Raw genomic sequence first — 112,078 nt, 5'->3', positions numbered from 1 at the left:
ATCTGTGAAGCGCTCCGCCCCACTCGCTTCGATCTGAAGGCATCCCATGCTGCGCATTGCTGTTCCCAACAAGGGCTCTCTCTCCGAGACGGCCGCCGACATGCTCGCGGAGGCCGGCTACGCCGGTCGTCGTGATCCCAAGACCCTCCACGTCGTCGACACCGACAACGACGTCGAGTTCTTCTACCTCCGTCCCAAGGACATCGCCACCTACGTCGGCTCGGGAGCCATCGACGTCGGCATCACGGGTCGCGATCTGCTGCTCGATGCCCGGATGCCGGGTGCCCGCGAGATCGAGGCGCTCGGCTTCGCCGGATCCACGTTCCGCTTCGCTGCGCCCTCCGGTCGCTACACCGACGTCTCCGAGCTCGACGGGCTCCGCATCGCCACGTCATACCCCGGGCTGGTCGACGCCTTCCTCGACGAGCGCGGCATCGCGGTCGATCTCGTCCCGCTCGACGGAGCCGTGGAGTCGGCCGTGCGCCTCGGCGTCGCGGACGCCGTGGCGGACGTCGTCGAGACCGGCACGACCCTGCGTCAGGCGGGGCTCGACGTCTTCGGTCCCGTGATCCTCCAGTCCGAAGCGGTTCTGATCGCCGGCCCACAGGACGCCGAGGGTTCCGAGACGCTGCTGCGTCGGTTGCGCGGCGTGATGGTCGCCCGCCGATTCGTGATGATCGATTACGACCTGCCGTTGGCGCTGCTCGACGACGCGGTGAAGATCGCCGGGGGCATCGAGTCGCCGACGGTCTCACCACTGCGGGACCCGGAGTGGGTCGCGGTTCGCGTGATGGTCGCCCGGGCACGCGTGAACCCCGTGATGGACGCGCTGTACGCGCTCGGCGCCCGCGCGATCCTCGTCACGGCGATCCACAACGCGAGGCTCTGATGACGCTCGCGAGCCGCGTCATCCCCTGTCTCGATGTGGCCGACGGGCGCGTCGTCAAGGGTGTCAACTTCGAGAACCTCCGCGACATGGGCGACCCCGTCGAGCTCGCACGGCACTATGCGGCGCAGGGCGCTGACGAGATCACTTTTCTCGACGTCACAGCGACCGTCGATGCCCGCGCGACGACGTATGACGTGGTGCAGCGAACGGCGGAGCAGGTCTTCGTGCCGCTGACGGTCGGCGGGGGAGTGCGCAGCGTCGACGACGTGGCGCGTCTTCTCTCGGTAGGCGCTGACAAGGTCGGCGTCAATTCCGCCGCGATCGCGCGACCGGAGCTCATCGGCGAGATCGCCGATCGCTTCGGCGCGCAGGTGCTCGTGCTCTCGCTCGATGTCAAGCGCGCGGACACGACCCCCTCCGGGTTCGTGGTCACCACGCACGGTGGGCGCACGCAGACGACGCTCGACGCCCTCGACTGGGCGCGGGAGGCCGCTGAGCGCGGTGCCGGAGAGCTCCTGGTCAACTCGATCGACGCCGACGGCACCCGCGACGGCTTCGACCTCGAACTCGTGAAGCTCATGCGCGAGGCGGCATCCGTGCCGGTCATCGCCTCGGGCGGAGCCGGCAAGGCGTCCGACTTCGCGCCTGCGATCAAGGCGGGGGCGGATGCCGTGCTCGCAGCCAGCGTGTTCCACACCGGCGCTCTCACCGTCGGAGACGTGAAGGACGCGCTGCGCGCCGAGGGAGTGATCGTCCGATGACCGACATCGAGGAGCGGATCGCTCAGGTCGCCTTCAACGCCGACGGGCTCGCCCCGGTGATCGTGCAGCAGTGGGACACCGCAGAGGTCCTCATGCTCGCGTGGGTCGACGCCGAGGCGCTGCGCAGGACCCTCACCTCGGGCCGCGCCGTCTACTGGTCGCGGTCGCGGCAGGAGTACTGGCGCAAGGGCGACACCTCCGGCCACATCCAGGTCGTGCACGAGGCCCGCCTCGACTGCGACGGCGACGCGATCCTGCTCCGCGTCGACCAGACCGGACCCGCCTGCCACACCGGCACGCGCACCTGCTTCGACTCGAACGACCTCGAGGCCGTCGAAGGGGGCGCATCCGCATGACGTTCGCCCGTCGAGGCCGCTCCATCGCCGTCTCCGGCTTCCTGCTGTCGGGGGCGATCGGGATCATCTCGTCGACTCAGACCTGGCTGATCGTCGAGCGCGCGGACGCCGGCGAGGCGATCCTGGTTCCGGGAGCCTCCGCGCTGCCGCTTCTCGCACCGCTGAGCCTGGCCGTGCTCGCACTCGGCATCGCCCTGTCGATCGTGGGCCCCGTGGTCCGCCTCGTGTTCGGCGTGCTCGGCGCTGCCAGCGCTCTGTTCCTCGGGTGGACGACCTTCCAACTGCTGCTCTCCGAACCGTTGGGCGCCGTCGGACCGACGGTGACCGAGACCACCGGACTCGCGGGGAGCTCGGCGATCGCCGACGTCGTCGCGGGCATCGAGCTCTCGGCCTGGCCGGTCATGACGCTGATCGGGTGGGTTGTGCTGCTGGTCGCCGCCCTCGTGGTCCTGCTCACCTGGCGTCGCTGGAAGAAGGGCGGACGCCGCTATCGCACCGATGCCGCGCACGTCGAGGCCGCCGCGGGCCCTGTGGACGCGATCGATTCGTGGGACGACCTGTCTCGCGGAACCGACCCCACACGATGACCCCGATAGACTTGAACCGACCCACCACGTCGTCCCCCGGAGGAGACCATGACCAACCCGATCGCTGACCCCGGCCACGGACACTCGCCGGCAGCATGGACCGCCGTGATCATCATGCTCGCGGGCTTCACGATCGGCACGCTGGCATTCTGCCTCGCCGAGTTCAGCCCCGTGTGGGTCGCCCTGATCTGGGTCGGCGCCGCCATCGTCCCGATCGGCGCGCTCGTGGGCTGGCTGCTCGCGAAGGCCGGTTACGGCGTGAAGGGCCCCAAGTACTCGCCGAAGGCGCACTAATGGTCCTCGCCGACCTCACGGCCGGCGCAGTCGCTGACGCAGAACGTCGCGCACTCACCCGGCCGCTGGCCGAGGTGGAGCGCGATGCTCTGGCGCGCCCCGCCGCCAAAGACGCACTCTCCTTCCTCGCTCCTGCCGAGCGGGTCAAGATCATCGCCGAGGTCAAGCGCGCGAGCCCGTCTCGTGGCGCCCTCGCCGAGATTCCCGACCCGGCGCTGCAGGCGTCGCTGTACGAGACCGGGGGAGCCTCGGCCATCAGCGTCCTCACCGAGGAGCGCCGGTTCGGCGGCAGTCTGTCGGACCTCGAGGCGGTCACCGCGCGGGTCTCACTTCCGGTGCTCCGCAAGGACTTCATCGCGAACCGCTACCAGGTGCTCGAGGCGCGCGCCGCAGGTGCCGACCTCGTGCTGCTGATCGTCGCCGGCCTCGAGCGACCAGTGCTCGAGGACCTCTTCGGCTTCATCACCGAGCTCGGCATGACCCCCTTGGTCGAGACGCATTCGGCAGACGAACTCGAGGTCGCGATCGACCTCGGCGCGCCGCTGATCGGGGTCAACGCTCGCGACCTGAAGACCCTCGAGCTCGACCGCGACCTGTTCGGCCGTCTGGTCGAGCGCATCCCGGACTCCGCGGTCAAGATCGCCGAGTCCGCCGTGCTCACCCCCGCAGACGTCACGCACTACCGCTCTGCGGGTGCCGACGTCGTCCTGATCGGTGAGGCGCTCGTCACGGGCGACCCGGTCGCCACTCTCAAGAGCTTCCTGGAGGCGTGATGAGCCTGCGTGATCAGCATGGTCCACTGTTCGGCGACTACGGCGGACGGTATATGCCCGAATCGCTGATCGCCGCGATCGACGAGCTCTCCGCGGCATACGCCGACGCGATCGCCGACCCGGCCTTCCGCTCCGAGCTGGCGTCTCTGCTCAGCTCGTACGCGGGACGCCCGTCGCCGCTGACCGAGGTCGTGCGGTTCGCCGAGCACGCCGGCGGCGCGCGGGTCTTCCTCAAGCGCGAAGATCTCAACCACACCGGCTCGCACAAGATCAACAACGTGCTGGGTCAGGCGCTGCTCACCAAGCGCCTCGGCAAGACGCGCGTGATCGCCGAGACGGGTGCAGGCCAGCACGGCGTCGCCACGGCCACCGCCGCCGCGCTCTTCGGGCTCGAGTGCACGATCTACATGGGCGAGGTCGACACCGAGCGCCAGGCGCTCAATGTCGCGCGGATGCGACTGCTCGGCGCCGAGGTCATCGCGGTCACGTCGGGGTCCCGCACGCTGAAGGACGCCATCAACGACGCATACCGCGACTGGGTCGCGACCGTCGAGACCACAAACTACATCTTCGGCACCGCCGCGGGTCCGCATCCGTTCCCCGCGATGGTGCGCGACTTCCAGAAGATCATCGGCGAGGAGGCCCGTCAGCAGCTGCTCGACGAGGTCGGCCGTCTGCCCGACGCGGTGGTCGCATGCGTCGGTGGAGGGTCGAACGCCATCGGCATGTTCGATGCGTTCCTCGACGACGAGGGAGTGAAGCTCTACGGCGTCGAGGCCGCAGGCGACGGCGTCGACACGCCCCGTCACGCCGCGTCCATCGAGCGCGGACGCCCGGGCATCCTCCACGGCGCGAAGACCTACGTGCTGCAGGACGAGGACGGTCAGACCGTCGAGTCGCACTCGATCTCGGCCGGGCTCGACTACCCGGGTGTGGGCCCGGAGCACTCCTGGCTCGCCGACATCGGGCGAGCCGAGTACATCCCCGCCACAGACGACGAGGCCATGCAGTCGCTGCGACTGCTGAGTCGCACCGAGGGCATCATCCCCGCGATCGAGTCGGCACACGCGCTGGCCGGTGCGCTGCGCATCGGGCGTGAGCTCGGGCCGGATGCCGTGATCGCGATCTGCCTCTCGGGCCGCGGCGATAAGGACATGGACACCGCCGCACGCTACTTCGATCTCTACGACGCCGAGGCACTCGCGCACGACGTCGCCGAGGAGAGCGCCGAAGAGCAGTCGGTGTCGAAGGGGGAGCCGGAGCTGTGAGCCGCGTAGAACAGGCGATCGCCGCCGCGCACGACTCGGGTCGGAGCGCATTCGTCGGGTATCTCCCCGTCGGGTTCCCCGATCTCGAGACGAGCATCCAGGCCGCGATCGCCCTCGCCGAGAACGGCGTGGACATCATCGAGCTCGGCCCGCCCTACAGCGACCCCGTGATGGACGGCGCCGTGATCCAGGAGGCCACCACCGCTGCCCTCGCGAACGGGTTCAAGATGAAGGACCTCTTCACGGCGGTCCGGGCGATCACCGCCGCCACCGATGTCCCGGTGCTGGTGATGACGTACTGGAATCCGGTGTTCCAGTACGGCGTCGATCGCTACGCCGACGATCTGCTGGCGGCCGGCGGAGCAGGACTCATCACTCCCGACATCACACCCGATGTCGCGGGCGAGTGGATCGCCGCGAGCGAGCGGACAGGCCTCGACCGCGTCTTCCTCGCAGCCCCCACGTCGACCGATGAGCGTCTCGAGCTCGTCGTGAAGTCCTCGACGGGCTTCGTCTACACCGTCTCGACAATGGGTATCACGGGGGAGCGCACCGAACTCGATCGTGCGGCGCGCACGCTGGTCGGCCGACTGCGCCGACACGGCAGCATCCGCGCTTGCGTCGGCATCGGCATCTCGACGGCCGAGCAGATCGCGGGCGTCTCCGAGTATGCGGACGGCGCCATCGTCGGCACCGCACTCGTCCGAGCCCTTCGTGACGGCGGCATCACCGCCCTTGCGGAGGTCACCCGAAGCCTGGCGGTCGGCACGTCGTCGTCGCGCCCCGTACACGAGAACTAGAATCGCAATTATGTCCCTCGCGCTCCACAGCACCTTCAGCGGCGTGCTCGCCAGCATCCCGAGCCCCTCGGTCTCGTACATCGATCTGGGCCCGCTCCGGATCCACTTCTACGCGCTCTGCATCATCGCCGGCATCATCGCCGCCGTGCTGCTGACAAACCGCCGCCTCACCAAGCGCGGGGCAGAGCCGTGGGTCGTGATCGACATCTCGATCCTCGCCGTTCCGATCGCGATCATCGGCGCCCGCATCTTCCACGTGCTGACGCACCCGAACTTCTACTTCGGCGAGGGCAAGAACACTTGGAACCCGTTCGAGCCCGGTTCCGTCTGGGCGATCTGGGAGGGGGGCATCGCCATCTTCGGCGCCCTCATCGGTGGCGCCATCGGCGCGTACCTGGGCTGCCGCTGGACCGGCATCCGCTTCTGGACCTTCGCCGACGCGCTGGCACCCGGCCTCCTGCTCGCGCAGGCCATGGGTCGGTTCGGCAACTGGTTCAACAACGAGCTCTACGGGCTCCCGACCGACCTGCCGTGGGGTCTCGAGATCCCCTCCGACAACTCGGCGTTCCCCCCTGGTCTTCCCGAGGGCACGCTGTTCCACCCGACCTTCCTCTACGAAGTGATCTGGAACGTCCTCGGCGTCGTCGTGCTCCTGTGGCTGAGCCGCAAGGCGACCGCGTTCCAGTGGGGCAAGCTCTTCGCGATCTACCTCATCTGGTACAGCGCCGGCCGCGTCGTCTGGGAGTCGATCCGCATCGATCCGAGCGAGATCATCCTGGGGCTCCGCAGCAACGTCTGGGCTGCGATCATCGGCATCGTGGTGGGACTCGCGATCCTCGTGGTGCAGTCCCGCCGTCACCCCGGACTCGAGCCTTCGCCGTACCAGCCCGGTCGCGGCCGGAAGGACCTGGACGCTGATGTAGAATCGCAGGACAATACCTCCGATTTCGTGGACGTGAGTGAGCCTCCGTCCGAAGAAGTCGCCGCAGGAGCCAGCGCCACAAGCACCGCTCCCACGGATACGGAAGGCGCTCGATAGCCGACCGGTCCGTGCGGACCCCATCGCATCCACCCGGCCAATGACGTCCCCGGGTCATCTGAAGATCTGAGGACGGTACTGGTGTATTTTCAGCCTCCCTACGGCGCCTCCGGCGCTTACCCGCCGAAGCAGGGCATGTACAACCCGGCGTTCGAGAAGGACGCCTGTGGCCTGGCCATGGTCGCGACCCTTCGTGGCGAAGCCGGCCACGACATCATCGCGCTGGCGCTCGAAGCGCTGCGCAACCTCGAGCACCGCGGTGCGATCGGCTCGGATGCCGGCACCGGAGACGGCGCGGGCATCCTGACGCAGATGCCCGACGCGTTCCTGCGAGCGGTCACCGATTTCGAACTGCCCCCGGTCGGCGAATACGCCGCGGGTCTGGCGTTCCTCCCGCGTGACTCCAGCGAACGCCGCCAGCAGAAGGCCGGCATCGAGAAGATCGCCCGCGCCGAGGGCCTCCGGGTCCTCGGATGGCGTGAGGTGCCCACGGTCAACGACAACCTGGGCAAGCTCGCCGACGAGGCGCGCCCCGCCTTCGAGCAGCTCTTCGTGAGCGCCGGGGGAGCGACGCACTCGCAGGCCCCTCTGACGGGGATCGCCCTCGACCGCGTCGCCTACCGCCTGCGTAAGCGCGCCGGGCACGAGCTCGGCGCCTACTTCGTGTCGCTGTCGGCCCGCACCCTCGGATACAAGGGCATGGTCACGACCCTGCAGCTCGAGCCGTTCTACCCCGACCTGCAGGACGAGCGCTTCATGTCCGAGCTCGCGGTCGTGCACTCGCGCTACTCGACCAACACGTTCCCGTCGTGGCCGCTCGCGCAGCCGCTGCGGATGCTCGCGCACAACGGCGAGATCAACACGGTCGGCGGAAACCGCAACTGGATGCGCGCCCGTCAGTCCCAGCTCGAGTCCGAGCTGCTCGGCGACGTCGCGCCCCTGCTGCCGATCTGCACCGACGGGGCCAGCGACTCGGCGTCCTTCGACGAGGTGCTCGAGCTGCTGACCCTCACAGGACGCAGCCTCCCGCACGCCATCATGATGATGGTCCCGGAGGCCTACGAGAAGCAGTCCGACATCTCGCCCGAGCTGCGCTCGTTCTACGAGTACCACTCGAACCAGATGGAGCCGTGGGACGGTCCCGCAGCCCTCATCTTCACCGACGGCACGGTCGTCGGTGCGACGCTCGACCGCAACGGACTGCGCCCGGGGCGCTGGACCGAGACCACCGACGGCCTGATCGTGATCGGCTCCGAAACCGGTGTGCTCACGTTCGAGCCCGAGCGCATCAAGCGCCGCGGGCGCCTGCAGCCCGGCAAGATGTTCCTCGTCGACACGGCGCAGAAGCGCATCATCGAGGACGAAGAGGTCAAGCATGACCTCGCCACCATGCACCCCTGGCAGGAGTGGCTGGATGCCGGATCGGTGCGTCTCGCCGATCTCCCCGAGCGTGAGCACATCGTGCACCCGCCGGCATCGATCACCCGTCGTCAGCGCACCTTCGGCTACACCGAGGAAGAGGTGCGGATCCTCCTCACCCCGATGGGGCAGACCGGGATGGAGCCGCTGGGCGCCATGGGATCGGACACCCCGATCGCCGTGCTCAGCAAGCGTCCGCGCCTGCTCTTCGACTACTTCACGCAGCAGTTCGCGCAGGTCACCAACCCGCCGCTGGACTCGATCCGCGAAGAGGTCGTCACCAGCCTGAAGCTCGGCCTCGGCCCCGAGAGCAACCTGCTCACCTGGGGACCCGACCACACCCGCACGGTGTCGCTCGACTTCCCGGTGATCGACAACGACGAGCTGGCGAAGATCCGCCACATCGACAAGGCGATGCCCGATCGCTCCAGCGTGACGATCAAGGGCCTGTATCACTTCGACGCGGGGTCGAACACGCTCGAGAAGCGTCTGACAGAGATGTGCGACGAGGTCGACGAGGCCATCGAGCAGGGTGCCGAGTTCATCATCCTGTCCGACCGCGACTCGAACAAGGATCTGACCCCGATCCCGTCGCTGCTCATGGTCTCGGCCGTGCACCACCACCTGATCCGTCGTGAGAACCGTATGAAGGTCGGTCTGATCGTCGAGGCCGGTGACGTCCGCGAGGTCCACCATGTCGCGACCCTGATCGGCTACGGTGCCTCGGCGGTGAACCCGTACCTCGCGATGGAGACGGTGGAGCACCTCGTGCGCACCGGCTACATCACGGGCATCAGCCCCGAGAAGGCCGTCCGCAACCTGATCTACGCGCTCGGCAAGGGCGTGCTGAAGATCATGTCGAAGATGGGCATCTCCACGGTGTCCTCGTACGCGGGTGCCCAGGTGTTCGAGGCCGTCGGTCTGAGCGAGGAGTTCATCGACCGCTACTTCACGCGCACCGAGTCGAAGCTCGGCGGGATCGGCATCCAAGAGATCTTCATCGAGAACCAGGCGCGTCACGACTACGCCTATCCCGAAGACGAGGCCGCTCGTGCCCACGAGCGTCTGTGGACCGGCGGCGAGTACCAGTGGCGTCGTGACGGCTCGCCGCACCTCTTCAACCCCGAGACCGTGTTCAAGCTGCAGCACGCCACGCGCGAGCGCCGCTTCGACATCTTCCGCGAGTACACCAAGCTCGTCGACGACCAGGCCGCCGAGCTCAAGACGCTGCGTGGACTGTTCACGCTGCGCACAGGCACCCGCAAGGCGGTTCCGCTCGACGAGGTCGAGCCTGTGTCCGCGATCGTCAAGCGCTTCTCCACGGGGGCCATGAGCTACGGCTCGATCTCCAAGGAGGCGCACGAGACCCTCGCGATCGCCATGAACCGGATCGGCGGCAAGTCGAACACCGGTGAAGGCGGCGAGGACGCCGACCGTCTGCTCGACCCCGAGCGTCGCAGCGCCATCAAGCAGGTCGCATCGGGGCGCTTCGGCGTCACGAGCCTGTACCTCACCGAGGCCGACGACATCCAGATCAAGCTCGCTCAGGGCGCCAAGCCCGGCGAAGGCGGTCAGCTGCCCCCGCAGAAGGTCTACCCCTGGGTCGCCCGCACGCGTGGCGGTACGCCGGGTGTCGGTCTGATCTCGCCCCCTCCGCACCACGACATCTACTCGATCGAAGATCTCAAGCAGCTCATCTTCGACCTGAAGCGGGCGAACCCCGAGGCGCGCATCCACACCAAGCTCGTCAGCCAGTCCGGCATCGGAGCGGTCTCCGCGGGCGTCGCCAAGGCGCTCAGCGACGTCATCCTCGTGTCCGGTCACGACGGAGGCACGGGTGCGAGCCCGATGAACTCCCTCAAGCACGCGGGAACCCCGTGGGAGCTCGGTCTTGCCGAGACGCAGCAGACGCTCATGCTCAACGGCATGCGCGACCGCGTGGTGGTGCAGGTCGACGGTCAGCTGAAGACAGGCCGCGACGTCATCATCGGCGCGCTGCTCGGCGCGGAGGAATTCGGTTTCGCCACCGCACCCCTCGTCGTCAGCGGTTGCATCATGATGCGCGTCTGCCATCTCGACACCTGCCCCGTGGGCGTGGCCACCCAGAACCCGGTTCTTCGTGAGCGCTTCACGGGCAAGCCGGAGTTCGTGGTGAACTTCATGGAGTTCATCGCTGAAGAGGTGCGCGAGCTGCTCGCAGAGCTCGGCTTCCGCTCGATCGACGAGATCGTCGGACGCGCAGAGCTGATCGAGGCGAACGCGGCCCTGGAGCACTGGAAGGCCGAGGGCCTCGACCTGAGCCCGGTGCTCGAAGGACCGGCGTTCCCGGCGAGCGAGCCGCGTCGCAGCCGCCGCACCCAGGATCACGAGCTCGAGAAGCACTTCGACGTGCAGCTGATCGACATCGCGAAGCCCGCTCTCCTGAACGGCGAGCCGGTGGTCGTCGAGCTGCCGATCGCCAACACCGAGCGTGCGGTCGGCACCATGTTGGGCCACCAGGTCACGTCTCGTCACGGCGCCGCAGGGCTCCCCAGCGGCACGATCGACGTCACTCTGCACGGCACCGCCGGTCAGTCGCTCGGTGCGTTCCTGCCCTCGGGCATCGTGCTTCGTCTCGAAGGCGACGCGAACGACTACGTCGGCAAGGGGCTGTCGGGTGGTGACATCACGATCCGTCCGGCACGGGGCTCGGCCATCGAGCCGCACGAGAACGTGATCGCCGGTAACGTGATCGGCTACGGCGCGACGGCGGGGACCATGTTCCTGTCGGGTGTCGTCGGCGAACGATTCCTCGTGAGGAACTCGGGAGCCACCGCTGTCGTGGAGGGCGTGGGAGACCACGCACTCGAGTACATGACGGGCGGCGTCGCGGTGATCCTCGGATCGACGGGCCGCAACCTCGGTGCCGGTATGTCCGGGGGAGTGGCCTACATCCACTCGCTCGACACCGGCAAGGTGAACGCGCAGTCGCTCGGCAGCGGCGAGCTTCGGCTCGAGCCGCTCGACCGCGCCGATCTCGAGGTGCTGCGCAGCCTGATCGTCGCACACGTGGAGAAGACGGCATCGCCGCTCGGATCCGACATCCTGGCGCGGTTCGATGAGACCGCCGGCCAGTTCACGAAGGTGCTTCCGCGGGACTACGCCGCAGTGCGCAGCATGCGCGAGGAAGCAGTCGCCGAGGGCATCGATCCCGACGGCGACATCGTCTGGAACCGCATCCTGGAGGTGACCGGTGGCTGACCCCAAAGGCTTTCTGAAGACCACGGAGCGTGAGCTCCCGAAGCGTCGCCCCGTGCCGGTGCGCATCATGGACTGGAAAGAGGTCTACGAGGCGGGCGATCAGGCGGTCCTTAAGCGCCAGGCCGGTCGCTGCATGGACTGCGGTGTGCCGTTCTGCCACCAGGGCTGCCCGCTCGGGAACCTGATCCCCGAGTGGAACGACCTGACCTGGCGTGGTGAGGGGCGCGCGGCGATCGATCGCCTGCACGCCACGAACAACTTCCCGGAGTTCACGGGTCGTCTGTGCCCCGCCCCGTGTGAGAGCTCGTGCGTGCTCGGCATCAACCAGCCCGCGGTCACGATCAAGCAGATCGAGGTCTCGATCATCGACGAGGCCTTCGCCAAGGGCTGGGTCGAGCCGCAGCCTCCTGCTCGGCTGACCGGCAAGACGGTCGCCGTCGTCGGCTCCGGCCCCGCAGGTCTCGCCGCCGCTCAGCAGCTGACCCGCGCCGGCCACACCGTCGCGGTCTTCGAGCGCGACGACCGCATCGGCGGCCTCCTGCGCTACGGCATCCCCGACTTCAAGATGGAGAAGGGGCAGCTGGAATCGCGCCTTCGCCAGATGCAGGAAGAGGGCACCCGCTTCCGCGCCGGCGTCGAGATCGGCAAGGACATCTCGTGGGCCGATCTCCGGGCGCGCTATGACGCGATCGTGATCGCCACCGGATCGACGGTTCCCCGCGACCTGTCCATTCCCGGCCGCGATCTCGACGGCGTGCACTTCGCGATGGAGTACCTCGTCGAGTCCAACCACGCTGTGGCCGGTGACAAGGTCCCCGAGCAGATCACGGCCGAGGGCAAGCACGTCATCGTCATCGGCGGTGGAGACACCGGTGCGGACTGCATCGGCACGGCGCACCGTCAGGGCGCGCTGAGTGTCACCAACCTCGCGATCGGCAAGCAGCCTGGCACCGAGCGTCCGGGGCACCAGCCCTGGCCGATGATGCCGACGCTGTTCGAGGTCGCCTCCGCTCACGAAGAGGGTGGTGAGCGCGTCTTCCTCGCCTCCACCGTCGAGTTCCTCTCGAACGACGTGGGAGAGGTCCGTGCGCTGCGCGTCGCCGAGACCGAGTTCATCGACGGCCGTCGCGTGCCCAAGAGCGGCACTGAGCGCGAGATCCCCGCGGACCTCGTCCTCATCGCGATGGGCTTCACCGGCCCCGAGCAGGACGGCTACACCGAGGACACGCTCCCGCAGCTGACCGACCGCGGCGCCTTCCGCCGCGACGACAGCTACGAGTCCACCGTTCCCGGCGTCTTCGTCGCCGGAGACGCGGGCCGCGGGCAGTCGCTCATCGTCTGGGCGATCGCCGAAGGACGTGCGGCGGCGGCGAACGTCGACCGGTTCCTCATGGGAACCACCGTGCTCCCCGAGCCGGTGCGTCCGCATGAAGTCGCTATCGGCCTTCAGCCCGCGTAGGCTGAGCCGCGGCACCGTCGCCTGATTTCCATCCCCCACTACCCTGGAGCAATCTTTGAGACGCGCGAAAATCGTCGCCACCCTGGGCCCCGCCACATCCACGTATGAGACCGTCCGTGCACTCATCGACGCCGGCGTGGACGTCGCCCGTCTGAACCTCAGCCACGGTGACTACTCCGTGCACGAGAACAACTACGCCAACGTGCGTCGGGCAGCCGACGACGCGGGCCGCGCCGTCGCCATCCTCGTCGACCTGCAGGGACCGAAGATCCGCCTGGGCAAGTTCGAGGCCGGCCCCTACGAGCTCGCCAAGGGCGACATCTTCAAGATCACGACCGAAGACATCATCGGCAACAAGGACATCTGCGGCACGACGTTCAAGGGCCTGCCCCAGGACGTCAAGCCGGGCGACTTCCTGCTGATCGACGACGGCAAGGTCCGCGTCGAGGTCGTCGAGACCGACGGCGTCACCGTCACCACGCGCGTCATCGTCGCCGGAGCCGTGTCCAACAACAAGGGCATCAACCTCCCCGGTGTCGCGGTCAACGTCCCCGCTCTGAGCGAGAAGGACGAGGACGACCTCCGCTGGGGTCTGCGCATCGGCGCCGACCTCATCGCCCTGTCGTTCGTCCGCAACGCGGAGGACGTCAGTCGCGTGCACGAGATCATGGCCGAGGAGGGCGTCAAGGTCCCCGTCATCGCCAAGGTCGAGAAGCCGCAGGCCGTCGACGCGCTCGAGGGGATCGTCGACGCGTTCGACGCGATCATGGTCGCCCGCGGTGACCTCGGCGTCGAGCTCCCGCTCGAGGCCGTGCCGATCGTGCAGAAGCGCGCCGTCGAGCTGGCGCGCCGCATGGCGAAGCCGGTCATCGTCGCGACGCAGATGCTCGAGTCGATGATCAACAGCCCCGTGCCCACGCGCGCCGAGACCTCGGACGTCGCGAACGCGGTTCTCGACGGTGCCGATGCCGTGATGCTCTCGGGCGAGACCAGCGTGGGCGACTACCCGATCGTCGTGGTCGAGACCATGGCCCGCATCATCGAGTCGACCGAGGAGCATGGCCTGGAGCGCATCGCGCCCCTGACGACCAAGCCCCGCACGCAGGGAGGTGCGATCACCCTCGCCGCCCTCGAGGTAGCCGAGTTCGTCGAAGCGAAGTACCTCTGCGTCTTCACCCAGTCCGGCGATTCGGCGCGTCGTCTGTCGCGGCTGCGCTCGCGCATCCCGATGATCGCGTTCACGCCTGAGCCGAACATCCGTCGCCGTATGGCACTGACCTGGGGCATCCAGTCGAAGCTCGTGGACATGGTCCAGCACACCGACCTGATGTACCTGCAGGTCGACGACTACCTGCTCTCGAGCGGCCTCGCCGTCGAGGGAGACAAGGTCGTCGTCATCTCCGGTTCTCCTCCCGGAATCGTGGGGTCTACCAACGACATCCGCGTGCACAAGGTCGGGGACGCCGTGAACGGCGCGGCTCCGATCTACAAGGAAGCCACGGTCTGACCGGATTTCACAGCGAAGGGGCGGAACGATTGTTCCGCCCCTTCGTCGTACCCCGGGGCGGCGCCGCGCCTACGATCACCTCCGGCGTATCGTCGAGCGGGACGCACCTGCGTCGACGAGAGTGGCAGGGGAGTGGATCATCTTTCTCGTGAAGAGAGCCGGGTGGTGGATCGCCGACTACGCGTATGCCGTGTACTGGCAGTTCCGGGCGGCCTTCGATCGACAGGACGCGAAAGCATTCGAGACCGGTGATGCTGCACCGCTGCTCATCCTTCCGGGGGTCTACGAGACCTGGAGGTTCATGCAGCCGCTGATCACCGCGCTGCATGATCGCGGTCATCCCGTTCACGTCCTCGACGGTCTCGAACGCAATCAGCGGCCGGTGCACGACGCCGCGCGGGTCGTGGAGGAGTTCCTCGAGACGAACCGGATGACCGATGTGATCCTCGTCGCTCACAGCAAGGGCGGGCTTGCGGGAAAGCTCGCGATGGCCGGTGTCTCCGGAGGCCGCATCCGTGCCATGCTCGCGGTCGCCACGCCGTTCGGCGGTTCCCGTTACGCGCGGCTCCTCCCAGTCCGCTCGCTGTGGGCGTTCTCGCCTTCGGACCCGTCGATCGTCGAGCTCGCGAAGCATCTCGAGGTGAACGAGAGGATCGTGTCGGTGTATGCCGTCTTCGACCCGCACATCCCCGAGGGGAGCGAGCTGGTCGGTGCACGCAAGAACGTGCGCATCGAGACCGGTGGGCACTTCCGGATCCTGGCGGACCCTCGCGTCCTCGCCGAGGTCGCCGGCCTCGCCGAGGGCTGATCCGCGCTAGGGGCAGTCGCTCGTCGGAGCGGCGCCCGACGTCACGCCGGAGAGCCAGATCAGCATCTCGGGCAACGCCGCGTACGCGGCGAGACCGTGATCGACGTCCGGATACCGATGGGAGCTGACATCGACCCCCTGCGAGCAGAGGAGCGTCACGTAGTCCTCGGTGGCTGCCGGCTTCACGAGTTCGTCTGCCAGCCCCTGTCCGACGAACACGGGAACCGTGATGGGTGTCGAGCCCGCGCTGTTCTCCGTCAGCAGAGTCTTCCAGGGTTCGGTTGTAGACGGGTCGCTCGTCACGTAGCCCCCGATGAGCGGGTCGGCTATCGCGTGGATCTCCTTGTTCTCGGAGAGCAGGCAGAGCGCCGCCATGTCGGGGGTGGCCGCGATACCCGCGGGTGTGAGAATGCCCGCGAGCTCATCGGCGGAGTACCTGTCCGCGTACGCCGCCTCGTAGGCCGGGATCGCGTAGGAGGCGATCGTGACGCCGGAGACGTCCACGATGTCGTCGCTCATCAGCTCGGTGAGGTCAGCGGCGGGAGCGGCGACTGCCACCCCGAGAAGGGTCAGCTCGGGAGCGTACTCTTCGGCGCGCTCGGCGGCGAAGAGCACCGCCTGCCCACCCTGCGAGTGTCCCCAGAGCAGGAACCGCTCGCCGATCTGTGCGTCCTTGATCGCCCGTGCCGCGCGCACCGCATCGAGGACGCTGTTCGACTCGGGGATGCCGAGCAGATACGACGAAGCCCCCTGCACACCGAGCCCTGGATAGTCGGTGGCGACCACGGCGTATCCCTCGAGAAGGAGCTCGTGGACGCCTTCGATCAGTTGGAACGGATCGACGCCGAGCGATGGCGCGCACTTCTGCGCGGCACCCGTCGTGGGGTGCCCCCAGGAGACGACGGTCCGTCCTTGCGCAGGAGCCGGCGTATCGGGGATGATCACGACCGCGGAGACCGGGATGTCCGTTCCGGAGACGTCACGCGAGTGATAGATCACGCGCCAGGCGGTCGACCCGAGGGGAGCGCTGGCGATCGCCTCGACGCGGATGATCTCTCCTGGGTCGCCTGCAGGAAGCGGATCCGGAACGGTGTAGAAGGCAGGGTCGGTCTGCAGATCGGCCTCGCCCTCGACGTGTCGCCGGACGGCATCGACGGCGAAGACACCGGCGATCAGCGCGACGACCAGCAGAACGATGAGGAACCCGCGGCGCCGAGCTCTGGTGCGGTACCAGATGTCGGCGGATCGGCGCGAGTGCATGGGATCTGTCTAGCGCATCGATCCGGCGCGCGACAGATGCACGACCGACGGCAGGACGGCTACTCTGGTCGAGGTGCTGCCGTGGCCGACACGTCTTCGCCCCACCTATGGATGACGTGACCTTCGAACCCGACACGCGCGAACGCCTCGACGGCGACCCGCTCCTCCTCAGCGCGCCCGGGGGAGCTCTCTCGGGGACATCCGCCGACTCGGCGGACGAGCCGCTGCCGCCGATGAAGCCGGGGAGCATCGGAGTCCGCTATCGGCTCAAGCGAAGGTTCCGCTCGTGCGATGCGTTCGCGTGCGTGCCGACCTACGTCGCGCAGACACGCGGGGCGGATACGGTCCTCGGAACGGGCGGCGAGCGGATCCACAGCGGTCGCGCGTACGGACCAGTGCTGGTGGACGGCGCTGCGGTCGAGGCGTCGGACGAGAACCTCGACGCTCTGATCCAGAGCCTCGTCCCCATCGGCCTGCTTCAAGCTGACAGCCCTGCAGCCGCGGAGCGCGAACTGCTCCGTGTCATGCGTCCTTCGCTGGACCGGTATCTGCTGATCGACGGAGAGATCTGGGTCCGGGTCGGGTCCGCTCCGGGGGAGTGATCTCGACCGGAGTCGGCTCAGCCGGGCATCCGGCACCGCACCCGGTTCGATCACGTTGTATGTGCCGGCGGTGGGACTCGAACCCACACGCCCTTTCGGACAAAGCATTTTGAGTGCTCCGCGTCTGCCATTCCGCCACGCCGGCTCGTGTATCGCGTCTTCGACTGTAGCGCAGAGCGCGCACGATCACGGGCGCGCGCCGCGCCCATCGGGACCTCGGAGACCGACTCCACTAGGATGGATCTGTGACCGAGCAAGAACAGGCAGCCGAGCAGCCCACGTCATCCGCACCCCGACGCGTCGTCGTCGCCGAGGACGAGTCGCTGATCCGTCTCGACATCGTCGAGATCCTCCGCGACAACGGCTTCGATGTCGTCGGCGAGGCCGGTGACGGTGAGACCGCCGTCGCACTCGCGACCGAGCTGCGCCCCGACCTCGTCATCATGGATGTCAAGATGCCGCAGCTCGATGGCATCAGCGCCGCCGAGAAGCTGCACAAGGGCAACATCGCCCCGGTCGTGCTCCTCACGGCCTTCAGCCAGAAAGAGCTCGTGGAGCGCGCGAGCGAGGCCGGAGCACTGGCTTACGTCGTCAAACCCTTCACCCCGAACGACCTGCTGCCGGCGATCGAGATCGCTCTCGCACGCCACGAGCAGATCATCACGCTCGAGGCCGAGGTCGCCGACATGGTCGAGCGCTTCGAGACCCGCAAGCTCGTCGACCGGGCGAAGGGTCTGCTCAACGAGAAGATGGGCCTTTCTGAGCCCGAGGCGTTCCGCTGGATCCAGAAGGCGTCCATGGACCGCCGCCTCACGATGCAGGACGTCGCGAAGGCGATCATCGAGCAGCTCGCGCCTAAGAAGTAGTCTGTGCTTCCGCTCGACGCGGAGCACGTTCTGCGGCCGGTCAAGACCGGCGACGGCGCTGCGCTCGCGAGAGCCTATTCCGCGAATCGAGAGCATCTCGCGCCATGGGAACCGCTCAGGGAGCCGGAGTTCTTCACGCCGCACTGGCAGGAGTTTCACGCCGAGCAGTGTGTGATCGAAGCGTCCGCCGGTCGGAACATCCGGTTCGTGATCGAGTCGTCCGACGGCGAGATCCGTGGACGGATCAACCTCAACAACATCGTCCGTGGTGCGTTCTGGAGCGCTGATCTGGGCTACTGGATCGACCGGACGCGACTACGTCGTGGTCTTGCCTCGCAGAGCGTACGTCGGGTCGCCGCCTACGCACGCGACGAGGTGAGGCTGCATCGCCTGCAGGCTGCGACGCTGCTGCACAACACCGGGTCTCAGCGTGTCCTCGCGGACGCCGGCTTCGAGCGCATCGGCATCGCGGCGCAGTATCTGCGGATCGCGGGGGACTGGCAGGATCACCTGCTGTTCCAGCTGCTGCTGGATGAGCCGGTCAGCGTGCCTCCGGAGCGTCCTTGATCATGTTGGTGATCCGGATCGTCGAGCACCGGCGACCCTGATCGTCGGAGACGACGATCTCGTGTACCGTGATGCTCCGTCCGAGATGCACCGGCGTGCAGACACCCGTCACGAGGCCCGACGTGGCGGAGCGCGTGTGGGTGGCGTTGATGTCCACTCCGACCGCGAGCCGGCCGGGGCCCGCGTGCAGGTTCGCGGCCATCGAGCCGAGCGACTCGCCCAGCACCACGTAGGCACCACCGTGCATGAGGCCCACGGGCTGCGTGTTGCCCTCGACCGGGAGTGTCGCGACACAGCGTTCGGTGGTGAACTCGAGGAACTCCATGCCCATCTTCTGGGCGAGTGCGCCCATCCCACGGGCTGTCGCCCAGTCGAGTCCTGCGCTCGTCGCGGTCTCGGTCATGGATCCTCCTCAGCGGGTGTCTGTCGTCCTCGTTAGGCTGACAGGGTGACGGACTCCGCAAAGCCTACCCTCATGGTCGTCGACGGCCATTCGCTCGCCTACCGTGCCTTCTTCGCCCTTCCGGTCGAAAACTTCACCACGAAGGACAACCAGCACACGAACGCCATCTACGGCTTCCTGTCGATGCTGGTGAACCTCATCAAGGCCGAGCAGCCCACGCACATGGCGATCGCCTTCGACACCTCGCGTCATTCCTTCCGCACCGACCAGTACCCCGAATACAAGGCGACCCGGTCCGAGTCGCCCCAGGAATTCCGCGGCCAGATCCCGCTGCTGCAGGACTGCCTCGCCGCGATGTCGATCCCCGTGCTCACCAAAGAGGGGTTCGAGGCCGACGACATCCTCGCCACTCTGTCGACCCAGGGTGCTGAGCAGGGATACGACGTCCTCGTCGTCTCCGGAGACCGGGACACGATCCAGCTCGTCACCGATGACGTGACACTGCTCTACCCCTCGGTGCAAGGAGTCTCGCAGCTCAAGCGATACGACCCCGTGACCGTGCAGGAGCGCTACGGAGTGCGCCCCGAGCAGTACCCCGACATCGCCGCCCTGGTGGGCGAGACCAGCGACAACCTGCCCGGTGTGCCCAAGGTCGGCGAGAAGACCGCCGTCAAGTGGCTCACGCAGTTCGGGTCTCTCGACGATCTGCTCGAGCGAGCCGAGGAGATCAAGGGCGTGGTGGGAGGAAACCTCCGCGACCATATCGAGGACGTCCGGCGCAACCGTCGACTCAACCGACTGCTGACGGATGTCGAGCTCCCCGTCGCTCCCGACGACCTCGCGGTGGCGCCTATCGACGCTCAGGCAGTCCGCGACATCTTCGCCCGTCTCGAGTTCCGCACGCTCCTGCCACGCGTGTTCGAGGCCGTCGGAGCCGGCGAGGTCGCCGACGATCCGGCCGCGGCAGTCGTCCTGCCAGAGCCCGTTCAGGTCACGCCTGCCGAGTTCGTCACCTGGGCGGACGCCCAGACAGGCGATGTCGCGGTGCGGATCCTGATCCAGGGCGGGGCGCCCACCCGAGTGGGTGCTGCGACGGAGAAGGAGCTCCGCGAGCTCGACTGGACCGATGACGCCGTCGAGGTGCTGAGCCCGTGGTTCGAGTCGACGAGCCCCAAGGTGCTCCACGACGCGAAGCCCCAGGTCAAGGCGCTGCTGCGACAGGGGGTCCGCGTGCACGGACTCGCGTACGACACCAGCCTCGCCGGCTGGCTGCTGCGCCCGAGCTTCCCCGACAAGACTCTCGGCGACCTCGTCGAGAGGTACCTCGGCGAGAAGCTCCCCGAGGCGGATCCGTCTCAGCTGGTCCCCGAGACAGAAGGCGCCACTCCCTCGCAGGAGGCCTGGTTCGCCCTGCGCGTCGCCACTGCGCTGCGCGAGGACATCCCCGAGTCGGTGGCCGCCGTCCTGACCGACATCGAGCTTCCCACGCTGCTGACTCTCGCCGACATGGAGGTGGCCGGCGTCGCCGTGTCGCACGAGGTGCTCTCGACGTTCTCGGGCGAACTCGCCACGCGCGCCGAGGGGCTCGCGCAGGAGGCGTTCGGAATCGTCGGCCGCGAGTTCAATCTCGGCTCGCCGAAGCAGCTGCAGGAGGTGCTCTTCGACGACCTGCAGCTTCCGAAGACCCGCAAGACGAAGACGGGGTACTCGACGGATGCCGCGGTGCTGGCCGATCTGCAGGAGTCGCACCCGCATCCGTTCCTCGGACTCCTGCTCCAGCACCGCGAGGCCACGAAGCTGCGGCAGATCATCGAGTCGCTCGACACGGCGATCGGGGACGACGACCGAGTGCACACCACCTACGTGCAGACGGGCAGTCAGACCGGCCGGCTCTCGAGCACCGATCCGAACCTGCAGAACATCCCCGTGCGCACGGAGGAATCGCGCCGCATCCGCAGTGCGTTCCAGGTCGGGGAAGGCTACGAGTCACTGCTCACCGCGGACTACTCGCAGATCGAGATGCGCATCATGGCGCACCTCTCCGGAGACGAGGGCCTCATCGAGGCGTTCAACAGCGGCGAGGACCTGCACCGGTTCGTCGGGGCGCGCGTGTTCGGTGTAGAGCCGGGCGACGTGACCGCGGCCATGCGCACCAAGGTCAAGGCGATGTCGTACGGGCTCGTCTACGGCCTGTCGGCGTTCGGCCTGTCGAAGCAGCTCCGCATCGAGCAATCCGAGGCGAAGCAGCTGATGGTCGAGTACTTCGCGCGGTTCGGTGCGGTGCGCGACTATCTCCGTGCGTCGGTGATGAAGGCCAAGGAGGTCGGGTACACCGAGACGATCTTCGGACGCCGCCGTCCGTTCCCCGACCTCGCGAGCCCGAACCGCGTGCTGCGGGAGAACGCCGAGCGAGCAGCGCTCAACGCTCCCATTCAGGGAAGCGCCGCGGACATCATGAAGATCGCCCTCCTGCACATCCACGAGGATCTGCGCACCGAGGGCCTCAGCTCGCGCGCCCTTCTGCAGATCCACGACGAGCTCGTGGTCGAAGTGGCTCCGGGGGAGTGGGATGCGACCGAGCGGATCGTCCGCGCCCGCATGGGCGATGCGGCCGATCTCACGGTGCCACTCGACGTGCAGGTCGGACGAGGACACGACTGGAACGAAGCCGCGCACTGACCCTCGGGCACGCGCACCAGACCGATATCCTGCGTCGAGGGTGCGGGGCTACGCTGGAGGGATGACCTCATCACCCCGCACCCCGTCTGCCATCGACAAAGTCGCCGATGAGTGGGTCGACACCATCGCGGTGCTCGCCCCGACGCTCGGCACCTACATCGGTCGGGACGAGGTCAACGACCGGTTCGGCGACCTGAGCCCCGCCGGTCACGAGGAGATCGCGTCGGCCACCCGTGCAACGCTCGCGAAGCTCGACGCCCTCGAGCCGGTCGACGCGATCGACGAGGTGACCAAGACCGACCTCTCGGCTGAGCTCGGCCTCGATCTCGAGCTGCACGACGCGAAGTGGCACCTGCGAGACCTCAATGTGATCGCCTCGGCGGCGCAGGACGTCCGCTCGGCGTTCGACCTGATGCCCACCGCGACCGCAGACGACTGGTCGGTCATCGCCACGCGACTCGCTGCGGTGCCCGATGCGCTCCGCGGCTACACCGAGACGCTGCGAGCCGGTATCGCCGCCGGCGTCACGCCCGCGCGTCGTCAGGTCGTCGAGGTCGCCACTCAGATCGATCGCTACACGGCCGATGACGGATTCTTCGCCGCCTTCGTCGCGGACGCCGCCCCGCAGGAGGGCAACCTCCCGGCATCCCTCGCCCGCACCCTGGCCGACAACTCGGCGGCGGCACGCGTGGCCTACGACGAGCTGCGGAGCTTCCTCGCAGAGGAGCTGGCTCCTGCCGCGACCGAGGTCGACGCCGTGGGCCGCGAGCTCTACGCCCTGAACTCGCGCCGCTTCCTCGGCGCGACGATCGATCTCGACGAGACCTACGAGTGGGGACGCGAGGAACTCGCGCGCATGGTCGCGGAACAGACCGCGATCGCGAACGAGATCCTTCCCGGGTCCACGGTCGAGGAGGCCGTCGCCCACCTCGAGGCAGATCCGGCCCGCAAGCTCGTCGGCACAGAGGCGCTGCAGCGCTGGATGCAGGAGACAAGCGACCGAGCGGTCGCCGAGCTCGGAGCCACGCACTTCGACATTCCCGAAGCGATCCGCACGCTCGAGTGCATGATCGCCCCCACCCAGGAGGGTGGCATCTACTACACGGGCCCGACAGACGACTTCTCGCGCCCCGGGCGCATGTGGTGGTCCGTCCCGGAGGGTGTCACCGAGTTCGACACGTGGCGCGAGCTCACGACCGTCTACCACGAGGGCGTTCCGGGACATCACCTGCAGATCGCCCAGGCGGTCTACAACCGGGCTGAACTCAACTCATGGCGGCGCCTGCTCGCCGGCACGTCGGGCCATGCCGAGGGCTGGGCCCTCTACGCGGAGCGTCTCATGCAGCAGCTCGGCTACCTCGACGACCCAGCCGATCGACTCGGCATGCTCGACGGTCAGCGCATGCGCGCGGCTCGCGTGGTGCTGGACATCGGGGTGCACCTCGGCAAGCCCCGTCTCGACGGCGAAGGCATCTGGGATGCGGACTACGCACTCGACTTCATGCGCAAGAACGTGAACATGTCCGACCAGTTCGTGCAGTTTGAGGTCAACCGCTACCTGGGGTGGCCAGGGCAAGCGCCGTCGTACAAGGTCGGTCAGCGCATCTGGGAGCAGGTGCGCGACGCCTACCAGGCGGAACGCGGAGCCGACTTCGACGTCAAGGAGTTCCACAAGCGGGCTCTCGACATGGGCGGTGTCGGCCTCGACACGCTTCGCACAGCTCTTCTCTCACGGTGAGGGAATGTGTCCGGCCCGACCTGTGTTCATTCAGTTGAATAGAAAGGGCTGACATGAGCATCGAGTTCGGGCTGGACACCTTCGGCGACATCACGAGGGGCGCCGACGGCGAACTCCTCACGGGAGCGCAGACGATCCGCAACATCGTCGAGCAGGCGGAGATGGCCGACAGCGTCGGCGTCGACTTCTTCGGAGTGGGGGAGCACCACCGCACCGAGTTCGCCGTCTCGGCTCCCGAAATGGTTCTGGCCACGATCGCCGGACGCACGAAGGACATCCGTCTCGGCACCGCGGTGACCGTGTTGTCCTCGGACGACCCGGTGCGCGTGTTCGAGCGCTTCTCGACGCTCGACGCGCTCTCGAACGGCCGGGCCGAGGTCGTCCTCGGCCGTGGATCGTTCATCGAGTCGTTCCCCCTGTTCGGCTACGACCTGCGCGACTACGACGCGCTGTTCGAGCAGAAGCTCGAGCTGTTCGTCGAGCTGCTCAAGGAGGAGCCGGTGACGTGGTCGGGAACCATGCGCGCCTCGCTAGAGAATGCGAACGTCTTCCCCAAGAGCGAGAACGGCCTGCGCACCTGGGTCGGCGTCGGCGGAAGCCCGGAGTCCGTCGTGCGTGTCGCCAGGCACGGGCTCGGTCTGATGCTCGCGATCATCGGGGGGCCCGCGGGGCGATTCCGGCAGTTCGTCGACCTCTACCATCGGTCCGTGGCATCGTTCGGCACGACCTCGCACCCGATCGCCGTGCACTCGCCGGGGCACATCGCCGACACCGATGACGAGGCGTGGGAGGCCGCGTACTCCGGTTTCGAGGCGATGAACAACACGATCGGACGCGAGCGCGGGTGGCCTCCCTACAGCCGCGCACGGTTCCAGAACGACATCGGACCGGCCGGCGCGCTGTACGTCGGCTCGCCTGATCGCGTCGCCGCGAAGATCGCCGACACGGTCACGACACTGGGCCTCGGCCGTTTCGACATGAAGTACGCCACGGGAACCCTGTCGCACGAGGCGATGATGCGCAGCATCGAGCTCTACGGCTCCGAGGTCATCCCGCGCGTGCGCAGGTTGCTCGCCGACCGCGACTGACTGGCCCACGGGCTCGGCGGCCCGGTGCACGCCCCTACGATGTAGGCATGGCCAACACCGCGCTGCCGAGCCGGGCATCGATCGCCGGGCGTCTCGACGACCTTCCGTTCACGCGTCGCCATCTACGGCTGCTCACCGGATCCGGTGTCGGCTGGGCGCTCGACGCGATGGATGTCGGCCTCATCTCGTTCATCCTCGCCGCCCTCACCCAGCAGTGGGGCCTGACCAAGACGGATGCCGGATGGATCGCATCCGTGGGGTTCATCGGCATGGCGCTCGGTGCGACCCTCGGCGGCCTCCTCGCCGACCGGTTGGGGCGACGCCAGGTCTTCGCGCTCACGCTCCTGATCTACGGGATCGCCACGGGCGCGAGTGCCCTCGTCGGCGGACTGGCCGCTCTCCTCGTGCTGCGATTCCTCGTCGGTCTCGGGCTCGGCGCGGAGCTCCCCGTGGCCTCGACCTACGTGAGCGAGTTCGCTCCGGCGCGGATACGCGGGCGACTCATCGTGATCCTCGAGGCGTTCTGGGCCCTGGGGTGGACAGCCGCGGCGCTCATCGGCTTCTTCGTGATCCCCGCATCCGACGACGGATGGCGCTGGGCCTTCGCGCTCGGCGCGATCCCCGCCGTCTATGCGCTGGTCGTTCGCTGGGGTCTGCCGGAGTCGCCCCGGTGGCTCGCATCCCGTGGCCGCATCGCCGAGGCCGACCGCATCGTCTCGACGTTCGAGGCGGATGCCGGCGTCGAGCCGGGGCCGGCGATCAGACGAGAGCCGGTCTCGCGTGCGATCGCCATCACCACCAGGGCACGCCTCACAACCCTCTGGAACGCCGAGTTCCGCGTTCGCACGCTGTGCCTGTGGATCGTCTGGCTCTGCGTGAACTTCGCCTACTACGGCGCATTCATCTGGATCCCCAGCATCCTCGTCGACGCGGGGTTCGATCTCGTCCGCTCCTTCGGGTTCACACTGATCATCACGCTCGCCCAGCTGCCCGGCTACGCCGTCGCCGCGTGGTTGATCGAAGTCTGGGGACGCCGCACGACCCTGTCTGTGTTCCTGGTCGGCTCCGCCATCTCTGCCGTCTTCTTCGGCACGTCGACCACCGAGGCCGCGATCATCGGCTCCGGCATGGCGCTCTCGTTCTTCAATCTCGGCGCGTGGGGCGCTCTCTACGCCGTCACTCCCGAGATCTACCCGACGTCGCTCCGAGGCACGGGCGCCGGCTGGGCGGCCGGTGTGGGGCGCATCGCCTCGATCGTCGCCCCTCTGGCTGTTCCCGTCATCCTCGTGGCCGGGGGAGCGCCCGCGCTGTTCGTGGTGTTCGGAGCATGTTTCGTCGCCGCGGCGGCCGCCGCGTGGGGCCTGGTCGATCGTGGGGGAGTCGCACTCGACGACCGCTGATGAAGCCGCATGTCCAGGAGCGGGAATAGGCTGTCGTGGTGACAGACGTGCGCTATGTGGCCATCGGCGATTCCTTCACCGAGGGAGTGGGTGATGTGCTGCCGGACGGACGAGAACGCGGCTGGGCCGACCTCGTCGCACAGGGGTGGGCGGATGCCGCAGGGCACTCGATCAGCTACGCGAACCTCGCGATCCGCGGGAAGCTCGCCTGGCCCATCGTCGAGCAGCAGCTCGAACCGGCACTCGCTCTTCGACCCACGCACCTCTCCTTCAACGGCGGCGGCAACGACATGCTGCGTCCGAGGACCGATCTCGAGCACATCGCCGACGCGTTCAGCAGAGTGCTCCGGCGGTGCGATGAAGAGGGCGTGACGCTGATCCTGCTGTCGGGTGCGAACCCGAGCGGGCAGCTGCCGATGGGGTCACTCGTGCAGCGACGTGGCGACCAGCTCTCCGATGCCGTGCTGCGCAGGGTCGAGGGGCGCGACGATGTGGTGCGAGCGCTCAACTGGCCGGATCGCGAGCTCGCCGGCGCGAAATACTGGTCGGAGGACCGCCTGCACATGAACGCGGCCGGCCATCATCGAGTCGCCGCTCGCGTTCTGCACGGCCTGGGCTTCGAGCCGCCGTCGACCTGGTGGTCGCCGACGTCGCTCACCGCGGGCGGACCCGCGGGTCTCGCCTACTACCGCGAGTTCGTCGGCCCCTGGGTCAGGCGGCGCGTCACGCGCACGTCGTCCGGTGATGGCCGAGCCGCGAAGTACCCGGAATGGGTCGAGAGAGTGCCTCAGGCGTGACCGACATCGAGATGCGCCGCATCAGCGGTGGGCCGGTGACGCTGCATGACGCGCGTCGCAAGGTCGAGCGCACCGTGGATGTCGAGGATTTCGAGATCGGCGTGTTCCCGATCACCGAGGAGCAGTTCGCCGAGGTGCTGCCGATCCCTTCGAGACATCCCCGTCGACCGGCCGCAGATCTGAGCTGGCTTCGCGCGGTGCACTTCTGCAACGCGGCATCCGAATGGGAAGGGCTCGATCCGGTATATCGCTTTGACGGCGAAGACGTCTCCTGGGATGTCACGGGTGATGGCTATCGGCTTCCCACCGAGTCGGAATGGGAGTACGCCTGCAGGGCCGGTTCGACCGGGCCGCACTATGCCCCACTGGCAGACGCGGCCTGGACGAGCGCAGACGGGGTCGCGACGCCACAGGATGTGGGCGGCAAGCTGCCCAACCTCCACGGGCTGTTCGACACTCTCGGCAACGTGTGGGAGTGGTGCTGGGATCTGCTCGATCCCGCCCGTTACGACGACTACCGTGTGTTCCGCGGCGGAGGCTTCGCAGACGACTCATGGAGCGTCCGTGCGTCCGTCCGGCGCGGCGGCGCCCCGCGCATGCACCACGAGGATGTCGGACTCCGCGTGGCCCGCGGCGCCTTCGACACGCAGGGAGAGGCGCAGGGCTGGTCGGACCGCGCCGATCGTGAACGGGCCGCGTTCGACGGCCCGGTGCCGGTCGGCTGGACGCCGCTGCGACGTCCAGGACGCTGAACTGTTCGTCGAGGCCGCAGATCCTCAGCCGCGCGGCATCTGCTTGATCATGTAACGGTTCGGCCCCGGAGACTCGGCGAATCCGTACTGCGCATACAGGCCGTCTGCGGTACTCGTGGCGAGCACGATCCTCTTCACGGTCGACGAGTCCTGCAGGTCCTCGATGACACCTTCGACGATCATCCGACCGACGCCGTTGCCACGAGCAGCTTCGTCGACGAACACATCGCACAACCATGCGAATGTCACCCCGTCGGTGACGACGCGTGCGTACGCGACCTGTCGGCCGTCGGAATCGCACACCGAGTAGTTCCTCGACGCGTCGATCGCGGCATCCTGGGTCTCCCTGGTCCGCCCCTGAGCCCAGTAGGACTCGACGCTGAGCCAGTGGTGCACCAGGTCGCGGTCGATGAGAGACGGGTCGGTGGAGAACGTGAAAGCTGCGGACATGCGCTTCATCCTAGGAGATGTCAGCGTCGCTTCTCGGGGTCCAGGCCCATCCGGATGCGGGTGCGCTTGCGTTCGATCACGATGAACGTGACGCCGAGGATCCAGAGCGGGATCGGCATCAGGAACGCGATGCGGAACGCCTCGAACGTGTAGGTCTCGGGCGTTCCGGCGCCCTGGATGTCGAGCGCGAGACCGATCAGCCAGATCGCGATGAGCGCGGCGATGAAGCCGCCGGCGTTGGTCACTCCTGTCGCCGTGCTCAGACGGTGCGACGGATTGTGCGTGCGGGCGTGGTCGAAGGCGATCATGCTCGCGGGGCCGCCCGTGGCGAGAGCCACCGCGAGCACGTATAGAAGCCAGATCGGCGCGGGTTCCGGCATGGCGATGACGGCGACCCACGCGACGAACTGCACTCCGACCGCCGGGAGCACGAGCGCGACGGAGCGCTGGTTGGGAAGGCGTCTCGAGAGGTCGCCGATGATCGGGCCGAGTGCCATGCCCGCGACCACATAGACCGAGATGATCCCGGCCGCGTGGGCGGTATCGAGTCCCTGGGCCGCCGTGAGGAACGGCATTCCCCACAGCAGGATGAAGGCGGTGCCGGCGAACGGCGCCGTGAAGTGAGACCAGAAGGCGAGTCGCGTGCCCGGGTGGGCCCATGCTGCGCGGATGCCGACGCCCGTGTCGATCGCCGAGGTAACGACTCGGATCACGCCCGTGTCGGTGTCGACCGAGACGTCTGCGCCGCGTTCGGCCGGATGATTGCGGATGAGGAGCGCGACGAGGATCGTGAACAGCACACCGAGTCCGGCGATGCTGCCGAACGTGATCGTCCAGGTCGTCGCGTGCAGGAGCGCGGCCAGCGGGACGAGAGCGATGAGCTGTCCGCCCTGCCCGATGATGCCGGTGAACTGCACCATGATCGGGCCTCGCTGCGCGGGGAACCACGTGGCGACGAGACGCAGCACCGCAGGGAAGATCGCTGCGTCCCCCGCGCCGAGCAGGATGCGCGCGAACACAGCGATGCCGATGCTGGGGGAGAGCGCCATGGTGAGCTGCCCCGCAGCCATGAGCAGCATGCCGACCGTCATGATGGGGCGCGACCCGAAACGATCGAGGAGGATCCCGATCGGGATCTGCATGCCGCCGTAGACCGCGAGCTGCACCACGGCGAACAGCGCGAGTGTGGAGGCATCAGCCTGGAACCGGTCGGCCGCTTCGACGCCGACCGCTCCCAACGAGGTGCGATTGGTGATCGCCAGAACGTAGGCGGCGACACCCACACCCCAGATGAGCCAGGCCCTCCACCCCGGCGAAGTCACGGGGGAGTGGGGAACCTGTTGCACCCTTCCACGCTACTCCTGGTGCGCGGCCCCGCCGGTCGCTCGCAGCGCCGCGGCATGCTCTTCCGGATGTCGGATGCTGTCGCTACCGTGGCCGCATGACACCTGCACCCGTGCACCACTCCATCAACTACGTCGAGCTCGTCGTGAACGATCTCGAGACCGCGAAGCGCTTCTACGGCGACACCTTCGGATGGGTCTTCGTCGACTACGGGCCCGCCTATGCGGGCATCGCCTCGCCTACCGGCGATGGGTCCGAGGTGGGCGGCCTTCTGCTGTCCGACCAGGCGCGTCCCGCGGGCGGTCCGCTCGTGCTCCTGTACTCCGATGACCTCGATGCCACGCACACCGTGATAGCGGAAGCCGGTGGCGCAGTCACGCAGGGCCCATACGACTTCCCCGGCGGTCGACGACTGCATTTCGTGGACCCGAGCGGCAACGAGCTGGGCGTCTGGGCAGCCCAGTGAGAGCAGAATAGAGGTGTGACCTCGCCCCATCTGCACTCGTCGCCTGACGAACTCCGGCTGTCGATCCGCGTTCGGGAATCGAGGTGGGACGAGGCCGATACGACTGCGGTGAGTGCGCTCGTGCGCACCTATCTCCTGCAGACGGAATCGGAGAAGCACGAGTACGGTCGAGCCGAGCCGCCTGCGTCGATCATGGCGCTGCCGCCACGATACGAGCGGGAGGTGGTCGATCCGCGCGCCTCCTACGCCGACTGCACCACGCTGCTCGCCACGATCGAGCAGCATCCGGTCGGGGTTGTGATCGTCAAAATCGATGGGGGAGAAGCCGAGATCAAGCGCCTCTGGGCGGATCCGGATCTTCGCGGGCGTGGTCTCGGGTCCGCATTGCTGGACGCGGCGTTGGCGCTGACGTCCGGACCGGTTCGCCTGTCGGTCTGGGACTGGCGAGCTCCGGCGATCGGACTGTACGAATCCCGCGGCTTCGAGCGGGTCGAGTCGTGGGATGACCGCGAGGGACTCATCTGCATGGTGCGACCGGGCCATACTGTGCCCTTGCGCTAACTTTCTGCCTGAGCAATACTTATCCCCATGGCAAACCATGACGGCGTGAACGAGGTGTTCCTCGCGCTCGCAGATCCGACCCGTCGCGAGGTCATCCGCACACTCGGGCGCGGCCCCGCTAGTGTGGGGGCGCTCGCCCAGCCGTTCGCGATCACGCTGCCGTCGTTCATGAAGCACATTCGCGCGCTGGAGGACAGCGGACTCATCCGCACCTCGAAGAGCGGGCGCGTGCGCACCTGCACACTCGACCACGACCGCCTCGCCGTCATCGGCGACTGGCTCGACGAACAGCGCCGTCTCTGGGATCAGCGGACGGACCGCCTCGAGACTCTCGCGACCGACCTGGAGGACACACGATGACCAGCACCACTCTCGACCCGCGGCTCGATCTGACTCTGGAGAGGACGATCCGGGCGTCGCCGTCCACGGTGTGGCGCGCGTGGACAGATCCGGAGCTTCTCGCCCAGTGGTGGATCCCGGCCCCCATGCAGGCGCGCGTCGATCGCCTCGACGTGCAGCCCGGCGGTGGCTTCGTCACCAGCATGAGGGAGCCTGCGGGGGAGTACTTCCCGCACACAGACGGGATCTTCCTCGTCGTCGAGCCCAGTCGGCGACTGGTCTTCACAAACGTGATCGACAGTGCGTGGCGGCCTGCGAAGCCCGAACCGGTCTCGATGACGGCAGAGATCGTCCTCGAAGAGCATGCCGACGGCACTGCCTACCGCGTGGTCGTTCGGCATGGCGATCCCGCTGCACGCAACCTGCACGAGGATCTCGGCTTCTTTGAAGGGTGGGGTTCGGTGACGTCGGCCTTGGCTGTCCTCGCCGAATCCGAGTCGGCGACACGAGCATGAACGCCGGTCTCCGGGCGCGGGGCGCGCTGGGCGGGGAGACGCTGAGGACGGCGCGGTTGATCCTCCGGCCACAGGCAGTCACGGATGCGGAGGTGTTCCACCGGTTGTGGACCGAACGTGACGAGCGCGTGCCGGCTCACCGGAAGCTCGATGCCGAAGGCCACCCGACAGTCTCTGACATCGCGACCCATATCGCGAACGAGGAGAGCGAGCGCTCCGACCTGCTGTCTGTAGAGGACGCCTCGACGGGCGAGGTCTACGGCTATTGCGGACTCATCTTCGAGGGCAACGGAGCAGAGGGCGAGCCGGAGATCGCCTTCGAACTTCTGCGCAGCGCCCACAATCGCGGGTACGCGACGGAGGCCGCCACAGCCGTTCTCGTGTGGGCCTGCACGGCAGGCCATGAACGAGCGTGGGCAAGCGTCTGGGAATGGAACGTCGCCTCGCGCCGCGTGCTCGAGAAGCTCGGCTTCGTGGACTCAGGCGATGATCGCCCCGCGAGCGAGCATGGGAGGAACATCTTGACAGTGACGGCGCTACGTCCGACGCCTACCGTCGTCGTTCCGACGCGCGGAGGATCCTGAATGACGGAGCACATCGTCATCGTCGAGCATGACGCCCTGTCCGAATCGGTGTCGGCGGCACTGAAAGTCCTCTTCGACGGTGAGTACCGAGCGGAGCACGGAGAGTGGACACCTGACCGCCCGTACGGATATTCGCCGGCGGATGTCCACACGGTGATCTTCCATGACTCGATCGCAGTCGCGCACGTCGGGTTTCAACGGCGCGTCATACGCGTCGGCGCACGCGAGGTCACGGTCGCTGGAACCGGGGGAGTGCTGGTTCATCCGGACTGGCGCTCCGACGGAGTCGGCCGCCGCGTGATGGCCCACGCCCAGCAGGCGATGCGCGACGACGATCGCGTCGACTTCGGCTACCTCGGGTGCCGAGAAGAGGTCGCGCCGTTCTACGAGCGCACCGGCTGGTCACGAGTGAACGCCGTGGAGCGTCATGTGTCGATGATCGACGCGAACGCGACCGTGACGTCTGCCGATGGGCCGATCCTGATCTTCGCCGCCCACGCGGACCCGGGGGCGCGAGCAGAGCAGTGGCCGCCGGGCGACATCGACCTGAATGGCACACCCTGGTGATCCTCACGCACGACGCCGAGGGCACCTTCAGGGGAGCCGCTTCTTCGCTTGATCTGACATAATGTGCATTATCGGTGTTTATACGATCGCGGTGATCACACCGATCGGGACTGTCGGTAGGCTCGACGCGTGAACGGAAGCAACGTCGAGATCGACTGGGAAGCAGCACGCACCGCGAACCTCCAGAACTGGGACGACCGCGTTCCGCTGCATGAGGCCGCGTACGGTCTGGATGCGTTCGACGAACCGAGCCATCTCAGCGACGTCGTCAGCGATGACCTGCCGGTGCTCGAGCGCTTCGTCACCGGTGGAAGCCTGTCAGGACTCGACCTGTGTCACCTGCAGTGCCACATCGGTACGGACACCATCTCGCTGGCGCGTGCCGGCGCCCGCGTGACCGGCGCGGATTTCTCCGAGCCTGCGCTGCGCGTCGCAGCGGCTCTGGCTGAGCGCACCGGAGTCGCAGCAACATGGGTCCAGACCGATGTTCTCGATGCCCGAAACGCGGTGGCGGGCGACTTCGACGTCGTCTACACCAGCATCGGCACGATCTGCTGGTTGCAGGATCTCGATCGCTGGGCTGCTCAGATCATCGCCCTGCTGCGTCCTGGTGGGACGTTCTTCATCAGGGACGGTCATCCTGCACTGCTCGCGCTCGACGAGGATGCGGAGGGACTCACCACGCGGTACTCGTACTTCGGAGACGGTCGCGCACAGCAGTGGGATGACGAGTCCACCTATGCCGGAGACGGGAAAGTCGCACATGCGCGAACCTACGAGTGGCCGCATCCGCTGTCCGAGATTCTCGGCGCGCTGCTCCGCGCCGGGCTCCGACTCGTCCATTTCGACGAGGGGCGCACACTCCCCTGGCGGTTCAGCCCCCGAATGGTCGACGTCCCGCGCGGCTATGCCTGGCCCGAGGCCGAACGAAACCTCATCCCCTGCACATTCACGATCGTGGCACGCAAGGACTGACGCACGCGGGCCTGCCATATCGGTGTCGGGTCCGTACGATGACCGGGTGTCTCTGCCACGTACCTCCCCCGCATCCGTCGACGTATCCTCCCCGGCGATCGACGGGCTCCTGGATAGTCTCGGCCTGATGGGGATCGAGTGCCATTCGCTCATGATCGTTCGGCGCGGCCACGTCATCGCAGAAGGCTGGTGGGCTCCCTACGCCGCTGACGACCCGCATCTGCTGTACTCGCTGACGAAGTCTTTCACCGCTATGGGAGTCGGTCTTGTCGTGGATGACGGCCTCATGAGCCTCGATGATCGAGTCGTCGACATACTGCCGGATCATGTTCCCGACGATATTCCGGCAGAAGCGCGCCTTCTCACCGTCGAGCATCTGCTGACGATGACCGCCGGACATGCCGAAGACACGCTCGACGGCGCATGGACGCTCGAACCGAGCGATCTCGTGCGCGGGTTCCTCCGGATGCCGCTCACAGCAGTGCCCGGTACGCGACACACCTACGACAACGCGACGACCTTCGTTCTGGCACGGATGATCGAGCGTGTCTCGGGGCAGACGCTTCCTCACCTGCTCGACGAGCGACTGTTCGCACCGATGGGCATCACGGATGTCGAGTGGGACCGCGTCGGCAGCGGTGCCGTGTTCGGGTTCCACGGGCTGCATCTCACCACCGAAGCGGTCGCAGCCTTCGGCGAACTGATGCTGCGCGGCGGCGAATGGCAGGGGCGCCAGCTGCTGTCGAGCACGTGGATGGCTTCGGCGACGCGCAAACACATCGACAGTTGGCACTACTCCCCAGGAGCCTCGGGTGCGGACTTCCATTCAGGCTACGGATATCAGATCTGGCTGTCCGCTCACGGCTTCCACGGCAACGGGGCGTACGGCCAGCAGTGCGTCGTCGTGCCTGACCTCGAGCTGGTCGTCGTCCTCACCGCGGCGCACACAGAGATACGGCATGCTCAGGATGCTCTCGACGCGATCTGGGAACACCTTCTGCCCGGAATCGATGCCGTGGGAGACCCCGACGGTGACGCCGAGCTCACGTGCAGACTCCGACACCTTGCTCTGCCGATGATCCACGGCAACCGGGGATCCACTTCGACCGACTCCCAGGCCGTCGTGGATGCCACGCACCCCGACTCAGCGGTCCCGAGGGACACACCGGTGCTCCTTCGTCCGCAGTCGGGCGGTTGGCTGCTCAGGATCGGGCCGCGCCTCGCGGTGCCGGTCGGCTTCGGCCACTGGGAACGCAGCGCCCCGCTCGGACGTACGCTCGCATCAGCCGGCGCATGGCAGGGAGACGTCTTCGTGGCGGAGATCCACCTCGTGAACACGCCACATCGCGTTCGTCTGACCCTCCGTGGTGCGACGGCGGCGCTGACATGGGTGACGGTTCCTCTGACCGGATCCGATCTGATCACCCATGCGACGTCTCCGCTGATGACCCGCCCCGACGTCGCCTAGGCAGGCTCCGCTCTACGCTCCGACGTACGCGGCGAGGTGCTCCCCCGTCACCGTCGACTTCGCCGCCACGAGATCGGCAGGGCTTCCTTCGAAGACGACCTGCCCGCCGTCGTGCCCGGCTCCCGGCCCGATGTCGATGATCCAGTCGGCGTGTGCCATCACGGCCTGGTGGTGCTCGATGACGATCACCGTCTTGCCCGACTCCACGAGCCGATCGAGCAGCCCCAGGATGTTCTGCACGTCGGCGAGGTGAAGCCCTGTGGTGGGCTCGTCGAGCACGTAGGTATCGCCCTTCTCCCCCATCTGGATGGCCAGCTTGATGCGCTGGCGCTCACCACCCGAGAGTGTCGACAGAGGCTGTCCGAGCGAGAGGTAGCCGAGCCCGACGTCTTCGAGCCGCCCGAGGATCGCAGCGGCCGCCGGCAGCTTCGCGTCGCCCTCGGAGAAGAAGACGCGCGCCTCTGAGACCGGCAGATCCAGCACCTGGGTGATGTCCTTGCCTGCGAGCTTGTACTCCAGCACAGCCGCCTGGAAGCGCTTGCCGCCGCAGTCCTCGCAGGGCGTCTCGATGGTGTCCATGAAGCCGAGCTCGGTGATGATGACGCCCGCGCCTTTGCAGGTCGGGCAGGCACCCTCGGAGTTCGCGCTGAACAGGGCGGGCTTCACACCGTTGGCCTTCGCGAACGCCTTCCGGATCGGCTCGAGCAGTCCGGTGTAGGTGGCCGGGTTGCTGCGACGTGAGCCCTTGATCGCACCCTGATCGATAGCGACGACTCCCTCGCGCTTCGACACCGAGCCATGGATGAGCGAGCTCTTGCCCGAACCTGCGACGCCGGTGACGACGGTGAGCACGCCGGTGGGGATGTCGACGTCGACATCCTGCAGGTTGTTCGCCGTGGCGCCCCGCACCTCGATCGCTCCGTCACTCGTGCGCACGGAAGACTTGAGGGCCGCACGGTCGTCGAGGTGCTTTCCCGTGCGCGTGCCGCTGGCCTTGAGCTCTTCGACGGTGCCCTCGAAGCAGATCTCGCCACCCGCGCTTCCCGCGCCAGGGCCGAGGTCGACCACGTGGTCGCCGATCGCGATCGTCTCGGGCTTGTGCTCGACCACCAGCACCGTGTTCCCTTTGTCGCGCAGCCGCAGGAGCAGCGTGTTCATCCGCTGGATGTCGTGCGGGTGGAGTCCGATCGTGGGCTCGTCGAACACATAGGTCACGTCCGTCAGCGACGAGCCGAGGTGGCGGAGCATCTTGATGCGCTGTGCCTCTCCCCCCGACAGCGTGCCCGAAGGGCGTTCAAGGCTCAGGTAGCCGAGGCCGAGCGTGACGAATGCATCGAGGTTGGCGCTCAGCGCCTCGAGCAGAGGCGCGGCACCGGGAAGCTCGAGACCGCGCACCCACGCGGCGAGGTCGGTCACCTGCATCCGGCATGCGTCCGCGATGCTGATCCCGTCGATCTTCGACGAACGGGCGCCTGCGGTGAGTCGGGTGCCGTCGCATTCGGAGCAGGTCGCGAAGGTCGCGACGCGCTCGACGAACGCACGGATGTGGGGCTGCAGCGCGTCGAGATCCTTCGAGAGCATCGACTTCGTGATCTTCGGGATCAGTCCCTCGTAGGTCATGTTGATGCCCGAGATCTTGACCTTCGTGACCTCGCCGTACAGGAACAGCTGCCGCTGTTTCTCAGTGAACTCGGCGACGGGCTTGTCGGCCGGGTAGAAGCCGGACGCGGAGAAGCCCTTCACCATCCAGCCGTCCGCCGTGTAACCGGGAACCATGATCGCGCCCTCGTCGAGCGACTTCGACTCGTCGACGATCTGGGCGAGGTCGAGGTCCGAGACCGCTCCCCTGCCCTCGCACCGGGGGCACATGCCGCCGAGGTAGATCGCGTCCTTGACGATCTTCTTCTCACCACCCGGACCCGTCATCACGCCGCTGGCCTTCTGGGTGGGGATGTTGAACGAGAACGCCGTCGGTCCGCCGATGTACGGCTGGCCCAGCTTGCTGAACAGGATGCGCAGCATCGCGTTCGCATCGGTCACCGTGCCGACGGTCGAGCGAGGGTTCGCCCCGAGGCGCTCCTGATCGACGATGATGGAGGTCGTGAGTCCCTCGAGGACGTCGACGTCCGGCCGAGGCACTGAGGGCATGAATCCCTGCACGAAGGCGCTGTAGGTCTCGTCGATCATCCGCCTCGACTCGGCGGCGATCGTGTCGAAGACGAGCGAGCTCTTGCCCGATCCCGAGACGCCCGTGAACACCGTCAGCCGACGCTTCGGGATGTCGACGCTGACCTCTTTGAGGTTGTTCTCGCGGGCACCCTGAACGCGGATGAGGTCGTGGCCGTCTGCAGCGTGTGTCATGGTCGTCCTCGGGTTTCTCGGCCTGCTCAGCCGGCCTGATTGATACGGAGAAGATTCCCCGCGGGATCGCGGAAGGCGCAGTCGCGCACGCCGTACGGCTGGTCCATGGGTTCCTGCACGACGTCGGCGCCCTGCGCGACCAGTCGCTCGAACAGACCGTCGAGGTCGTCGCTCGCGAGCGTCAGTGCGGTGTAGCTGCCCTTCGCGATCAGTTCGAGGATCGTCTGCCGCTCGGCATCCGTGATCCCCGGGTCGGTCGCCGGCGGGTGCAGCACGATCGAGGTCCCCGGCTGGCCCTCGGGGCCGACCGTCAGCCATCGGAGACCGTCGTAGCCGACGTCGTTGCGCACCTCGAATCCGAGGGCGTCACGATAGAAGCCGAGGGCTGCCTCGGCATCCGTGTGCGGAAGGAATGCGTAGTGGATGCTGATGTTCATGGGTTCAGGTTAGGTGCGCGTCCGTGCGCGGTGCTTCTTGATTCCTGATCGGTCTGATGACGTGCTTCGCATGGATGGTCGGAATGCCCTCGACGTGTGTCGCGCGTTCACGGTACACGCGGGGTGAGACACCGACGAGCTCGGTGAACCGCGTGCTGAACGTGCCGAGCGACGAGCTCCCGACCTCGAAGCACACCTCCGTCACCGAGAGATCGCCTCGCCGCAGCAACGCCATCGCCCGCTCGATCCGACGTGTCATCAGGTAGGAGTACGGAGATTCTCCGTAGGCGTCCCGGAACCGCCTGCTCAGATGACCGGCGCTCATGTGCGCGCCCTTCGCGAGGGCTTCGACGTCGAGAGGCTTCGCGTACTCGCGATCGATCCTGTCTCGCACCTTGCGCATGACGACGAGCTCTCGGATACGAGCGTCGTCGTCAGGGGTCACGACTAGATTTTGCCATGACGCCCGGGGTCGCACTGTGAAGACGTGCGACATATCGATACTGCCCTCCCCCACTTCCGGCTCGGACAGCGCTACTCTGGCAGCATCCCTCACAGGGATTTCTCAGAAAGGGTCCCCAACCATGTCTGATCCACTCGCTACCGAAGCGAAGTCACTGTTCAAGTCCATCCGCATCGTCCTCGCGGTCTCCGGCGTCATCGCCCTGATCGCGGGCATCATCCTGCTCGTCTGGCCGGCCAAGTCCGCTGTCATCGTCACCGGGATCTTCGCGTCCTACCTCGTGGTCGCCGGCCTCGTCTACATCGGCCTCGGCATCTTCTCCCGGGCGAAGGGAGGCTGGGCCCGTGTGGGGCACATCGTCCTCGGTCTGGTCTACATCGTGGCCGGTGTCATCGCGTTCGCGAACCTCGGAGTCGCCGCGGCGACCCTCGCCCTCGTCGTCGTGATCTTCATCGGCATCAGCTGGATCGTCGACGGAGTGGTCGCCCTGTCGCTCCTCGGGCAGGACGGCTCTCGCGTCTGGACTCTCCTGTACGCGCTGCTCAGCATCATCGCCGGAATCGTGGTGCTCTTCTCGCCGCTGTACGCCGCCGCCGTGCTGTGGCTGGTGCTCGGCATCTCGCTCGTCGTGCTCGGCATCGTGCAGATCGTTCGTGCGATCACGCTCGGCAAGGACGCGAAGGGCTTCGTCGCCTCGGTCGAGTCCGACGCCGTCCGCTGACGCCCCGCCAACGACAAGAGGGCCCCGTCCACTCGGACGGGGCCCTCTTGTCGTTCTCCCCGATCATTCGGAGTCGACGCAGATCACTCGGCGGCGAACGCGCTTACATCGCCTACGAGACGCGTATTGTCCGCCGGCACTGCGTCGACCGCTGCACGAGCGACCTCGGCGGCGAATTCCGACACGTTGTAGAGCTTGCCTGCCGACTCGCGGCGTTCCGCGATGGCGCCGGGGTTCGCCCGCTCGAGCAGCGTGGCGGTGATGGTTCCTTCGATCATGTCGCCCGAGACGACGGTGAAGCCGATCCCCTTCTCGGCGAGGCCGGGGATGCGCTCACGGAGGGCATCCTCGCCCGCGCGCTTCGACAGCGCCACCGGCTCGTACTCGGGCATCGTGGGCGTCGTGCGGATGAAGTGCGCCTGGTGGCTGGTGACGAAGACCACGCGCGCATCGTCGCTGAGCAGAGGCGTGGCTGCGTCGAGCACGCTGAGCTGCGCGTCGCGGTTCAGAAGGAGTGCGTAGTCCTCGGCCATCCCCGACTCCATGCCGCCGGAGGCGTTGAGCACCAGCACGTCCAGACGACCGAACTCGGCCTTCACGGCGTCGAACATCTCGCCGACCGACGCAGGATCGGTCAGATCGGCACCGACGACGAGCACGCGGCGTCCGAGCTCGCGCAGCTGCGTGGCGAGCTTCTCGGCACGAGGAGCCTTGTTCCGGAAGTTGATGACGACGTCAGCGCCGGCCTCAGCGAGGTAGCGCACCGTGTCGGCGCCGATGCCCCGGGACGAGCCGGTGACAAGGGCGACCTTGCCGTCGAGGGAACCTGCGGGAAGAACGTCGGTCACGGTGACTCCTTGAATGCGCGGAACGCCGTGATCGCACGGCCGTTCCAGACTACCAAGCGGGCGCTGCGGCGCCCGAGGCGCGGCGGGACCGCGTGATAGGTTGACCGCAAAGGAGGCCGCATGGACAACTTCCCCGTCTTCATCGATCTGGTCGAGAACTGGGCATGGATCGGCTGGCTGGTCCTGATCGCACTGTTCCTCGTGATCGAGATGCTCACGCTCGATTTCACTTTCCTCATGCTCAGCTTCGGCAGCACAGTGGGACTCGTGACGGATCTCGTGGGCCTCCCGGTCTGGGCGCAGGTCATCATCGCGGCCGTGGCCGCGGCGGCGTTCATCCTCTTCCTCCGTCCTCCTCTGCTGCGGCGCCTGCGGCGCGGCGAAGATCCCACCAAGTCGAACGTCGACGCTCTGCTCGATCTCCGGGGCATCGCCCTGCAGGACGTCACCCAGATCTCCGGCCAGGTGAAGCTCAGCAACGGCGACACCTGGACCGCACGATCGGGCTCGATCGTCGCCATCCCCCAGGGCTCCCCCGTCGCGATCACCGCGATCAACGGAGCCACCGCCATCGTCCGTCCCGTCAACGACTAGGTAGGAGAGTTCCGTGAACGATTCCTCGTTCATCCCGACCGCGATCCTGTGGATCCTCGTGATCGCGATCATCATCTTCGTGGTGGTCACGCTGGCGCGAGCCATCCGCATCATTCCGCAGGCGACAGCCGGCGTGGTCGAGCGGCTCGGCCGCTACCACAAGACCCTCATGCCCGGTCTCAACATCCTCGTGCCGTTCATCGATCGGCTCCGTCCGCTGATCGACATGCGCGAGCAGGTCGTCTCGTTCCCGCCGCAGCCCGTCATCACCGAGGACAACCTCGTCGTCTCGATCGACACGGTTGTGTACTTCCAGGTGACGGATGCCCGCGCCGCGACGTACGAGATCGCGAACTACCTCGGTGCCGTCGAGCAGCTCACCACGACCACGCTCCGTAACGTCGTCGGTGGCCTGAACCTCGAAGAGGCGCTGACCAGCCGCGACAACATCAACGGGCAGCTCCGTGTCGTGCTCGACGAGGCGACCGGCAAGTGGGGCATCCGCGTGGGCCGTGTCGAGCTGAAGGCGATCGACCCGCCCATCTCCATCCAGGACTCGATGGAGAAGCAGATGCGCGCAGAGCGTGACCGTCGTGCCGCCATCCTCACGGCAGAGGGCACGAAGCAGTCCGCGATCCTCGAGGCCGAGGGCGCACGTCAGGCCGAGATCCTTCGCGCCGAGGGTGACAAGCAGGCCGCGGTGCTTCGCGCACAGGGTGAGGCCGAGGCGATCCAGAACGTCTTCACCGCCATCCATCAGGGTGAGCCGGACGACAAGCTGCTCGCGTACCAGTACCTCCAGATGCTGCCGAAGATCAGCGAGGGGCAGTCGAACAAGCTCTGGATCATCCCGAGCGAACTGACCGAGGCGCTCAAGGGAATCGGCAGCGCCTTCACTCCGAAGCCCGGGCAGCCTCCGACGAACTATCCGGGCGCGTGACGCACCCGTACTTCGAGAAGGCGCGACACCCCCGAGTCCTTGCTCACCGTGGTCTGGTCACCGCGGCGGGCGAGGACTCCGGTGTGTGGGAGAACTCCGCAGCCGCCTTCGCCGCAGCGCACGCGGCCGGTGCCGAGTACATCGAGACGGACTGCCAGGTCACGGCCGACGGCGACGTCGTGCTCTTCCACGACGAGACCCTGGAGCGGCTCACCGGCGATCCTCGGGCGATCCGCGAGGTGCGCACTCGCGAGCTCGCGCGCATCTTCGCCGACCACGGCGGGTTGCTCACGGTCGCGGAGGCGCTGTCATCCTTTCCGACCTCCCGCTTCAACATCGACGTCAAGACCGCGGAGGCCCCCGATCTCATCGGTCCGCTTCTCGTCGACCACACGCACCGCGTCCTCGTGACCAGCTTCTCGGACGCGAACCGCCGCGCTGCGATCGCCTCGACGCTGCGCGCCGGTGCGGCGCTGCGCCCGGCCACATCCGGCGGCAGCCGCACGATCGCCGCGCTCCGCTCGCTCTCCGCTCTCCGCCTCTCCCCCGCTCGGGTGCTGCGGGACATCGACGCGCTGCAGATCCCGGAGCGGCACTCGGGGCTCAGGATCCTCACGCCCGCCCTGCTCCGGGCTGCGCACCGACATGGGGTCGAGGTCCATGTCTGGACGGTGAACGATGTCGACGACATGCGTCGGCTGGTCGCATCCGGCGTGGACGGGATCGTGTCGGACCGCGCAGACCTCGCGCTGGCCACTTTCGCGCGCTGAGCGCGCCACGCCGCCCATACGCTCTCGCGCTGGGATTCCGCTGTGAATAGCACCGAGAACCCGGCTGTGTGGATGAAGCGCACAGGCTGGAGCGTTATACCTGACAGCGACGAGAGGACCACACAATGGCAGATCGCAGCCTACGCGGCATCCGACTCGGCGCCCAGAGCCTACAGAGCGAAGAGGGCGTCGTTTTCATGGAGCGCCGTGAAACCACCTACACCTGTGACGCCTGCGGCCATGTCACGAACCTGATGTTCGCGGCGGACGCCGAGCCGCCTCAGACCTGGGAATGCCGCGCCTGTGGCGCTGACGCCCGCCTGAACGTCGACGGCCAGGCCGTCACGCTCGATGCGAGCGACGAGAAAGCCGCACGCACGCACTGGGACATGCTGATGGAGCGCCGCACGCGCGCCGAGCTCGAGGAGCTCCTCGAAGAGCGTCTCGCGTTCATCCGCGCACGTCGCGGAGCCGGCGAAGACCCGACCCGCGAGAAGATCGGCGCCTAGCGCCTCCTGGCGCGCAGCCACCCGAAGGCCAGCGCGCCCAGCCCGCCCCACAGCAGAGTCTGCTGGATCCACGGGCCGAGAACCACTCCCGCTGTCAGGCCGGAGCGCAGCTCGACATCCTCGAGCAGCGCTCCGGCCTTTCCCGCATCCAGGCTCGCGACGGTCGAGCCGTCCGGGCGAATGATCTGGCTGGTGCCCACAGTCGAGATGTTGACCACGCTGCGGCCCGTCTCGATGGCGCGCATTCGAGCGAATGAGAGCTGCTGAAGGTTCTCGTCGGTGCCGCGGAAGTCGGCGTTGTTCGTCTGGAGCACGAGTACCTCGGCGCCGGCGCCGAGCCCCTCGTTGATCACGTCGTCGTAGATCACGTCGAAGCAGATGGCGAGTCCGACCTTCACGCCGTCGACATCGACCACCGGAGGGTTAGATCCCGGGGTGTACTCGCGCTGGATGAGACCGATCAGATCAGGGGCGAGAGCGTTGAAGAAGGCTCGGTCCGGCACATACTCCCCGAAGGGAACGGGGTGCCGCTTGTCGTGGATCTGCTCGGCGGTTCCCTCTTCTGTCCAGAGCAGGGACGTGTTGTAGTACAGCCCGTCCCGCTCCGTCGCGGCGTTCGCGAGCAGAGGAGCACCCATACGCGTCGCGACCAGAGTCATGCGCCGAGCGAGTGCATCGGACTGGAACGGGTCGTAGTCGAGCGATCCTTCCGGCCACACCACGAGATCCGCATCCTCTCCGTACAGCGGCGCTGTCGCGTCGGTCTGCGCCTGCACGATGGAGTACTGCTCGCGCTCGTCGAAGTAGCCGCTCGGGCCGTTGCCCTGCACAGCGGCGATGCGCATCGACCCGCTGACGGTCGTCGGGAAGAGCGGAGTGACGAGGAGCACGATCGTCACCAGCACCGGGGTGATCAGTGCGGTGGGGCGTCTCCATTCCCGCGTGCGCACCACTTCGATCACCGAGGCGACGAGGAACACCATCAGGAAGCTGAGTCCGCTCACGCCGATCCAGGACGTGACGGGCGCCAGCGGACTCTCCGCCTGGGTCATGCCGAGGCGAGCCCAGGGGAAGCCGCCGTACGGCCAGGAGCCCACGAAGAGCTCGCGCCCTACCCAGAGGGCCGCGACCACCGCGGGGAGCAGCAGAAGCCGCGCCCAGCGCCCGGAGAACGCCTTCGGGATCCACCTGTACGCGAGCGTGATGAGGACCAGCGCCAGCGCCGTGAGTGCTCCTTCGAGCATGCTCAGCGCAGCCCACGGTACGGGGCCGAGGTAGCGCGAGGTCCACGACACGAGAAGACCGAAGAAGAGGATGCCGTAGACGGCGCCCACCAGCAGCGCTCCCCCGGCCCGGCGGCCGATCAGCGCGATGAGCAGCAGCGCTGTCGAGGGGAAGGCGAGCGCCCATACCGCGGCGTCCGGGTACGAGAGGTCCATCAGGAGCGCGGCCATCGCCGCTGCGGGAAGAGCGAGCGAGAGCGGCAGAAGAGGGCGCTGTCGCGCGCGGGGTTCAGACATCCGTCCTATTCTCACATCGACGAATAGGCGACGATGCCACGGCGCACGCCGTCCAGTGCCACTCGCGCGTTACGAGCGAGAGCGCCGTCCTCGGCGACGATCGACAGTTGGTCGAGCAGATCGATGGTCTGCTTCGCCCAGCGGACGAAATCGCCCGCAGCCATGTCGGCATCGATCAGGACGCGATCGAGCATTCCCCCGCGCGCCCACGAGTGCATGGCGCCCGCAAGGCCGGCCGCAAGAGGCTCGCTGCCCGGAAGATGATGGTCCTTCTCGAGGTCATCGAGCTCCGCCCACAGTGTCGTGGTCTTCTCGTACGCGCCTCGGAAAGCACCTCGAGGCAGGTCCCTCTCCCCCGAGTTCGCCTCGTCCCTGCGCGGTTCGTACACGAGGCAGCAGGCCATGGCTGCGAGCGAGGGAGCGTCGAGACCGTTCCAGAGTCCTTGCCGCAGCGACTCGGCGACCAGCAGGTCGCGTTCGCCATAGATCCGGCGCATCGTGCGCCCGGCATCAGTGAGCGTGGTCACATCGTCGCCGTCGCGGTGAAGATAGTCGAGCGTCTCGAGCACCTCGACCACACGGTCGAAGACTCGCGCGACCGTTCCGGTCCTGGTCTCGATCTGCCGGCGGATGCGGTCGTTCTGCCGCTTGAGCTTCCAGTACCGCTCCGCCCAGCGCGCGTGCGCTTCGCGATCGGGGCAGCGATGACACCCGTGCCGCTGCATGCGGGTGCGCAGACTCTGGATCTGCTTCATCCGCTTGTCCCGCGAGACACGGGGCGCATTCGAATCCTGGCGGTTCTTCTTCTCGAGGTCGCTGAGCTCGCGTCGGATGGAGGCGTAATCGAGGAAGTCGCCGTGATCGCAGACCATGGCCGCCTTGTAGCCCTCGAGAGATTCCTCGGCCTCTCGGACCTGGCGTGCGAGTCCCACGACGGCCCGATCGGCCTGGAACTGCGCGAACGATGACTCGAGCACCTCACGGGCGCGCGCCTTGCCGAACAGGTCGATCAGGTTCACGGCCATGTTGTACGTCGGCCGGAAGCTGGAATTCAGCGGATAGGTTCGTCGCGAGGCGAGCGCAGCGACAGCCTGCGGGTCCATCCCCTCGGTCCACTGGACGACCGCGTGCCCCTCGACGTCGATACCGCGGCGGCCTGCGCGCCCGGTCAGCTGGGTGTACTCGCCGGAGGTGATGGCGACTCGCGCCTCACCGTTGAACTTCTCCATCTTCTCGAGCACGACCGTGCGCGCGGGCATGTTGATGCCGAGCGCAAGGGTCTCGGTGGCGAAGACGACCTTGACGAGCTTGCGCTTGTAGAGCTCCTCCACGACCTCCTTGAAGGCCGGCAGCAGACCTGCGTGGTGGGCGGCGACGCCCCGCTCGAGGTTCTCCAGCCAGTCCCAGTATCCGAGCACGCCGAGGTCCTCGTCCTGCAGGGAGCGGGTGCGATCCTCGACGATCGCGCGGATCTCGGCCTTCTCCTCGGTGGTCGTGAGCCGCACGCCCGACCGTCGGACCTGCTGTACAGCCGCATCGCAGCCGACGCGGCTGAAGATGAAGAAGATCGCCGGAAGAAGGTTGGAGCGTTCGAGCAACCGGATCACGTCCGGACGATCCATGCGCTCGATCCGCCGCACGTTCGAGGCGCGGACAGGACGCCGTCCGCCCCGCGGCGGGCGCTGAGCCTGCCTTCCGGCATGGCGATTGCTGCGATACGACTGCGCGTCACGATTGTTCTCGTAGTTCGAGCCCGTGAACGAGCGGATGCGCATCAGCTCCTGGTTGACCTGCGCCGTGGCGATGCCCGCGCGGTCGTCGAACAGCGCCAGCAGGTCGTCTCGCACCAGCACATGCTGCTCCAGCGGCACCGGGCGGATCTCCGAGACGATCACCTCGGTGTCACCCCGCACGGTGTCGAGCCAGTCGCCGAACTCCTCGGCGTTCGAGACCGTGGCGCTCAGCGATACCAGCCGCACATGCTGCGGGAGGTGGATGATCACCTCTTCCCACACCGCGCCGCGGAAGCGATCCGCGAGGTAGTGGACCTCGTCCATCACGACGTATCGGAGATCGCGCAGCGCGGCCGAGTCCGCGTAGATCATGTTGCGCAGCACCTCGGTCGTCATGACGACGATCCGTGCGTTGCCGTTGATGTTCGTGTCGCCCGTGAGCAGGCCCACCTCGTCCGGACCGTACACGTCGACCAGCTCGCGGAACTTCTGGTTCGACAGCGCCTTCATCGGCGTCGTGTAGAACGCCTTGTCGCTGGGGGTCTGCATCGCGAGGTTGATCGCGAACTCCCCGACGATCGTCTTCCCCGCACCGGTGGGAGCGGCGACGAGCACGCTGCTCCCGTCTTCGAGCGCGTGGCAGCCTTCGATCTGAAAGGGGTCGAGTGCGAACTTCTGGCTCGCGGCGAACGCGACGGTCGCCGGATGTCCCGCGGCCTCGCGCGCTGCCGCGTACCGCTCGGCGGGCGAACTCATGCGGTCACGGGCTCGATGCCCGCTGCCGCATCGCGCTTGCGCTTGCGTCTATCGAAGAGCATCGAGATGAAGGTCGCGGCGAAGTACAGCACGATCATGGATCCCATCAGCAGCAGCATCGAGAAGACGTCAGCGGGCGGTGTGGTGACGGCCGCGAAGATCGTGCAGACCAGGATCGCGACCCGCCACCCCTTGAGGATCTCGCGCCCGGAGACGATTCCTGCGACGTTCAACGCGACGAGGAAGACCGGGAGCACGAAGGCGATGCCGAGCACCAGCAGGAACTTGAAGACGAAGTCGTAGTACGTCGAGTAGTCGAAGAACTGCGCCATGCCCTTCGGCACGAAGCCCGCCATGATCTCGATGACGTGCGGGAGCACGAAGAAGGCGACCGTGCAGCCACCGAAGAACAGCGGGATGGCCGCACCGAGGAATCCCCAGGTGTACTGGGTCTCCTTCTTCGTGAGGCCGGGCATCACGAAGGCCCACACCTGCCACAGCCACACGGGCGCCGAGACCAGCAGTCCGATGGCGAACGCGATCCGCATGCGCAGATCGAAGCCGCTCGTGACGGTGGTGAAGTTGAGACCCGTGTACTCACGCCCGGCTTCTGCAGCGATCGTGCGGATCGGCACCGAGAGGAGCTCGATGATCGGCTCCGTGACGATGAACGCGATGATCATGCCGACGACGAGTGCGCCTGCGGCGATGAAGAGCCGCTTACGCAGCTCGACGAGGTGGGCGCCGAGAGACATCCGCCTGTCGCGACCGGGAGCCTCCTGGTCGGCGGATTCGAGAGCCGACACGGGCTATGCGGATCGAGGAGGCTGACCCGGATCCGTGTCGCGGGCCGTCACCGAGGTGTCAGCGACCGAAGCCGTGGGCGACGGAGCACCCGGCTCTGCGGGGTCACTCGCGTCTTCATTCTTCATCGCCTTCATCTCGCCCTTGAACACCCGGGCGGACTGACCGAGGCTCTTCGCCAGTGCCGGCAGCTTCGCCGCACCGAAAAGCAGCAGGATGACGGCGAGGATGATCAGCAGATGTGGCCAACCGAAAGCGCCCATGATTCTCCTTCGTCGTTTGTAGAAGTCTAACCGGCGTTGGAGCTGTCCGGGTGGCGATACAGGGCGAGTCCGGCCTCGGCCCATTCACGAGTCGCCGTTCGAGCGACGCCGGGGTCCACGACCTCGAGCGCTCCGCCGAACCGCGCGGCCAGTCTCTTGATGCCGCGCGGGTCGGCCAGATGCAGACGCGCGCTGACGATTCCGCCCTCGACCTCGACGTTGTCGGCGGTCAGGAAGTCACCCAGAAGCGGTGCCACCCTCTCAGGAACGCGCACCTGCACCTCGCCCTCGTCGTCGACGGCCGAGAAGGCCTCCGGCACCTGGTCACCCGCATGGGTGATGGGGATGTCGGTCAGGCGGGCGTCGCTCACCCTGTCGAGATGGAACGTTCGCATGGCCTGCCGTGTGTGACACCAGCCCTGGAGGTACCACTGCGCGTTGGTGATGATCACCTGGACGGGGTCGACCGTTCGAGTCGTCGGCGCCGCATCCGGTGCCTGGTAGGTGAATGCGACGGCCACGCCGTCCTGCACCCCGCGCGACACCACCTGGCGGACCTCGTCGACGGCGGTGGGTGCCACCACCACCTCTGCGGGCGCGTCGGCTGCTCCGCGGGAAAGTTTGGAGATGAGACCGCTGACCAGGCCGGAATCCGACACGGCAGGCACCGCGGCGACCATCTGCAGGCCGGCCAGCAGAGCTGCGGCCTCTCGTGCGGTGAAGCGCGGCACTCGTCGGAGGGCGACGTCGTTCGTGATCTCGATGACGTCTTCATCGTCGAGCAGATCCCAGTTGATGTCGAACATCTCCTGCGGCTGCTGCCAGAATCCCGAGTCGCCCGGAAGACCGATGACCGTGAGCTTCTCGACCATCTGACGCATCTCGCCCGGGGTCACCCCGAACTCCTCTGAGGCCTCAGCGAGAGAGACCTGTCCGTGCTCGAGCAGGTATGGCACCAGCGTGAGATAGACACGCACCCGGTCAGCGGCGAGCAACGGCTTCGGCTGAGCGCTCACGATGACTCCCCCTCATCCGAGTGGGTCGCGACGACGGCCGTGAGCCGAGCGACCACTGCATCGCGGAGAGCGGTGGGTTCGACCACTCGCACCTCCGGTCCGTAGGAGGCGAGTTCGTCCGCGAGGATGTGCAGGTCGACGAAAGGTACGAGGATCCCCTGGGTGGCAGCGGGCGTCGCGCGACGGCCGAGGCGCAGCGACGCCTCTGTGCCCGGCGTCACCTCAAGGAGAGCCGAGTTCTGCGCTGCGACGTTCTCCAGACCCGCCAGCGCGCGTTCCCCCGCTCCGTCCCGGAGTTCCGGATCGAAACTCTTGGGTGTGATCTTCACGTCGCCGACGATCCTGCTCAGCAGGAACATCCGATCGGCCTCGATGTCGACGTCCACGCCGAACACGTGCCAGCGCGCCTCGTAGTCGACGAGCGCCAGGGGGCGGATGCTGCGGCGGCGCGGCGAATCCTCTCCCGGCTTGAGATAGTCGAACAGAACCACGCGGCTCTTCTCGATTGCCTCCTGCAGCTGCGGGAACGCCGCATCGCGGGCCGTGATGCGGGGCGCGAACCCGATGATCGGTTCGTCGCCGTCGATCCCGAGCGCGCGGATCTTACGAACGCCTGCTTTGGCGTCGCCCGACGCGGACTCCGCGCTCCACACGCTGCCTGCCAGCTGAAGCACAGCGAGCTCGGCAGCCGTGAACTCGATGTCGCTGGGCAGGTCGTATTCCGCCTGCGGAATGCGATACCGCGCCTCGCGGAGATCATTGGGATCGGCCTGATCGCCGATCGTCTCGACGGGAACTCCGAGTGTGCGCAGCTCGTCCTTGTCGCGCTCGAACATCTTCTCGAGCGCATCCCAGCGCACACCGGCATCCGCTCGCTGACGGTACCCCGACACATTGTCGAGGATCTGCTGCTTCGTGAGCCCGATCTCCGTCGCCATGAGCGCCACGACGAGGTTCGTCAGACGCTCTTCCGCCGGAATACGGGCTGCCATCACTGCTCCGGGACGGGAACGATGCCCAGGATGTCGACGACGATCACGGTCGCCGGGTTGCCGTCTGCCGCGGGCACGACGACCAGCAGCTGAGACCCGACGGTCGCGCCCACGAGCTCCTCCGCGGCGGGGCCGATGTTCGGCTCCGCGCCCCACGTGCTCGAGGTGACGGTCTTGTCGTCCCAGCCGAGCGCCATGATGTTCGTCACGATGGTCGAATCCTTCTCGACCTTCGCGCCGTCGCCCTTGATGAGGGTCTGGGTCACGGCGGATTCGGGCGCTGCGCTGTCGGGGATGATGACACCCGGCGTGCCGTCGGGTGCGCGCACGACGGTCGGCAGACCCCGTGCGTCGTTGAACTGCGACGCGCCTTCGGCGTGTGCGAGGTAGACGTCGAGGACGTCGACGACGGCGACGATGTTCTCGTCCTTCGCGAGGCCGAAGGCCTCGACGTTCGCCTCGCCGAAGTCCTCGGGGGTGAGCACCGCCACGACACGGCTACCGCCGGTGGCGCACTCGAGCACGGACTCGAGGCCCGGAGAGCGCTGGGCCCAGTAAGAGATGTTGTGCACCCGGCTCGTGTCGCCGTTGTACTCCGACTCGTAGAGCTTCTCGCCGCTCTCGCCGCCGTAGAAGGCGATGTCGAGCACCATCGGCTGCACTGTCGAGGTCAGAGTCTCGCCCTCGCCCGTGATGATGTCCGCGAACGCGGTCTCATCGGTCTTGACCGGGGTGTACACGGTGACATCCGGTGCTTCGCCGAGGTCACCCTCGACGGTCACGGAGTCCTCGACGGAGCCTGCGTGGGAGGTCCGATCGCAGACCTCGCCCGCGAACGTCGGACCCGCGGCGCATCCGGTCAGAGTGAGGACGGCGAGGCTGAGAGTGGCCAGAACGGCGGACGTTTTACGCACGCGCTCCAGTCTATTCCGTAGACGGCTCGGATTCGCGCGAACCGGATGCAAGACGCGCGCCCTCCGCGGCCTTGGCCGCCTCACGGGCGCGCTTTCGGAGGTTCTTGTCGTTGATCTCGCGATCGCCGACGGCGCCGGGCGTCCACTGCTCGACATCGGCGTCGCCGTAGCTGCTCTTCGACGCCCGACGCTTGACCTGGGGCGCGACAGCACCGGGAGCGAGTCGTCGCGCGGTGAGCAAGAAGCCCGTGTGCGCCACCATGCGGTGGTCCGGTCGCACGGCCAGACCTTCGACGTGCCAGCCGCGCACCATCGTCTCGGAGGCTTCGGGGTCGGTGAACAGCCCCGTGCTGCGGATGTACTCCGCGACACGCGACAGCTGGGTGGCGGTGGCGACGTAGCAGAGCACGACTCCGCCGGGCGTCAGGGCGTCGGCGACGACGTCCATGCACTCCCACGGAGCCAGCATGTCGAGGACGACCCGATCGACCGAGCCTGCGGGGAACTCGCCGGGCAGGGCCTCTGCCAGATCGCCGACGACGACGTCCCAGGTGTCGGGAGTCGCGCCGAAGAACGTCTCGACGTTGCCGCGCGCGACCTGCGCGAAGTCCTCACGTCGCTCGAACGACACCAGACGTCCGGCGGGTCCGATCGCGCGGAGCAGCGACAGCGACAGCGCTCCGGAGCCCACTCCGGCTTCGACGACGACGGCGCCCGGGAAGATGTCGGCCTGCATGACGATCTGCGCCGCATCCTTCGGGTAGACGATCGCCGCACCGCGGGGCATGGACATCGCGAAGTCGCGCAGCAGCGGACGCAGCGCGAGGTAGTCGTGCCCCGAGCTGTTCGCCACGACGGAGCCATCGGGAAGACCGATCAGGTCGCGATGCTTCAGGACGCCCTGGTGGGTGTGGAGTTCGCCGTCCTCGCGGAGGGTCACGGTGTGCAGGCGCCCCTTCGGGCCGGTCAGCTGCACCCGGTCGCCCTCTCGGAACGGCCCGCTCGGCCGCTGTGAGGTGGTGGAGGTCATCGGGTGGCTCCCGTCATGGAGTTCTTGCGATCGAACAGGTCGATCAGGTCTGCGGCAGTGCGGCCCTCGAGCGTCGGCCAGAGCTCGTGCGCTCCGACATGGTCGAGCGGCACGATGTGCGGGACGCCGAGCGCCACGGCGCCGGAGGCGATTCCGGCGCGGAGCCCGGTCGGCGAGTCCTCGATGACGACGGCGTCGGCGATGTCGATCTCGAGGAGCCCTGCGGCGTGCAGGTACGGCTCCGGATGCGGCTTGGGGTTGGTCACGTCGTCGCCGGCCACGACGATGTCGAACGCGTCGAACTCGATCAGGTCGACGACGCTGAGCGCCATCCGGCGGAGGGACATGGTCACGAGCCCGGTCGGGATCCCCGCCGATCGCAGGTCCTGCAGCAGCTCGCGCGCCCCCGGACGGAACGGCACGCCCTGAGTGCGCAGCGCCTCCTGCACTCCGTCGGTGAGAAGAGCGACGATCGCTTCGGCATCCATGTCGACACCGGCGTTCTGAAGGATGATCGCACTGTCGATCAGACCGTTTCCGACGAGCTGGAGCGCGTCCTCGTGGCTCCACGAGCCCCCGAAGGACTCGACCAGCTCCGTCTCTGCAGCCATCCAATACGGTTCGGTGTCGACGAGTGTTCCGTCCATGTCCCAGAGGATCGCGCGGGGCTGTCTGCTCACTGAACCATGTTAGCCGTGGCTCCGCCCCCTCCTCGCGCGGTCGGACTAGCCTGGAGGGATACCGATCCGATATCGCGAAGGGAGCCCATGATGGATGTCCTCGGTTCACGCATCGTCATCGTCGCCTTCGACGGCTGGAACGACGCGGGTGAGGCTGCGAGTGGAGCGATCGCCGCATTGCGCGAGACCACCGACTACGACCTCGTGCACTCGATCGATCCCGAGCTGTACTTCGACTACCAGTACACGCGCCCGGCGACGAAGATGGATGCCGAGGGGCGTCGTCAGCTCACCTGGCCGGAGGCCGGCCTGTGGCGTCCACGCGACCCGGGTCCCGGCCCGGAATTCTGGGTGCTGACCGGTGTCGAACCGGCACGCACATGGCAGTCCTTCGCCTCGGAGTTCATCGACATCGCGCTCCGCGACGACATCACCGGCTTCGTGACGCTCGGTGCGATGCTGTCGGACGTCCCCCACACCCGACCGATCTCGATCTTCGCCTCGAGCCAGAACGAGCAGGTCCGCGAGGCCCACGGGCTCGAGCGCTCTCTCTACGAGGGCCCCGTCGGGATCCTGAGCGTCATCGAGCACTTCGCCGAGAGCGCGGGCATCCCGACCGCGAGCCTCTGGGCGAGCGTGCCGCACTACGTCGCCTCGGCCACGCCGTCGCCCAAGGTCACCCTCGCGCTGCTCGATCGCCTCGAGGAGCTGACCGGTGTCGACGTGCCGCGCGATCACCTGCGCACCGAGGCCGCGGCGTGGGAGGCCTCGATCGATGCCGCAGCCGCGGACGACGAGGACATGACGGAGTACATCCAGCAGCTCGAGCGCACCAGGGACACGTGGGACTCCCCCGATGCCTCAGGCGACGCGATCGCCCAGGCCTTCGAGCGCTACCTCAAGCGCCGCGGCGACGGCCCCGGGGACCACCACAAGCGCTAGTCTCTGACGGCCCGTCCCCGCTCAGGCGACGATGACGCCCGTGCCGAGCAGGACCAGCAGGACGGTTCCGAGCAGGATGCGGTAGATCACGAACGGCAGGAAGCTGCGCTTCGAGATGTAGTTCATGAAGAAGGCGATGACTCCGAGCGCCACGACGAACGCGATGCCGGTCGCCGCCAGCGTGTCGCCGAACGAGAAGAACGACGGCTCGTCCCAGCTCTTGAACACCTGGTAGAAGCCGCTTCCGAAGACCGCGGGGATCGCGAGCAGGAAGGCGTAGCGGGCGGCGGCGGCACGTTCGTAGCCGAGGAACAGGCCCATCGTGATCGTTCCGCCCGAACGGGAGACGCCGGGGATCAGCGCGAGTGCCTGTGCGAATCCGTAGGCGATGCCGTGCGGGTACGTCAGCTGGTCGAGCTTTCGGCGCTTGGCGCCGACGTGGTCGGCGATCCCGAGCAGGATGCCGAAGACGATCAGCATGATCGCCACGATCCACAGCGACCGGAAGACGGTCTCGATCTGGTCCTGGAAGAGCAGTCCGAGCACCACGATCGGGATGCTGCCGATGATGATCATCCACCCCATGCGGGCATCGGGATCGCTGCGCGGAACCCGTCCGGTCAGTGAGCGGAACCACTGCGCGATGATGCGCACGATGTCGCGCCAGAAGAACACCACGACCGCTGCCTCGGTGCCGATCTGGGTGATCGCGGTGAACGCCGCACCCGGGTCCTCACCTGAGGGCAGGAATGTGCCGAGGATGCGCAGATGGGCGCTGGAGGAGATCGGCAGGAACTCGGTGAGTCCCTGGACGATGCCGAGGATGAGCGCTTCGAACAGGTGCATGGAGGAGCTTTCTGAATCGTGGAGCGCGGACGACGAGCCGAAGGCTCAGTACGTGCGCAGCAGATCGGCCAGCACCCGCTGACCGAAGACAAGCGATTCTACGGGTACGCGCTCATCGACTCCGTGGAACATGCCCGTGAAGTCGAGGTCTGCAGGAAGCTGCAGCGGAGCGAAACCGTATCCGGTGATGTCCAGATACGCGAGCGCTTTGTTGTCCGTGCCCGCTCCCAGCAGATACGGGATCACCGGCACTCCCGGGTCGTGGCGACCGAGGCTCGCGACCATCGCGTCGACCAGTTCTCCCGCGAAAGGCGTCTCCATGCCGATGTCGCGCACGACGATCTCGATCTCGATGTCGTCACCGACGATCCGCTGCAGCTCGGCGAGCACATCGTCCTCGGTGCCGGGGATGACGCGCACGTCGATCAGAGCCTCCGCGCGCTCGGGAATGACATTGTGCTTGTAGCCAGCGGTGAGAGCTGTGGGGTTCGTGGTGGTGCGGAACGACGAACGCAGGAAGGCCTCCGCAGGGCCTGCCGCGGAGGCCAGAGCATCGGGGTCGTCCACCGAGCGTCCGGTGAGGTCGCTGAGACCCTGCAGAAGGGCCTCAGTGGTCGAGGTCAACCGCAGCGGCCACCGGGTCCGTCCGATGGCCGCCACGGCCTCGGCGAGCTTCGTGACGGCGTTGTCGTCGTGCAGGCGGCTGCCGTGACCGGCGCGCCCCTTCGCTACGAGACGGATCCAGATCAGCGCCTTCTCGCCCACCTGCAGCAGATAGGCACGGCGGTCGTCGACGGTGATCGAGTACCCGCCGACCTCGCTGATCGCCTCGGTGGCGCCGGCGAACCACTCGGGCTTGTTCTGCACGACCAGCGCCGAACCCTCGACCCCGCCGTTCTCCTCGTCGGCGAAGAACGCCAGGACGAGGTCTCGCTCGGGCTGCTCCCCCGCGCGCAGGATGTCGGCGACGGCAGTGAGGATCATCGCGTTCATGTTCTTCATGTCGACGGCACCGCGGCCCCACAGCATCCCGTCCTTGACGATCCCGGCGAACGGATCGACCGTCCAGTCCTCGGCCATCGCCGGAACGACGTCGAGGTGCCCGTGGACGACCAGAGCCGGTCTGCTCGAATCCCGGCCGGGGACGCGCGCCATCACATTCGTGCGCCGCGGGATCGGTTCGTAGTACTCGACCTCGAGGCCCAGTTCCTCCAGATACGCGCCCACGTACTCGGCGGCTTCGCGCTCGCCCTTCGCATTGCCTCCGCCAAAGTTGGAAGTGTCGAAGCGGATCAGGTCGCTCGCGATGCGAACGACCTCGGGAAGGGACGGATCGGTCATGTGCCCAGGCTATCGAAATGCCGTGGCGCGCCCGGGCGTCGCCGTCGGTTTCAGGGAGCCTCGAAGCTCGTGCTAATGTAAATCTTCGTTCGGCAACGAACATCCAACACCTGCGCGGGTGGCGGAATGGTAGACGCGCTACGTTGAGGTCGTAGTGCCCGTAAGGGCGTGGGGGTTCAAGTCCCCCTCCGCGCACGGACAGGCTCCGGATATCGTCACGATATCCGGAGCCTTCTTCGTTCCCAGCGAACGATTCGCGTCGGGCCGCTCGGGGCGGAACTCCTCCCAGAGCCCGCCCCGCACCCTCATATGCCGGCTGCCTGCCCGATTCAGGCCGTTCCCACTCCGAACACCAAACCGAGCACGTACGTGATCGCCGCGGCTCCGAAACCGATCGCGAGCTGTCGCAGAGCTCGACGCAGGGGCGGTCCGCCGGACAGTATCCCGACCATGGCACCTGTCGTCAGCAGGGCGACGCCCACGAGCACGAGCGCGACGATGACGGCTGTGGCACCGTCAAGACCGAAGATCCAGGGCAGGACCGGGATGATCGCACCGGAGGCGAAGAGCAGGAAGCTCGAGATCGCCGCCGTCCAGTCGCTGCCGACGATCTCATGGTCGTCGCCCGCGTGGATGCTGACGGGACCCGTCGTAGTGCGTTCGGCACCCGCTCGGGCTGCAGCGACGATGCGTCCCGCGCGGGCCAGGGCCTCTTCCTGGCCTATCCCCCGAGCGCGATACACGAGTGCCAGCTCATTCTCGTCGATGTCGAGGTCGGCCGCGGATGCAGCGGCATCCTCGTTGGCTTCGGTGGCCGCGAGGAGCTCTCGCTGCGATCGCACGGAGACGAACTCCCCCGCTCCCATCGACAGTGCGCCCGCGAGCAGCCCCGCAATCCCGCTGAAGAGCACGAATCCGGAGCTCACGCCGGTGGCCCCGATGCCGAGCACGAGGGCGAGGTTGCTGACCAGACCGTCGTTCGCGCCGAACACGGCCGCGCGGAACGACCCGGACAGCCGCCGCCTGCCTCGTGCGGCGAGGCCGCGCACGACCTCGTAGTGGACCTTCTCGTCGGCGCGCATCGCGGGAGTCGCGTACTGCTCCGAGTCGTATGGAGAGCGCGCCTCGGCGTTCTGTGCGAGAGCCAGCACGAAGATCGATCCGAACCGACCGGCCATCCAGCCGAGGAGTCGGGAGCGGATGCCGGCTCGGGGCAGCCTCGAGGGCTCAGCGCCCAGCAGGTCGAGCCAGTGCTGCTCGTGGCGGCGCTCTGCGTCGGCGAGGCTGAGGAGGATCTCACGCTCCTCGCCGGTGCGTCGATGCGCGAGGTTCTGGTAGATCATGCCCTCGGCACGCTCCTCGACGAGGTAGCGGGCCCAGCGGCGGCGGTCTGCGGGGGTGGGTTGTGCAGCGGCGGGCTCGGCGGCAGCGGGGGCTGTCATGACGTCTCCTGATCGGTGGAGCCCCGAGCGGGGCAACCGTTCAACGCTAGCTTCGGGCGGCCTCAGCGTCGTCACGGAGGCCGTGATTGCCAGCTTTTCGGGAATCCGAACCGGGCGTTTTCCCGGTGCCGAGCCGGTCAGTGTCGAACCGGCCCGGCGTCAGGTGCGGACGCGCTTGCGCAGAACTTCGATGCGCGACTGCAACTGCGTGACGGTCGCCTGTGCGACAGCCGGCCCGCCGCAGATGCGCCGCAGCTCGGCGTGGACAGACCCGTGCGGCTCGCCCTTCTGCCTGGCGTACAGCCCCACGAGGCTGTTCAGAAGCTGCCGCTGCTCGCGCAGGGTGCGGTGCAGAGGTGCAGGCAGCGTCGTGGTCTCGGTGGGTCCTGCCTCGGCCTCGCGGACCTCTCGCAGGCGCGACTGCCGCGCCTGGCGTTGCATGAGCAGCTCGTGCACGTGCTCGGGCTCGAGGAGCCCGGGGAATCCGATGAACTCCTCCTCCTCGGGCGTTCCCGGTTCGGCGAGCTGACCGAACTCCTGTCCCTCGAACACGACGCGGTCGAAATGCGCCACCGACGACAGTGCCTGATAGCTGAACTCCTGGGTCAGCGCGTCTGAGGTCTCTTCTTCGCGGTTCGCGGCATCGAGCAGCGAGTCCTCGAGACCGTCGTCATCGTTCGACTGCCGGTCGAGCGCATGCTCGCGCTGCTTGTCCATCTCGTTCGCGAGCCCCATGAGCACCGGGACCTGGGGCAGGAACACACTCGCCGCCTCGCCACGGCGCCGGGCACGCACGAAGCGACCGATCGCCTGGGCGAAGAAGAGCGGAGTCGAGGACGAGGTCGCGTAGACACCGACCGCGAGGCGAGGGACGTCGACGCCCTCGGACACCATGCGCACCGCGACCATCCAGCGATCCTCGCTGGCGCTGAACGTCTCGATGCGCTCCGATGCGGTCGCATCGTCCGACAGCACCACGGTGGGCCGCTGACCGGTGATGCTGTGCAGGATCTTGGCGTACGCGCGGGCGACGGTCTGATCCGTGGCGAGCACGAGTCCGCCGGCATCCGGCACATGGTTGCGGATCTCGGTGAGGCGGCGGTCGGCGGCGGACAGCACCGCCGGCATCCACTCGCCCTCGGGGTCCAGCGCCGTGCGCCAGGCCTGCGACGTGACGTCTTTGGTGTTGTCCTGCCCGAGGTGGGTCTCGAGCTCGTCGCCGGTGCTGGTGCGCCAGCGCATCTTGCCCGCGTACATGTGGAACAGCACGGGTCGGACGACACCGTCGGCGAGGGCGCGGCCGTAGCCGTAGTTGTAGTCGGTGCGCGAGATCCGCGCGCCGGATTCGTCGGGGTGGTACTCGACGAACGGGATGGGCGCGGTGTCGCTGCGGAACGGGGTTCCCGAGAGAAGCAGACGGCGTTTCGCCGGCCCGTAGGCGTCGCGGATCGCGTCGCCCCAGCTGAGCGCGTCGCCGCCGTGGTGCACCTCGTCGAGCACCACGAGCGTCTTGGCGTCCTCGGTGAGATGCCGGTGGACCGAGGATTTGGCGGCGACCTGAGCGTACGTCACCACCGCACCGTGATAGTGCCGCGCCGGCGCCCAGTCGCTGTTGCGGAACCGGGGGTCGAGTCGGATGTGCACGCGCGCCGCGGCGTCGGCCCACTGCGTCTTGAGGTGCTCTGTCGGGGCGACCACGATGATGCGGTTGACCTCGCCCATGCGCATGAGCTCGACCGCGAGGGTGAGAGCGAACGTCGTCTTCCCGGCGCCTGGTGTCGCGGCCACGAGGAAATCGCGCTGGTCGGCCTGGAAGTACTGCTCGAGCGCCTCCTGCTGCCACGCGCGCAGCTTGTTCGCAGTGCCCCAGGGGGCGCGCTGTGGGAAGGACGGAGAGAGCATCGAGACAACGATAATCGCTGCCGCCGACACTCGGCACGCTCGCGGCCTCCGCCGCGCGCGTCCTCGCCGCGGATGCTCGCACACGAGTAGGCTCGGTCACTGCGCAGCCGCCATCGATGTGCTGCGTCCGTTCGCGAAGGAGAGCTGGATGACAGACCAGGATTCGACCCGGACCCCGCATCTCGACAACGAGAGCGTGCACCCGTGGCGACGTTTCGTCGCGATCGGCGATTCTTTCACCGAAGGCATCGGGGATCCCGACCCCTCGCACCCCGGGAATCATCGCGGCTGGGCGGACCGCGTCGCCGAGGTGCTGTCGCGGCAGGTCGACGACTTCGCGTACGCGAACCTCGCAGTGCGCGGCAAGCTCATCGCCCAGATCGTTCGCGACCAGATCGAACCGGCGATCGACCTGCACCCAGATCTCGTCTCGATCTGCGCCGGTGGGAACGACGTGATCCGCCCCGGCACAGATCCGGATGCCATCGCCGTGCAGCTCGAGGATGCCGTTGCGCGGCTCTCCTCCACCGGTGCGGCCGTGCTGCTCTTCACCGGCGTCGATACGGCTTTCACCCCCGTCTTCCGCGCCTTCCGCGGCAAGGTCGCGATCTACAACGAGAACATCCGAGCGATCGCCGAGCGCCACGACTGCATCGTCGCGGACCAGTGGGCGCTCAAGGTCGTGCAGGACATGCGCTTCTTCGACGATGACCGACTGCATTACAACCCGCTCGGGCATCACGAGATCGCGAGGATGGCGCTCCGCGCCCTCAACGTCCCCAACGATCTCGAATCGATGCAGCCGGAGCCGCTGCCGATACGCACCTGGCGAGAGGCACGCTCCGAGGATCTGGGTTGGGCGCGCGAGCACCTCGTCCCCTGGGTCCTGCGACGTCTGCGCCACGAGTCCTCGGGCGATCACATCATGGCGAAGCGTCCGGAGCCGTCGCCGGTCGTGTTCCCCGGCCTCGACTGACGGCCCTGCTCGGGAGTCGGCCCGACGTGAGCGCCCACAGAGCCACCGCCGCGGCCGACGCGACGTTCAGAGAGTCCACGCCGCCGGACATGGGGATGGTCACGACCGTGTCTGCGATCTCGAGGGCAGTGCGGGAGAGCCCGTCGCCTTCCGCTCCCATCACGACCGCGACGCGTTCAGGGCGATCGGCGACATAGGCGTCGAGCGTCACGGCATCATCGCGCAGAGCGAGAGCTGCGACATCGAACCTCGCCGCGTGTAGGTCCGAGACCGCCGACTCCCAGTCCGTGATGCGGGTCCAGGGCACCTGGAACACGGTTCCCATGCTGACGCGCACGCTGCGCCGGTACAGCGGGTCCGCTCCCCCGGGCGACACCAGCACCGCGTCCGCGCCGAGCCCGGCCGCCGCTCGGAAGGCCGCGCCGACGTTGGTGTGATCTCCGACGTTCTCGAGGATCAGCACGAGCGTCGCGCCGTCGATCACCTCACGAACCGTCGGCAGCTCAGGGCGATACATCGATGCGATCGTGCCGCGATGCACGGCGAAACCGGTGACCGCTTCGGCCACCTCGTCCGGGACCACGAACACCGGAACATCGAGATCGCCGACGATCGCTCTGATGTCGTCGATGCGACGTTCCTGCACGAGGACGGAGCGCGGCCGGTGACCTGCGGCGACGGCGCGGGCGATCACCTTGGTCGACTCAGCGATGTACAGACCGCCGGCGGGGTCGCTCGCGGTCCGGAGTGCCGTGTCGGTGAGCGCGCGATAGTCGTCGAGTCGTCGATCGTCCGGGTTCGTCACGCGCAGCAGTTCCACGCGCCCCAGTCTGCCATCGGTCGCTCGGCCGCATCGCGGTCGGCCGCGAAGCCTTGACCACGCGGCACGTCGTAGACTCGCAGAAGGAGGTCCTGTGAGCGCATCGAGTCCGGTCGAGTTGTCGGCCACCATCGCTCGCACCGCCGAACTCCTTCGAGGACGGAAGATCGCACTGCTCACGGGAGCGGGCATCTCGACGGATTCCGGCATCCCCGCCTATCGCGGCGAGGGCTCCCGCAACAGGTCGGACCCTATGACCATCCAGCGGTATCTGGGGGACGAAGCCGCTCGGCGTCGCTACTGGGTCGGTGGGCACCTCGGGTGGCGCGCGTTCGCGAGGGCGGAACCGAATCCCGGTCACCTCTCGCTCGCAACGATGGAGTCGTCTGGGCAGGTCAGCGGAGTCATCACGCAGAACGTCGACGGCCTGCATCTGCGCGCGGGCAGCTCGCACGTCATCGAGGTGCACGGCACGATGCGCAGGGTGCTGTGCCTCAAATGCGGCCAGGTGTTCGACCGTCGCGACATCGCGGTGCAGATCGAACAGCGCAATCCGTGGATCTCGGTGCCCGAGAACGTCGCGCTGGCACCCGACGGCGACGTGCTGCCCGAGAGCACCGACGGCTTCATCGTCCCGGTCTGCACGGTGTGCGGCGGGATGCTGAAGCCGGATGTCGTGTTCTTCGGCGAGTACGTCCCCCAGGATCGCTTCAAGGCCGCGGAATCGCTGCTCCGTGCGAGTGACGCGATGATCGTCGCCGGTTCGTCCCTCGTCGTGAACTCAGGGGTCCGGCTGGTCGAGCGCGCGCGCCGCCGCAGCATCCCCCTCATCATCATCAACCGCGAGCCCACGCGCGCTGATGTCTGGGCCGATGTCACCATCGCCGCGGGCACCAGCGACGTGCTCCCCGCCATCCAGGAGCTTCTCGAATGACCCTGCTCACCCTCGTGCGCCATGGCCAGACCGATTGGAATCTGGCTCGCCGGATCCAGGGCGCAACCGACATCCCGCTGAACGAGACAGGCCGCGCCGATGCGCGGACCGCCGCAGAACGCCTCGAGGGAACCACCCATCACGCGATCTACAGCAGCCCGCTTCTGCGGGCGCGGGAGACCGCCGAGATCATCGCGGACCAGCTCGGACTCGGCGCGCCCGTGCTCGTGCCGGACATCCGGGAGCGTGAGTTCGGCGAAGGAGAGGGCATGCTCGTCTCCGAGTACATGAAGACCTACGGCGACTGGCTGGCGCCGGTGCCGGGCGCAGAGACGCTCGACGAGGTGGCCGCGCGGGCGATGGATGCTCTGGACGAGATCGCCCGTGATTCTCGTCGACGCTCGACGCCTGTCGCCGAATCCGTGATCGTCGTGGCTCACGGCGGCGTGATCCGCTCGCTCATCTCGCATGTGTCCGGTGGCACCTTGCCTCACGCCGGCGACCCGATCGTCAACGGATCCGCGCACCGCTTCGAGGTGTCGCCCGGGGTGCTGCGCCTGCTGGATCAGTCCGTCCTCATCTGACTCGCTGGCAGAGGGCGCGACTCGACGCTCCGAGCCGACTCAGCGCGCGCGCAAGAGCAGCGAACGAGCATGTCGGAGGACGGGTTCATCGACCATCCGTCCTTGGAAGCGGAAGACACCGCGCTCCGACTCGGCCATTTCGAGCACGGCCCGCGCCCAGTCGAGAGCATCCGCTGCGGGTGCGTAGGCGTCTCGGATCACCGCGACCTGACTCGGGTGGATGCAGGCGGTCGCGGCGAATCCCGATGCCGCCGCGTCGATGGCCTCTGCCTTCTGCCCCGCAATGTCAGCGATGTCGATGTGCACCGCATCGATCGCAGCCTTGCCGTGCGCGCCGGCTTCCAGAAGCACCCGAGACCGTGCATATCGAGCGACGTCGCGATAGCCGCCGGTCGGAAGACGGCTCGATGTCCCGCCGAGAGACGCCACCAGATCCTCGGCGCCCCACATCATCGCGACGATCTGCGGATGCGCCGCGATCCGGTCGGCCGCGTGCACACCTCGTGCCGTCTCGCACAGCGCGACCAGCGAGAACCTCTCATCGAAGGCGCCGAGGCTCTCGGGGCTCTCGGTCTTGGCGACCATGACAGTGCGGAAGTCCGTCTGGGAGAGCGTCGACAGATCTGAGGCGAAGGCCTCTGACCCTGGCGGGTTGACCCGCACGATCACCCGATCGGGATCGAGGTCGGCATCGATGAGGTGGCCCCGGGCTGCCGCCTTCGAGTCGGGGAGAACGGCGTCCTCGAGGTCGAGGATGACGGCATCCGCCTTCTCCAGCGCTCCCCGGAAGCGTTCGGGGCGATCTGCCGGACAGAACAGCAGCGCCGGTCCGAGTTCGAAGGTCATCGGGCTCCCCCTTCAGGCAGGCGGTGCACGAGCACCGAACGCGTGGCCGTGGCGACGACCGTCTCGTTCTGGTTGCGTCCGGTGTGGGCGATGGTCACGATCCCCTGTCCGGGGCGCGAAGCCGAGAGTCGCTTCTCGGTGATCACGCTCTCGGTATAGAGAGTGTCGCCCGCGAACAGCGGGTGCGGGAATGCGACGTCGCCGAAGCCGAGCTGCGCGACGAGCGTTCCCTGCGTGAGCTGGGCGACGGATGCGCCGACCATCGTCGACAGCGTCCACATCGAGTTGATCAGGCGTGCCTCGAAGGGCTGCTGCGCGTCAGCGAACGACGCATCGAGGTGCAGTGCCTGCGTGTTCATCGTGAGCGTCGTGAAGAGCACGTTGTCGGCCTCGGTGGCGGTACGCCCCGGTCGGTGGAGATACCGGGCATCCAGATCGAACTCCTCGAAGTAGAGCCCCCGCTGGACGATGTCGTGTGCGCTCACTTCGGCTCCTTCGATCGATGGGAAGGTCGCATGCTGCCACGCTACCCGGCGAGTCCGAGCGCGCGCGCGATCACCAGGAGCTGGACCTCGGTCGTGCCCTCGCCGATCTCGAGGATCTTGGAGTCGCGGAAGTGACGAGCCACCGGGAACTCGTTCATGAACCCGTTGCCTCCGAATATCTGGGTCGCGTCCCTCGCGTTGTCCATGGCGGCTTCTCCCGCGACGAGCTTGGCGATGGCCGCCTGCTCGGCGAACGGCCGTCCCCCGTCGCGCAGCCTCGCCGCGTGATGCCAGGCGAGCCGGGCCGTGTGCACCCGAGCGCGCATCCGGGCCAGGGTGAACTGGGCGTTCTGACGGGTGCTGAGCGCACTTCCGAAGATCGTGCGGCTCTTCGCATAGTCCACGGCCGCCTCGAGGCAGCCCTCTGCAGCGCCGGTCGACAGCGCCGCGATCGCGATACGCCCCTCGTCCAGGATGCTGAGGAAGTTGCGGAAGCCGCTCCCCCGCTCTCCGAGGAGATTCCCCGCCGGCACGCGCGCGCCGTCGAAGGTCAGCGGATGCGTGTCGGACGCGTTCCATCCGACCTTGTCGTACGGCGCCTCCACCGTGAAACCCGGGGTGCCGTTCGGGACGATGATCGTGGAGATCTCCTTGCGTCCGTCCTCGCTGCCCGTGACGGCGGTGACCGTGACGAATCGGGTGATGGGGGTCCCGGAGTTGGTGATGAACTGCTTCGACCCGTCGATCACCCACTCGTCACCGTCGAGGCGGGCCGTCGTGCGCGTCGCCCCCGCGTCGCTGCCGGCCTCGGGCTCGGTCAGACCGAAGCCCGCGAGAGCACGACCGGCGAGCAGATCCGGGAGCAGCTCCTGCTTCTGCTCCTCGGTTCCGAAGCGGAACACCGGCATCGCTCCGAGGCTCACGCCCGCCTCGAGAGTGATCGCGATCGACTGATCGACGCGACCGAGAGCCTCGATCGCGATGCCCAGGGCCATGTAGTCGCCGCCCTGTCCGCCGTGCTCCTCGGGGAAGGGCAAACCGAACAGCCCGAGATCGCCCATCTGTCCCACGACGTCCATCGAGAGCGTGTGCGTGCGGTCGGCCTCGTAGGACTGCGGCGCGACGACGCTGTCAGCGAAGTCGCGCACCATCGCGGCGAGCTCGCGCTCCTCGTCGTTCAGATCTTCCATCATCGGTTCTCCTCCGTCGTCACGCGGGCGACCGGCTGGTCGCGCCGCACCTGATCGCCCACGGCGACCAGCAGGCTCACGACCCCGTCATGCGGGGCGAGCACGGGGTGCTCCATCTTCATCGCCTCGATCGAGACGATCGGCGTGCCCGCCGTCACCGAGTCACCGTCGGCCACGTGCACGGCGACGATGCTCCCCGGCATCGGTGCACGGGCATCTGGGCCGGTCGCCACGGCGCGCTCATCCCGTGCCTGCAGGCGTCGCTGCATGCGCTGGCGGCGATCGATCGGCCGGAGTCGTGCGGTGCGCCCGTCCTCGCTCACCCAGACCGCGCCGTCGCCGTCGATGGCGACGGTGATCTTTTGGCGGTGAGCGTCTGGCGCTTCGGATGCGAAGAGGACCTCGTCCTGATCGGTGAGGAACGCGATCTCGCGCGGCGCGACTCCGCTGCGCGCAGCCCATACGGCGCCGGCACGGCGGGAGGTCCTGTCGTCTGAACCTGGGACGTTGTCGCGCAGAACACCGCCCCTCGCGGCGGCCAGCATCGCCGTCGTCGGCTGCTCAACAGTCAGAGGCAGCAGAGTGTCGATCAGGCCGGTGTCGAGATCCCCGGCCATCACCCGGGAGTCGCGACACAGCGTGCGCAGGAAGGCGATGTTCGTGTCCACACCGAGGACGACCGTGCGCGCCAGCGCCTCATCCAGATGGCGAAGTGCCGTCTCCCTGTCGGAGGCGACGGCGATGACCTTCGCGATCATCGGGTCGTAGAAGCCTGTGACCTCTGAGCCCGTCTCCACCGCGGCATCCACCCGTACGCCGTGAGGCGGATCGAACAGCAGCACTCGGCCCGTGGATGGCAGGAACCCGCGCTCCGGCGACTCGGCGTAGACACGGGCCTCGACCGCGTGCCCGCGTACGGGAGGAGGCTGGTCGAGTGGCCCTCCTTCGGCGACCCGGATCTGGAGCGCCACGAGGTCGAGACCGGTCACCTCCTCGGTGACGGGGTGCTCGACCTGCAGACGCGTGTTCATCTCGATGAAGAAGACCTGCTCCGGAGCATCCGCATCGATGAGGAACTCCACCGTGCCGGCCCCGACGTACGACACGCTCTCCGCCGCCTGGATCGCCGCGGTCAGAAGTCGAGCCCTGGTCGCTTCGGGGATGCCCGCAGACGGTGCCTCCTCGATGACCTTCTGATGACGGCGCTGGAGGGTGCACTCGCGCTCGCCGAGTGCGATGACCGTCCCGTGGGCATCTCCGAAGACCTGGACCTCGATGTGTCGTGGACGTCGGATGAGCCGCTCGAGGATCAGCGCGTCGTCGCCGAACGCCGATGCTGCGACCCGCCTCGCCGACGCCAGCGCCGACCCGAGTGCCGCCTCATCGGCGACGATCTCCATCCCCTTGCCGCCTCCTCCTGCGCTCGGCTTGACCAGCAGCGGGAATCCGATGGCGATCGCCTCTTCGGCGATCTCCGCGTCAGACAGACCGCGGGCATCGAACCCGGGAACGACCGGGACACCGGAACGCACCACGTGGTCGCGCGCCTTGGCCTTGTCGCCCATGATCTGGAGCGCATCGGCCGACGGGCCGATGAAGACGATGCCGCTCTCCGCGCACGCTTCGGCGAGCCCGACGCTCTCCGAGAGGAAGCCGTAGCCGGGATGGATGGCCTGAGCGCCGGCGGCGCGTGCGGCGCCGATCACGGAGTCGATGTCGAGGTAGGACTCCGCTGCGGGAGCCGCCCCGATCCGCACCGCGTCATCGGCCTCCCGCACATGGGGTGCGTCGGTATCGGCGTCGCTGTAGACGGCGATGCTGCGGATGCCGAGATCTCGGAGCGTCCGGATGATCCGGCGTGCGATCTCGCCTCTGTTCGCGACCAGGACCGCGTCGAACGTGTGAGTGTTCTGGAGCTTCATGGCCATCACATCCGGAAGAGGCCGAAGCGCGGTTCGGGCAGTGGGCTGCGGGCGACCACGTCGAGGGCGAGGCCGAGAAGGTCGCGGGTCTCAGCGGGATCGATGATGCCGTCGTCCCAGAGACGCGCTGTCGCGTAATAGGGCTCGCCCTGCGTCTCATACTGCTCGCGGATGGGCGACTCGAAGGAGTCTCGCTCGTCGGCACTCCAGCCTTCTCCGCGAGCGGCGAGCTGGTCGGACTTGACGGTGGAGAGCACGGAGGCGGCCTGCGCCCCGCCCATCACGGAGATGCGGCTGGCCGGCCACGTCCAGAGGAATCTCGGGGAGTAGGCCCTGCCGCACATCGAGTAGTTGCCAGCGCCGAAGGAGCCGCCGATGATCACGGTGAGCTTGGGCACTCGGGTGCTCGCCACAGCCGTCACCATCTTCGCGCCGTCTTTCGCGATCCCGCCGGCCTCGGCATCCGAGCCGACCATGAATCCCGTGATGTTCTGCAGGAACAGCAGCGGGATGCCACGCTGGTCGCAGAGTTCGATGAAGTGCGAGCCCTTGAGCGCCGATTCGCTGAAGAGGACGCCGTTGTTCGCGACGATCCCGACCGGGTGACCGTGGAGCCGCGCGAACCCCGTGACCAGGGTCGTGCCGTACTCCGCCTTGAACTCGCGGAAGCTGTCGGCGTCGATGAGCCGATCGATGACCTCGTGCACGTCGTACGCCGCGTTCACGTCGACCGGGACGACGTCGTAGATCGATCCGAGCTCGGCAGGGGCCCGGCTGTCGTGCACCTCCCAGGCGGGCTGATGCGGGGCAGGAAGTGTGGCGACGATGTCCCGCAGGATCTCGAGGGCATGCTCGTCGTCCTCCGCCAGGTGATCGACGACGCCGCTGCGGCGGGCATGGAGCTCGCCGCCCCCGAGTTCCTCTGCGGACACGACCTCGCCGATCGCCGCCTTCACGAGGGGCGGGCCGCCGAGGAAGATCGTGCCCTGATCGCGGACGATCACCGTCTCGTCGCTCATCGCCGGGACATACGCCCCACCGGCCGTGCACGAGCCGAGGACCGCTGCGAGCTGCGGGATGCGCTCTGCCGACATCCGCGCCTGGTTGAAGAAGATCCGACCGAAGTGCTCGCGATCGGGGAACACCTCATCCTGCTTGGGGAGGAAGGCCCCGCCCGAGTCCACCAGGTACAGGCACGGCAGGCGGTTCTCCAGGGCGATCTCCTGCGCACGCAGGTGCTTCTTCACCGTCAGCGGGAAGTAGGTACCGCCCTTGACCGTCGCATCGTTGCAGACGACCATGACGTGCCTCCCGTGCACGAGACCGATGCCCGCGATCACTCCCGCTGCGGGCGCCTCTCCCCCGTACAGGCCGTCGGCTGCCAGCGGTGCCACCTCGATGAAAGGGCTCCCCTCATCGAGAAGACGGATCACGCGCTCGCGCGGCAGGAGCTTCCCTCGTGCGACATGCCGCTCACGAGAAGCCTCCGGCCCACCCTGCGCGACGACCGTCAGCCGGTGGTGCAGCTCGGCGGCGAGGGACTGCTGGGTTGCGGGCATCGTGTTGTCCTCCTCGACCCACGTGGCGCCGGCCACTTCGCTCTGGCGCACTCGATGCGTTCTCGGTTAGTGTTCACTAACCGATTGCATCAGGTTAGCGAGGATTAACTGAGATGACAAGCCCCGTCACCGCGCGAGATCGCGCCAAGGCAGAGCGCTCCGACGCGATCCTCCGCGAGGCCGCGCGACTCTTCGCCGACAGCGGGTACAACGGTGTGAGTCTCGAGGACATCGGAGCCGCCGTGGGCGTGTCCGGCCCCGCTGTGTACCGCCACTTCGCGGGAAAGCAGGCGCTGCTCGGGGCGGTTCTCGTCAAGGTGAGCGACGACCTCGTCGCCGGCGGAACCCGCGTGGCCGCCGAGGGCGCAACGCCTGAAGAGCGGATGCGCGCGCTCGTCGCCTTCCACGTGGACTTCGCACTCGGTCACGCCGACGTGATCCGCGTGCACGACAGGGATGTCGCGCAACTCGATGCCCGCGATCACGCCGAGGTGCGGCGTCTGCAGCGTGCCTATATCGAGCTGTGGATCAGCACGCTGGCCCCGCTCGTCGATGCCGACGCCGACGAGCTGCGTCTGCGCGTGCAGGCGTGCTTCGGCCTCATCAACTCGACCCCGCACAGCACGCGCGCCGCCGCCCGCCAGCGCTCCGCCACCGCGACAGTGCTCGCCGCGATGGCGGAGTCGGCGCTGCGCGCCACTACCTGAGCAGCATCGCCCGCCCCGGTTCTTCGAGCACGTCTGCGACGTCTCTGAGGAATCGAGCTCCTTCTGCACCGTCGACGAGACGGTGGTCGAACGACAGACTGAGCGTCATCATCTGGCGCAGCGCGATCTCTCCCCGGTACTCCCACGGCTGACGCCTGACCGCACCGACCGCGAGGATGCCGGACTGCCCCGGCGGGAGGATCGGCGTCCCGGCGTCGATTCCGAAGACTCCGATGTTCGAGATCGAGAACGTGCCTCCCGAAAGCTCCGCCGGCGAGGTCTTCCCGGATCGCGCGGTCTCGGCGAGGGCCTTCAGCGCATCTGCGAGGTCGACGAGGGTGAGCGCGTCGGCGTCGCGGATGTTCGGCACGATGAGCCCGCGTTCGGTGGCCGCCGCGATCCCGAGATCGACGTAGTGGTACTGGACGATCTCTCCCGCAGACTCGTCCCACCGGGCATTCAGCCCCGGCGTTCGTGTCAGCGCCAGGCACACGGCCTTCGCGACCACCGCGAGGGGACCGATCCTGTGCGCCGACAGACCTCGGTCCTCCTTGAGCGATGCGAGGAGCTCCATCGTCGCAGTGACGTCCACGGTGTGGAACACCGTCACGTGCGGCGCCGTGAACGCGCTCTCGACCATCGCGGCCGCGGTGTGCTTGCGCACCCCGCGGATCGGGATCCTGGTCTCGCGGACCCGCTCGTGCAGCGCAGCCGCGGAGTCCGGGAGCGGCACACTTCTCGGTGCCACCTTCTCGTCGGCGCGGATGCCGACACGCGCCGCGTGCTCGTCGATGTCGTCGCGTGTGATGACGCGATCCCCCACCGATGCCGCGACGAGGGCGAGATCGATCCCCAGGCGCTTCGCGTAGGCCCGGACGGGCGGAGTCGAGCGGGGACGTTCGACGATCGTCTCCACGCTCACAGTCGGCGATGCGTCGTGCGGTGCTGCTTCGAGAACCGCGGTGTCCGTGACCGGGTTCGCGCCTCCCGCACGCCGAGCACGCCGAGCCGGGCGTCCGGATGCCGACGGCGCAGCGCCGTACCCGACGAGGTTGGGCTGCGCCTTCTCCTCTCCGGGCGACGTCGCGACGGGAGGCTCCTCCGCTCCCTCGACGTCGAAGGCGATCAGGGGCGATCCGACGGCGACGGTCTCCCCCGCCTCCGCGTGCAGCGTCGAGACGACGCCCTCGTACGGCGAGGGCAGCTCGACCACGGCTTTGGCGGTCTCGACCTCGGCGAGCGTCTGATTCAACGAGACGGTGTCGCCCGGAGCGACGAGCCACTGGACGACCTCGGCCTCCGTCAGGCCCTCCCCCAGGTCGGGCAGACGGAACTCGGCGATCATGCGTCCGCTCCCGTCAGGCTGTTCGGGCGATCGAGCACACGATCGACCGCGTCGAGCAGACGATCGAGATCCGGCAGATGATACTTCTCGAGTTTCGCGGGCGGGTACGGCACGTCATGTCCCGTCACCCGGAGAGGTGCGGATTCGAGGTACTCGAAGCAGAGCTCCGTGATGCTCGCGATGACCTCTGCCGCCACCCCGGCCTCGCGCGACGCCTCGTGAGCGACCACCACGCGTCCCGTCTTGCGGACGGAGGCGGCGACCGTGTCGTAGTCGACCGGCGACAGCGAACGCAGGTCGATGACCTCGAGCGAGATCCCCTCGTCCTCAGCGGCCTCTGCTGCCTGCAGAGCCGTGGAGACCATCGCGCCGTAGGTGATCAGGGTGGCATCAGTGCCGGACCGGACCACGCGGGCAAGGCCCATGGGTGCGGCATCCGCCAGCGGCGCGTCGAGGTCGACGTCACCCTTGTGGTGGTACAGACGTTTCGGCTCGAAGAAGATGACCGGGTCGTCGGAGGCGATCGCCTGGCGCAGGCTCCGATACGCGTCTTCGGGACTCGACACGGCGATCACGCGGAGCCCTGCCGTATGCACAAAGTACGCTTCGGGCGACTCCGAGTGATGCTCCGCCGCGCCGATGCCGCCCGCCCACGGGATGCGGATCGTGATCGGCATCTTCACGCGCCCCTGAGTGCGGTAATGGAGCTTCGCGACCTGCGCGACGATCTGGTCGAACGCGGGATAGACGAAGCCGTCGAACTGGATCTCGACGACAGGACGGTAGCCGCGGAAGGCGAGTCCGACCGCCGTGCCGACGATGCCCGACTCCGCGAGGGGCGTGTCGATGACACGCGAGGCCCCGAACTCGTCGAGCAGCCCATCGGTGATGCGGAAGACGCCCCCGAGCTTCCCGATGTCCTCGCCGAGCAGGACGACCTTCTCGTCGTCGCGCATCGCTTGGCGCAGGCTCGCGCCCAGGGCCTTTCCGAGAGTGAGCTCCGTCATGGTCACGCCTCGCCTTCGAAGGACGCGAGATATGCGGCGTACTCGCCGCGCTGCCGCTCGAGCCCGGTGTGCGGCTCGGCGTAGACGCCGTCGAACACGGAGAGCGGAGACCGCGTGACCATGCCGAGGCACTCCGCACGCATCTCCTTGGCGACCACGTCGGCGGCCGCCTGCGTCTCCGCGACCTGCTCATCGCTCAGCTCGCCGATCGCGCGCAGGTGCGCTTCCAGTCGGGTGATCGGATCACGACGACGCCAGGCGTCGAGCTCCTCCTCCTTGCGGTAGCGAGTCGGGTCGTCGGCCGTCGTGTGAGGCCCCATCCGGTACGTCACAGCCTCGATGTAGGCCGGCCCCTTGCCCGAGCGGGCATGCGCGAGCGCCCAGCGCATCGCGGCCATGCAGGCGAGGACGTCGTTGCCGTCGACCCGCAGGCTCGGGATCCCGAATCCGGGAGCACGGCCGGCTATCGGATACTGCGACTGCACCGACACGGGCTCCGAGATGGCCCAGTGGTTGTTCTGGCACACGAAGACCACCGGCGCCTGATAGGAGGACGCGAAGATCATCGCCTCGTTGACGTCTCCCTGGCTCGTCGCTCCGTCGCCGAAGTAGGTGACGGCGACCTCGTCGGCTCCGTCGTGGCGGATGCCGAGCGCGTAGCCCACAGCGTGCAGAGTCTGTGCGCCGATGATGATCTGCAGCGGTGCCACCCGCAGCGCGGCCGGGTCGTGCCCCGCACCCTCCTCGCCTCGCCACATGCGCACGTAGTCGCCGGGCTTCGCACCGCGCGCGTAGATGACACCGGTCTCCCGGTAACTCGGGAAGACGTAGTCCTGGGGCGCGAGCGCCCGGGCGGTCCCGATCTGCGTCGCCTCCTGACCCTGGCACGGCGCCCAGAGTCCCAACTGCCCCTGCCGCTGGAGTGCGACACCCTCGGCGTCGATCCGCCGGAGGATGACCATGTCCCGGTGGAGCGCCCGCAGCGATGCCGCGTCGACGTCGGTGAGGAACTCGTCGAGCTGGGGGTTCGCGATGCGCGTGCCGTCCGGGGTGAGGATGCGCTCTGCGAGCTCGAGATCCTGTGCGGTGTCGGCGATCGGGGTGATCTGCGGTGACATCATCGTCCTCCTCATCAGTGGCCGTCGTCACGGGTTCTACGCGCGGCCCCGGCATCTTCGCCGGTTCACTCGAGCGTACGTCCGCTCATCACCTCGCTCAAGCAACCACGATCGTCTTGAGCATGTTGCCCAATTCGAGCCCGTGCGCCCCTGCTATCGTTTGGCACTATGGCTGGACTTGACCGCATCGATCTGGAACTCCTCGCAGCGCTCGCCGACGACCCTCGGGTCACGATCGTCGCACTGGCGGAGAATCTCGGACTGTCACGCAACACGATCCAGGCCCGTATGGCGCGACTGGAGCAGACGGGCGTGTTCATGTCGTACGAGCGCTCGTTCTCGACCGATGTCCTCGGGTTCCCGCTGCAGGCTTTCGTCAGCATCGGGGTCCGTCAGACCGAGCTGCCTCGCATCATCAACGAACTCGCACGCATCCCGGAGGTCGTGCAGGCCCACGGGCTCAGCGGCTCGATCGACCTGCTCGCGCGAGTCGCCTGCCGCGACGCACGGCATCTGTTCGACACGGATGCCCGGATCCTGTCGATCGACGGCGTCGAACGCACCGAGACGTCACTCGCGATGGGCGAGGTCATCCCGTTCCGGGTCGCCGGACTCATCGGCCTCGCGCGGCGGGAATCCTGAGGAAGCGGCGGATGGCGCCTGCCGCTTCGGCGGGCGTCTCGTAGTGGATCAGATGTCCGACGTGCGCGATCTCCACCAGCGTCCCGTCATCGAATCGCGTCACCAGTTCTCGTTCCACCTCGATCGGGGTGATGTCGTCGCGCTGCGCGGCGATCAGCAGCGTGGGCACGTCGATCTCCGCGGCGAACTCGCTCACATCATGTGAGACGCTCGCGACGAACGCGTCGCGGAGCACATCCCGGTCGGCGAAGCGCGAGAAGTAGGTGTCGTGCTGGTCGTGGATGAACCGGCGGAGTTCACGGTCGGACGTCTTGGCCATCGTGACGCTCATCACCCTGACGATGAGGCGGTTGCGCAACAGCGCGGTGCCCAACTTCTCGGGCAGCCGCGCGCCCAGGGCGTAGTACATGACCGCGAGACGGGTCATGATGCCCTTCGGCCCTTCGAGCGCCGGAGCGCCGATCGGGTTGATCAGGATGAGGCGGGGTGTCGCGAGGCCGCTCGCGACCGCTGCCGAGGTGACGATCGATCCGAACGAGTGTCCGAGGATGACCGCACCGGGCGCGACCGCCGCGGCGAACTCCGTGAGCCATGCGACGTACTCGGCCAGGTCGTAGGTGCGCCCGGGCACGGGAGCGGTCTCGCCGAACCCCGGCAGGTCAGGGGCGATCACGCGCGCCTCCGGGAGGAACGCGAGCACGGATTCGAGACCGTGATGCTCACCGCGGAAGCCGTGCACGGCGATCACGGTGACGTCGGCGTCTGCAGAGCCGTACTCCCAGTAGGCCGTGAGTCCGCCGCGCACCTCCGCCTCGCGGCGCTCGACCGGGAGGCGTTGCAGGCGGTCGGCGTAAGGCGAGAGCACGGTCATACTCCGATTCTAGAGTCGTCGAATGGACACTCCCCGTGTGCCTCCGCCCCGATGTCCGTACCCGGATCTACGGTGAAATCATGTCCACGGCTCCTCCCCTCCCGCACTGGATCACTCGCGTGGGGGTGTTCGATCTCGAGACGACCGGCGTCGACGTCGAGAACGATCGCGTCGTGACCGCGCACGTGGGATTGCTCGATGCAGAAGGCCGAGAGATCGCTGCGCGCGACTGGCTCGCAGATCCGGGCATCGCGATCCCCGAGGGTGCGACGGCAGTGCACGGCGTGACGACCGAGCACGCTCGCCGACTCGGGCGCCCCGTCGGCGAGGTCGTCGCGGAGGTGACGTCTGCTCTGCGTTCGTTGCTGTCGCAGGGCGTTCCGGTGGTCGCGTACAACGCCGCGTACGACTTCTCCCTCCTGGCGCACGAGGCCCACCGACACGGGATCGCTCCTCTCGAGAACCCGTCCCCGATCATCGACCCGCACGTCATCGACAAGGCGTACGACCGCTACCGTCCGGGCAAGCGCACACTCCAGGTGGTCGCCGCGCTCTACGCGGTGCAGCTCGAGGACGCGCACGAGGCTGCGGCCGATGCCGTCGCGGCGGGCCGTGTGGCCCAGGCCCTCGCCCGCCAGTTCACGCTGCCCGAGACGCTTGAGGAACTCCACACGCGGCAGGTGGGATGGGCGCGTTCTCAGGCTGCGAGCCTCACGGAGTACTTCATCCGCATCGGTCGCCTCGATCCCGACGATCGCCTTGACGGCACCTGGCCGGTGCGCGCACGCCGTTCGACCGAGGCGGTGTCCTGCGATGCGATTCCGAACCAGTGACGTCTCGCGTGTCGAGAGCACTTGGAAGCAGTTCGTCCCGTCGGCAGTCCTCCATGACGTAGATCCGCAGCGGTTCCGGTTCGACTGGCACTCTGCCGACCTCGGCGCAGCGAGCCTCGTGCGCTACGACCTCGCAGCGGAGGTGCGATCGACGGCCGAACCTCAGGATCAGATCCTGGTCTGCCATGTCGACGGCCCCGGCGTCCGCGTGTACTCCGATCGAGGCGATCTCGATGCGAGTCGCCCGTGGATATCCGATGGCCGGAGAGTGCATGCCCGCTGGGATGCGGGTGCCAGGGTCACGGCCCTCGTCTTCGAGCGAAACGCCCTGACCGACCTGGCGAGGAGGATCAGCGGCGACGACGACGTCTCCGTCCGCGTGGGCGATCTGGCTCCGCGCTCCGCGCACGCCGGTGCGGCCTGGGATCGCATGTTCGCGTACCTCGAGCAGAGTGCCGCGAATATCACCGACGGAGAAGACGATGACGATGTCCTGCGCAGCGAGCTGGCCCGCCATGCGGCCGCGACGACGCTCGCAGCCTTCGCGACGACGAGTCGCCTCGAGCGCCATCGGCCGGCTCAGAGCGCTCCGGCGCCCGCGACCGTCCGTCGCGCCCTCGACTTCATCGCCGAGAACTCGCACCGGCCGATCACGGTCGACGACATCGCCGCCGCCGTCCATATCTCGACGCGGGGCCTGCAGTATGCCTTTCGACGCGCGCTCGACACGACGCCGGCGGAGTCACTGCGGCAGGCACGCCTCGACGGAGCGCACCGCGACCTGCGATCGGGATCTCAGGTGACCGTCGCCTCGGTGGCGCGTCGATGGGGGTTCTCGCACCCGTCCCGCTTCGCCGCTGCCTATCGAGAGAGCTTCGGTGTGCTTCCTTCTGTGACGGCGGCGAAGCATCGTCGATGACACTATGCGAACAGGTTGTTCGCGCCCGTCGCGCGCCGCGACGTGCCCGCTGAGGGATGCACCCGCTGACACATATATTCCGAGATATGGGTTCTCTCTATTACGGCGGCTCGGAGCCGATCCATATCGAAGATCGAGCGCTTGCACACCTCAAAGTCGTCGTGGCGACGAAGTTGCGTCGCAACGAGAGCTTCACGCTGACGTGGAAGCACCCCGACGGCGAAACCGAAGGCCGCTCGACGGTCTGGCTGCACCCCTCGATACCGCTGCGGTTCGTCTTCGACGAGAGCGAGGCGCCCGAGCTCAGCCGTCGATGGATCGAGGATCTCGCCCACTCGGCGAACTCCAGCGGAGGCATCACGCTCGTCGAGGAGCTCCTGGAGCCATCGGATCAGCTCGCCGGAGTCGACCCGCACTGACTCTCTCGAAACTACCGGCGATCAGAGGACCTGGTCGTCGACAGTCCCGCCTCTGCGTCCGCGGCGCACGACCAGCATGATCACACCGATGATGAGTCCGATCGCGCCTGCGACCATCAGGATGTAGCCGACCATGTTGAGGTCGATCCATTCGATCTGCACATTGACGGCGAACGCGAGGATCGCTCCGATCACGAACAGTGCGATTCCGGTACCGATTGTCATGGTTCCTCCTGAATGGTGGCGGACATCCTGAGGATAACCATGGCACGCCGCGAGCGTCACCCCTGGGGTCAATCGATGCGATCGGCCGGCGTTCGGCCACAGCGCGACGAGCGAGAGTACTGCAGAAGTAGGGCGGGCGGGACTTGAACCCGCGATCGTTGGGTTATGAGCCCGGTTCGAAACAGCTCCTGATTCCCCTGAATCTAGACGTTGTTTCCACTGTCAGCACGTGTTGCAACGTTCCCGTAACAGCCCGTATCCCGCAAAAGTGACCAGATTTCCGCCCGAAGTGGATCCGCTGCTCGGCTATACCACGGATGCACGACTCGGTCTGTCCTCACACATATCGCCAGTGCGACATTCTGACGAGAGATGCGATCTTGCCGCAAGGGTGGCGTGGTGGAGGTGGCGATATGACCTTGCCGATCATGGATGGCCACGGGAACATCCACCGGCTCTCGGGGCCAGGCGGAGGACAGTTCGCCGGGCGCCCCACGGCGCCGCCGGTAGCTCCGCTCAGCGGCGCTGCTGACACACGCCGAGCTCGCGTGCGCATCGGCTGGCGACACCCGCTGAACCCCGCGAACGACGACATCCCTGTGGACCTCCCCGGCGACTCCCGACGAAAGAGGGAGGGGCTCAGTTGGTACCGGCGAGGACGAGGGACGACGTCACCGAGCTCACGTGCCGTGGACGTCCGCTCCTTCGTGACCCACGTCTCGATCCCGACGTACGCCTCCCATCAGGCCCCGATCACCATCACCGTGGATGGGGTCTCATCCGGAGACGAGGTCGCACGTGAGTACCGGGCCGTCGACGGAAAACTCTTCCGCCAGGTCTGGGGCATCGAAGACCCGGGAACCGGGCAGGTGAGTCCAGTCGTTCCCCCGAGTGCATCCTGGGCTCCGACTGAGTCCGGGCGCGCATACGGCCTTCGACCAGTGCCGGCAGACGCAGAGTGGCTTACGCAGGAGACGGAGCGCACTCCCCCAGTTGCTGCCGAAACCGAAGAACGCGCTGCGCAGATCGCGCAGGAGCTGGTCAGCGGGTACGCGTCGATCGACGGTGACGTCTGGCAGGTGACGAAAGCACCCGTATACCGGGCACCCATTGTCGAGGACACCCCGCTCACAGCGCCCCTGATGGTCGCCGTGACCCCTGCGCTGGACACGAGCGTGGCGGCCGCTGACCTCGGGCACTACAGCGCTGACAACTATGACCATGGTCAACGACCTCGAAACCCGCCTCCGCCGCGACGCATCGCATGTCGGCTTGCTCGCGGCGCTTATCAGCTGCGCTACTTCCAACGATCAGATCGGCTGGGGTCTGCAGCTGACCAGCCGCAGAGCGGAGTGCTTCTGTGTGCTTCCCGCCGGCCTGTTTGGCGGCGTTCTTGCGTGCGTGGTTCTTGACCAGGATTCTCCGAGGTCGTTCCCGCGCTCCGACCTGAATCAGATGGTGTGGTGTGTCGCCAGGGCGGAGCCCTCGCGTTCGCGCGTGATGCGGTGCACCTTGTCCTCGATGCTGAGGGGCGCGGGCCGCTGCAGCTCGGAGATGAGGGGCGTGCGAGCACCTCACCCACCACATGCGAGGCGCGCCGCCACCGTTGTGCGCTGTATCAGCGCCAACCGATGAGGCGAAGGCCAGTCAGCCGTTCCCGGTGTCGCGACGAACGAACATGAACGAAGCACTGCTCACCAGCAGTGCCGCCCACGCGGCCATCACGAGGCCACCTGGCAGCGGATCGAGGAGACCGACGCCGGCATACGAGGTGAGGAGTTGGATCCCTGCGAGATCAGGCAGGAACTTCAGCGGTGGCAAGACGCTGACGAGGGAGATGGTGAGGCCCAGGACGAGCGGTATCAGCACGATGAGGGTGACGATGAACGTGCGGGCGAGGGCGGTGATCGATGCGGCAATCAGGGCTATAAGGGCATAGTTGATGCTGACTGTCAGCAGGTTCAGGGCCATTGCTGGTGTGAACTCGCTCACCCTCAGCCCGTGCTCACCGAGCGCTGCGTGTTTGAGTAGGACCGCAGCGCTCGTAGCGATGACGCCGACTGCCAGCGCAAGCGCTGCAATGACAACAAGTTTTGCCCCAAACACACGTCCGCGCTGGGGGGTCGCCAGGAGAGTCGTTCGAAGACTCCCATGGAGGTATTCGCCGCCTACGATGAGCGCTGCGAGAAGAATGACGAGGGGCTGTCCGAACCCTGCAGTTTCGAAACCGTGTGCCACCGGCCGGAGCGCTGCACTGGCTGGTGAGGATGGGTCGAATGCAAGGCCCGACGCCAGTGCGAGGGCGGGGGGCGCGACGAGCGCGGCAGCAGTGGTGACCTGAACGCTGCGCAACGTGAACGCCTTGGTGAGCTCGGCGTGGATTGTGCGGATCATGCTCTCCGGCCTCCTGGGATCTACAGGTCTCGTCGAGTGAACGAGATTGCCGCAGCGATCAGCAGTGATGCGGCCCAGCCCGCTTGGACAAGTCCGCCAGTGAGCGGCTCGAGTACGGTGCCGGATGCGGGATCGCTGTGCATCGCAGCACCAGCCGTGATCGGCAAGAACCTCGCACCGTCCCAGAGACCGGCGAGAAAGTCGCCTATGCCGATTACGAGGGGGGTGATGAGGATGAGCGGCAGAATGGCAGATCGCGCCAAAGTACCGATCGCGAACGTGATGACCGCGGTGAGGACCCATGCCACGGTGACGCCTGCGAGGTTGGACCAGATCGCTTCGTTCAGTGTCCACGGGTCAACACTCGTCTGGCCTGCGGAGTGCGTGATGGCAATGGTGCCCCACATCGTCAGGAACGCTGTGGCCGCGACAAGGACCGTCAGCAGCGCTACCTTCACGATGAACACCCGAAGCCGTCTGGGGGTGGCCAACAGCGTGGTCCTGAGCTGTCCTCCCGAGCCATACTCGCTTCCCGCCCAGAGCGCGGAGATCGCGACGACCAGGACATAGCCGAATCCGGCCATCTCGAAGCCTTGAAACTCAAGCGGGATTGGCTCTGATGAGAACAGGAGGGGATCATCTGCGGGCAGGTCAACGCCGGAGCTAGCGTTCGATAGTGCCATGGGCCATGTACCGAGGATCGTCACCAACACGAGGATCCAGGTCGCTCTGGAGCTGACGAGCTTCATGGTCTCGGCTGCGAACAGAGCGATAGTGGTTTGCAGTGCTGTGCGTGAGGGCAACCTCGAGCTGACGTTGGAGTGGGTCATCGCTCTCCCTCTCTGCGTCCGGATGCGCGATAGTCGGAGCACTCTTCAGTGAGCGCAAAAAACGCACCCTCCAACGTGCTGTGTGGGCCTCTGACGTCGGCCGCAAGCCCTTGTGCGACGACACGACCCTGAGCGATGACGACGTAGTCGTCAGCCGCCTCTTCCATCTCGCTCATGAGGTGGCTGGAGACAAGCACGGTCTTCCCGTCTTCCGCTTGCGCGCGCAGGAACCGCCGAATCCATCGGATCCCGTCTGGATCCAGGCCGTTCGTCGGTTCGTCAAGGACGAGGACTTGAGGGTTGCCGAGGATGGCGGTGGCGATGCCCAGGCGCTGTCCCATGCCGAGCGAGAAGCCGCTGATGCGCGTCCGAGAGGCATCTGCGAGCCCCGTGTGCACGAGCACTTCGTCGACACGTCTGGCGGGGATCCCATTCGATTGCGCCACCCATCGCAAGTGCGCGCGTGCGGTGCGATCTTTGTTCGCGCCGGGACCGTCGAGCATCGCGCCGACCTCCCACAGAGGCTGGCGTATGGATCGATACGGCTTTCCGTCGATCAGTGCATGCCCGGAGGTCGCTCGGTCGAGGCCAAGGAGGATGCGCAAGGTCGATGACTTCCCAGCGCCGTTGGGGCCGAGGAACCCTGTGACCCGGCCGGGCCGCGCGGTGAAGCTGACGTCGTCAACGACTGCACGCGAACCGTGTCGCTTGGTCAGGTGGTGTACTTCGATCATGTCTCCAGCCAACCGTGCGGGACGAGCCGGGGCAGTCTGCGAGCGTCGACAGTCTTGACGCAGCCGACATTTCCGTCGCATCCCGGTTTGCGTGACAGGGCGTGTGGGTGGGGACGGCTACAGAGCCGGCGATCCCAGCCCTACCAGGCCGTTCTCGTAGGCGACGACGACAAGCCCAGCTCGGTCACGGGAATCGAGCTTCGTCAGAATGCGACTGACGTAGGTGCGCACCGTCGTCACCGTGACGAACAGAGCCGCCGCGATCTCAGCGTTGGAGAGCCCGCGGCCGACCAACACGAGGGTCTCTCGCTCACGATCTGTCAAGGACGAAACGCTTGCGTCGGCTTGCCGGGAGGAGAACTGACCGATGAGCCGCTTCGTGACCTCAGGCGCCAGGAGAGCATTGCCCTCGTGGGCGACGCGGATCGCACGCAGAAGCTCCGATGGCGGGCTGTTCTTCAGCAGGAATCCCGACGCCCCGGCGCGCAGAGCTTCAAACACATACTCGTCCAGATCGAACGTCGTCAGCACGATCACTCGCGGGCACTGCGGGGCGTGAGAGTCGCGACGTACGCCAAGGCTGCGAGTGGCCTCCAGGCCATCCATGCGAGGCATCTGCACATCCATCAGAATCACATCGGGACGGTGCGCATCCACCAGACTCAAAGCCGAGGCGCCGTTGGACGCGTCCGCGACGACACGCATGTCCGGCTCTGCGTTGATGAGCAGTCGCAATGATTCCCGAATGGCGCGTTCGTCGTCTGCGATGAGCACTCGAATCTCATTCATTGTCGGACCACCTCAGGCGACAACGGAATCGTTGCAGTCACGACGAAGCCAGGCTGAGGCGCTGCTGCATCCGAGGCGATTCGAAGAGTGCCTCCGACGAGCGCGACGCGCTCTCGCATCCCGGTCAAGCCATGCCCTTCCCGCAGCTTACTGACGCCGCGGGCAGGAGATCCGGTGCCGTCATCGCGAACCTCAAGCTCGACGCTCGCTGCGAGGACCTTCACCCTGATTGACATCGAAGAGGCCGACGAATGACGGATGACGTTTGTCGTCGCCTCCTGGGCGACACGGTAGAGCGTCGTATGCACGTGCGCCGGCAATCCGTCGAGTTCAACCCCGATCGGGGCGTCGAATGCGGTGTGTATCCCCGCTCGCTGTGCTGCGCTGACAACGTCAGTGAGCGAAGCGGAGAACGGCGAAGACAAGGCAGCGGCCGTCGCCCCTGAAGGCACGCGTTCGGAGCGCCTCTCTGGCACGTTCGGCGGGCCGGAACTGCTCTGCTCACTCACGGCCGCCAGGGCCAGGGAGCCCTCGACGCTCGATCGCTCGTGATGCAGCAACGTCTTCAGTTCTGCGAGCGAGCGACGTGCGTCCATCTCGATATGGCGCAGCGCTTCTCGGAGTTCGTCCTCGTCCAGTGTGGTGACGTGTGCGGAGACACCAGCATGTACCCCGATCGCGCCCAGCGAGTGCGAGAGCACGTCGTGCACGTCTCGTGCCAGACGGAGCCGCTCTTCCGTTCGAGACCTCAACGCGGCATCGCTGCGAGCCTCGCGGGTGCGCACGCCGAGGAACCATGCCGCCGAGAGCACTATTGCGCCTAGCAGTAGGTCCCGCAGGCGGTCTTCGACTCCTTCGGCACGGAAGCCGAGCGCAACCAGGAGCAGTGCCGCGCCGGACGCGACCATCCACCAGGGCATCATCTGGACGTTCCGCCGTTCGGAATAGACGAGCACGCACCAGCCAGTCAGCACGAACGGGTCGAAAGTCATGCCAAGTGTCCATGCGAGACAGGTCGCCAGTAGTGAGACTGCGACGGTGAGTGCCGGCCATTTCCTCCGCAGAAGCATCGCCATGAGCACGATCGTCGCCAAGCTGAGCTGCAATACGCGCGATGCCGTGTCCGGCGTTTCCGCCGTAAGCCACAGGACGGCGATCAGCATGATCCCGACAAGCGCATCCCGGAGCGTGGATACCCACCTTCCATCACCGGTCATGCGGCCTCCCTATCGTGTCGTGCTTCTCACCTGATCGCAGATCCGAACCGCCGCGGGCTACCCCTCGGCGTGAGTCAATAGCTGATGCTCAGCAAGCTCGCGGTAAAGAGCTGTCGACGCGACCAGCTCCTCATGTGTACCTCTACCGACGATCTTGCCCTTCTCTAACACGAGAATCTGGTCAGACGCGATGACGGTCGAGAGCCGATGTGCAACCACAAGCAACGTTCCACCACGTACACCCCTTCGGGAAGTGGTAGGCGGGGACCTATTTCTGACCTGACATTCGCCCAAATACCCGCTCGGTGCCGGAAGTTCCAACATCCGTCCTCTCCCTACATCCGCGTGATCACAGCGAGTATGGAGAGTTTCGAGTAGGGCGGGCGGGACTTGAACCCGCGATCGTTGGGTTATGAGCCCACTGCCTTAACCAGCTTGGCCACCGCCCCGTGAGCACCAGCCTACCGGTCGACCTCGGTCAGATCGGCGTCGCCTCGGCGTGCGTCTGCTGGTGCCCCAGGTAGATGTCCGCGTTCGCGATCAGTCCTGCGCGTTCCTCGTCGCTGAGCGTCCGCCGCACCTTCGCAGGCACCCCCGCCACCAGCGAGCCGTCTGGCACCTCGGTTCCCCCGAGCACGACAGCGCCGCCGGCGATGAGGCATCCCGCACCGATGATCGCGCCGCTGAGGATCACGGCTCCCATGCCGATGAGCGTTCCGTCTCCGATCGTGCACCCGTGGACCACGGCATTGTGGCCGATCGAGACCTTCGCGCCGACGGCGACGGGATGTCCGGAGTCGACATGGACCGACACGTTGTCCTGCACGTTGCTCCCGGCGCCGATCACGATGCCCGCCGAATCACCGCGGAGCACGGCGTTGTACCAGACGCTCGCTCCCGCAGCCAGCGAGACGTCGCCGACGATACGTGCGCCGTCTGCGACGAACGCATTTCCGTCGATCGAGGGAGTCTTCCCGGGGAGTACGAGAACGGAGGATCCGGCAGCGATGCTCATGAGGCGAGACTACCCTCACCTCCCCCGATTTCCGCGTGATTCCGGGGCACTAAGCCGAGCCTTCGCTTGCTTGCGGAATGTTTTCAAGTGAGTAGCGTTGTCTTCATCAGGTACGAGAAGAGCACTTCAGAGGAGCCGAAGATGAGCAAGGTACAGACCGTTTCCACCACCGCCAGCGACCCGACCGTGGCAGCTGCAGCGGCACAGTTCCTTTCGCCCGTCGTCCTCGGACTTCAGGCGCTCACGGTCAACGGCAAGCAGGCGCACTGGCACGTCCGCGGTGCGAACTTCGTCGGTGTCCATGAGCTGCTCGACACCATCGTCGCCCACGCCGGTGACTTCGCAGACACCGCAGCAGAGCGCATCGTCGCCCTGGGCCTCCCGATCGACGCGCGCATCAGCGCCGTGGCCGCGAAGGGCAGCGCGACCTCGGTCCCCGCAGGCTTCACGCAGTCCGACGAGCTCGTCCGCGCCGTCATCTCCGACATCGACGCGATCCTCGTCGACGTGAAGACCGCGATCGACGGTCTCGACGAGGTCGACCTCACCAGCCAGGACGTCGCCATCGAGGTGATGCGCGGACTCGAGAAGGACCGTTGGTTCCTCGTGTCGCACATCGCCGCGTAAGCAGCACCTCATGAGAGAGGGCACCGGGTTCTCCCGGTGCCCTCTCTCATTCGCGCTCGATGTCAGGCTCCGTGCGTGACACGACCGGCGACCATCGTCGCGATGATCGGCATGCCCCGCAGGTCACTGCCCGACGCGGTCAGCGGGTCGAACCCGCACAGCACGATGTCAGCGACCTCTCCCGGTCGGAGAGCCGTGCGCACACTCGCCTGAAGAGCCTGCTCACGCGTCAGCCGCTCTTCAGGGTGCCACGGGTCGCGGTCGTCATCGGTGCGCGTCACGGCCGCGGCGATCGCCTGCCACGGGTCGAGGGGAGCGACGGGGGCATCCGAGCCGAACCTCAGCTCCACTCCCGCGTCGCGCAGGGCACCGAGGGGGTACCCGATCGACGTCTGCCCCGCCCAGTGCTTCCCGACGAGATCGCGGTCGTCGAGAGCATGCTGCGGCTGCACGCTGGCGATCACTCCGAGCCGGCCGAAGCGGGCGAGATCCGCATGCCTCACGAGCTGAGCATGTTCGATCGTGCCCACGGCCCCCGACACGGTGAAGGCATCGAGAGCGCCGGTGACCGCACGATCCCCGATAGCGTGCACGGCGACCGATAGCCCGGCTCCCGTGGCGACTGTGAGCAGCTCGGTGAGTTCTGCGGGCGGGACCGTGAGCACTCCGAAGTTCTCGGGATCGCCAGGGTAGGAGTGCGAGCACGCCGCGGTCCGCGTCCCCAGGGATCCGTCGCTGATGATCTTCAGCGGCCCGACGTGCACCAGACCGCGTCCGGCCTCCGGCGTGTCCGGCGCGTCGTGGAGTTCCCCGGTCCGCAGCCCCGCCGCGATGGCGCGGGTCAGGTCGAACGGATAGACGGCGAACTCGACGCGATGAGAGGCGAAGCCCGCCGCCACCCGCCGCGGCCAGGCATCGGCGTTCCAGGCCATGTCGAAGTCGACGAGGCCGGTGACGCCGCGGGATGCGGCCCGCTCCCCTGCCGCCCGCACGGCGATGTCGCCACGATCCGGGTCGACGGCGTTGAGCCTGCGGGAGATCTCGAACGCGTCCTGTTCGCGCAGCATCCCATCTGCACTCGTGAAGCCTTCGAGCGACAGCGCGGCGGAGTTGAGCCACGTGCTGTGGACGTCGGCATTGATCAGGTATGTGGGTATCGACCCTGTGGCGCCGTCAAGGAGCGCGAGGGTCGGCACATCCGGCCACATGGCGTCTCGGAACCCGCTGCCGACCTTGCGGCCGTCCGGCAGCGGCGCGGATGCCGACATGATCGCCGCTGCCTCCGCCGCCGACGCCGCTCCGCCCAGAGCGACACGCTCGGTCGCGAGGGCCCACTGCACGGTGTGCACGTGGTTGTCCCACAGACCCGGCACCGCCCAGGCACCGTTCGCGTCGAGCACTTCGCCCTGTGGGGCGATCGCGCCGGTGGGAGCGATGTCGCTGATGCGGCCGCCGTCGATGAAGATGTCGACAGGTTCGTCGTCGATCAGGAACTCACGACCGGGGCCGGCGATCCGCACGCCCGTGATCGTCCCGAGGCGGGCATCGATACTGCTCACCTGGTGCCTCCTGCACGGGCTGCCTGGGCACGCCTCATCTCAGCGGCGAGTTCGGGCTGTGCGTACGGGCCGTCGCCCTCGAGCTCCGCGATCACGGTCTCGACGGTCTCGGCGGGCTTGTTCTGGCTGAGCTTGCGCTTCGCGACCACGCGGGTGGGGGTGAGCCGGAAACCGACCGTCCCGGCAGCGAGTCTGGCGACGAACGCCGGGTCGTTCGGGCGCTCCCACATGCCGCGCGGCTCCGGCATCCGACCCTCGAACCGGTCGACGAGGCGATCGAGCACAGCGAGGTTCTCTTCTTCACTGAGTATCTCGGGGACTCCCGCCAGGTGCACGGCGGTGTAGTTCCAGGTCGGCACGGCCTGGACGTCGCCGTACCAGCCCGGCGAGATGTAACCGTGCGGGCCCTGGAAGACGACGAGGAGCTCCCGCTCCCCCATGCCGTGGATCAGGTCGTCTGGCCGGCCGACATGTCCGACGATCGTCAGGTCGTCGCGATCATCGTCGAGCAGCGCCACATAGTGCGATGACACGAGTCCGTGCGGACCGTTGCTCACGATCGTCGTCCATGGGTTCGCATCGATGACTCGCCGGATCTCGGCGACATCCGCGAGCGTGAAGCTGGGGTTCTGACGCATCGTCCCAGCCTATGGCCGCCGGCTCACGCCTGGCAGCGCGGACACCAGTACAGCTTGCGCGCGCCGATCTCCTCGAGGGCGATCTCCGTGCCGCACACACGGCACGGGAGACCTGCCCGGTGATAGACCCAATGACGGTCGTCGCGGCTCGCCATCGCCGCGCGATACTGATCGGGCGAGAGATCGTCCATGGTCATCATCTGACCGGTCTCGACTCCGATCGCGAGCAGGTTCACCCAGTCGTGCCAGAGTGCGCGGACGACGTCCTCCGGTACATCGCGCCCCGGCGTGTGGGGGTTCAACCGCTGACGGAAGAGCATCTCCGCGCGGTACACGTTGCCGATGCCGCTCACCACCGCCTGGTCCATGAGCAGCAGAGCGATCACGGTCTGCTTCTTGCGCACTGCCTGAACGAAGCGTTCCTCATTCTGCGCCGGATCGCCCACGAGCGGATCCGGGCCGAGCTTCGCGACGCTGGCCAGCATCTCCTCGGGAGTCTGCAGCACGCACGCGGTCGGCCCGCGCAGGTCGGCGGCCGTGATGTCGGTCATCAGGCGCAGCCGTACCTGGCCGACGACGGGAGGTGGCCACTCCAGTCCCTCGTAGGCGAGGCCCTTGGTCTGCTCGGACATGCGCACGTGCACTCGCGCGCGTCGTGGCGCGCCGATCGATGCGAGGGAGTTCTCGCCCGCGTCGTCGAGGATCTCGTCGTCGACCACCGTGCCCCGCTGGTTGGTCTGCCCCATGCGCCCGTTCGCGGACGCGATCGTCGGGTCGACCAGGATCTCCCCGGCGAAGTCCCATGCCCCGTAGAGGCCGAGATGAACCCTCAGCCAGAGGTCGCCTTCCGCCTCGAGGAACATCTGCTTGCCGACGGCCTGAACGCTGAGCGCCTCACGTCCGTCGAGCACGGCCGCGCCTTCGGCGAACCGGCCCTGAGGGCTCGATGCGCTCATCGCCTTGCCGACGAAGTTCCGCTCGAACTGGCGCGCGATGCGGTGGACGGAATGTCCCTCGGGCATGTCAGGCTCGCGGGTCCGGAAGAAGGGAGCCGTCGCGCTCGAAGTCCGCGATCTGACCGATACGACGGATGTGGCGCTCGTCGTGCGAGAACGGCGTCGAGATGAAGGTGTCGATGAACGAGGTCACCTCGTCGAACGTGTGCTGACGCGCTCCGATCGAGATCACGTTGGCATCGTTGTGCTCGCGTGCGAGTTCCGCCGTCGAGGTGTTCCACACCAGCGCGGCGCGGATGCCCTCGACCTTGTTCGCGGCGATCTGCTCGCCGTTTCCCGATCCTCCGAAGACCACGCCGAGCGTGTCGATCCCGGACTCCTGATCGGAGACCACAGCCTGCGCCGCGCGGATGCAGAAGGCGGGGTAGTCGTCGACGGCGTCGTATTCCACCGGCCCGTGATCCACGACCTCGTGACCGGCGCCGCGCAGGTGGTCCTGCAGTTGCGTGGAGAAGTCGAGACCGGCGTGATCGGTGGCGATATGGATGCGCATGGCATCCATCCTAGAAGCGCCGAAGGTCAGCGGGTGATCACGGGGCGACACCGGCCGCCGCGGGCTTGAACCCTGCTCGCACGTTCTCGCAGCATCCGGGTCGGCACACGTCGAAGGCGCCGGGCAGCGCGGTGACGTGCGGTCGCTCCTCGTTCGGTCGTCCCTCGAGACGCTCGATGATCAGATCCACGATGCCCGACACGAACGACGGGGCGACGCCCGGGGTCGGCGTCCGCGTGAATGCGAGCCCCGCCTCTTCTGCAGCCTCCGCGGCCTCGGTGTCGAGGTCCCACAGGACCTCCATGTGGTCGCTCATGAATCCGACCGGAACCACGGCGACGGCTTTCCGGCCACGCTCCGGCAGCTCACCGATCACGTCGCACACGTCGGGCTCGAGCCACGGCTGCGAAGCGGGGCCGGAGCGGGACTGGTAGACGAGTTCCCACGAGACGTCCGAGGCAGCGGGAATGCTCGCGCGCACCCGATCCATGACCCAGGCGGCGACGGCGAGGTGCTGCGCGGCATAGGCTCCGCCCTCGCCCCAGTCGATGTCCCTGGCGCCCGAGCGCTCGGCGTCGGCGGTCGGGATGCTGTGGGTGGAGAAGAGGATCTGGATGTCCGCGGCGGCGATGCCCTCGCCGAGGAACGTCTCGACCGCTTCCCGCACGCCGGTCTCGAAGGACTCGACGAACCCGGGGTGGTCGTAGAACGGACGGATCTTGTCGATCGTCACCGTCTCACCGAGCTTCGTGTCCTCGAGGACGCGCGCGAAATCCTCCCGGTACTGGCGGCAGCTCGAGAAGGAGCTGTAGGCGCTGGTGGCGAATGCGAGGAGCGTCGTCTTGCCGTCAGCCGCGGCCTCCGTCACGACCTCCTCGAGATAAGGGCTCCAGTTGCGGTTTCCCCAGTAGACGGGAAGATCGATCCCGCGACGCGCGAGTTCGCCCTCGAGCGCCTCTTTGAGGATGCGGTTCTGCCCGTTGATCGGGCTGACCCCGCCGAAGTGGCGGTAGTGGTGGGCGACCTCTTCGAGACGCTCGTCAGGGATTCCTCGACCTCGCGTCACGTTGCGGAGGAAGGGGATGACGTCGTCCTGTCCCTCAGGGCCCCCGAACCCGGCGAGCAGGATGCCGTCGTAGGCCACCGGGGTGGTCATATACGGCGCGCCGGAGGCAGCAGCATCGGAAGCAAAGAGGACGGTGTTCGGCTCGATCGCGGTCACCCCTCCATTCTTTCATCTCCTGGAAGTGAGTCAGGCCGCCATGCTGGCGTAGGCTGTCATGGTTGCCGTGGGCGCCAACTGCGCTGGGTTGCGGCAGCATCCCCTCACCCCTGGGAGTACCGCTGTGCCTGGAGAGAACCTCACCCGCATCGAAGCGCAGGAGCGCCGCGACGTCGTCGACACCCAGTCGTACGAGGTCTCGCTCGACCTGACGAAGGGTGCCGAGGTCTTCGGCTCCCGCAGCGTCGTGCGCTTCACCGCGACACCGGAGAGCTTCACCTTCATCGATCTGATCGCCCGGGAAGTCCGCGAGATCTCGTTGAACGGCGAGCAGCTCGATCCCGACGAGGTCTTCGCCGACTCGCGCATCGCCCTCTCCGGCCTGCAGGCCGAGAACGTCCTCGTCGTCGACGCCGACTGCGAGTACACGAACACCGGCGAGGGCCTGCACCGATTCGTCGACCCGGTCGACGGTGAGGTCTACCTCTACTCGCAGTTCGAGGTTCCCGATTCCCGTCGTGTCTTCGCGGTGTTCGAGCAACCCGACCTCAAGGCGACGTTCCAGTTCACGGTGACGGCACCGGCATCCTGGAAGGTCGTCTCGAACTCCCCCACCCCCGAGCCGATCGTGCACGACGACGACACCGTCGCCACCTGGGGCTTCGAGCCCACTCCTCGGATCTCCTCGTACATCACCGCCCTCGTCGCCGGCCCCTACGAGTCCACGTTCTCGGAGCTCACCAGCGCATCCGGCCGGGTGATCCCTCTCGGCGTCTACGGTCGCAAGAGCCTGTGGCAGCACCTCGATGCCGACTACATCTTCGACAAGACCCGTGAGGGCTTCGCCTATTACGAGTCCAAGTTCGACGTCCCCTACCCGTTCGCCAAGTACGACCAGCTCTTCGTCCCCGAGTTCAACGCGGGCGCCATGGAGAACGCGGGCGCCGTGACGTTCACCGAGACGTACGTGTTCCGCAGCAAGGTGACCGACGCCGTCAAGGAGCGTCGCGTCGTCACGATCCTCCACGAGCTCGCGCACATGTGGTTCGGTGACCTGGTCACCATGAAGTGGTGGAACGATCTCTGGCTGAACGAGTCGTTCGCCGAGTGGGCATCCACGATCGCCACCGCCGAGGCCACCGAGTGGACCGAGGCATGGACGACGTTCAACGCGATGGAGAAGACCTGGGCGTACCGCCAGGACCAGCTGCCGTCGACGCACCCGATCACCGCGGTGATCAACGACCTCGAGGACGTGCAGGTCAACTTCGACGGCATCACCTATGCGAAGGGCGGCTCGGTCCTCAAGCAGCTCGCCGCGTGGGTGGGCATCGAGGAGTTCTTCGCCGGCGTCTCGCAGTACTTCAAGAAGCACTCGTGGGGCAACACCGAGCTGAGCGACCTGCTCGTCGAGCTCGAGGCGACCAGCGGCCGCGACCTCAGCACCTGGTCGAAGAAGTGGCTCGAGACCGCCGGCGTCAACACGCTGGAGCCGGTCATCGCCGAGGACACGGACGGAACGATCTCGCGCTTCGCCGTCACACAGACCGCGCCGGCCGACTACCCCACGATCCGTCCGCACCGCCTAGGCATCGGCTTCTACAACCTCACCGGCGGCGCGCTGGTGCGCAGCCACTATGCCGAGGTCGACGTCGACGGCGACCGCACCGAGGTACCGGAGCTGCACGGCATCACGCGCCCCGACCTCGTCCTTCTCAACGACAACGACCTCGCCTACGCGAAGATCCGCCTCGACGAGCGCTCGCTCGCCACGGCGATCGCGCACCTCGCGGACATCAGCGATCCTCTCGCCCGTTCCCTCGTCTGGGGCGCAGCCTGGGACCAGACGCGCGATGCCGAGACCGCCGCGACCGACTACATCGATCTCGTGCTCGGCAACATCGGTCGTGAGACCGAGTCGACCACGGTGCGCACGACGCTCGCGCAGCTCCGCACTGCGGCGACCCTGTACGTCACGCCCGAGACGCGCCTCGCGGCGCGCCAGAAGGTGGCAGACGGTCTCTGGGCGCTCGCCGAGGCCGCCGAGTCCGGCAGCGACAGCCAGCTGCAGTTCGTCACGGCCTTCGCCAACGCGCTGGTCACGCCGGATCACGCCGGCATCATCGGTCGACTGCGGTCGGGTGAGGAGACTCTCCCCGGGCTCGAGATCGACGCCGACCTCAACTGGCAGCTCCTCGTCGGTCTCGCCACCATCGGCGCCACGGATGCCGCATCCATCGACGCGGCGCTCTCGTCCGACAACACCGCGAAGGGCGGCGAGTTCGCCGCTCAGGCCCGCGCCGCACTTCCGGACGCCGCATCGAAGAAGGCCGCCTGGGCTTCGCTGATCGAGCGCGATGACGCTCCGAACACGATCGTTCGCTCCGCAGCCCTCGGGTTCGTGCACCCCGCGGGGGCCGAGTCGCTGCGCGCGTTCGTCCCTGCGTACTTCGACATGCTGATCCCGATCTGGGAGTCGCGCACGTACCAGATCGCCCAGTACCTGATCGTCGGTCTGTTCCCGACCGCGATCGCCGACGTCGAGCTCCGCGACTCCACGCGGGCGTGGCTCTCGGCTCACCAGGACGCCGCCCCTGCGCTGCGTCGCCTCGTGCTCGAGAACCTGGCTGACGTCGAGCGCGCGCTCGCGGCGCAGTCCCGCGACGCCGAGGACTGAGACTCGTCTCCCGATCAGGCCTCTGCGCGGTGCGTCCAGCCCGCGCAGAGGCCTGATCGCTACTCTGGAGGGGATGATGCAGCCAATCGAATCAAACCCCGATCCCGCCGAGGTCACGCTCCCTGATTGGTGGATGGACGCTGTCACCGTCCTTCGCGACGTGGGGCTCCAGGCGCTCGGCGTCGTCGCGATCATCGCGGGATGCGTCCTGATCGCGCTGGTGCTCCGCGTCGTGATCCGCCGCATCGTGCACCGCATCGTCGACAGCGCCAAGAACAAGGCTGCGGTCGACGACACCCAGGCCCTCGAGCGGTCCCCGCTGGCCGACATGCGCCTGGTGCAGCGCACACGGACTCTCGGGACGATCCTGCAGAACATCGTCAACGTGATGCTCGTGGTGATCGCGATCGTCCTCGTGGTCAATCATCTCGCTCCGACCCTCCTCGGCTCCCTCACTCTGCTGACGGCAGCCGTCGGTGCCGGTCTCGGTTTCGGCGCGCAGAACATCGTCAAGGACGTCCTCAACGGCATGTTCATCGTCGCGGAGGATCAGATCGGCATCGGCGATGTCGTCGACCTCGGTCTCGCGTCTGGTGTGGTCGAGTACGTCAGCGTGCGCATCACCCAGGTGCGAGACGTCAACGGCACGCTCTGGTATGTGCGCAACGGCGAGGTCACCCGCATCGGCAACATGTCGCAGGGCTGGGCGCGCGCGATCATCGATCTCGGCGTCCCGGTGGATTCGGACCTCGAGAACGTCGAGAAGATCATGCTCGACACTGCACTGAGCCTCTCGAAGGACCCGAAGTGGCGCACGCGCATCATCGAGAAGCCGGAGCTGTGGGGCCTCGAATCGATCGACGGCGACGCTCTCGTCGTCCGACTCGTCATCAAGGCCAGAGCCAACGCGAAGGATGACGTCGCGCAGGAGCTGCGCAAGCGTCTGCGCGCCGCCCTCCTCGAGAACGAGATCTCCTTCCCGAGCATGACCACCGTGATCCCCACCGGGCTCGACGGCGCTCGTCGGGTGCGCGGCGCCAATCCGCCCAAGACGCGTCCGAACGCTGTCACGGGCGTGCCCGTGATCCCGGACCGCGGAATCTGGCGGCGCAAGAAGAACACCGACGACGGGAGCCCGCAGAAGTGACTTTCTACGACGAGGTCGGCGGTCGCGAGACGTTCTCGAAGATCGTGTCGGTGTTCTACCGCGAGGTGGCGCTCGACCCGGTCCTCAAGCCGATGTATCCCGAAGACGATCTCGGTCCTGCCGAGGAGCGCCTCCTGATGTTCCTCGAGCAGTACTGGGGCGGCCCGACCACATACGGCGAGACCCGCGGACACCCGCGACTGCGCATGCGGCACATGCCGTTCCACGTCGATCCCGATGCGCGCGATCGGTGGCTGCGTCACATGCGGACGGCTGTGGACGAAGCGCAGTTGTCGCCGCTCCACGAATCCACGCTGTGGGACTATCTCGAGCGCGCCGCGTATGCCATGGTGAACACATTCGAGCCGTCAGGCATCGGCACATCCGCAGCAGGGCGCCCCACGCTCGAAACGCGATCACGTCAGGAATCAACGGAGAACACATGACGAACACGCCCCTGTCTGCAGACGTCCTGGTCATCGGATGGGGGCTCGCCGGGCTCGTCGCCGCCGGCGAGGCGCTGGATGCCGGCCGTCGTGTGATCCTGATCGATCAGGAGCCGCGCACGAACCTCGGCGGACAGGCGTGGTGGTCGTTCGGCGGCCTGTTCTTCATCGATTCACCCGAGCAGCGTCGCATGGGCATCCGCGACTCGCTCGCACTCGCCACGCAGGACTGGTTCGGAACCGCGGCCTTCGATCGCCCCGAAGACGACTGGCCGCGACGCTGGGCCGAGGCCTACCTGCAGTTCGCGGCAGGCGAGAAGCGCGCCTGGCTGCGCGAACGGGGCGTCAGCTTCTTCCCGGTGGTCGGCTGGGCGGAACGCGGTGGCTACGGCGCTCTGGGGCCCGGCAACTCCGTTCCTCGCTTCCACATCACCTGGGGTACGGGACCAGGTGTCGTCGCCCCGTTCGTCGCCGCCCTCGAGCAGGGCGAGCGTGAGGGCCGCATCACGATCCTCCCCCGCCACCGGGTGACGGAACTCATCACGACGGATGGGGCCGTGACCGGGGCGCGTGGGACCATCCTCGAATCCACCCCGGCTGCTCGGGGGGTCGAGACCTCTCGCGCGGTCATCGGCGACTTCGAGATCAGCGCGGGTGCGACGATCGTGGCGTCCGGAGGCATCGGCGGCAACCACGACCTCGTCCGTGCGGCCTGGCCGGCAAGTCTGGGCGTTCCGCCCGAGCAGATGCTGACAGGTGTGCCCGCCTACGTCGACGGATCGATGCATGCCGTCTCCGAGGCCGCTGGCGCCCGCCTCATCAACGGCGACCGCATGTGGCACTACGTCGAGGGCATCAAGAACTGGGATCCGGTATGGCCGTCCCATGGCATCCGGATCCTCCCCGGGCCGTCCTCTCTGTGGCTCGATGCGACGGGAAGGCGGCTGCCTGTCCCGCTGTTCCCCGGATTCGACACCCTGGGCACCCTGGCTCACTTGCGCACGACCGGGCACGACCACTCGTGGTTCGTGACGTCGCGCCAGATCATCGAGAAGGAGTTCGCGCTCTCAGGCAGTGAGCAGAATCCCGACCTGACGGGCAAGGACGTCGGGCTGCTGCTCAAGTCCCGGCTTGCCAAGGGGCCGACGGGGCCGGTGCAGGCGTTCCTCGACGAGGGCGAGGACTTCATCGTCGAGAATGACCTCGAGTCCCTGCTGGAGCAGATGCGCCGCCACCCGGGCGGAGAGTCGCTCGACATCGATCACGTCCGCCGTGAGGTCGTGGCTCGCGACAGGGAGATGGACAACGATTTCACCAAGGACGCGCAGATCGGGATGCTGCGCTCGATGCGCGGATACCGGGGCGACAAGCTGATCCGCACCGCTGCGCCGCACCGGCTGCAGGACCCCGCCGCGGGACCTCTCATCGCGGTCAAGCTGCACGTGCTCACGAGGAAGTCCCTCGGCGGGATCAACACCGATCTCGACGGGCGTGCGCTCGGCGCTGACGGTGAGCCCATCCCCGGGCTCTTCGCCGCTGGTGAGGCGAGCGGCTTCGGAGGCGGCGGCGTGCACGGGTATCGCGCGCTCGAGGGCACGTTCCTCGGCGGATGCCTGTTCTCGGGTCGGCAGTCCGGCCGCGCCGCAGCGCGCTGATCCGGTCGACGGCTCGCTGCGTCTGTGCGAGCTATTCCGCCGCGCCGGTGCCGCGCACGGCCGTGAGGCCGGTCGCGACGGGACCGCGGGCGAGGACGTGGCCGCGGCGGAACGCGAGACGGGTCCATCGCCCTGACGTCATGACGGGCACATCCTCTTCACCCGAGATGAAACCGAAGGCATCCGCGGCGAACGCCACGCCTCGCGGCAGACCTCCGAGATCGTCATCGGGCTCACCCCAGATCGCCGCGCGCAGCGCACGGACCGCTTCTTCTCCCGACCCCGGCGTCGCTCCTCGCGCGACGGCGCTGATGCCCCACTGGGCTCGCTGGGCGATCACGGATGCCGTGAGGCTCGACGTCGCCTGCCACTGGCCTCGCGGCGGGGCGACTCCTGCCCACGCGGGCGAGAGGCCGGTCTCGGGAAAGGTGAGCGCCCGCTCATCGTCGGTCGGGCTGAGCGATGCCACCACGACGTCGCACTCGAGCTCGGGATCGACCTGGACGATGCGCATCGCGAGCACGGTCGGCGTCTGATCGAAGAGCCCGTGGGGTGCGAGAGCGGCTCCTGTCAGCGCGAGAACCCCGTTCGCCGCCTGAAGTCGCACGCCTTCGTCGGAGATGCGCGTCGCTCGTCCGAGGAAGGTCAGGACGTCTTTCGACGTGGCGGAATCGGCGAGAAGGAGCTGGTGCGGCACACCCTCTAAACTAGCAACGCCAGCGGCATCCGCAGTCGCGGGAAGGAAGTCATGACCGCCGACGCACACGCGATCCGCACCGTCGAACAGCTCCTGGAGGTGCTGGATCTCGACTCGACGCAGGCCCGTACGACCGAGGACATCTTCACAGGGTCGTCGCACGCGATGCCGTCCGGCCGGATCTACGGTGGACAGGTGCTCGCACAGAGCCTGCTCGCCGCCGAGAAGACTCTTCCCGAAGATCGAGCGGTGCATTCGATGCACGGGTATTTTCTGCGCCCCGGGGATGCTGGTCAGGGAATCACGATCGCTGTCGACCGCATCCACGACGGTCGGTCGTTCTCGACCCGTCGCTCGCAGGCGTATCAGAACGGCGTCCCGATCTTCTCGATGATCGCGTCGTTCCAGGACGACGATCCCGGCGTCGAGCATGCTGTGGCCATGCCTGAGGGCGTACCGTCGCCGGACTCGCTGCTGCCCGACGAGCAGCGAGTCGAGGGGCTGCCCCCAGGGACCGCCCGCATGCTGAGCGACCGAGCCGCCGACGTGCGTCACATCGATTCGCCGCTGTTCCTGCCGAGCGATGACGCGCGCGTTCCTCAGCAGGCCGTGTGGATGCGGCTGCGCGCTCCGCTGCCCGACGATCAGCGTATTCATCGCGCGGCTCTGGCATACCTGAGCGACATGACCATTCAGGAGTCGATCCTGCGCGCGCATGGCGTGTACTGGGCGCTCCCCGGACTGAAGGTCGCGAGCCTCGACCACGCGATGTGGTGGCATCGACCGGCTCGTGTCGACGAGTGGCTCCTGTATGTGCAGGAGTCGCCCAATGCCCGGGGAGGACGCGGCCTCGCACAGGGGCGGATCTACACGCAGGCCGGCGAACTGGTCGCCTCGGTCGCGCAGGAGATCATGGTCAGGGTCCCGTCGGAGGACTGACGTCGCACGAGCTCATGTCGTGCGCTCTATCCGGTCGTACGCCAGGTGCAGATCTGACGACCGGTGGCGGTCGGCAGGATCAGCTGTGGCGGGTCAAATGGATGGATCCGCTCAGCGGTGCGCGTATTCGATCGAGGGGCCGACGAACGGCTCCCACGCATCACGCATCTCCTGCGTGAGACGCGTCGGTCGCCCCGTCGCCGCATCGACGAGGACGATGATCGCCGTGGATCGGGCGTAGATCGTGCGAGGAACGGCCGCGGGGTCGTTGTGCACCTCGTAGCAGACCTCGACGCTCGAGCCACCGAGCTTGCCGAACCACATCTGCACCTCGAGCGGACGGCGCTGATACGGCACCGGGGCGAGGTACTCGATCTCCTGTCGCGCGATGAGCGTCAGGATGCCCTCGTCGAGCCCCGAGTCGAGGACCGCGGTCGATGGCGCCTGCTCACCGGGGCCCGCACGCCAGAACGCGCGCACGCGTGCTTCCTCGAGCAGCTTGAGCATCGAGGTGTTGTTGACGTGGTTGAACGCATCCAGATCGCCCCAGCGGAGGTGGATCGGGATGTGCAGGCGGGGCCCCGGTGTCAGGTCGGACATCGTCGGCTCAGTCGCGCGTGAGCTTGCGGTGCGTCGAACGGTGCGGCTTGGCGGCGTCAGCGCCGAGGCGCTGGATCTTGTTCTCCTCGTATGCATCGAAGTTACCCTCGAACCAGTACCACTGGTCGGGCTTCTCGTCGGTGCCCTCGTAGGCGAGGATGTGCGTCGCGATGCGGTCGAGGAACCACCGGTCGTGAGTGATGACCACCGCGCAGCCGGGGAACTCGAGGAGCGCGTTCTCGAGCGAACTCAGGGTCTCGACATCGAGGTCGTTGGTGGGCTCGTCGAGGAGGAGCAGGTTGCCGCCCTCCTTGAGCGTGAGGGCGAGGTTCAGACGGTTGCGCTCACCACCGGAGAGCACACCGGCCTTCTTCTGCTGATCCGGGCCCTTGAAGCCGAACTTCGATACGTACGCGCGCGAAGGGATCTCGGTCTTGCCGACGGTGATGAAGTCGAGCCCGTCGGACACGACCTCCCACAGCGTCTTATCGGGATCGATGTTCGAGCGGGACTGGTCGACGTAGCTGATCTTGACGGTCTCGCCGATCTTGAGGTCACCACCGTCGAGAGGCTCGAGGCCGACGATCGTCTTGAACAGCGTCGTCTTACCGACACCGTTCGGGCCGATGACGCCGACGATGCCGTTCGGCGGCAGGCTGAAGCTGAGATTGTCGATGAGCGAGCGCCCGTCGAAGCCCTTCTGCAGCTTCTTGGCGTCGATCACGATGCTTCCGAGGCGCGGACCCGCGGGAATCTGGATCTCCTCGAAGTCGAGCTTCCTGGTCCGCTCGGCCTCCGTCGCCATCTCCTCGTAGCGGGCGAGACGAGCCTTGGACTTGGTCTGGCGCCCCTTCGCGCTGGACCGGACCCACTCCAGCTCCTCCTTGAGGCGCTTGGCGAGCTTGGCGTCCTTCTTGCCCTGGATCTCGAGGCGTTCGCCCTTCTTCTCCAGGTAGGTCGAGTAGTTGCCCTCGTAGCCGATCAGGCGGCCACGGTCGACCTCCGCGATCCACTCGGCGACGTGGTCGAGGAAGTACCGGTCGTGGGTGATCGCGATGACGGCGCCCTTGTATGCCTGCAGGTGCTGCTCGAGCCAGAGCACGCTCTCGGCGTCGAGGTGGTTGGTCGGCTCGTCGAGCAGAAGCAGGTCGGGCTTCTGGAGAAGGAGCTTCGCCAGCGCGACACGGCGCTTCTCTCCACCGGAGAGCGGCGCGATCGCGGCGTCTCCCGGCGGGGTGCGCAGCGCATCCATGGCCTGCTCCAGCTGCGAGTCGAGGTCCCAGCCGTCTGCGGCGTCGATCTCTTCCTGCAGGGTGCCCATCTCGGCGAGCAGCGCGTCGAAGTCCGCATCCGGGTCGGCCATCAGCATGGAGATCTCGTTGAATCGATCGACCTTCGCCTTGATCGCGATGCCGTCCTGGATGTTCTCCAGCACGGTCTTGGTCTCATCGAGCTCCGGCTCCTGCATGAGGATTCCGACCGAGAACCCCGGGGAGAGCTTCGCCTCACCGTTCGACGGCGTGTCCATGCCGGCCATGATCTTGAGGATCGTCGACTTACCGGCGCCGTTCGGGCCCACCATGCCGATCTTGGCACCGGGGAGAAAAGCCATAGTGACGTCGTCGAGGATGAGTTTGTCACCCACCGCCTTGCGCGCACGAACCATCGAGTAGATGTACTCAGCCACCGAAAAAGCTCCTTCTGTTGGCGTCGAAGATCGACACTCCAGCCTACCGGCCTCTGTGCCTGTCACCGTCGAGACGAGCACAGCCACGGTGAACCATCAGAATCCGCCCCGAAGGGCGGGGATCACCAGTCGATCACGCGGGTCGCGCCGACAAGGCAGCGCCCCTCCGCGAGTTGCGGCATCACCACTGTCACGGGCGCACCCGTCGACGGGCCCACCTGTCCGACGAGACACTCCGTATCGCCCCAGCGCACCGAGAACTGGATGCTCTCGGCCGGGTTGCCGACGGTCGAGACGTCCTGAGTCACCTGCATTGCCGCCCGATCGAAACCCGCGGCGATCAACGCGTCGATGTAGGCACGGCCAGACACGTTCTGGTCCGACCCCCACACCTGAGCCGTCACCGCCGCGAACAGCGGCAGGTTGTCCTCCGCTGTACCGTCCGCGACGTACGCGGGTGCCGCGGGGCTTTCCGTCGGGCTCAGCGACGCCTCGGCATCCGTCGGTGCGGGCGTCGGGGAGGCAGTGGGGCCGCACGAGGTCAGCAACAGGATCAGCGTGGCCGCCGCGCCTGTCACGAAACCCGCACGCGATGCAGAGGAGTCCGGTCGTCGAAGCACGCCCCGAGTCTACGGTCGGACTCCCCCGCTCATGCGAACGTCCGCGGCGACGCCGCACGCGACATCCCCGGTGCGGCCCGCGTCTCAGTACGTGAGGCTCTCGGACTCGGCCGACCGACCCGCGAGAGGGCCGCCCGACGCGCCGAGTGCATCCCTGTCGGCCCATGAGGTGTCGATGTCGACCGTCTCGCCGGACGGCTCCGATGGCCGGTCGTCGTCCGCGGCGTCCACGGTCTCTGCGCCCCTGCTCCGCGCGGGCGGCTCCTGCGTCGAGCGTGTGCTGCGGCGATAGGCGGTGGTCCCCCAGCGGAGATCATGGCCGATCGCATCCGCATCGATGTCGACGCTCGTACCCTGCTTGCCGTTGTTCTCCCACGCGCGGATCTTCATCCGCCCTGTCACGATCACGCTGTCCCCTGAACGCAACGATGCTTTCGCGTGCTCCCCGAGCTGGCGAAACGCAGCGACGGAGTACCAGTTGGTCGCGACGTCGACCCATGTCTGGGTCGCGTCATCGAAGCGCCGATGGGTGCTCGCCAATCGGAAGTTGGTGACGGTGATCCCACTGGCCGTCCGCCCCTGCGTGGGGTCGGTGGCGACGTTGCCGACGATGGTCACGGTGTCGTGCATGTTCTCTCCTCTGTGGCCCGGGACACGTGCCCGGATCGCTCCAGAGTGAGCCCCGCGACCACGGTGCGAAGAGCCGCACAGCAGGGATCGTGCACAACTCCGCCGCCGGAGCTGCCGTGCAGAGGAGGTGGTGACAGTGCTCCGAGGCACGGCACCGCAATGTCGGTGGTCGATCATATGTTCGAACCACGAAAGGAGCCAGTCATGTCCGACACCCAGATCACGTCCCTGCCCGAGGTCCCGTATGCCACGCCCCGTTTGTCATCGCCGAAGGAGCATCTGGTGCGTGCCTCGGCCCACCTGTGGCGGGTGCAGGACGTCAGAGGCCGCGTCCTCGGCCACCTCCGACTGCTGCCCGATCCTCTCGGCATGCGATATCGAGCAGAGCGACTGCACCTCGCGACGGCGTCATTCAGACTGGTCGGCGACTTCTGGAGGGCCGACGACGCCGTCGCCGCCCTGCGGAACGGGTGACGACGGACGTGAACCGGCGGTGGTGCCCCCGGCAGGATTCGAACCTGCGACCAAGAGATTAGAAGGCTCCTGCTCTATCCCCTGAGCTACGGAGGCGGGCAGTTCTACCGTACCGCGCCGGGCTCTGATGTCGGTGCCGTCGATAGTATGGCCACATGGTATCTGCGTCAGAGAACGACCGCCTCGTCTGGATCGATTGCGAGATGACCGGGTTGGATCTCTCAGTCGATGAGCTCGTCGAGATCGCCGTCGTCATCACCGACTTCGAGTTGCGCCCCGTCGATCCGGGTTTCCAGGTGGTCATCCGTCCCAGTGACGCGGCGCTCGAGAACATGAACGACTTCGTGACGAAGATGCATGAGACCTCAGGACTCATCACCGAGATCCCCGACGGCGTCTCACTCGTCGAGGCCGAAGAGCAGACTCTCGCATACATCAAGCGCTTCGCCCCACTCGAGCGCAAGGCGCCACTCGCCGGCAACACGATCGGCACCGACCGGATGTTCCTCGCGAAGTACATGCCTCAGGTCGACCAGTGGCTCCATTACCGCAACGTCGATGTCTCGAGCATCAAAGAGCTCTCCCGCCGCTGGTATCCGCGGGTGTTCTTCCAGGCGCCCGCCAAGGACGGCGGTCACCGAGCCCTGGCCGACATCCTCGAATCGATCCGCGAGCTGCGCTATTACCGCGAGGCCGTCTTCGTCGACGAGCCTGGTCCCTCGAGCGACGACGCTCGCGACATCGCGACGCGCACCGTGTCAGAGTTCACTCCGAACATGTAATAGACTCATCTGGTCGCCAACTCCGGTTGGTGCATGGTGGGTATAGCTCAGCTGGTAGAGCGCTGGCTTGTGGTGCCGGATGTCGCGGGTTCGAGTCCCGTTACTCACCCCATCCAGAAGAGGTCCGAGTCGTGAGACTCGGGCCTCTTCTGCATTTCCCGGGAGATTGTTCGGAATACCCCCCAGGGGTATCCTGTTGACTTCAGTGAACTCGCTGAAGGGACAGGCAGATGATTCACTCGGATGGATCGACACCGATCGATCACTCTTCTCACGACTTGACGACGGAGACTGCGGCTCATGCCGGGCACGTTGCCCACCCAGAGCACGCAGGGCGAGACGCCCACGCCGGGCACACAGACCACGTCTCCGGATTCCGTCGGCTGTTCTGGATCATGCTCGTCGTGGCGATCCCTGCGATCTTGGCATCGCCGATGTTCGGCATGATCATCGGGTACGACGTCCCGGGATGGGCGCGGTGGCTGGCCCCCGCACTCGGCACCCTGATGTACGTATGGGGTGGAGCACCGTTCCTCACCGGCGCAGTGAGCGAACTCCGTGCCCGCAAGCCGGGGATGATGTTGCTGATCGGACTCGCGATCACCGTCGCCTTCCTGGCATCCTGGGGAGCGAGTCTCGGCCTGCTGCACCACGAACTCGAGTTCTGGTGGGAGCTCGCGCTGCTGATCGTGATCATGCTCCTGGGCCATTGGATCGAGATGCGCTCCTTGGCGCAGACCACCTCGGCTCTCGACTCGCTCGCAGCCCTTCTGCCGGACGAAGCCGAGCGGATCGAGCGAGGCGAGACCGTACGGGTCTCCCCTGCCGAACTCAGGGTCGGTGATGTCGTCGTCATCCGGCCGGGCGGGCGCCTCCCCGCCGATGGTCGCATAATCCAGGGCGCTGCGAGCCTCGACGAGTCGATGATCACCGGCGAGTCCCAGGCTGTGGCTCGAACCGTCGGCGATCCAGTCGTCGCGGGGACCGTGGCCACCGACTCGGGGCTCCGCGTCGAGATCACAGCCGTGGGCACGGATACCACGCTCGCGGGTATCCAGAGACTCGTCGCCGATGCTCAGGCATCATCCTCCCGCGCGCAGAGGATCGCCGACCGCGCCGCTGCATGGCTCTTCTGGTTCGCGCTGGGAGCGGCCGCGATCACCGCCGTCGTGTGGTCCGCCGTGGGGCTGCCAGACGAGGCCGTCATCCGCACGATCACCGTGCTGGTCATCGCGTGCCCGCACGCACTGGGCCTCGCGATCCCCCTGGTCGTCTCGATCGCGACCGAGCGTGCGGCGCGCGCCGGCATCCTCGTGAAGGACCGCCTGGCGCTCGAGACCATGCGCACGATCGACACCGTTCTCTTCGACAAGACGGGAACGCTCACGAAGGGGCATCCCGCGGTGACCGCCGTCGAGCCCATCGCGCCATTCACAGCCGACGACATCATCTCGCTCGCCGCAGCGGCCGAGCAGGACTCCGAGCATCCGCTGGCGACGGCCATCGTGAAGGCCTCCGGTGATCGAGGGCTCGACAGGCGCGCTGCCGAGGAGTTCCGGTCGTCTCCGGCCGTAGGCGTGAGCGCACGCGTGGGCGGTCGGCGGGTGCAGGTCGGTGGCCCGCACCTGCTCGCGGAGACCGGAACCGAGGAGCTTCCGATCGCCGAGACATGGCGAGCGGAAGGCGCGATCATCCTGCACGTTCTCGTCGACAGCCACGTCGTCGGTGCCCTGAGGCTCGCCGACGACGTCCGCGCCGAATCGATCTCGGCCGTCGAGGCGCTGCGCGCACGCGGGATCGACGTGGTGATGATCACGGGAGACGCATCGGCTGTCGCAGAGAGCGTCGCGGCGCGGGTCGGGATCGACCGGGTGTTCGCCGGCGTGCGCCCGGAAGACAAGGCAGCCCGAGTCCGAGCACTCCAGGCAGAGGGACGAAAGGTCGCGATGGTGGGCGACGGTGTGAATGATGCGCCCGCACTCGCCCAGGCCGATGTGGGCCTGGCGATCGGAGCCGGAACCGACGTGGCGATCGCCTCTGCCGGGGTGATCCTCGCCGGGGACGACCCGCGTGCGGTCATCTCGGTGATCGACCTCTCGAAGGCCGGCTACCGCAAGATGACTCAGAACCTGTGGTGGGCGGCCGGCTACAACCTGCTGTCCGTGCCTCTCGCCGCCGGCGTCCTCGCACCCATAGGGTTCGTGCTCCCGATGTCGGTGGGCGCGATCCTGATGTCTCTGTCGACGATCGTGGTGGCGCTGAACGCGCAGCTGCTCCGCCGGCTCGATCTGCGGATCCCCCGCATCGCCGCGGCCGACTGAACGCCGGGAGGGAGCGAGAGCCCTAGTATTGCGAGGTGTCACTCGCCGTGTGGTTCTCGCTCCTGACCGCCTGCGTGGTGATCAGCTTCACGCCGGGAGCCGGCGCGATCAACACGATGTCGAACGCGCTCAGCCAAGGTTGGCGCCGATCGATCTGGGGCATCGTGGGCCAGCAGCTCGCGTTGATCGTCCACGTCGTGATCGTGGCGGCCGGGCTCGGCCTTGTGGTGTCGCAATCCGAAGTGCTGTTCAACGTCATCCGATACGCCGGAGCCGCCTACCTCGTCTTCCTCGGAATCCGACTGATCCTGACGAAGCCCTCATCCACAGAGCTCGAAGACGAGACCGGTGTCGACCTGCGCGAAGGCCACTGGTCCATGATCCGACGGGGCTTCTGGGTGAACCTCCTCAACCCGAAGGCGATCGTCTTCTTCCTCGCGTTCATCCCCCAGTTCATCCGCCTCGACCAGCCCCAGCTGCCCCAGTACCTCACCCTGATCGTCACAGTGATGGTGGTCGATGTGCTCGTGATGTGGGGCTTCTTCGCGACCGCGGCCCGTCCGTTCCGCCGCCTGACACGGTCGGTGAAAGGGCAGCGGCTCCTGAACAGCGTCTTCGGTGCGCTCTTCATCGCGGTCGCCGCTCTCCTGGTCTTCCTCCACTGACGCCGCGACCGCGCTCGCGGCAATAGGCTGGAACCGATGGAGATGGATGCTGCGCCCTTCGAGGAACTCGTGATCGACGAGCTTGACCGGCTCCCCGATGAGATGGTCGACGGACTCGAGAACGTCGTCTTCGTCGTCGAGGACCGCCCCGAGGACGGGAGCCTCGACCTCCTCGGGCTGTACGACGGTCTGGCCTTGACCGAGCGCACGCAGTACGGCTCCGGAGAGCTGCCCGACCGGATCGTCGTCTACCGTGAGCCGCACCTCGCAGCCTGCGAGGACGAGGACGAGCTCCGCGACGAGGTCCACACCACCCTCGTCCACGAGATCGCCCACTTCTACGGCATCGATGACGCACAGCTGCACGAGCTGGGGTGGGCATGAGTCCCCTCTCCGCGCCTGACGTCGAAGAGATCGTCGAGCTCTCAGCCGCACCCCTCGAGCCCTGGGAAGTCGTCGTGTGGAACGACCCCGTCAATCTGATGAGCTACGTCGTGCGGGTGTTCCGCACCTACTTCGGGTACTCGCTCGATCGCGCGACGCAGCTCATGCGCGCAGTCCATCACGAAGGTCAGGCTATCGTCGCCACAGGCCCTCGCGAGACCATGGAGGTGCACGCCCAGGCGATGCATGACTACGGCCTGTGGGCGACGGTGCGAAAGGCTTCACGATGACCGAGCAGAACGTGCACGTCAGGATGGCGAGAGTGGAAGGCGCACAGCTGGCACAGCTCGTCGACGACTTCCGCGAGCTGGTGGGGGCCGACCGCGATACCACCGACCCGGCGATCGGGCGTCTGGCTCCCGACCCGTACCCCGACGACGAAGACGCGTCGCGCTCGTTCAGGGACGCGACCCGCGAGGATCTGCTCGACCGGCGCGCCCTCGACGCCGACGTGGTCAGGGCGGCTCTCGCCGAGCTCCGCGGCGATCTGGACTCCATGTCGCAGGCCGAGGCGTTCACGGAGCATGACCTGGCGATCCGGCAGTCCGATGTCGACGCCTGGCTGCGCACGCTCACCGCGTTGCGTCTGGTCATCGCGGAGCGTCTGGGCATCGAGAGCGACGACGACCATGATCCTGACGACGCGCGGTTCGGCGTCTACGACTGGCTCGGATACCGCCTCGAACTCATCATCGAGGCGACCGACGAGCTGCTGTGAGGCGTCAAGGCACCTCGACGACGCGCGTCGCGAGGGCTCGAGGATCGTCCCGCGCGATGTGAGCATTCTCTTGCGCAGCCCACCGGTCCCAGTGCGGGCGGTAGGTCTCTCCGTCGCGATCGAGCGCCCGCGCCTTGCGGCCAGGTTCCGCGGACTCGAGCCAGACGCGCACGTCGGCGATCGCCGCCGTCGCGGGAGTCAGGATTCCACTGCCTTCGATCAGTACACCGAGCGCCGGGTCCACCGCGTGGCTCTCGGCCTCGGCATCCCGTTCCCAGTCCCAGCGTCGCCACTCCCCGAGGTATCCGCGGCCGTGCGGGCGGAGGATCCCGTCGAGAGCATGCTCGACTCCACTCTGGAGGCCGTCCCAGCCGGGATAGATCGAGTCGAGGGCGACGAGCTGCACCCGCCCGACGATCGGCCATCGCTCGACCAGCATGCGCGCGAGCGTCGTCTTGCCCGCCCCGCTTCGTCCGTCGATGATGACGACGGGGTTCGCGGCCGAGAGAGCGCGGATGTCGTCGACGATCAGCGTCGAGGCGCGCGCGAGCGCTGCCCCGACGGGGTCGTCACTTCTTGAGGGCACGGATGAGACGAGAGAATGCTCGTCCGGCGACCCAGACGAACGGCACAGCGACGACCAGCAGAGTCACGATGTTGGGCTCGAATCGAAGCCCCTCTTCGCGACGCACGTAGACGCCGACCGGCACGGAGATCCCTCCACCGCCACCGCCTTCTGCACCGTCACCGCTTCCGCCGCCGAATCCGGAGTATGTGAAGGCCACCGGGGTGATGCTCACGCCGTCGACGTCTTGCGGCTCTCCGTACGCGCTCTTCACGCCGAACGACGCGGCCTGCTTTCCGAGTTCCAGTGCAATGTTGGGCATGGCTCCACGCTAGCCCAGGAAAGGCGATGCGGAGAGGTCAATCCAGGCCGTGCGCCTTCGGATGCTGCGCTGCACCGCGTCCATCACCTCGGCCGATGTGCCTCGCCCGACCGATCATCGCCGAGCCGAAACGCGCCACGGCATCGTCCACAGCTCCCTCGACGCGTCGCCAGTCCTCGTCGTCGTCCCACAGGCCGATGCCTCCACCGCCGGCGGGGCGGAGCTTCTCGGCACGCACACCGACGAGCCGCACGGGGTCGCGGCGCTCGATCTGCTCGAACAGCGCCTGAGCCGCTTCGCCGATCCTCTGGCCGACTGCGGTCGGCTCGGCCAGTGTCTGCGACCGGCTCAGCGTACGGAAGTCGTCGAACCGGATCTTGATCGCGACCGTCGTGGTCTCCCACTGAGCCTTTCGCAGGCGTGCGGCCACGCGATCGGCGAGCCTCAGGAGCTCTGCCCGCAAATAAGCGCGATCCGAGATGTCCGTCTCGAAGGTCTCCTCGTGGCCGATGCTCTTCTCGATACGCTCGGTCTCGACCGCCCGCGCGTCCTCACCCCGAGACAGCTGCACGAGACGCGCACTCAGCGCCGGGCCGACCGCGCGGTCGAGCATCTCGGTCGACGACGTGCGGATGTCGCGGATCGTGCGGATACCGCGCCCTTCCAGAGCCTCGGCCGCCTTCGGACCCACGCCCCACATCGCCCGAACCGGTCGGGGATCGAGGAACGCCTGGGTGTCGGATGCGGCGATGACGAGCATGCCGTCCGGCTTGGAGATCGTCGAGGCCATCTTCGCGACGTGCTTGGTTGCGGCGACTCCGACGCTGCAGGTGATGCCGACCTCCTCGCTCACGCGCTCGCGCACGAGCTGGGCGATCTGCGCGGGGCTCCCCCACAACCGCCTGACACCACGGACGTCGAGGAACGCCTCGTCGACCGACAGCGGCTCGACCAGCGGAGTGATCGACTCGAAGATCGCCATCACCTGGCGCGACACGGCCTGGTAGCGATGGAAGTGCGGCGGCACGATCCTCGCCGATGGACACAGACGGATCGCCTGGGAGACAGGCATCGCAGCACGGACCCCGTATCGACGGGCCTCATACGAGGCGCTCGACACGACGGAGCGGCCATCGGGCGCCCCGATGATCAGCGGGAGTCCGCGAAGACTCGGATCGTCGAGCACCTCGACCGCCGCGTAGAACGCGTCCATGTCGACGTGCAGGATGCTGGTGCCGGTGTCATCGGCATCGACGGACGACACGATGCGCCCTCTGCCGTCACCGTGTCCCATGAGACCATTCTCCCCCGGGCCTCCGACACGAGGCCCGGGGGATGCGGTTACTGCGCAGCGCGCTCGAGGACGAGTTCGCGGACCCTGGCGGCATCCGCCTGGCCCTTCATCGCCTTCATCACCGCACCGATGACGGCGCCGGCGGCCTGGACCTTGCCGTCCTTGATCTTCGCGAGCACGTCGGGCTGGGCGGCGAGTGCCTCGTCGATCGCAGCGATCAGCGCGCCGTCATCCGAGACGACGGCGAGTCCGCGGCTGTCGACGACCTCCTGCGGCGTGCCCTCGCCGGCGATGACACCCTCGAGCACCTGACGAGCCAGCTTGTCCGTGAGCGTTCCCGCGTCCACGAGCTTCTGGAGCGCGGCGACGTTCGCGGGCGATACCAGCTCGGTGGCGTCCTTCTCCTGCGCGTTGGCCTGGCGGGTGATCTCGCCGGTCCACCACTTGCGGGCGGTGGCAGGGGTCGCTCCGGCGCTGATGGTCTCTTCGACGACGTCGAGCAGGCCGCCGTTGCGCACATCCTGGAACTCCAGGTCGGTGAAACCCCACTCCGTCATCAGTCGGCGGCGGCGGGCGACCGGCTGCTCGGGGAGTTCCGCACGCAGTGCTTCGATCAGCTCGGCGGCGGGCTCCACGGGAACCAGATCCGGCTCCGGGAAGTAGCGGTAGTCGTCGGCATCCGACTTCGGACGACCGGGCGAGGTCGTGCCGGTGTCCTCGTGCCAGTGCCGCGTCTCCTGCGTGATCGTCCCGCCGTCGACAAGGATCTGCGCCTGCCGCTGGATCTCGTACCGCACCGCACGCTCGACCGAGCGCATGGAGTTGACGTTCTTCGTCTCCGTGCGCGTCCCGAGCTTCTCCTGGCCGCGGGGACGCAGCGACACGTTCGCGTCGCAGCGGAGGTTCCCGCGCTCCAGCCGGGCCTCGGAGATGCCCAGGCTGCGCACGATGTCACGGATCGTCGCGACATAGGCCTTGGCGACCTCGGGAGCACGGTGCTCGGTGCCGAAGATGACCTTCGTCACGATCTCGACCAGCGGAACTCCCGCGCGGTTGTAGTCGACGAGCGAGTACTCGGCGCCCTGGATGCGACCGGTCGCGCCCCCCATATGGGTGAGCTTGCCGGCATCCTCCTCCATGTGCGCGCGCTCGATCGGGATCTGCACGATCGTTCCGTCTTCGAGCTCGACCTCGACGGATCCCTCGAACGCGATCGGCTCGTCGTACTGAGAGATCTGGTAGTTCTTGCCGAGGTCGGGGTAGAAGTAGTTCTTGCGCGCGAATCGGCTCGACGGAGCGATCGAGCAGCCGAGCGCGAGGCCCAGGCTGATCGATGACCGGATCGCCGTCTCATTCACGACCGGGAGCGAACCGGGGAGCCCCAGGTCGACGGGGGCGATCAACGTGTTCGGTTCGGCCGCGTGATACAGCTCGTTGGCCGGGTTCGGCGCGTCCGAGAACATCTTCGTGTTGGTGTTGAGCTCGACATGGACCTCGAAACCGAGCACAGGCTCGAACAGTTCCAGAGCCTTGTCGAAGTCCATGAGCTTGGCGGTGGCCATCAGCGGGTCCCTCCCACGAGCTGGGGTGCACGCGTGAGGAGCGGTGCTCCCCACGAATCGACGAGCAGCGTCTCGACGGCCGCGCCGACCTTGTACAGTCGCGCGTCCTCCCGTGCCGGTGCGATGAACTGGATGCCGACGGGAAGACCGTCTTCTGCGGCCAGCCCGCTGGGGATCGAGATCCCCGGAACGCCGGCGAGGTTCACCGGGATCGTCGTGATGTCGTTGAGGTACATCTGCAGCGGGTCGTCGATCTTCTCGCCGATCTTGAACGCGGTCGTCGGAGCCGACGGCGTCGCGATGACGTCGACCTCGGCGAAGGCGTTTGCGAAGTCCTGCTGGATGAGCGTGCGGACCTTCTGGGCACTGCCGTAGTACGCGTCGTAGTACCCGGCCGACAGTGCGTAGGTGCCCAGGATGATGCGGCGCTTGACCTCGTCGCCGAACCCGGCGTCGCGGGTCGCAGACATGACGTCCTCGACCGTGGGGTTGCCGTCGGGGGTCACGCGGAGGCCGAAGCGCACCGAGTCGAACTTCGCCAGGTTGCTGGAGGCCTCGGCGGGGAGGATCAGGTAGTAGGCGGCCACCCCGTACTCGAAGTGCGGTGCGCCGATCTCGACGATCTCCGCTCCCTGTGCCTCCATCAGCGCGAGTGCGCTGCGGAACGACTCGGCCACGCCGGCCTGGAAGCCGCTGTCGGGAAGCTCGCGGATCACACCGACCCTGAGCCCCTTGAGCACGTCTCCGCGGGCGCCCTCACGAGCGGCATCCGCGAACGAGGGCCACTCGTCGCGCAGCGACGTGGAGTCCTTCGGGTCGTGGCCACCGATGGCGTCGTGCAGCAGACCGGCGTCGAGCACCGTGCGGGTCACGGGTCCGACCTGGTCGAGGCTCGAGGCGAGCGCGATCGCGCCGTAGCGGCTCACGCCGCCGTACGTCGGCTTCACGCCCACCGTGCCGGTCACGTGCGCGGGCTGACGGATGGACCCACCGGTGTCGGAGCCGAGCGCGAGCGGAGCCTCGAATGCAGCGACGGCTGCGGCGGATCCACCGCCGGAGCCTCCGGGGATCCGGTCGAGGTCCCACGGGTTGCGGGTGGGGCCGTACGCGGAGTGCTCGGTGGAGGACCCCATCGCGAACTCGTCCATGTTGGTCTTGCCGAGCGGGATCAGACCCGCGGCACGCGAACGGGCGACGACGGTCGCGTCGTAAGGCGAACGGTAGCCCTCGAGGATGCGCGAACCGCTCGTGGTCGGCTGGTCGGTCGTGACGAGCACGTCCTTGATCGCCAGCGGCACACCGGCGATCGGTCCGAGCTGCTCGCCCGCCGCACGCTGCGCGTCGACGGCCGCGGCGGCGTCGAGCGCGCCCTCGTTGATATGGAGGAACGCATGGACGTCGCCATCGACGGCGGCGATGCGGTCGAGGTGAGCGCGAGTCGCCTCGACGCTCGAGATCTCGCGGCTGGCGATCTTGTCCGCAAGCTCCGCCGCGGTCATGCGGATGATGTCGCTCACTGCTCTTCTCCCAGGATCGCGGTGACGCGGAACCGGCCGTCCGCCTGGTCCGGCGCGTTCTGGAGCACCTGCTCATGTGTGAGGGTCTCGCCCACCACATCGGGGCGGTAGACGTTGCTCAACGGGATCGGATGACTCGTCGCGGCGACGTCGGGGCTTGCCACCTCCGACACCTTGGCGATGTTGTCGACGATGGCATCGAGTTGGCCCGTGAGCCTCGTCACCTCGTCGTCGTTGAGCTGGATGCGCGCGAGCACGCCGAGATGACGCACAAGATCAGGGGTGATTTCAGACACGCACCCAGTCTAGATCGTGGCGCCGTCCCGCTGCGGCGTGCGACGCATGCGGTACTCGTCCGTGACGATGCCGCCCGCATCACGATGACTGGAGACCAGTTCGAGCGGAGTCCGACCGGTCAGGGATGGTGACACCGGGCGTCCCCCGCCGAGGAGAACGGGCACGATGCGAAGCCGGAGAACGTCTACGAGTCCGGAGCGGAACAGCTCATCCGCGAGATCGAAGCTGCCCCATACCGCGACCGAACGGTACCGGTCGGTGAGCATCCTGGCCGCCTGCACCGGCCCGGATCTCAGGATCTCGATCTCGCCCTGACCCCACGGCGCGCGTTCGAGCGTGCGGCTCACCACGTACTTGGGGAGGCCCTGGATCGGCCGCGCGGCAGCGTCCTCGGCCGGGTCGACGTGCGGCCAGTACGCCGCGAAGAGCTCATACGTGCGACGGCCGAAGAGAATCGCTTCCACTCCGCCGAGCCAGCGCATCTGCTCGGTGTCGGTCCGCGACTGGTCGCCGAAATCGATGTCGTCGAAGAACCCGATACCTCCTTCGTCATCGATTCCGTATCCGTCGACGGAGACGATCTGCTCGATCGTGATCTCACCCATGAATCTCACCCACCTCTCTCCCGAGTTCCGAGATGGCCTCGCGCCATCCCGTCTTCATGCTGTGTGCATCATCGGCGTGCGCGTCTGCACGCAGCACGAAGTGCATCCTCGTGCGCATCTGCTCCATCTCCGTGAGCACTACTTCGATCTCGGCGACGGACACGTCGGGCGAACCCCAGGTGCACCGAAGCAGTTCCGGTTCACGGAGCTCGAGGTACTCCCCGCCGCTGGTGAACGCCGTCCCCACCGAGTCGATCATCGTGAACCGGAAGACACCGCCGACACGAAGATCGACCGACACCGTCTCCGCTGGCGTGCGCAATCCGTCGGGGTGGAGCCATCGAGCCATCGTCGACGGTTGCGTCCAAGCCCGCCAGACGCGCTCGCGGGGCGCGTCGAAGATGCGAATGATCTCCAGTCGATGCATGCGTGCGTCTTGAGGGCTCATTCTCCGGCGTCCTGATCCTCAGCGAGCACCGACTCCAGGTGATCGAACCGTTCGTGCCACTCTCGGCGGTGCGTCTCCACCCACTCCGAGACGTGATCCAGCGGCTCTCGCGACAGCGAGCACACCCGCCACTGCGCGCGGGTACGACGTTCGACGAGTCCGGCCTTCTCGAGCACGCGCAGATGCTGCGATACCGCAGGGGCGCTGATGCTGAAAGGAGACCCGAGTTCTCCCACCGTCGCATCGCCGCGACTGAGCCGCTCGAGCATGCCTCGTCGCGTCGGATCCGCCAGCGCGTGGAACACCGAGGAGAGATCGTCCGTCACCGCAGCCATGTCGGCTCCGCTATTAAGCACATGCTTAATTAACGCGCAGGACGGTGGCCGTGTCAAGCACACCCAGCCCTATGCTGGGCGGGTGAGTTCGTATCAGCCTCCTCGTCCGTGGGTCGCCAGTTATGCCGAAGGCGTCCCGGAAGACCTCTCGCCCGTGACCGGATCCTTGGTCGACATCGTCGCCGCATCCGCTCGTGACTACCCGGATGCCCCCGCGCTGCAGTTCTTCGGTCGGGAGACGACGTACTCG

The 112,078-nt window shown here is 67.2% G+C and carries 116 protein-coding genes and 5 tRNA genes (2 of these 121 cut by a window edge); 61 read left to right on the top strand and 60 right to left on the bottom strand.

Annotated features, from left to right (window positions below):
* The 14 genes from RQG77_RS13365 to RQG77_RS13300 all read left to right on the top strand — a co-directional run.
* Positions 1 to 8: the 3' portion of a phosphoribosyl-ATP diphosphatase gene (locus tag RQG77_RS13365; RefSeq protein WP_056307688.1), read on the top strand. Its footprint begins 256 nt before the window's first position; the window shows 8 of its 264 coding nt (coding positions 257-264); its start codon lies beyond the left edge, outside the window; the stop codon is at positions 6 to 8.
* Between the two features lie 38 nt (positions 9 to 46).
* Positions 47 to 889, top strand: coding sequence for an ATP phosphoribosyltransferase (hisG, locus tag RQG77_RS13360; protein WP_056509944.1), 843 nt, complete (start codon positions 47 to 49; stop codon positions 887 to 889).
* On the top strand, positions 889 to 1,650 hold the full coding sequence (gene hisF / locus RQG77_RS13355) for an imidazole glycerol phosphate synthase subunit HisF (protein ID WP_311245127.1): 762 nt from the start codon (positions 889 to 891) through the stop codon (positions 1,648 to 1,650). The genes hisG and hisF overlap by 1 nt, the downstream gene beginning before the upstream one ends.
* Positions 1,647 to 2,006, top strand: a complete 360-nt coding sequence (hisI, locus tag RQG77_RS13350) for a phosphoribosyl-AMP cyclohydrolase (RefSeq protein ID WP_311245126.1) — start codon at positions 1,647 to 1,649, stop codon at positions 2,004 to 2,006. The genes hisF and hisI overlap by 4 nt, the downstream gene beginning before the upstream one ends.
* Entirely contained in the window at positions 2,003 to 2,593 is a 591-nt protein-coding gene (locus RQG77_RS13345; protein WP_311245125.1) for a Trp biosynthesis-associated membrane protein, read from the top strand. Before hisI ends, RQG77_RS13345 begins: the two co-directional genes overlap by 4 nt.
* Positions 2,594 to 2,641: 48 nt before the next feature.
* On the top strand, positions 2,642 to 2,887 hold the full coding sequence (locus RQG77_RS13340; RefSeq protein WP_056307697.1) for an HGxxPAAW family protein: 246 nt from the start codon (positions 2,642 to 2,644) through the stop codon (positions 2,885 to 2,887).
* Complete coding sequence (trpC, locus tag RQG77_RS13335; RefSeq protein WP_311245124.1) at positions 2,887 to 3,660, top strand: indole-3-glycerol phosphate synthase TrpC; 774 nt, start codon at positions 2,887 to 2,889, stop codon at positions 3,658 to 3,660. Before RQG77_RS13340 ends, trpC begins: the two co-directional genes overlap by 1 nt.
* Positions 3,660 to 4,928: a tryptophan synthase subunit beta gene (trpB, locus tag RQG77_RS13330; protein WP_311245123.1), complete on the top strand. Its 1,269-nt coding sequence runs from the start codon at positions 3,660 to 3,662 to the stop codon at positions 4,926 to 4,928. Before trpC ends, trpB begins: the two co-directional genes overlap by 1 nt.
* Positions 4,925 to 5,728, top strand: a complete 804-nt coding sequence (gene trpA, locus RQG77_RS13325; RefSeq protein WP_311245122.1) for a tryptophan synthase subunit alpha — start codon at positions 4,925 to 4,927, stop codon at positions 5,726 to 5,728. The genes trpB and trpA overlap by 4 nt, the downstream gene beginning before the upstream one ends.
* A 10-nt stretch (positions 5,729 to 5,738) precedes the next feature.
* The gene (gene lgt / locus RQG77_RS13320) at positions 5,739 to 6,767 is read left to right on the top strand and encodes a prolipoprotein diacylglyceryl transferase (RefSeq protein WP_311245121.1); all 1,029 of its coding nucleotides are present in this window, start codon (positions 5,739 to 5,741) and stop codon (positions 6,765 to 6,767) included.
* A gap of 135 nt (positions 6,768 to 6,902) precedes the next feature.
* The gene (gene gltB, locus RQG77_RS13315; RefSeq protein WP_311245232.1) at positions 6,903 to 11,426 is read left to right on the top strand and encodes a glutamate synthase large subunit; all 4,524 of its coding nucleotides are present in this window, start codon (positions 6,903 to 6,905) and stop codon (positions 11,424 to 11,426) included.
* Complete coding sequence (locus RQG77_RS13310) at positions 11,419 to 12,885, top strand: glutamate synthase subunit beta (protein ID WP_120492942.1); 1,467 nt, start codon at positions 11,419 to 11,421, stop codon at positions 12,883 to 12,885. Before gltB ends, RQG77_RS13310 begins: the two co-directional genes overlap by 8 nt.
* A gap of 55 nt (positions 12,886 to 12,940) precedes the next feature.
* Complete coding sequence (gene pyk / locus RQG77_RS13305; protein ID WP_311245120.1) at positions 12,941 to 14,392, top strand: pyruvate kinase; 1,452 nt, start codon at positions 12,941 to 12,943, stop codon at positions 14,390 to 14,392.
* A gap of 148 nt (positions 14,393 to 14,540) precedes the next feature.
* Positions 14,541 to 15,200: an alpha/beta hydrolase gene (locus RQG77_RS13300; protein WP_311245119.1), complete on the top strand. Its 660-nt coding sequence runs from the start codon at positions 14,541 to 14,543 to the stop codon at positions 15,198 to 15,200.
* A gap of 6 nt (positions 15,201 to 15,206) precedes the next feature.
* Here the strand turns inward: RQG77_RS13300 and RQG77_RS13295 are convergent, their stop codons facing one another.
* Entirely contained in the window at positions 15,207 to 16,460 is a 1,254-nt protein-coding gene (locus RQG77_RS13295) for an alpha/beta fold hydrolase (protein WP_311245118.1), read from the bottom strand.
* Between the two features lie 116 nt (positions 16,461 to 16,576).
* Here RQG77_RS13295 and RQG77_RS13290 point away from each other — a divergent pair, with 116 nt between their 5' ends.
* On the top strand, positions 16,577 to 17,062 hold the full coding sequence (locus RQG77_RS13290) for a hypothetical protein (RefSeq protein ID WP_311245117.1): 486 nt from the start codon (positions 16,577 to 16,579) through the stop codon (positions 17,060 to 17,062).
* 62 nt (positions 17,063 to 17,124) lie between these two features.
* Here RQG77_RS13290 and RQG77_RS13285 read toward each other — a convergent pair.
* A tRNA-Leu gene (locus tag RQG77_RS13285) sits at positions 17,125 to 17,207 on the bottom strand.
* Between the two features lie 100 nt (positions 17,208 to 17,307).
* Here RQG77_RS13285 and RQG77_RS13280 point away from each other — a divergent pair.
* Together RQG77_RS13280 and RQG77_RS13275 are read left to right on the top strand one after the other, a co-directional pair.
* Entirely contained in the window at positions 17,308 to 17,928 is a 621-nt protein-coding gene (locus RQG77_RS13280) for an ANTAR domain-containing response regulator (protein ID WP_042536652.1), read from the top strand.
* 3 nt (positions 17,929 to 17,931) lie between these two features.
* Positions 17,932 to 18,495: a GNAT family N-acetyltransferase gene (locus tag RQG77_RS13275; RefSeq protein WP_311245116.1), complete on the top strand. Its 564-nt coding sequence runs from the start codon at positions 17,932 to 17,934 to the stop codon at positions 18,493 to 18,495.
* Here the strand turns inward: RQG77_RS13275 and RQG77_RS13270 are convergent.
* Positions 18,470 to 18,898 (bottom strand): hotdog fold thioesterase, encoded by a 429-nt coding sequence (locus RQG77_RS13270; RefSeq protein WP_311245115.1) that lies wholly within the window; start codon positions 18,896 to 18,898, stop codon positions 18,470 to 18,472. The genes RQG77_RS13275 and RQG77_RS13270 overlap by 26 nt on opposite strands.
* 45 nt (positions 18,899 to 18,943) lie before the next feature.
* Between RQG77_RS13270 and polA the strand changes: the two genes are divergently transcribed.
* The 6 genes from polA (at position 18,944) to RQG77_RS13240 (ending at position 27,352) form a co-directional block, all read left to right on the top strand.
* Positions 18,944 to 21,577, top strand: a complete 2,634-nt coding sequence (polA, locus tag RQG77_RS13265; protein ID WP_311245114.1) for a DNA polymerase I — start codon at positions 18,944 to 18,946, stop codon at positions 21,575 to 21,577.
* Positions 21,578 to 21,638: 61 nt separating this feature from the next.
* Positions 21,639 to 23,315: a DUF885 domain-containing protein gene (locus tag RQG77_RS13260; RefSeq protein ID WP_311245113.1), complete on the top strand. Its 1,677-nt coding sequence runs from the start codon at positions 21,639 to 21,641 to the stop codon at positions 23,313 to 23,315.
* A gap of 53 nt (positions 23,316 to 23,368) precedes the next feature.
* A complete protein-coding gene (locus tag RQG77_RS13255) occupies positions 23,369 to 24,403 on the top strand; it encodes an LLM class flavin-dependent oxidoreductase (RefSeq protein WP_311245112.1) in 1,035 nt (344 codons plus the stop codon).
* Between the two features lie 47 nt (positions 24,404 to 24,450).
* Positions 24,451 to 25,803, top strand: a complete 1,353-nt coding sequence (locus RQG77_RS13250) for an MFS transporter (RefSeq protein ID WP_311245111.1) — start codon at positions 24,451 to 24,453, stop codon at positions 25,801 to 25,803.
* A gap of 47 nt (positions 25,804 to 25,850) precedes the next feature.
* On the top strand, positions 25,851 to 26,600 hold the full coding sequence (locus RQG77_RS13245; protein ID WP_311245231.1) for an SGNH/GDSL hydrolase family protein: 750 nt from the start codon (positions 25,851 to 25,853) through the stop codon (positions 26,598 to 26,600).
* An 11-nt stretch (positions 26,601 to 26,611) separates the two neighbouring features.
* A complete protein-coding gene (locus RQG77_RS13240) occupies positions 26,612 to 27,352 on the top strand; it encodes a formylglycine-generating enzyme family protein (RefSeq protein ID WP_396653415.1) in 741 nt (246 codons plus the stop codon).
* 24 nt (positions 27,353 to 27,376) lie between these two features.
* On the opposite strand, the gene RQG77_RS13235 is transcribed toward RQG77_RS13240, so the two are convergent.
* Positions 27,377 to 27,802 carry a GNAT family N-acetyltransferase gene (locus tag RQG77_RS13235; RefSeq protein ID WP_311245109.1) on the bottom strand — a complete coding sequence of 142 codons (426 nt, stop codon included), beginning with the start codon at positions 27,800 to 27,802 and terminating at the stop codon, positions 27,377 to 27,379.
* A 20-nt stretch (positions 27,803 to 27,822) separates the two neighbouring features.
* Positions 27,823 to 29,148, bottom strand: coding sequence for an MFS transporter (locus tag RQG77_RS13230; protein WP_311245108.1), 1,326 nt, complete (start codon positions 29,146 to 29,148; stop codon positions 27,823 to 27,825).
* Positions 29,149 to 29,243: 95 nt separating this feature from the next.
* Here RQG77_RS13230 and RQG77_RS13225 point away from each other — a divergent pair, with 95 nt between their 5' ends.
* The 8 genes from RQG77_RS13225 (at position 29,244) to RQG77_RS13190 (ending at position 34,621) form a co-directional block, all read left to right on the top strand.
* On the top strand, positions 29,244 to 29,612 hold the full coding sequence (locus RQG77_RS13225) for a VOC family protein (protein WP_311245107.1): 369 nt from the start codon (positions 29,244 to 29,246) through the stop codon (positions 29,610 to 29,612).
* 15 nt (positions 29,613 to 29,627) lie between these two features.
* A complete protein-coding gene (locus RQG77_RS13220; protein WP_311245106.1) occupies positions 29,628 to 30,173 on the top strand; it encodes a GNAT family N-acetyltransferase in 546 nt (181 codons plus the stop codon).
* Between the two features lie 27 nt (positions 30,174 to 30,200).
* On the top strand, positions 30,201 to 30,533 hold the full coding sequence (locus tag RQG77_RS13215) for a metalloregulator ArsR/SmtB family transcription factor (protein ID WP_311245105.1): 333 nt from the start codon (positions 30,201 to 30,203) through the stop codon (positions 30,531 to 30,533).
* Positions 30,530 to 31,027, top strand: coding sequence for an SRPBCC domain-containing protein (locus RQG77_RS13210; protein ID WP_311245104.1), 498 nt, complete (start codon positions 30,530 to 30,532; stop codon positions 31,025 to 31,027). The genes RQG77_RS13215 and RQG77_RS13210 overlap by 4 nt, the downstream gene beginning before the upstream one ends.
* Positions 31,024 to 31,611, top strand: coding sequence for a GNAT family N-acetyltransferase (locus RQG77_RS13205; RefSeq protein ID WP_311245103.1), 588 nt, complete (start codon positions 31,024 to 31,026; stop codon positions 31,609 to 31,611). Before RQG77_RS13210 ends, RQG77_RS13205 begins: the two co-directional genes overlap by 4 nt.
* Positions 31,612 to 32,178 carry a GNAT family N-acetyltransferase gene (locus RQG77_RS13200; RefSeq protein ID WP_311245102.1) on the top strand — a complete coding sequence of 189 codons (567 nt, stop codon included), beginning with the start codon at positions 31,612 to 31,614 and terminating at the stop codon, positions 32,176 to 32,178. It begins immediately after the preceding gene.
* A gap of 129 nt (positions 32,179 to 32,307) precedes the next feature.
* Positions 32,308 to 33,153: a class I SAM-dependent methyltransferase gene (locus RQG77_RS13195; RefSeq protein WP_311245101.1), complete on the top strand. Its 846-nt coding sequence runs from the start codon at positions 32,308 to 32,310 to the stop codon at positions 33,151 to 33,153.
* Entirely contained in the window at positions 33,086 to 34,621 is a 1,536-nt protein-coding gene (locus tag RQG77_RS13190; protein WP_311245100.1) for a serine hydrolase domain-containing protein, read from the top strand. Before RQG77_RS13195 ends, RQG77_RS13190 begins: the two co-directional genes overlap by 68 nt.
* A 12-nt stretch (positions 34,622 to 34,633) precedes the next feature.
* On the opposite strand, the gene RQG77_RS13185 is transcribed toward RQG77_RS13190, so the two are convergent.
* The 3 genes from RQG77_RS13185 to RQG77_RS13175 are packed head-to-tail and all read right to left on the bottom strand — an operon-like array spanning position 34,634 to position 37,822.
* Entirely contained in the window at positions 34,634 to 36,982 is a 2,349-nt protein-coding gene (locus RQG77_RS13185) for an excinuclease ABC subunit UvrA (RefSeq protein WP_311245099.1), read from the bottom strand.
* Positions 36,983 to 37,008: 26 nt separating this feature from the next.
* Positions 37,009 to 37,419, bottom strand: a complete 411-nt coding sequence (locus RQG77_RS13180) for a VOC family protein (protein ID WP_056307754.1) — start codon at positions 37,417 to 37,419, stop codon at positions 37,009 to 37,011.
* Between the two features lie 4 nt (positions 37,420 to 37,423).
* Complete coding sequence (locus tag RQG77_RS13175; RefSeq protein WP_311245230.1) at positions 37,424 to 37,822, bottom strand: helix-turn-helix transcriptional regulator; 399 nt, start codon at positions 37,820 to 37,822, stop codon at positions 37,424 to 37,426.
* A gap of 181 nt (positions 37,823 to 38,003) precedes the next feature.
* On the opposite strand from RQG77_RS13175, the gene RQG77_RS13170 reads away from it, so the two are divergent.
* Positions 38,004 to 38,603 carry a DUF308 domain-containing protein gene (locus RQG77_RS13170; RefSeq protein ID WP_311245098.1) on the top strand — a complete coding sequence of 200 codons (600 nt, stop codon included), beginning with the start codon at positions 38,004 to 38,006 and terminating at the stop codon, positions 38,601 to 38,603.
* A gap of 83 nt (positions 38,604 to 38,686) precedes the next feature.
* Here RQG77_RS13170 and RQG77_RS13165 read toward each other — a convergent pair whose 3' ends face one another.
* A complete protein-coding gene (locus tag RQG77_RS13165) occupies positions 38,687 to 39,451 on the bottom strand; it encodes an SDR family oxidoreductase (RefSeq protein WP_120492959.1) in 765 nt (254 codons plus the stop codon).
* Positions 39,452 to 39,571: 120 nt separating this feature from the next.
* Here RQG77_RS13165 and RQG77_RS13160 point away from each other — a divergent pair, with 120 nt between their 5' ends.
* The 4 genes from RQG77_RS13160 to RQG77_RS13145 all read left to right on the top strand — a co-directional run bounded on the left by RQG77_RS13160 (position 39,572) and on the right by RQG77_RS13145 (position 42,264).
* Positions 39,572 to 40,045: an NfeD family protein gene (locus RQG77_RS13160; protein ID WP_311245097.1), complete on the top strand. Its 474-nt coding sequence runs from the start codon at positions 39,572 to 39,574 to the stop codon at positions 40,043 to 40,045.
* A gap of 13 nt (positions 40,046 to 40,058) precedes the next feature.
* Entirely contained in the window at positions 40,059 to 40,985 is a 927-nt protein-coding gene (locus RQG77_RS13155; RefSeq protein WP_056307762.1) for an SPFH domain-containing protein, read from the top strand.
* On the top strand, positions 40,982 to 41,755 hold the full coding sequence (locus tag RQG77_RS13150) for a glycerophosphodiester phosphodiesterase family protein (RefSeq protein ID WP_311245096.1): 774 nt from the start codon (positions 40,982 to 40,984) through the stop codon (positions 41,753 to 41,755). The genes RQG77_RS13155 and RQG77_RS13150 overlap by 4 nt, the downstream gene beginning before the upstream one ends.
* Positions 41,756 to 41,880: 125 nt before the next feature.
* Positions 41,881 to 42,264: an RNA polymerase-binding protein RbpA gene (locus RQG77_RS13145; RefSeq protein ID WP_056307766.1), complete on the top strand. Its 384-nt coding sequence runs from the start codon at positions 41,881 to 41,883 to the stop codon at positions 42,262 to 42,264.
* On the opposite strand, the gene lnt is transcribed toward RQG77_RS13145, so the two are convergent.
* Genes lnt through RQG77_RS13100 form a run of 9 tightly spaced genes read right to left on the bottom strand, consistent with a single transcriptional unit; the run spans position 42,261 to position 51,972 of the window.
* Positions 42,261 to 43,784 (bottom strand): apolipoprotein N-acyltransferase, encoded by a 1,524-nt coding sequence (gene lnt, locus RQG77_RS13140; protein ID WP_311245095.1) that lies wholly within the window; start codon positions 43,782 to 43,784, stop codon positions 42,261 to 42,263. The genes RQG77_RS13145 and lnt overlap by 4 nt on opposite strands.
* An 11-nt stretch (positions 43,785 to 43,795) precedes the next feature.
* Positions 43,796 to 46,273 (bottom strand): DEAD/DEAH box helicase, encoded by a 2,478-nt coding sequence (locus RQG77_RS13135; RefSeq protein ID WP_311245094.1) that lies wholly within the window; start codon positions 46,271 to 46,273, stop codon positions 43,796 to 43,798.
* Positions 46,270 to 47,028 carry a twin-arginine translocase subunit TatC gene (tatC, locus tag RQG77_RS13130; protein WP_056510248.1) on the bottom strand — a complete coding sequence of 253 codons (759 nt, stop codon included), beginning with the start codon at positions 47,026 to 47,028 and terminating at the stop codon, positions 46,270 to 46,272. Before tatC ends, RQG77_RS13135 begins: the two co-directional genes overlap by 4 nt.
* 54 nt (positions 47,029 to 47,082) lie before the next feature.
* Positions 47,083 to 47,340, bottom strand: a complete 258-nt coding sequence (tatA, locus tag RQG77_RS13125) for a Sec-independent protein translocase subunit TatA (RefSeq protein WP_056509869.1) — start codon at positions 47,338 to 47,340, stop codon at positions 47,083 to 47,085.
* Positions 47,341 to 47,366: 26 nt separating this feature from the next.
* Entirely contained in the window at positions 47,367 to 48,356 is a 990-nt protein-coding gene (locus RQG77_RS13120; protein WP_056509867.1) for a YafY family protein, read from the bottom strand.
* Positions 48,353 to 49,348 carry a WYL domain-containing protein gene (locus RQG77_RS13115; RefSeq protein ID WP_311245093.1) on the bottom strand — a complete coding sequence of 332 codons (996 nt, stop codon included), beginning with the start codon at positions 49,346 to 49,348 and terminating at the stop codon, positions 48,353 to 48,355. The genes RQG77_RS13120 and RQG77_RS13115 overlap by 4 nt, the downstream gene beginning before the upstream one ends.
* Positions 49,348 to 50,262, bottom strand: a complete 915-nt coding sequence (locus tag RQG77_RS13110; protein WP_311245092.1) for a hypothetical protein — start codon at positions 50,260 to 50,262, stop codon at positions 49,348 to 49,350. Before RQG77_RS13110 ends, RQG77_RS13115 begins: the two co-directional genes overlap by 1 nt.
* Positions 50,263 to 50,272: 10 nt before the next feature.
* Positions 50,273 to 51,292, bottom strand: a complete 1,020-nt coding sequence (locus RQG77_RS13105) for a tRNA (adenine-N1)-methyltransferase (protein WP_311245091.1) — start codon at positions 51,290 to 51,292, stop codon at positions 50,273 to 50,275.
* Positions 51,289 to 51,972 (bottom strand): HAD family phosphatase, encoded by a 684-nt coding sequence (locus tag RQG77_RS13100; protein ID WP_311245090.1) that lies wholly within the window; start codon positions 51,970 to 51,972, stop codon positions 51,289 to 51,291. The genes RQG77_RS13105 and RQG77_RS13100 overlap by 4 nt, the downstream gene beginning before the upstream one ends.
* Before the next feature lie 90 nt (positions 51,973 to 52,062).
* Here RQG77_RS13100 and RQG77_RS13095 point away from each other — a divergent pair, with 90 nt between their 5' ends.
* Positions 52,063 to 52,914, top strand: a complete 852-nt coding sequence (locus RQG77_RS13095; RefSeq protein WP_311245229.1) for a PAC2 family protein — start codon at positions 52,063 to 52,065, stop codon at positions 52,912 to 52,914.
* A 21-nt stretch (positions 52,915 to 52,935) separates the two neighbouring features.
* On the opposite strand, the gene RQG77_RS13090 is transcribed toward RQG77_RS13095, so the two are convergent.
* Positions 52,936 to 53,760 (bottom strand): undecaprenyl-diphosphate phosphatase, encoded by an 825-nt coding sequence (locus tag RQG77_RS13090; RefSeq protein WP_311245089.1) that lies wholly within the window; start codon positions 53,758 to 53,760, stop codon positions 52,936 to 52,938.
* Positions 53,761 to 53,805: 45 nt separating this feature from the next.
* Positions 53,806 to 55,101, bottom strand: coding sequence for a M20/M25/M40 family metallo-hydrolase (locus RQG77_RS13085; protein ID WP_311245088.1), 1,296 nt, complete (start codon positions 55,099 to 55,101; stop codon positions 53,806 to 53,808).
* Between the two features lie 112 nt (positions 55,102 to 55,213).
* On the opposite strand from RQG77_RS13085, the gene RQG77_RS13080 reads away from it, so the two are divergent.
* Positions 55,214 to 55,296: transfer RNA gene (locus tag RQG77_RS13080), tRNA-Leu, on the top strand.
* 134 nt (positions 55,297 to 55,430) lie between these two features.
* Here RQG77_RS13080 and RQG77_RS13075 read toward each other — a convergent pair.
* Together RQG77_RS13075 and RQG77_RS13070 are read right to left on the bottom strand one after the other, a co-directional pair.
* Positions 55,431 to 56,543, bottom strand: a complete 1,113-nt coding sequence (locus tag RQG77_RS13075; protein WP_311245087.1) for a VIT1/CCC1 family protein — start codon at positions 56,541 to 56,543, stop codon at positions 55,431 to 55,433.
* A 159-nt stretch (positions 56,544 to 56,702) separates the two neighbouring features.
* Complete coding sequence (locus RQG77_RS13070; protein ID WP_311245086.1) at positions 56,703 to 58,445, bottom strand: DEAD/DEAH box helicase; 1,743 nt, start codon at positions 58,443 to 58,445, stop codon at positions 56,703 to 56,705.
* Between the two features lie 148 nt (positions 58,446 to 58,593).
* On the opposite strand from RQG77_RS13070, the gene RQG77_RS13065 reads away from it, so the two are divergent.
* The gene (locus tag RQG77_RS13065) at positions 58,594 to 59,421 is read left to right on the top strand and encodes an SGNH/GDSL hydrolase family protein (protein WP_311245085.1); all 828 of its coding nucleotides are present in this window, start codon (positions 58,594 to 58,596) and stop codon (positions 59,419 to 59,421) included.
* Here RQG77_RS13065 and RQG77_RS13060 read toward each other — a convergent pair.
* The gene (locus RQG77_RS13060; protein ID WP_311245084.1) at positions 59,369 to 60,241 is read right to left on the bottom strand and encodes an RNA methyltransferase; all 873 of its coding nucleotides are present in this window, start codon (positions 60,239 to 60,241) and stop codon (positions 59,369 to 59,371) included. The genes RQG77_RS13065 and RQG77_RS13060 overlap by 53 nt on opposite strands.
* A 94-nt stretch (positions 60,242 to 60,335) precedes the next feature.
* Here RQG77_RS13060 and RQG77_RS13055 point away from each other — a divergent pair, with 94 nt between their 5' ends.
* Both RQG77_RS13055 and RQG77_RS13050 read left to right on the top strand, forming a co-directional pair.
* Positions 60,336 to 61,175, top strand: a complete 840-nt coding sequence (locus RQG77_RS13055) for a Sir2 family NAD-dependent protein deacetylase (RefSeq protein WP_311245083.1) — start codon at positions 60,336 to 60,338, stop codon at positions 61,173 to 61,175.
* Positions 61,172 to 61,759 carry a histidine phosphatase family protein gene (locus tag RQG77_RS13050; protein ID WP_311245082.1) on the top strand — a complete coding sequence of 196 codons (588 nt, stop codon included), beginning with the start codon at positions 61,172 to 61,174 and terminating at the stop codon, positions 61,757 to 61,759. The genes RQG77_RS13055 and RQG77_RS13050 overlap by 4 nt, the downstream gene beginning before the upstream one ends.
* A 39-nt stretch (positions 61,760 to 61,798) precedes the next feature.
* On the opposite strand, the gene RQG77_RS13045 is transcribed toward RQG77_RS13050, so the two are convergent.
* The 5 genes from RQG77_RS13045 to RQG77_RS13025 are packed head-to-tail and all read right to left on the bottom strand — an operon-like array spanning position 61,799 to position 67,761.
* On the bottom strand, positions 61,799 to 62,605 hold the full coding sequence (locus RQG77_RS13045; RefSeq protein ID WP_311245081.1) for a CoA ester lyase: 807 nt from the start codon (positions 62,603 to 62,605) through the stop codon (positions 61,799 to 61,801).
* The gene (locus tag RQG77_RS13040) at positions 62,602 to 63,090 is read right to left on the bottom strand and encodes a MaoC family dehydratase (RefSeq protein ID WP_311245080.1); all 489 of its coding nucleotides are present in this window, start codon (positions 63,088 to 63,090) and stop codon (positions 62,602 to 62,604) included. Before RQG77_RS13040 ends, RQG77_RS13045 begins: the two co-directional genes overlap by 4 nt.
* A gap of 41 nt (positions 63,091 to 63,131) precedes the next feature.
* Positions 63,132 to 64,280, bottom strand: coding sequence for an acyl-CoA dehydrogenase family protein (locus tag RQG77_RS13035; protein WP_311245228.1), 1,149 nt, complete (start codon positions 64,278 to 64,280; stop codon positions 63,132 to 63,134).
* Positions 64,280 to 66,202, bottom strand: a complete 1,923-nt coding sequence (locus RQG77_RS13030; protein ID WP_311245079.1) for a biotin carboxylase N-terminal domain-containing protein — start codon at positions 66,200 to 66,202, stop codon at positions 64,280 to 64,282. The genes RQG77_RS13035 and RQG77_RS13030 overlap by 1 nt, the downstream gene beginning before the upstream one ends.
* Before the next feature lie 5 nt (positions 66,203 to 66,207).
* Positions 66,208 to 67,761 carry a carboxyl transferase domain-containing protein gene (locus RQG77_RS13025; protein WP_311245078.1) on the bottom strand — a complete coding sequence of 518 codons (1,554 nt, stop codon included), beginning with the start codon at positions 67,759 to 67,761 and terminating at the stop codon, positions 66,208 to 66,210.
* Between the two features lie 113 nt (positions 67,762 to 67,874).
* Here RQG77_RS13025 and RQG77_RS13020 point away from each other — a divergent pair, with 113 nt between their 5' ends.
* Positions 67,875 to 68,468: a TetR/AcrR family transcriptional regulator gene (locus RQG77_RS13020; RefSeq protein ID WP_056509836.1), complete on the top strand. Its 594-nt coding sequence runs from the start codon at positions 67,875 to 67,877 to the stop codon at positions 68,466 to 68,468.
* Here the strand turns inward: RQG77_RS13020 and RQG77_RS13015 are convergent.
* The 3 genes from RQG77_RS13015 to pdhA are packed head-to-tail and all read right to left on the bottom strand — an operon-like array spanning position 68,461 to position 71,938.
* Positions 68,461 to 69,813 (bottom strand): dihydrolipoamide acetyltransferase family protein, encoded by a 1,353-nt coding sequence (locus tag RQG77_RS13015; RefSeq protein WP_311245077.1) that lies wholly within the window; start codon positions 69,811 to 69,813, stop codon positions 68,461 to 68,463. The genes RQG77_RS13020 and RQG77_RS13015 overlap by 8 nt on opposite strands.
* A complete protein-coding gene (locus tag RQG77_RS13010) occupies positions 69,810 to 70,820 on the bottom strand; it encodes an alpha-ketoacid dehydrogenase subunit beta (protein WP_311245076.1) in 1,011 nt (336 codons plus the stop codon). Before RQG77_RS13010 ends, RQG77_RS13015 begins: the two co-directional genes overlap by 4 nt.
* Before the next feature lie 2 nt (positions 70,821 to 70,822).
* Positions 70,823 to 71,938 carry a pyruvate dehydrogenase (acetyl-transferring) E1 component subunit alpha gene (gene pdhA, locus RQG77_RS13005; RefSeq protein ID WP_311245227.1) on the bottom strand — a complete coding sequence of 372 codons (1,116 nt, stop codon included), beginning with the start codon at positions 71,936 to 71,938 and terminating at the stop codon, positions 70,823 to 70,825.
* A gap of 168 nt (positions 71,939 to 72,106) precedes the next feature.
* Here pdhA and RQG77_RS13000 point away from each other — a divergent pair, with 168 nt between their 5' ends.
* Positions 72,107 to 72,580: an Lrp/AsnC family transcriptional regulator gene (locus tag RQG77_RS13000; protein ID WP_056307813.1), complete on the top strand. Its 474-nt coding sequence runs from the start codon at positions 72,107 to 72,109 to the stop codon at positions 72,578 to 72,580.
* On the opposite strand, the gene RQG77_RS12995 is transcribed toward RQG77_RS13000, so the two are convergent.
* Positions 72,552 to 73,451, bottom strand: coding sequence for an alpha/beta hydrolase (locus tag RQG77_RS12995; protein WP_311245075.1), 900 nt, complete (start codon positions 73,449 to 73,451; stop codon positions 72,552 to 72,554). The two genes, RQG77_RS13000 and RQG77_RS12995, sit on opposite strands and share 29 nt — an antisense overlap.
* A gap of 80 nt (positions 73,452 to 73,531) precedes the next feature.
* Here RQG77_RS12995 and RQG77_RS12990 point away from each other — a divergent pair, with 80 nt between their 5' ends.
* The 3 genes from RQG77_RS12990 to RQG77_RS12980 all read left to right on the top strand — a co-directional run bounded on the left by RQG77_RS12990 (position 73,532) and on the right by RQG77_RS12980 (position 75,622).
* Positions 73,532 to 74,284, top strand: coding sequence for an exonuclease domain-containing protein (locus RQG77_RS12990; RefSeq protein ID WP_311245074.1), 753 nt, complete (start codon positions 73,532 to 73,534; stop codon positions 74,282 to 74,284).
* The gene (locus tag RQG77_RS12985; protein ID WP_311245073.1) at positions 74,265 to 75,203 is read left to right on the top strand and encodes an AraC family transcriptional regulator; all 939 of its coding nucleotides are present in this window, start codon (positions 74,265 to 74,267) and stop codon (positions 75,201 to 75,203) included. Before RQG77_RS12990 ends, RQG77_RS12985 begins: the two co-directional genes overlap by 20 nt.
* An 86-nt stretch (positions 75,204 to 75,289) precedes the next feature.
* Positions 75,290 to 75,622 carry a hypothetical protein gene (locus RQG77_RS12980; RefSeq protein WP_311245072.1) on the top strand — a complete coding sequence of 111 codons (333 nt, stop codon included), beginning with the start codon at positions 75,290 to 75,292 and terminating at the stop codon, positions 75,620 to 75,622.
* A gap of 21 nt (positions 75,623 to 75,643) precedes the next feature.
* Here the strand turns inward: RQG77_RS12980 and RQG77_RS12975 are convergent, their stop codons facing one another.
* From RQG77_RS12975 to RQG77_RS12940, 8 genes are all read right to left on the bottom strand, one after another.
* Complete coding sequence (locus RQG77_RS12975) at positions 75,644 to 75,847, bottom strand: DUF6458 family protein (protein ID WP_311245071.1); 204 nt, start codon at positions 75,845 to 75,847, stop codon at positions 75,644 to 75,646.
* 1,647 nt (positions 75,848 to 77,494) lie between these two features.
* The gene (locus RQG77_RS12970; protein ID WP_311245070.1) at positions 77,495 to 78,241 is read right to left on the bottom strand and encodes an ABC transporter permease; all 747 of its coding nucleotides are present in this window, start codon (positions 78,239 to 78,241) and stop codon (positions 77,495 to 77,497) included.
* A gap of 20 nt (positions 78,242 to 78,261) precedes the next feature.
* Positions 78,262 to 79,071 (bottom strand): ABC transporter permease, encoded by an 810-nt coding sequence (locus tag RQG77_RS12965; protein ID WP_311245069.1) that lies wholly within the window; start codon positions 79,069 to 79,071, stop codon positions 78,262 to 78,264.
* On the bottom strand, positions 79,068 to 79,805 hold the full coding sequence (locus tag RQG77_RS12960) for an ATP-binding cassette domain-containing protein (RefSeq protein ID WP_311245068.1): 738 nt from the start codon (positions 79,803 to 79,805) through the stop codon (positions 79,068 to 79,070). The genes RQG77_RS12965 and RQG77_RS12960 overlap by 4 nt, the downstream gene beginning before the upstream one ends.
* A 117-nt stretch (positions 79,806 to 79,922) precedes the next feature.
* Positions 79,923 to 80,579, bottom strand: coding sequence for a response regulator transcription factor (locus RQG77_RS12955; protein WP_311245067.1), 657 nt, complete (start codon positions 80,577 to 80,579; stop codon positions 79,923 to 79,925).
* Between the two features lie 11 nt (positions 80,580 to 80,590).
* Positions 80,591 to 81,811: a histidine kinase gene (locus RQG77_RS12950; protein WP_311245066.1), complete on the bottom strand. Its 1,221-nt coding sequence runs from the start codon at positions 81,809 to 81,811 to the stop codon at positions 80,591 to 80,593.
* 375 nt (positions 81,812 to 82,186) lie between these two features.
* Positions 82,187 to 82,260: transfer RNA gene (locus RQG77_RS12945), tRNA-Ile, on the bottom strand.
* A 29-nt stretch (positions 82,261 to 82,289) separates the two neighbouring features.
* On the bottom strand, positions 82,290 to 82,826 hold the full coding sequence (locus RQG77_RS12940) for a gamma carbonic anhydrase family protein (protein ID WP_311245065.1): 537 nt from the start codon (positions 82,824 to 82,826) through the stop codon (positions 82,290 to 82,292).
* 141 nt (positions 82,827 to 82,967) lie between these two features.
* Here RQG77_RS12940 and RQG77_RS12935 point away from each other — a divergent pair, with 141 nt between their 5' ends.
* Positions 82,968 to 83,453 carry a Dps family protein gene (locus RQG77_RS12935; RefSeq protein WP_120492977.1) on the top strand — a complete coding sequence of 162 codons (486 nt, stop codon included), beginning with the start codon at positions 82,968 to 82,970 and terminating at the stop codon, positions 83,451 to 83,453.
* A gap of 62 nt (positions 83,454 to 83,515) precedes the next feature.
* Here RQG77_RS12935 and RQG77_RS12930 read toward each other — a convergent pair whose 3' ends face one another.
* From RQG77_RS12930 to RQG77_RS12910, 5 genes are read right to left on the bottom strand one after another with little or no spacing between them, the layout of a single operon-like run.
* Positions 83,516 to 85,012 (bottom strand): amidohydrolase, encoded by a 1,497-nt coding sequence (locus RQG77_RS12930; RefSeq protein WP_396653413.1) that lies wholly within the window; start codon positions 85,010 to 85,012, stop codon positions 83,516 to 83,518.
* Positions 85,009 to 85,650 (bottom strand): FMN-binding negative transcriptional regulator, encoded by a 642-nt coding sequence (locus tag RQG77_RS12925; RefSeq protein ID WP_311245064.1) that lies wholly within the window; start codon positions 85,648 to 85,650, stop codon positions 85,009 to 85,011. The genes RQG77_RS12930 and RQG77_RS12925 overlap by 4 nt, the downstream gene beginning before the upstream one ends.
* A gap of 23 nt (positions 85,651 to 85,673) precedes the next feature.
* The gene (locus tag RQG77_RS12920; RefSeq protein ID WP_311245063.1) at positions 85,674 to 86,672 is read right to left on the bottom strand and encodes a zinc finger domain-containing protein; all 999 of its coding nucleotides are present in this window, start codon (positions 86,670 to 86,672) and stop codon (positions 85,674 to 85,676) included.
* A gap of 1 nt (position 86,673) precedes the next feature.
* A complete protein-coding gene (locus RQG77_RS12915) occupies positions 86,674 to 87,159 on the bottom strand; it encodes a ribose-5-phosphate isomerase (RefSeq protein ID WP_311245062.1) in 486 nt (161 codons plus the stop codon).
* A gap of 37 nt (positions 87,160 to 87,196) precedes the next feature.
* Positions 87,197 to 88,381 (bottom strand): ferrochelatase, encoded by a 1,185-nt coding sequence (locus RQG77_RS12910; protein ID WP_311245061.1) that lies wholly within the window; start codon positions 88,379 to 88,381, stop codon positions 87,197 to 87,199.
* Between the two features lie 124 nt (positions 88,382 to 88,505).
* On the opposite strand from RQG77_RS12910, the gene pepN reads away from it, so the two are divergent.
* The 4 genes from pepN to RQG77_RS12890 all read left to right on the top strand — a co-directional run bounded on the left by pepN (position 88,506) and on the right by RQG77_RS12890 (position 94,306).
* Positions 88,506 to 91,058 (top strand): aminopeptidase N, encoded by a 2,553-nt coding sequence (gene pepN, locus RQG77_RS12905; RefSeq protein ID WP_311245060.1) that lies wholly within the window; start codon positions 88,506 to 88,508, stop codon positions 91,056 to 91,058.
* Positions 91,059 to 91,131: 73 nt separating this feature from the next.
* Positions 91,132 to 92,205 carry a mechanosensitive ion channel domain-containing protein gene (locus RQG77_RS12900; RefSeq protein WP_311245059.1) on the top strand — a complete coding sequence of 358 codons (1,074 nt, stop codon included), beginning with the start codon at positions 91,132 to 91,134 and terminating at the stop codon, positions 92,203 to 92,205.
* Entirely contained in the window at positions 92,202 to 92,651 is a 450-nt protein-coding gene (locus RQG77_RS12895) for a globin (protein ID WP_311245058.1), read from the top strand. The genes RQG77_RS12900 and RQG77_RS12895 overlap by 4 nt, the downstream gene beginning before the upstream one ends.
* Positions 92,648 to 94,306, top strand: coding sequence for an FAD-binding dehydrogenase (locus RQG77_RS12890; protein WP_311245057.1), 1,659 nt, complete (start codon positions 92,648 to 92,650; stop codon positions 94,304 to 94,306). The genes RQG77_RS12895 and RQG77_RS12890 overlap by 4 nt, the downstream gene beginning before the upstream one ends.
* A gap of 31 nt (positions 94,307 to 94,337) precedes the next feature.
* Here RQG77_RS12890 and RQG77_RS12885 read toward each other — a convergent pair whose 3' ends face one another.
* Positions 94,338 to 95,003, bottom strand: coding sequence for a hypothetical protein (locus RQG77_RS12885; protein ID WP_311245056.1), 666 nt, complete (start codon positions 95,001 to 95,003; stop codon positions 94,338 to 94,340).
* Positions 95,004 to 95,054: 51 nt separating this feature from the next.
* On the opposite strand from RQG77_RS12885, the gene RQG77_RS12880 reads away from it, so the two are divergent.
* Entirely contained in the window at positions 95,055 to 95,942 is an 888-nt protein-coding gene (locus RQG77_RS12880; RefSeq protein ID WP_311245055.1) for an acyl-CoA thioesterase II, read from the top strand.
* Positions 95,943 to 96,053: 111 nt separating this feature from the next.
* Here the strand turns inward: RQG77_RS12880 and RQG77_RS12875 are convergent, their stop codons facing one another.
* The 4 genes from RQG77_RS12875 to RQG77_RS12860 all read right to left on the bottom strand — a co-directional run bounded on the left by RQG77_RS12875 (position 96,054) and on the right by RQG77_RS12860 (position 99,479).
* Positions 96,054 to 96,542, bottom strand: a complete 489-nt coding sequence (locus tag RQG77_RS12875; RefSeq protein ID WP_311245054.1) for a thioesterase family protein — start codon at positions 96,540 to 96,542, stop codon at positions 96,054 to 96,056.
* A gap of 7 nt (positions 96,543 to 96,549) precedes the next feature.
* Entirely contained in the window at positions 96,550 to 98,229 is a 1,680-nt protein-coding gene (gene ettA / locus RQG77_RS12870) for an energy-dependent translational throttle protein EttA (RefSeq protein WP_311245053.1), read from the bottom strand.
* 122 nt (positions 98,230 to 98,351) lie between these two features.
* Entirely contained in the window at positions 98,352 to 98,849 is a 498-nt protein-coding gene (locus tag RQG77_RS12865) for a DUF6993 domain-containing protein (RefSeq protein ID WP_311245052.1), read from the bottom strand.
* A gap of 84 nt (positions 98,850 to 98,933) precedes the next feature.
* A complete protein-coding gene (locus RQG77_RS12860) occupies positions 98,934 to 99,479 on the bottom strand; it encodes a single-stranded DNA-binding protein (protein WP_311245051.1) in 546 nt (181 codons plus the stop codon).
* A 204-nt stretch (positions 99,480 to 99,683) separates the two neighbouring features.
* Between RQG77_RS12860 and RQG77_RS12855 the strand changes: the two genes are divergently transcribed.
* Complete coding sequence (locus RQG77_RS12855) at positions 99,684 to 99,953, top strand: hypothetical protein (RefSeq protein ID WP_056307853.1); 270 nt, start codon at positions 99,684 to 99,686, stop codon at positions 99,951 to 99,953.
* Between the two features lie 20 nt (positions 99,954 to 99,973).
* On the opposite strand, the gene RQG77_RS12850 is transcribed toward RQG77_RS12855, so the two are convergent.
* A tRNA-Arg gene (locus RQG77_RS12850) sits at positions 99,974 to 100,049 on the bottom strand.
* 59 nt (positions 100,050 to 100,108) lie between these two features.
* Between RQG77_RS12850 and orn the strand changes: the two genes are divergently transcribed.
* The 7 genes from orn (at position 100,109) to RQG77_RS12815 (ending at position 104,883) form a co-directional block, all read left to right on the top strand.
* Positions 100,109 to 100,735, top strand: a complete 627-nt coding sequence (gene orn / locus RQG77_RS12845; RefSeq protein ID WP_311245050.1) for an oligoribonuclease — start codon at positions 100,109 to 100,111, stop codon at positions 100,733 to 100,735.
* A 36-nt stretch (positions 100,736 to 100,771) separates the two neighbouring features.
* Positions 100,772 to 100,847 (top strand) — tRNA-His (locus tag RQG77_RS12840).
* Positions 100,848 to 100,965: 118 nt separating this feature from the next.
* Positions 100,966 to 103,056, top strand: a complete 2,091-nt coding sequence (locus RQG77_RS12835; RefSeq protein ID WP_396653412.1) for a heavy metal translocating P-type ATPase — start codon at positions 100,966 to 100,968, stop codon at positions 103,054 to 103,056.
* Positions 103,057 to 103,091: 35 nt separating this feature from the next.
* Positions 103,092 to 103,721, top strand: a complete 630-nt coding sequence (locus tag RQG77_RS12830; RefSeq protein ID WP_311245049.1) for a LysE family transporter — start codon at positions 103,092 to 103,094, stop codon at positions 103,719 to 103,721.
* A gap of 36 nt (positions 103,722 to 103,757) precedes the next feature.
* Positions 103,758 to 104,105 (top strand): metallopeptidase family protein, encoded by a 348-nt coding sequence (locus RQG77_RS12825; protein ID WP_056509790.1) that lies wholly within the window; start codon positions 103,758 to 103,760, stop codon positions 104,103 to 104,105.
* Positions 104,102 to 104,395: an ATP-dependent Clp protease adapter ClpS gene (gene clpS, locus RQG77_RS12820; protein ID WP_311245048.1), complete on the top strand. Its 294-nt coding sequence runs from the start codon at positions 104,102 to 104,104 to the stop codon at positions 104,393 to 104,395. The genes RQG77_RS12825 and clpS overlap by 4 nt, the downstream gene beginning before the upstream one ends.
* Positions 104,392 to 104,883: a DUF2017 family protein gene (locus RQG77_RS12815; protein WP_311245047.1), complete on the top strand. Its 492-nt coding sequence runs from the start codon at positions 104,392 to 104,394 to the stop codon at positions 104,881 to 104,883. The genes clpS and RQG77_RS12815 overlap by 4 nt, the downstream gene beginning before the upstream one ends.
* A gap of 4 nt (positions 104,884 to 104,887) precedes the next feature.
* Here the strand turns inward: RQG77_RS12815 and RQG77_RS12810 are convergent, their stop codons facing one another.
* From RQG77_RS12810 to RQG77_RS12770, 9 genes are read right to left on the bottom strand one after another with little or no spacing between them, the layout of a single operon-like run.
* The gene (locus RQG77_RS12810) at positions 104,888 to 105,469 is read right to left on the bottom strand and encodes a hypothetical protein (protein ID WP_311245046.1); all 582 of its coding nucleotides are present in this window, start codon (positions 105,467 to 105,469) and stop codon (positions 104,888 to 104,890) included.
* A complete protein-coding gene (locus tag RQG77_RS12805) occupies positions 105,453 to 105,770 on the bottom strand; it encodes a hypothetical protein (protein ID WP_311245045.1) in 318 nt (105 codons plus the stop codon). Before RQG77_RS12805 ends, RQG77_RS12810 begins: the two co-directional genes overlap by 17 nt.
* 37 nt (positions 105,771 to 105,807) lie before the next feature.
* The gene (gene dinB / locus RQG77_RS12800) at positions 105,808 to 107,064 is read right to left on the bottom strand and encodes a DNA polymerase IV (protein ID WP_311245044.1); all 1,257 of its coding nucleotides are present in this window, start codon (positions 107,062 to 107,064) and stop codon (positions 105,808 to 105,810) included.
* Between the two features lie 47 nt (positions 107,065 to 107,111).
* Positions 107,112 to 108,626, bottom strand: coding sequence for an Asp-tRNA(Asn)/Glu-tRNA(Gln) amidotransferase subunit GatB (gene gatB, locus RQG77_RS12795; RefSeq protein ID WP_311245043.1), 1,515 nt, complete (start codon positions 108,624 to 108,626; stop codon positions 107,112 to 107,114).
* Positions 108,626 to 110,143 carry an Asp-tRNA(Asn)/Glu-tRNA(Gln) amidotransferase subunit GatA gene (gene gatA / locus RQG77_RS12790; RefSeq protein WP_311245042.1) on the bottom strand — a complete coding sequence of 506 codons (1,518 nt, stop codon included), beginning with the start codon at positions 110,141 to 110,143 and terminating at the stop codon, positions 108,626 to 108,628. Before gatA ends, gatB begins: the two co-directional genes overlap by 1 nt.
* Positions 110,140 to 110,439, bottom strand: a complete 300-nt coding sequence (gene gatC / locus RQG77_RS12785) for an Asp-tRNA(Asn)/Glu-tRNA(Gln) amidotransferase subunit GatC (protein WP_042536743.1) — start codon at positions 110,437 to 110,439, stop codon at positions 110,140 to 110,142. The genes gatA and gatC overlap by 4 nt, the downstream gene beginning before the upstream one ends.
* A gap of 9 nt (positions 110,440 to 110,448) precedes the next feature.
* Positions 110,449 to 111,045, bottom strand: coding sequence for a dihydrofolate reductase family protein (locus RQG77_RS12780; RefSeq protein ID WP_311245041.1), 597 nt, complete (start codon positions 111,043 to 111,045; stop codon positions 110,449 to 110,451).
* On the bottom strand, positions 111,038 to 111,472 hold the full coding sequence (locus tag RQG77_RS12775; protein WP_311245040.1) for an SRPBCC domain-containing protein: 435 nt from the start codon (positions 111,470 to 111,472) through the stop codon (positions 111,038 to 111,040). Before RQG77_RS12775 ends, RQG77_RS12780 begins: the two co-directional genes overlap by 8 nt.
* A 17-nt stretch (positions 111,473 to 111,489) precedes the next feature.
* Positions 111,490 to 111,828 carry a metalloregulator ArsR/SmtB family transcription factor gene (locus RQG77_RS12770; protein WP_311245039.1) on the bottom strand — a complete coding sequence of 113 codons (339 nt, stop codon included), beginning with the start codon at positions 111,826 to 111,828 and terminating at the stop codon, positions 111,490 to 111,492.
* A gap of 82 nt (positions 111,829 to 111,910) precedes the next feature.
* Between RQG77_RS12770 and RQG77_RS12765 the strand changes: the two genes are divergently transcribed.
* Positions 111,911 to 112,078: the 5' end (the start) of a long-chain-fatty-acid--CoA ligase gene (locus tag RQG77_RS12765; RefSeq protein WP_311245038.1), read on the top strand. Its footprint extends 1,533 nt past the window's final position; the window shows 168 of its 1,701 coding nt (coding positions 1-168); its start codon is at positions 111,911 to 111,913; its stop codon lies off the right edge, out of view.

Source organism: Microbacterium sp. WCS2018Hpa-23, from assembly GCF_031843845.1.
Taxonomy (GTDB): domain Bacteria; phylum Actinomycetota; class Actinomycetes; order Actinomycetales; family Microbacteriaceae; genus Microbacterium.
This window is presented reverse-complemented; position numbering and strand designations above follow the sequence as displayed.

Coding starts and splice junctions, on each gene's coding strand:
- RQG77_RS12860 (WP_311245051.1), bottom strand. CDS start 99,479: ATGCACGACACCGTGACCATCGTCGGCAACGTCGCCACCGACCCCACG.
- RQG77_RS13160 (WP_311245097.1), top strand. CDS start 39,572: ATGGACAACTTCCCCGTCTTCATCGATCTGGTCGAGAACTGGGCATGG.
- RQG77_RS13025 (WP_311245078.1), bottom strand. CDS start 67,761: ATGCCCGCAACCCAGCAGTCCCTCGCCGCCGAGCTGCACCACCGGCTG.
- RQG77_RS13020 (WP_056509836.1), top strand. CDS start 67,875: ATGACAAGCCCCGTCACCGCGCGAGATCGCGCCAAGGCAGAGCGCTCC.
- RQG77_RS13170 (WP_311245098.1), top strand. CDS start 38,004: ATGTCTGATCCACTCGCTACCGAAGCGAAGTCACTGTTCAAGTCCATC.
- RQG77_RS13260 (WP_311245113.1), top strand. CDS start 21,639: ATGACCTCATCACCCCGCACCCCGTCTGCCATCGACAAAGTCGCCGAT.
- RQG77_RS13035 (WP_311245228.1), bottom strand. CDS start 64,280: ATGGAAGATCTGAACGACGAGGAGCGCGAGCTCGCCGCGATGGTGCGC.
- RQG77_RS13135 (WP_311245094.1), bottom strand. CDS start 46,273: ATGAGTTCGCCCGCCGAGCGGTACGCGGCAGCGCGCGAGGCCGCGGGA.
- gltB (WP_311245232.1), top strand. CDS start 6,903: ATGTACAACCCGGCGTTCGAGAAGGACGCCTGTGGCCTGGCCATGGTC.
- hisI (WP_311245126.1), top strand. CDS start 1,647: ATGACCGACATCGAGGAGCGGATCGCTCAGGTCGCCTTCAACGCCGAC.
- RQG77_RS12980 (WP_311245072.1), top strand. CDS start 75,290: ATGGGTTCTCTCTATTACGGCGGCTCGGAGCCGATCCATATCGAAGAT.
- RQG77_RS13175 (WP_311245230.1), bottom strand. CDS start 37,822: ATGCGCAAGGTGCGAGACAGGATCGATCGCGAGTACGCGAAGCCTCTC.
- RQG77_RS13215 (WP_311245105.1), top strand. CDS start 30,201: ATGGCAAACCATGACGGCGTGAACGAGGTGTTCCTCGCGCTCGCAGAT.
- RQG77_RS13235 (WP_311245109.1), bottom strand. CDS start 27,802: ATGTCCGCAGCTTTCACGTTCTCCACCGACCCGTCTCTCATCGACCGC.
- RQG77_RS13030 (WP_311245079.1), bottom strand. CDS start 66,202: ATGAAGCTCCAGAACACTCACACGTTCGACGCGGTCCTGGTCGCGAAC.
- tatC (WP_056510248.1), bottom strand. CDS start 47,028: ATGTCTCTCGGCGCCCACCTCGTCGAGCTGCGTAAGCGGCTCTTCATC.
- RQG77_RS12805 (WP_311245045.1), bottom strand. CDS start 105,770: ATGCCCAACATTGCACTGGAACTCGGAAAGCAGGCCGCGTCGTTCGGC.
- RQG77_RS13105 (WP_311245091.1), bottom strand. CDS start 51,292: ATGACCTCCACCACCTCACAGCGGCCGAGCGGGCCGTTCCGAGAGGGC.
- RQG77_RS13180 (WP_056307754.1), bottom strand. CDS start 37,419: ATGAACATCAGCATCCACTACGCATTCCTTCCGCACACGGATGCCGAG.
- RQG77_RS12985 (WP_311245073.1), top strand. CDS start 74,265: ATGCGATTCCGAACCAGTGACGTCTCGCGTGTCGAGAGCACTTGGAAG.
- RQG77_RS13000 (WP_056307813.1), top strand. CDS start 72,107: ATGGCTGGACTTGACCGCATCGATCTGGAACTCCTCGCAGCGCTCGCC.
- RQG77_RS13240 (WP_396653415.1), top strand. CDS start 26,612: ATGCGCCGCATCAGCGGTGGGCCGGTGACGCTGCATGACGCGCGTCGC.
- RQG77_RS13210 (WP_311245104.1), top strand. CDS start 30,530: ATGACCAGCACCACTCTCGACCCGCGGCTCGATCTGACTCTGGAGAGG.
- RQG77_RS12900 (WP_311245059.1), top strand. CDS start 91,132: ATGATGCAGCCAATCGAATCAAACCCCGATCCCGCCGAGGTCACGCTC.
- gatB (WP_311245043.1), bottom strand. CDS start 108,626: ATGGCCACCGCCAAGCTCATGGACTTCGACAAGGCTCTGGAACTGTTC.
- RQG77_RS13045 (WP_311245081.1), bottom strand. CDS start 62,605: ATGACCTTCGAACTCGGACCGGCGCTGCTGTTCTGTCCGGCAGATCGC.
- pdhA (WP_311245227.1), bottom strand. CDS start 71,938: ATGTCACCGCAGATCACCCCGATCGCCGACACCGCACAGGATCTCGAG.
- RQG77_RS12950 (WP_311245066.1), bottom strand. CDS start 81,811: ATGACCGGTGATGGAAGGTGGGTATCCACGCTCCGGGATGCGCTTGTC.
- RQG77_RS12915 (WP_311245062.1), bottom strand. CDS start 87,159: ATGCGCATCCATATCGCCACCGATCACGCCGGTCTCGACTTCTCCACG.
- tatA (WP_056509869.1), bottom strand. CDS start 47,340: ATGGGCGCTTTCGGTTGGCCACATCTGCTGATCATCCTCGCCGTCATC.
- RQG77_RS13145 (WP_056307766.1), top strand. CDS start 41,881: ATGGCAGATCGCAGCCTACGCGGCATCCGACTCGGCGCCCAGAGCCTA.
- RQG77_RS12965 (WP_311245069.1), bottom strand. CDS start 79,071: ATGACCCACTCCAACGTCAGCTCGAGGTTGCCCTCACGCACAGCACTG.
- RQG77_RS13090 (WP_311245089.1), bottom strand. CDS start 53,760: ATGCACCTGTTCGAAGCGCTCATCCTCGGCATCGTCCAGGGACTCACC.
- trpC (WP_311245124.1), top strand. CDS start 2,887: ATGGTCCTCGCCGACCTCACGGCCGGCGCAGTCGCTGACGCAGAACGT.
- RQG77_RS12995 (WP_311245075.1), bottom strand. CDS start 73,451: ATGACCGTGCTCTCGCCTTACGCCGACCGCCTGCAACGCCTCCCGGTC.
- RQG77_RS12975 (WP_311245071.1), bottom strand. CDS start 75,847: ATGACAATCGGTACCGGAATCGCACTGTTCGTGATCGGAGCGATCCTC.
- RQG77_RS13010 (WP_311245076.1), bottom strand. CDS start 70,820: ATGACGGAGCTCACTCTCGGAAAGGCCCTGGGCGCGAGCCTGCGCCAA.
- RQG77_RS12875 (WP_311245054.1), bottom strand. CDS start 96,542: ATGTCCGACCTGACACCGGGGCCCCGCCTGCACATCCCGATCCACCTC.
- RQG77_RS13075 (WP_311245087.1), bottom strand. CDS start 56,543: ATGACAGCCCCCGCTGCCGCCGAGCCCGCCGCTGCACAACCCACCCCC.
- RQG77_RS13050 (WP_311245082.1), top strand. CDS start 61,172: ATGACCCTGCTCACCCTCGTGCGCCATGGCCAGACCGATTGGAATCTG.
- RQG77_RS12775 (WP_311245040.1), bottom strand. CDS start 111,472: ATGCATCGACTGGAGATCATTCGCATCTTCGACGCGCCCCGCGAGCGC.
- RQG77_RS13205 (WP_311245103.1), top strand. CDS start 31,024: ATGAACGCCGGTCTCCGGGCGCGGGGCGCGCTGGGCGGGGAGACGCTG.
- RQG77_RS13345 (WP_311245125.1), top strand. CDS start 2,003: ATGACGTTCGCCCGTCGAGGCCGCTCCATCGCCGTCTCCGGCTTCCTG.
- RQG77_RS13200 (WP_311245102.1), top strand. CDS start 31,612: ATGACGGAGCACATCGTCATCGTCGAGCATGACGCCCTGTCCGAATCG.
- RQG77_RS12770 (WP_311245039.1), bottom strand. CDS start 111,828: ATGGCTGCGGTGACGGACGATCTCTCCTCGGTGTTCCACGCGCTGGCG.
- RQG77_RS12920 (WP_311245063.1), bottom strand. CDS start 86,672: ATGCCCGAGGGACATTCCGTCCACCGCATCGCGCGCCAGTTCGAGCGG.
- trpB (WP_311245123.1), top strand. CDS start 3,660: ATGAGCCTGCGTGATCAGCATGGTCCACTGTTCGGCGACTACGGCGGA.
- RQG77_RS13270 (WP_311245115.1), bottom strand. CDS start 18,898: ATGACCGAGACCGCGACGAGCGCAGGACTCGACTGGGCGACAGCCCGT.
- RQG77_RS12960 (WP_311245068.1), bottom strand. CDS start 79,805: ATGATCGAAGTACACCACCTGACCAAGCGACACGGTTCGCGTGCAGTC.
- RQG77_RS12815 (WP_311245047.1), top strand. CDS start 104,392: ATGACCGAGCAGAACGTGCACGTCAGGATGGCGAGAGTGGAAGGCGCA.
- RQG77_RS12970 (WP_311245070.1), bottom strand. CDS start 78,241: ATGATCCGCACAATCCACGCCGAGCTCACCAAGGCGTTCACGTTGCGC.
- RQG77_RS13185 (WP_311245099.1), bottom strand. CDS start 36,982: ATGACACACGCTGCAGACGGCCACGACCTCATCCGCGTTCAGGGTGCC.
- lgt (WP_311245121.1), top strand. CDS start 5,739: ATGTCCCTCGCGCTCCACAGCACCTTCAGCGGCGTGCTCGCCAGCATC.
- RQG77_RS12780 (WP_311245041.1), bottom strand. CDS start 111,045: ATGGGTGAGATCACGATCGAGCAGATCGTCTCCGTCGACGGATACGGA.
- RQG77_RS13340 (WP_056307697.1), top strand. CDS start 2,642: ATGACCAACCCGATCGCTGACCCCGGCCACGGACACTCGCCGGCAGCA.
- RQG77_RS12855 (WP_056307853.1), top strand. CDS start 99,684: ATGTCCGACACCCAGATCACGTCCCTGCCCGAGGTCCCGTATGCCACG.
- RQG77_RS13295 (WP_311245118.1), bottom strand. CDS start 16,460: ATGCACTCGCGCCGATCCGCCGACATCTGGTACCGCACCAGAGCTCGG.
- RQG77_RS12990 (WP_311245074.1), top strand. CDS start 73,532: ATGTCCACGGCTCCTCCCCTCCCGCACTGGATCACTCGCGTGGGGGTG.
- RQG77_RS12935 (WP_120492977.1), top strand. CDS start 82,968: ATGAGCAAGGTACAGACCGTTTCCACCACCGCCAGCGACCCGACCGTG.
- RQG77_RS12835 (WP_396653412.1), top strand. CDS start 100,966: ATGATTCACTCGGATGGATCGACACCGATCGATCACTCTTCTCACGAC.
- hisG (WP_056509944.1), top strand. CDS start 47: ATGCTGCGCATTGCTGTTCCCAACAAGGGCTCTCTCTCCGAGACGGCC.
- orn (WP_311245050.1), top strand. CDS start 100,109: ATGGTATCTGCGTCAGAGAACGACCGCCTCGTCTGGATCGATTGCGAG.
- hisF (WP_311245127.1), top strand. CDS start 889: ATGACGCTCGCGAGCCGCGTCATCCCCTGTCTCGATGTGGCCGACGGG.
- clpS (WP_311245048.1), top strand. CDS start 104,102: ATGAGTCCCCTCTCCGCGCCTGACGTCGAAGAGATCGTCGAGCTCTCA.
- RQG77_RS12890 (WP_311245057.1), top strand. CDS start 92,648: ATGACGAACACGCCCCTGTCTGCAGACGTCCTGGTCATCGGATGGGGG.
- RQG77_RS12940 (WP_311245065.1), bottom strand. CDS start 82,826: ATGAGCATCGCTGCCGGATCCTCCGTTCTCGTACTCCCCGGGAAGACT.
- RQG77_RS13190 (WP_311245100.1), top strand. CDS start 33,086: ATGCCTGGCCCGAGGCCGAACGAAACCTCATCCCCTGCACATTCACGA.
- RQG77_RS13015 (WP_311245077.1), bottom strand. CDS start 69,813: ATGATCGCCGAGTTCCGTCTGCCCGACCTGGGGGAGGGCCTGACGGAG.
- RQG77_RS12825 (WP_056509790.1), top strand. CDS start 103,758: ATGGAGATGGATGCTGCGCCCTTCGAGGAACTCGTGATCGACGAGCTT.
- RQG77_RS13255 (WP_311245112.1), top strand. CDS start 23,369: ATGAGCATCGAGTTCGGGCTGGACACCTTCGGCGACATCACGAGGGGC.
- RQG77_RS13115 (WP_311245093.1), bottom strand. CDS start 49,348: ATGGCAGCCCGTATTCCGGCGGAAGAGCGTCTGACGAACCTCGTCGTG.
- RQG77_RS13065 (WP_311245085.1), top strand. CDS start 58,594: ATGACAGACCAGGATTCGACCCGGACCCCGCATCTCGACAACGAGAGC.
- RQG77_RS13095 (WP_311245229.1), top strand. CDS start 52,063: ATGGATGTCCTCGGTTCACGCATCGTCATCGTCGCCTTCGACGGCTGG.
- dinB (WP_311245044.1), bottom strand. CDS start 107,064: ATGGGACACGGTGACGGCAGAGGGCGCATCGTGTCGTCCGTCGATGCC.
- lnt (WP_311245095.1), bottom strand. CDS start 43,784: ATGTCTGAACCCCGCGCGCGACAGCGCCCTCTTCTGCCGCTCTCGCTC.
- RQG77_RS13225 (WP_311245107.1), top strand. CDS start 29,244: ATGACACCTGCACCCGTGCACCACTCCATCAACTACGTCGAGCTCGTC.
- RQG77_RS12880 (WP_311245055.1), top strand. CDS start 95,055: ATGACCGCCGACGCACACGCGATCCGCACCGTCGAACAGCTCCTGGAG.
- RQG77_RS12925 (WP_311245064.1), bottom strand. CDS start 85,650: ATGCGTCAGAACCCCAGCTTCACGCTCGCGGATGTCGCCGAGATCCGG.
- RQG77_RS13070 (WP_311245086.1), bottom strand. CDS start 58,445: ATGCTCTCTCCGTCCTTCCCACAGCGCGCCCCCTGGGGCACTGCGAAC.
- RQG77_RS13085 (WP_311245088.1), bottom strand. CDS start 55,101: ATGACCGATCCGTCCCTTCCCGAGGTCGTTCGCATCGCGAGCGACCTG.
- RQG77_RS13250 (WP_311245111.1), top strand. CDS start 24,451: ATGGCCAACACCGCGCTGCCGAGCCGGGCATCGATCGCCGGGCGTCTC.